Genomic DNA, 115,343 nt, shown 5'->3' on the forward strand with positions numbered 1-115,343 from the left:
TACTAGGTGTTTTATGTATTAATTAAACAAAACAGTTAAGAAAATATGAGCCAAAAAAAGCTCTTAGATACATAGAGTATCTAAGAGCTTAAAAATAGTACAGCTACCTTACTATCTAAGTATAGCTCCTAGTTCTTTTTCAAAACGCTGTTGCAATTTATTCATCGTTTTGTCTATCTGCTTATCTGTAAGTGTCTTGTTTTCGTCTTGAAGTAAGAAGCTTACTGCATAACTTTTCTTGCCTTCAGGAAGGTTTTTACCCTCGTAAACGTCAAAAAGATTTACATCTTTAAGTAATTGTTTTTCGGTTTGCTTTGCAATTGTTGCTATATCTTCAAACTGAACATTAGCATCTAGTAAAAGTGCAAAGTCACGACGTACAGAAGGATATTTTGGAATGTCCTTAAACTTAACATTATTACGAGCAGCAATCTCTAAAATAGCATTCCAGTTAAAATCTGCATAATATACATCTTGTGATAAGTCAAATTTCTTGAGGATACTTTTCTTAACAATACCGTAGCTTACTACTTGTTGTTTCCCTAGTGAAAGTCCTACGGCTTCAGAAAAAACATCATTCTTCACTGCAGAAGACCGTACTCTAGTAATCCCTAATTTTTCTAGTACAGCGCTTACCACACCTTTGAGGTAATAGAAGTTAGTTGGAGTGGTAGGGTTGGTCCATGATTCTTCGGTGCGACTTCCAGTGACAAAAAGGGCAAGGTGCTTATCTTCTCTGCGCTCCTCTGTGTAGTTATGGTAGGTTTTACCAAACTCAAAGAGTTTGATGTTTCCTCTACGACGGTTTACGTTGTATGAGATAGCTTCTAGTCCAGAAAATAACATAGACTGTCGCATCACGCTTAACTCCTTCCCTAACGGATTAAGCATCTCAACTTGGTGCTCTTCCTTAAGATTTTCAGAAAGTGCTGTGTATGCTGGCGTAGTAAGGCTATTTGCCATCATCTCATAAAAACCTTGAGCGGCAAGTTGGTTTCCTATCACGTCGCTTACTTTGTGATCGTCAAATTTTGAACTTGAAGACACCGTAGCATTAAGCTTTTTACCAAAGTTGATATTGTTGTAACCGTACACTCGTAGAATTTCTTCTATAACATCTGCCTCGCGAGTTACATCGTTTCTAAAAGCAGGAATAGTCATTCCAATACCACTTTCTGTAACATTGTTAATTTTGATATCTAGTGACATCAAAATTCCTTTAATAACTTCCTTAGGAAGCTCTTCTCCTATAAGCTTAGTAGTGTTATCAAAGTTTAAGAATACCTGCTGGTCTTCTATCTTTTTTGGGTAGATGTCTACAATCTCGCTGGTAATTTCTCCACCCGCAATTTCCATAATAAGAAGTGCAGCTCTAGTAAGAGCATACTCTGCAATATTAGGATCGATACCTCTCTCAAAACGGAAAGATGCATCTGTGTTTAAACCATGGCGTTTAGCCGTCTTACGTACAGCAACAGGGTTAAAATAGGCGCTTTCTAAAAATATAGCAGAGGTGTTTTCTGTAACTCCGCTGTGGGCTCCACCAAAAACTCCTGCAATACACATAGGCTTCTCTGCGTCACAAATCATTAAGTCATCTTCATGTAACTCACGCTCTACACCGTCTAGTGTAGTAAACTTGGTGCCTGCTTCTACAGTGCGCACTTCAATCTTATCTCCTGCAATCTTGTTTAAATCAAAAGCGTGTAGTGGTTGTCCTAGATCATGTAATACATAATTAGTCGCATCTACAATGTTGTTAATAGGAGAGAGGCCTATGGCTTTAAGTCTGTGCTTTAACCACTCTGGAGATTCGCTCACTTTTAAGTCGCTGATCACAACTCCTGCATAACGAGGTGCTTTTTCTGCATCTAGTACTTGAACATCAATTTTGTGCAGGCGCTTCTCAATTTTAAAAGAAGATGTAGATGGAGTAATAAGACCTTTATTAACCTCATGTTGTAATAAACCTGCTTTAAGATCACGGGCAACACCCCAGTGGCTCATAGCATCTGCACGGTTAGGTGTGAGTCCTATTTCAAAAACTTGATCATTTTCTATTTCAAAAACCTCTGCGGCTGGTGTTCCAGGGATAAGATCCTCATTAAGAATCATAATTCCATCGTGGCTCTTACCTAATCCTAGCTCGTCTTCTGCACAGATCATTCCGTGAGATTCTTCACCACGTATTTTACCTTTCTTTATTTTCCAGGCTTCACCTTCTTCTGTGTAAAGTGTAGTTCCTATAGTCGCTACGGGTACTTTCTGCCCTGCTGCTACATTGGGAGCTCCACATACTATTTGTACAGGTTTATCTGCACCTATATCTACGGTGGTTACTTTAAGTTTGTCTGCATTTTCATGCTGCACACAAGTCAGTACGTGACCTATTACAATTCCTTCTAGTCCACCTTTTACACTTTGGTAGGTGTCTATTCCTTCAATTTCTAGACCTAGGTCTGTAAGGAGGTTTCCGGTTTTTTCGGCACTCCAATCTATATCGATAAACTGCTTAAGCCAGTTGTAAGAAATCTTCATAAAACGTTGCGATTTTAAGACGTCAAAGATAGAATAACCTAGCTAGTGAGCAAAGCAGATGAGCGAGTATCTCAGTAGTTTTTTTACGCTTCCCGAGGTGAGTTCGGTACTAGTTTCGTAAAAGTGTGTTTTAGCAACATGTCATCTTGATAATTGGTGACTATAAACGCTGTTTTTGTAGGTGTTTGGTAATTTCTAATTACTAGGCGGTGAGACTTTATGCGTTTGTACTATTTAAAAACTTCTGTAAGGCACTTTAAAAGAATGAGACTGTGTTGGTATATCTTTGATTTATGAAACAGATACTTATTCTCATCTCATTTATTAGCATTATTTCTTGTAAGCAGGACAAAGGAGTAATCACTCCTCAAACGTTGAATTCAGGATTTTGGAGGGCAACGTTAGCCGTTCAGGATCAAGAAGAACTTCCTTTTATATTTGAGGCAAATGAAGATGGAACGATTACCATTTATAATGCAGAAGAACGTATTGAGGTAGACGAGATTGTGATTAATGGCGATAGTATACGTATTCAAACTCCTGTTTTTGAAGGGTATTTTTCAGGACGCTTTCGCGAAAGCGGTAATCAAATAACGGGCTCCTTTATAAAACCTAGTCTTGATCGTGTGGTACCGTTTTTAATGAATTACGGTGTAAAAGAACGTTTTATTTCTGCTAGCGAAGAGACGAAGGAGCATAAAGTACAAGCCAATGTAGATGGTAGTTGGGAGACTGTTTTTAGTCCAGATAATGCTGACGAACGATACATTGCCAAGGGTACTTTTAAGTCAGATGGTGATATTGTTACGGGTACTTTTAGAACTACAACTGGTGATTATAGATATCTAGAAGGGAGAATAAACGGAGATGAACTAAGGCTTTCTACTTTTGACGGGGCTCATGCTTTTCTTTTTGCAGCAACTGTAACAGATACTACAATGCAGGGGCATTTTTATAGTGGTGATCACTGGAAAGAGCCGTTTGTAGCAACTAAGAATGACAACTACGAACTTCCAGATGCAAACACATTGACTTATTTAAAAGAGGGGTATGATAGACTTGCATTTTCTTTCCCGGATAGCAGTGGGGATTTGGTGTCACTAGAAGACAAGCGATTTAAAAATAAGGTAGTACTCGTTAAGCTTATGGGTACGTGGTGTCCTAATTGCTTGGAAGAATCAAAATTTATAAAACAATATTTGAAAGAATTTCCATCAGATGATCTTGAGGTAGTTTCTTTGGCATTTGAATATGCGCCCACTAAGGAAAAGGCGTTTGCGAGCATTAAGCGTATGCAAGAACGATTAGACATTCCGTATCCGATACTTCTAGCGCAATGGGGAGATTCTGATAAGAAAAAGGCAGCCGAAAAACTACCTATGCTTAATCATGTGCTTTCATATCCTACACTCATTTTTGTAGATAAGAAAGGAAGTGTGAGACGCATCCACACAGGATATAATGGAACGGCGACAGGGGAGAAGCACCTTGAGTTTAAAAAGGAGTTTGAGGAATTTGTAGCGCAGTTGCTTGCTGAGTAATTACGATATATAACTCCAGATATTCTTAAACTTCATCATCTGAGCATACATGAAGCGTATAATTTGATTTTCTTCTTTTTTAAAGGTGGGATCGTCCTTAACTACAGCCCACGCGTAGCTTCGGGCTACTTTAAGAATATCATTATCTCTTATAATATCGGCTATTTTGAGGTTTAAGGCGCCACTTTGTTGAGTTCCTGTAATATCTCCTGGACCACGTAGCTTGAGGTCAACCTCGGCAATTTCAAAACCATCATTAGTGCGTGTCATCGTTTCTAAGCGCACTTTACTGTCGCTTGATAACTTATGACTCGTCATCAAAATACAGTAACTCTGCTCTGCACCACGACCTACACGACCACGTAATTGGTGTAGCTGACTTAACCCAAAACGCTCTGCGCTTTCTATAATCATCACAGATGCGTTGGGTACATTAACGCCAACTTCAATAACAGTAGTGGCGACCATGATTTGTGTTTCGCCTTTGATAAAACGATTCATTTCAATCTCTTTATCGGCTGGTTTCATCTGTCCGTGGACGATGGAAATTTGATATTTTGGCATGGGAAATTCTCGCGAAATACTCTCATATCCATCCATCAAATCTTTGTAATCCATAGCCTCAGATTCTTGGATTAATGGGTAGACAATATAGACCTGTCTTCCTAGTGCAATTTCGTCTCTAATAAACTTGAAAACTTTCAGTCTATTTGCATCATATCTATGCACTGTTTTTATGGACTTTCTACCTGGTGGAAGTTCGTCTATAACACTCACATCTAGATCTCCATAAACGGTCATAGCAAGTGTACGTGGAATAGGGGTGGCGGTCATCACAAGTACGTGTGGAGGGTACTCATTTTTGTGCCATAATTTACTACGTTGTTTTACGCCAAAACGGTGTTGCTCATCGATTACTGCAAGTCCAAGATTCTTAAATTTCACCTTGTCTTCTAGTAGTGCATGAGTGCCAATTAAGATGTCTAATTCGCCATTTTCAAGCTGTTCATGAATAATTTTACGTTCTGAAGTTTTAGTTGAACCTTGTAGTAGTGAAATACTGGTGTTTAAGTCTTTACATAATTCTTTTAAACCATGATAATGCTGTACTGCCAGGATGGCAGTAGGTGCCATCAGGCAAGCTTGAAAACCGTTGTCAAGTGCCATGAGCATTGACATGAGCGCCACTATGGTCTTCCCAGAACCTACATCTCCTTGCAAAAGACGATTCATCTGGGCATTTGTGCCTAGGTCATGACGTATTTCTTTGAGCACTCTTTTTTGTGCACCCGTAAGTTCAAAGGGTAAATGGTCGTTATAAAAGTTGGTAAAATTAGGTCCAATTTTTTCAAATGGATACCCTTTTATTTTAGTTTTATGGTTTACATTTTTGAATGCTAATTGCAGCTGAATGTAAAAAAATTCTTCAAATTTTAATCGGTATTGTGCCCTTGCTAAATGCTCTTGAGATTGCGGGAAATGAACGTTCAAAAGTGCCTCTCTTTTTGGCATCAATTTGAGCTCTGTAATTATAGGTTTTGAGAGGCTTTCAAACAGGTGACTTTTACACTCTAAAAAGAGGGTTTGCATGACACCATTTACTACCTTATTTGTGACTCCTCGATTGCTCAATTTTTCGGTAGATGGATAGACCGGTTGCATGGCAGATTTGATACTTTTTTCATGATCTGCGAGTAGCTCCATTTCTGGATGAGGCATGGAAAAATTGCCATTGTAATAATTACATTTTCCAAAAATCACATAAGGAGTATTGAGTTTTATACTTTCCCTAATCCATTTGTGACCCCTAAACCATACGAGCTCCATTTGCCCACTTTCATCCTTAAATGTAGCCACGAGTCGTCGCCCTTTTCCCTCTATCATTTTAACCCCCGTAAACTTCCCGATAATTTGCACATCGGCATTATTACGTTCTAGTTCGCCTATTTTGTAATACTGCGTCTTATCGATATATCGATTAGGAAACAGGTGCATTAAGTCTTGAAAAGTATGAATACCCAGCTCAGAACGGAGCAAGTCTGCTCTATTGGGACCAACGCCTTTGAGGTAATCTATGGGAGTTTGTAAAAAAGTGGGATTCATTAAAGTAAAAATAAGGTCTTTAATTCAGATTTTCGAATTGATATTTAAAAGATAGTGGCTTAAAAGTTGTTATTTTTAAAATATGAAATACCTATTCCTATTTGTAATCACTTGTTGCGCTTTCGCGAAAGCGTATGCTCAAGATATATCTCCACAAACCGCTACTGTTGATTTTAAGACTATCGACGCGTCCTTGTCCTTAGATTTTGACAGTAAATCCGTTTTGGGATCCATTGAAACCACCTTTACGATATTACAAAATGTAGATCAAGTAGTCATGGATGGCGTCGCAATGAAAGTCGTAGATAAAACACCGTCAATCACTGTAACCGCTACAGATACTACCATTGTTCTCAAAGGGAAATTTAAGGCGGGAACGACATACAAAGCCCAATTCGATTATCAAGTAAAACCATCACAGGCTGCTTATTTTGTGAATAATAATGGAAAAGAAGAATTCTGGACGCAAGGACAAGGTAAGTACACATCACACTGGTTGCCAAGTATAGATGATATGAATGACAAAATCGTTTTTGACTTAAAAGTAGCTGGACATAATAGCAAGACGATTATTGCAAATGGAAAAGGCAATAGAGTTTTTAAGGATTATGGTGCTCTATTTTCTTCTTTTGATATGCAACAGCCTATTTCTAGCTATCTCGTTGCCCTCGTAGCAGGAGATTACGCTATGAAGAGCGAGACTGCTAGTTCTGGAGTTACATTGGAATATTATTACCGTCCTGAAGATTCGCTCAAAGTCGAGACTACTTATAAACACTCTAAAGAGATTTTTGACTTCTTAAAAACCACGATTGGAGTGCCGTTTCCTTTTCAAGATTATAAGCAAGTTCCCGTAAAGGATTTTCTTTATGCAGGGATGGAAAATGCAAGCCTCACTGTGTTTTCAGATAGTTTTATGGTGGATGAGATAGGCTTTACAGATCGAAATTATGTCAATGTAAACGCACATGAGCTGGCGCATCAATGGTTTGGAGATTTAGTGACAGAAACAAAAAGTGAGCATCACTGGCTCCATGAAGGTTTTGCTACGTACTACGCACTGCTAGCAGAGCGTGAGATTTTTGGAGATGATTATTTTTACTTTAAGCTCTTTGAAACCGCAGAGCAACTGCGTGAGCTTAGCGATATGGGAGAAGGGCAGAGGCTCGTCGCCGCTGGAGGTAGTAGCCTCACGTATTATCAGAAAGGTGCATGGGCAGTGCACATACTAAGAGAACAAGTAGGTGCTGGAGCTTTTGATACTGCAGTAAGAAACTACCTGACTAAGTACGCTTATAAAAACGTCACTACAGACCTATTTATGGCAGAAGTGGCCGCAGTAACAAGCGTGGATCTCACTGCATTTAAGAAAAACTGGTTGTACCAAACAGCTTTTCAAGCTGAGGAAGCGCTTGCTTCCCTCAAGGAAAACACATTCATGCAGCAGTATTTCCAATTGCAGTCGGGTAGAGCAGTGGCGCTCTCTTCTAAGTTTACAGCGCTTATGAATGCCATAGCTACAAATAACGATTATCTAGGGGCAGAGGCAATCTACCAACTCTCACAAGAATCCATAAATGCTACGCTTCCGGCATACAAACGCGCCATGGAAACAGAGAATGTGTTTATAAGACAAGCTATTGCTAGTTCGCTAGAGACCGTTCCAGAAGCGCTGGTACTTGAATTTTATGAGTTGCTTAGTGACAGAAGTTATGTCACTCGAGAGCAGGCTATGATTAAGCTGTGGGTATATCACCAGCAACGCAATGATCCTACATCGCAACGCAAGGTTCTTAATCTTATGGATAATCAGATGGGGTTTGCAGATGGCAATATAAGAACGCTGTGGCTTGCGTTATCACTAGCTACACCACAATATAAACCCGAAGCGTCATTAGCCCGTTATAAAGAGCTTATAAGTTATACGGCGCCATCTCAACCATATCAGCTTCGGGAGAATGCTTTTAACTATATAAGACAGCTAGGCTCTTATGAGGAAGAAAGCTTACATAATCTTATAGAAGCTAGTGTTCATCACGTTTGGCGTTTTCGCGAAAGCGCAAGGAAGCTACTTGACAATGAGCTCAAAAATCCAAAAATAGCCGCTATGCTTATAAATATAAAAAGCGACCTCTCAGAACAAGAAATCGCTTATTTAAAACGTATAAAGGCGTTATAGCTAGATAATCTCGCTCACCTCCTGCTTTATAAATTGTAAAGCTGTGTCGCTAGGAGCCGCTCTATCCATGAGATCACGCAAGATCGTCTCACGCAGTTTATCACTCGTATCCACTTTATCACTCATATTAGTCTTACGTATGAGGGCCGCAGTTGCACTCTTTGCAGTGCGCACCACGTTCCAGCACTCCTGAGTAATATAGATTTGCTGTGATAAGTTATGTTCAAACTCCTCTGTAATGGTGCGCAATAAAAGCGCTTCATATTCATTAGCATCGTCACTGTAAGGCTTTACACGCGATACTAGATTGCCTGGTGAGATACGCTCAAGAAAGAGTGTAATGCGCTCATAAGCTTGTAATTTTTGCGGCAATGCATTTGCCTGATTGGCTTTATGAAGTTGGAATCTGCGTTGTCCATCTTGCTCCTTTACGTATTGGCTAAAAAAGTAATATGCCAGCAACGCGACGATCACTGCGGGTAGAAGATTAAAGGCTAGATTAGTAAGGTCTTGTGTCATATAAGTAGGTTCTTGTTGCTATGTTCTGGATGAATAACAAACTTACTTGCTTTTTAGTATGCAACCAAATGGGATGTGATTATTCGCTTTCGCGAAAATTTGAGTTTCATTAACCCATGCCATTAGATTTGACATGAGAACTCAGTAATAAGTTGGCTCATAATTACCCGTTCTCTTTTTCGACATTAGGTAGGCGGTAGCTTTTTATGGCACCCCAAAAGCCTAAAATAGATAGTACTACAATGACAACCTCTACAGATATCAAGGATAGCACAGCACTCAATCCTCCTGTAAAAAGTAAAATAATTCCTATGATCGTGTTACTTACAGAAACATAATTTGTTCTTTCATTTCCCTTTGCCATATCTAAAACATACGTTTTTCTACCTTGACGTACGCCGCTGTGTGCAATACCAAGGATAAAAAACGCCACAGGATATAGCCATAGTTGCGTTTTAAGAGCTGCTGTAAAGCTTACTAGAATGACTAGAATAATACCACAGAGCGAGGCTATCGTAACTGCATATGCCATCGTATTTTTACTAGACTTATCTGCCAGCTTTCCCCAGGATGGGGCACTTACAATAGAGGCAAGTCCATTTGAGACAATTAATAAACCTAAGAGATAGCTTGTACCTTCAACATTATTTTGTGCAAGAGTCACGTAAAACGGCGCAGATAGGGCAGAGCAGAGTAATAACGATCTTGCGATCACGAAGTTTCTTAAATTACTATCGTCTTTTAACAATTTAATGTTATCTCTAATACTATTTTGATCGCCCTCATCTTTGGTGATGTCTGTTGGAAATTCTTTGATAAACGCATAAATTATCGCAGCAATGATCCACATGGAAGCTGCAAAAAATATGAGAGTTGTGTAAAACTGTATATCCTCATCAGTTTTAGACTTGTAAGTAATATATAAACCTGCGATAAGGACTAAAATCCCTGCAAATGAGGAGGTATAACCTCCTAGTTTTCCTCTTCTTGTTTTTGGGATAGTCTTTCCTTTTACATCTTTAGAACTCACAGAAGCCAGAGCACGCGCAAGGCTAAAAATGATTAAACATATAATAATTAACCATCCTGCATTTTGTTTTTCAAATTGTAATGCCACAATCCCTATTGCAGCAATAGCAAGACCTTGAACAATAGACCCCACAATCCAAATATATTTGCGTATAGGTTTTCTTTTTACATAATTTGAGATAGCAACTTGCGGGATAAGCGCACCAGACTCGCGTATAGGCACAATGAGACTTATGAGAAAAACAGGAGCTCCCACATAGTTCATGAGCCAGGTGAGCACGGTTTTAGGGTTGCTAAGTGTATCACCCAGTTTTGTAAAGGTGTGTGTAAAAAGTATGCTAAAGTAATTAGTAGCAACATGCTTACAAGCCTCATCCGTAATGCCTTTGCAAACACGCTCATCTCTTTCATTATTTAAATACTTGTAGAGTTTATTAAGGGAAGAAGATGGCATAAGACGCACTAAGATAATTAGATGATATCAAACGTTAAATATACGTTTATTATGCCTTCCAATCTTTATAGACAGTAGTTGTGGGGTTATTACGCTTTCGCGAAAGCGTACAACTATTGAGAATCCTGTACTTAAAAGAAATGTAGTCTTGTAAGTTGGTATGAATGAATATCCCAAATATGCCATTGTAATCAATGCTATGAGAGCGTCTTACCTAAGATTATGCGGTCGCCTCTGTCTTTAGTTGTAATCTGGTCAACATATTCCATATCAAGCTTCTCTAATACTCTTCTAGATGCTAAGTTGTGCGGACTTACAGTGGCAATGATCTGGCTTAGTTTTAGGGTGTCTGTTACGTATGAAATCCAGTGATGACCTATCTCCGTTGCAAAACCTTGTCCCCACTGACTATCGTTTAATATAAAGCCAAATTCGCAATACTCGTTATCTTGGTATTTGATTTTATGAATACCAGAAACTCCTATAAAACGATTGCTCTCTTTTAATATGACGCACCAGAAGCCAAATACAGGCTCTTGCTCGTTTATAAAATCTGTATAAAGTAAGGAATCAAATTCGCTTCTAGTAAAAACGCTGCCTTTTAGTGTAGATGCCATAACCCGATTATTAGTGCAAAACATATCTGCAGCATCTTCTAGATGTTGTGGAGATATTGGCTCAAACCTTAGTCTGGTAGTTTCTAGCATAAATAATAATCAAAGTGTGGGGAGTGATACTTGTCTTTAATTTTAGCTTAGAAAAAGTAAATAACAGTTTATCACACATTAAATATACAAGAATTTATGGTGAAGCATACGCTTTCGCGAAAGCGTAACAGCCATTGAAATATCTATAAAAAAAACAAGCTTTTAATACAATCACGGGCTATAAAACTATAGCGAGAGCCAAAGGTTTACATTGGCATAGATTGAATTAAAAGCTTGTAGTAAGTGACTAGAACGCTAACTGCTTAGTGCAGCTTTTTTATTCTAATGTCTTATTCCTCATCTTCATCCTCTTGGAACTTGAATTGGTGCGCTTGCTCTAATTTGGCTAGCTGCGTTAACTCATTCAAGTAGTTTTGTTCTTGAATAGAAAAGGTAGTCATCATTTTTGAGGAACCTCCTGATATGATGAATGTAATTATTTCATCAATAAGATTAACGATTTTGTCAAACCATTTAGGCAGTTTGATACCAATTAAATCTATAATCGCGTAGATTACTTTTTTGATCTCCTTTATGATTCTATCAAGGCCAAGTTTTCCAACTAGAGATCCTATGTTAGGGAACATCCCTTTTGCATTTTTGGCAAGTGATACTCCTGAGCTTATTTTCAAAACTTCTAGTACATCGCGTTCTTGTTGTTTTGATGATTTTTTTGCACTCTCTCTAATGAATTGATTGAGTTCAAAAATTTGATTATTAAGTGATGGAGCAAATGATTGTATCACCGCTTTTTCATCTTCGTCCTCTGCATTTTTTAATGCGTGCTCGGTGATTCCGGATACTAAGGTTTCAAATTCGCTCAAAAATTGTTCAAGAGCGTTGTCTGATTTTTTTGTTTCTGTAGGCATGTCAAAAGTTTTATGATTTATATTGACACAAAACTATCTTTAGAGCAATGATATGCAGTTAGTTAATTGCTCAACTTCATTGAGCGTAATCTTCCTTTATACAACGTGAAACAACTATTGGTTTAATAGGTTGATTGATTAGATGGTGGTTTTGAGGTATGGCAAAGTGTTAGATTTTTCAATCAATAGCTTTTTAAACATCTGTAAGCTCTGAGTTCCATTTTAAAATTTCAAACACTCCCAAGATCAAAATCGTCATAATAATACCTTGTAGGAATATTATTCCAATACTAGATGCAATGACCTTTATAATTTGATTGTTTTGATCTTCAGGCATATAATTACTGTGAAATGTAGTTGTAATGATTACAAATCGCTCAAAGTACATGCCGCTTTTCATCGCAAAAGCGACCAATAGCACATACCAAAACTTTGATGCTAATTTCTGAACGAGTAGGGTAAGGGGTAAAATTAAGGCAGATAGAAACATTAACCAATAAGCCCATGCATAAGGGCCAGTTGCTCTGTTGATAAACGCATATTCTTCAGGGTTATTAGTAGTTGCCATCCCAATTAGATAAAAAGTCCATGTGATTACTGTATAGATGATAATTATCCAACGTATTACATTCAATGTTCTTTTAACTTCAAATCTCTGTTTGAATATGAGTTTGATAAAAAGCAAAGTCAGAATCATTGGAATCAAACAGTTGATCACATTTGCGTCAACTATTTCAATAAGTCGTTTATATAATTCCATATGTACTATTTGAGGTGGCTAGTGATCTCTCTCAATATTTTAGATTTTAAATAATTTTATGTTGATTATCGCATCCAGCCTTCAATGATATAATTTTTTTGAGCGATTTTCTTCTCTTCATTTGTATCATCAGGAATAAACCAAAGCTCAAACCTTGCTCCATATGGTTGACCCCAGTCTCCTTCGTAAATGGTGAAATCATCTTTAGAACTATACTTTTTAATCTTTCCTTGTGTGTTTTCTATTCTTATACTTGACTCATTCATAACACTCGAAGATGAAAGCAACATTTCCTGAGTAATTTTATAAACCTTTAAAAAGACAGTTCCGCTTTGATCTGATTGTATCCATAGGTCATACTCATATAGCCCTGGTTGATATGAATTATAGAGTTGGAAATTGATATTGCTAGATAAAATTTCTCCACTATTCTCATGTTTTATTAGTACTGGAGGAGTATCGACTCTTTCATTAAGTGGTTTTTCAAGTAGTACATTATCTGGTAACTCAAGGTTGTCTGCAAATGAGTCTGTAGGTCCATATAGTGAGTTAAAAGAAAATACTAATATGGCTATAAAACTTAGGATAAGTACAGATAAGCAAACATTCAAAAAGCCAACAAGCCTTCTATTATTGAATATTTGAATAACACCTCCTAGAAATAGTACTACAACTCCAAAAATCAAGAAGAGCTTAGGAGGAAATACGTCAATCCCAATGGTAGCAAAGAATATAATTACCGATGCTATAAAAATTAATAGAGGCACCCACCATTTTTCGATAGTGTATTTCTTTATGAAGGTATTCATTGGTGGTATTACTCTAACATGTTATAATAAAATCTTTATGGATTTATTTTGACGGCATTTGAATTAGAAAACTCAATATTTTTCATGAATTATTTTTTGTTTGCTTAATTCAACGTATCCAGTTCAGACCGTAAATTACTTATTGCCTGCCTTTCATATTTATCTCTAAAGAAACTAGTTTTAAATATGGAATCTAATTCAAGGATATGACTAAGCACTTTTTTCCGTCCTTTTTTGTACATAAAATCAGGATAGATTTTATACTCTTTCCTAATATCTTGGGAATATTTAGTGTATTCATTTGCACTCTTACCTAAAATAGATAGATCTAAATCTAAGAGAATATTTATGTCATTATCAGAAGACAGTTGGTGCTCTTTTGTAGCTTCAATCTGCTCTACGCATTCCTTTATCGGTTTAAAAGAGGTTGCAGAAATTCTCTTTTTAAAAACCAGCGCGCTTTGATGTTCATTATCACTTTGAGTTGCTTTGTAAACGATGTCGTGGTAATAAATGGAAAATAGTAAAGCGTCTATGTTGTTAACTTGAGATTCAACATGATCCAAATCAGAAATCATGTTTTCTAAATGTGAAAGATTATGATAGTGACGAGATTTAGATGAATAGCTTTTTTCTATCTCGGTCCAACATTCTAAGTTGTAATTGTTGTCATTAGAATACTTTTCTATAAGATGTAGAAATTTTTCTTTTAGCATCTTCTTATTCTATTTATTTCAAAACACTCCAAAAATAGCAAACTGTGTTTTGTCGATACTTATTATTATCAATATGTTGCTTTAATATACAAGTAATTATAGTGAATCATACGCTTTCGCGAAAGCGTAATAATTACACAGGAATCGTTTTTTCAACTTCAACTTCAATTTCTACTTCAATTTCAACAAACCCTACCCACCAATCAATTCATAAATATTATCGTCATTGATCGCCGAAATAGGCAATAGCTTCTTATCTAAAGTCGTTGTTTTCTTCTTACCGATGGTCGACACTCTTTTACCTTCTATAAAGTTGGAGCTTATGTTACCAGCACCATCTTTTGCAGCGTTGCCGTAGTTGTTATATTCGGAGCCAATGAGCATATAGTCGTTGTATGTTTTATCATATTTGATTTTCAACTCATAATCATGTCTCATCGATTCGTGCTTCACACTGATTACATTTGCTCTGGCAACTTTTATTCTTCGGTTAGGGTTTACATGTAAAAAGGCTGAAGTTAGATTACCGGTTTGGCTTTTGAGTATAAAGGAACCATCACTTTGTCCTTCAAAAATCGCCAGTCGTACATCTTTACTGTTAGCGTAATCTCTGTCGTTTTTTCCGCTGGCTAGTAATACCGCATAATCAGAAATACCGTCTTTATTAAAATCTGACATGACCTTGTTGAGCTCGTTTCTAGAAATCACAAGTTCGTAATCACTTGGGATAAAGTCATTAAAACGCTTGATGTTACTTTTAACTTCCTCTATGGATTTTATGGTGGGTTGTACAACTTCCTTTTTTTCTGGAAGCTGCTCTTTCTTTTCGGTGTTGTTACATGAAATTAATACGATTGAAAGGAGTAGTAGTGTTAGTCTGTTCATTGGTTTGGTAATCTAAGGTTGTAAATGCTGTTACTGGGTTATTTTAATACTAGGCGTTGCTGCTAGATTTGCTACTTTGAAATTGCTTTTTGCACTTCAAGAGGTCTATCGGTTGCAAAAACATCAATACCAAGCTTCACCCATTCTTTATAGAGTACATCGCCTCTTGCTTTGGATTTTTTATCGAGGTTACCTAGAGTTCCTAGCATACACATCACTCCTTTTTCATGCAACTTGGCATATAATGATGGATCTGATGCTATAGTTCCCGTAAAAGCGACCATATTTTTCCATGGAATGCCAGAGCTAGCAGCCGTATCAAACTCTTCCATATTTCTAATGGTAACAGAAAGTACAACCTCAGGGTTTAACTTGTAAAGTTGCTGTGCCGTTTCCATGGAGTAAGTAATAATCACCGATTGCGCTAAGGCATCGTTGTCCTCTATAAAACGAAGTACAAGTTCTGGATCAACGCTGCGCTTAATGTCAACCGTGAGGATGGCGTTTTCCTTTTTTGCCCAGTCTAACACATCCTTAAATAATGGGATTTTATAATTAGTAATGGTGTCAAAATCATCTTTCAGGTGGAGTTGTGAGAGTGTTGCCCAATCTTTTTGATCTACTCTTCCAGAGCCTGTTGTTGTTCTTTCCAGCGAACTGTCATGCATAAGAAATAAAACATCGTCTTCACTACTTGCCACGTCAATTTCAAACAACGCGTTTGGAATAGACTCTTTGATGTATTTCATGGTTTCTAAGCAGTTCTCAGGGTAGCCTGCATAACTCTTACCACCGCGATGCGCACTGATTAAGGTCTCGCCATTCTCAGTATAACTGAAGAACTCTTGTAGCGTATTTGTCTTCTCTGTAGCCGGATTGCATCCTGCAATAAGAATTCCAACTAGGAGTAGGGGAAGTAGTAGTTTTTTCATTGGTGTGTTTCCTTTAAGATTTCTCAATAATCCTGGATAAGTACGTCGGTTGGGATGTGTAATGTAGTGTTTAGGTTTCTTATCATTTCCAAAGTGAGCTTGCGCTTTTTATTCATTATTTCACTCACTCGACTTTTGAAACCAATCATTTCTACTAAATCCTTTTGTTTCAATCCCATCTGTTCCATTCTAAAATTAATGGCTGAAATTGGGTCAGGCATTCCAATCGGAAAATTCTCTTTTTCGTAGTTGTCAATGACAATGGCAAGAATCTCTAGTTCGTCGCCTTCTTCAGTTCCCATTGTTGCATCAAAGAGGATTTCTAAACGTTCAAGAGCCTTTTTGTAATCTGCCTCGTTTCTAATAGGTTTTATATTCATCTTAAATTTCGTTTGCGTTAATTTTGTCATATTCAGCGTGCGTTCCTATAAAACGAACCCATGCAAGTTGGTATTCAAAATTAAATTTTACAAGGATTAATTTTTGATTGTGATGAATGGTTTGTTAGTTGCTTGGTAATAGTAAAGTCTCGTATAAGCCTTAGCGAGCGTAAATTATAAAATTACTTTTTAAATAAAACTATGGCTACTCCAAAAGCTTATTAATCTCTTTTTCAATCGTATTTGAGCCGTCAGTAAAGCCTATGAATGATCTTACGATAATACCTTCTTGATTAATTAAAAAGCTATTAGGAATAGCGGTAACGGCATATTTTGAAACATTATCACCTTTCATTCCTTGTAAATCGGAAATATTAAGCCAATTGATATTATCCTTTTCGCTTGATTGTTTCCAGCTCTTTTTATCAGTGTCAAGGGAATAACTTATGAGAACAAAATCGTCTTTGCTATATTTTTTAATTAACTCAGGAAACTCCTTTTTGTTTTGTAAACGGCAGGGACGACAACCAGCTGCCCAGAAATCTAATAAAATTACTTTTCCAGCATAGTCAGAGAGTTTGTGTTGTTTGCCTTCTAGATCTGTCCCTTTGATGTCTCTAAAGCTATCTCCAGCTTTGATATCAATCGCTTTTGTGTAGGTCAGTAACTCCTGACCCTTTATTGAGTTTGTATTGATTGTATCTAATTTCTCATAAAAGAGTAACAAGCTATCTTTTGAGATTTGTTTTTTCTTGTATAGTAGTTCCGTCAAGGCCATTTGGTTATTGGCATTAGCGTAGAGGAAGTCTACTTCTTTTTGAAACCTATTAGATGTATCGCTGTCTTGAGATAGAGCGTTATATACGGTATATAGATCTGTTTGCTCAGAGCCTGTTACTTTTGCATTAAGGAAGTCTGAGTACTCTCCTATAACAGACATATTGGTATTTTCTAAAAAGAAGTACTTGTATGGTTCTAGTGGCTTACCGTTTTTATCATAAAAGTTCAAATAAGAAAGCGATGGTAGCGCTACTGTTCCAGAAAAGTCAAAGCGTTCATTAACCGCAAAACCTGAGTCTATATCCTTATCAATATCTCTATTGTAAAGAACAACTTTAGTGCTGTCAGGAAAATTTTTGGCTTGTACTGATAGGTTAAAACTATCAACTTTTGTTGCAGTCTTGTCATTCTTACAAGAAACAGACAACAAGAACACCGATACAATAACAAAGAAGATTCTCAAGAGGATGGTTTTAAATTTGGTTGCAACTGGCTTTTCTTTCCGCAAACTTGCTAGCGTTGGCGTGAAAGCTCTTTTAAATTTGTGAGGCACGAGCAAACTTTAAATGTGCTTGAACAAGCGTTGGCTTTTCCATTACATTAAACCCACCTTCTTCTTAGGCTTTGATTTGGCAGACTTACCTCTATTTATTCTTCGGTCAGACATTTTTTTCCAAATGTTCCTAAATTCTATCGTTTCTTCTAATGAGAAACCATAATGGTCAATTAGAACTGCCTTATCTACAATGTCTAACACTTCTTCAATTCTATCCTCACGAATTAACTCATCAATAAAGTTTACATCAATTCCGTGTTCTTCAACAACAGGAATGAGCAATTCTTCAATTTCAGAGGGTTCAAAAGTCATAACACCACCACCATAACTTCTTCCAGTGACTTCAGAAAAAGCAAATGTTAGTGAGTTTAAAAAACAAACAACTATGCTTTCAGGACTAAATTCGTCTGATAAGAACCTTACTCGATGTATTGTATCCGTTGAAGAAGCTTCAACATGATTAAGCACCAATTTCGGGTATCTGTTTACTTGTCTCAAGGCAAAACCTTGAGGAATCCATAAAGAAGGAGTGATATACCACTTCTTTCTAATTCTACATTTATAGCCAGTATGAAACTCTTTTTCTTCACCGTATTTAATATACCTTTTACTATTCTTATCTAAGTTTTTGAACTCAGTGTTCTCTGGTAAAAAGAGTTTATTAGGTAAATCTTTTTTAGCATTTTCATCAAAGTCTGAATCGTTGAAAATGATACCTGATAATTGATTTGACTTGCTGACTACTTTTGTTGTAACATCTTGTAGCTTCCATTCAGCAACTTGAGATTTCTTTAGCATAAAGAACTCATTACGACCAGTAACTATTCCGACATCAGCATCTAATATATCATTAGCCAAAGGAATACGGTTACTGTCTTTTATTTCTCTTAGCAAATCTATCTCCCTTGGATTTAAAAAGTATTTAGTCCATTTTTCAGTATCGTGTTGGATTTCTACAACTTCTGTTTCTGCTACCGCATCAAAATCAATATCATTAAGCTCTTCTAAATCGTTTAATTGTAAGACTCTAATTCCCTGAGCATTTGGAACTGACTTTTCACATAACAATAAAACTACTTCTTGCTGTATTCCGTCAAAGACTAATTTCTTAAATGTTACAATGGTAATTCGTTCGAAGAAATTTGAAAGAAATACTCTTGTTTGTTCAGCATACTTAACTTGAAATAATTCCGCAGGAATAACCATTCCTAACCTACCATTTTCATTAAGTAAAGAAGAGCAAATCACTAAGAATGGCACCCAAATATTTGTAAGTTTATTAGGTTTTAAGCCAATATCTTCCATCATTTTAATAGCAATATCTCTGTGTTCAGCTGGAAAATTCTGATACCGTATAAATGGCGGATTACCAATTATTGAATTATATGTAGCATTCTCTTGGTTTGAAATAAAACTAAAGAAATCATCATTTACTATTGTGTCATTGTTTAAACCAAAATTAGCTGCACGATTAGCAGCTTTTATTGCTTCCTCTGGTATAAGCTCAACACCTCTTAGTCTACCATATAGTTCATTACCGTTTACACCCAATTCACCGAATCTCTCAATAGCTGCTTGTATAAAATTTCCGTCCCCACAACTTGGCTCTAATACTAAATCGTCCTCATTTTGGATTGCCCAAGAACAAATGAACTCAGCAATTGGAGAAGGTGTATAATAGCCGCCTCTTAGCTTATCAAAATCAATATGTTGTTCTTTCTCTGCCATTTAAAATTCTATTGGTGCAACAAATAAGTTGTCGCCTGTTATGCAATCTATATCATCTTGAGTGAAGCCATATAAGACATCTATCTGATTGAATAGCTTGTTGTATAATCTGTTTGTTTTTCTTTGAAATATTCTCTTTTTTGCGTATCCACTTTCCGCTTTTAAACTCTGCTTGGTTTTTATAATAGACTTTACGTTTCTTACTATTGCATTATGTGCTTTTTTCTGGTCTTTATCAGCAAAGTCAATTTCTCTTATTGGTAGATTCTCAATAAACTGCTTGCCGTGAGAATAGTAATCTCCTCTAAATTCGCTTGCTCTGGATTTAACCATAGCTTCTAAAACTGGGTGAGAGAGTAAACCAGCTATGTAATAAATTGAATAGTTAGATTCTGAAGTGATTGAATAATATGGGCCATTACCACCACCTGTAAATTGAAAATTTGTTTCATCAATAATATAGCTTGGTTCTTGACTAAGAACAGGAAATACTATTTTATCTGTGTTGTGGAATTTAGTTAGACTTTGGCTTCTGCCGTATTGATACCATACTGGGTTTTTTCCGTTTATACTTCTTTTCTCTAATTTTTCCTTAAATAGTTTCAAGTACGCCCAACAATCTGGATAATCATTTTTAAAATCAGCTTCTTTAATTACTGTTGCTGTATCTCCTGCAATAGTGTAAGGAAAAATCATTTGACCATTTGCCGAAACAGTGTCAAAACTATTGAAACTAACATCATATAATGAGGGTTTGCATATTCCTTTTTCAACTTTATATTCTGTATCGCCTTTCGAAAAATAAAAGTGAGTAGCATCTTCTTTAGTTGGCGTGAAAATATAAATTGGGTCAGCACTGGTTTGTAACCCAACTGGAATTTCAGCAACAGACTTTAACGGCAGTGTTCCTTTTGAAATAATTCTTTGGAATAGCTTATCTGCATTTTCAGATACAAACACCCAAGGTGCAGCATTAAAATTAGTATTGGAATAATTGATAATTGGTGTAGTTTGAAATATATCAGTAGGAGCTAAATTATCTATTCTACTAAAGTCAAGATTTTCTTTTTCGTCTTTCACCAAAACAACAATAGCGGTATATGTGCTTCTGTTTGGGAAAAGCTGTGTAACTCCAAAATGAATAATTCTATCCAAGGACATACTGCTCGTAATATAAGCTCTTAGCTTCTTACCGCCTTTTACAATAAAGAATTTGTGAGGTACTATGTAACCAACACGTCCACCATCACAAAGTAGATTTATAGCCCTTTCAATAAATAGGTAGTATTTGTCAAACAAATCTTTTTTAGTATATGTATATGGGGAAAGTTTACTTCTGTAATATTGAATTTCTTCGGGTGAATACTTCACAAAGTTTTGAATCCTAACATACGGTGGGTTTCCTACTATTGCATTAAATCCATTAGTATCTTCTAAAAAAGGAAATTCATCTCTCCAATTGAATGGGTTTATTTTGAAAAGCAAATCATCATTATCCTCTGCATCTTCATCAAACTCAAAATAGGTGTCATCAAGAAGCGAGTTTCCACACTTGATATTTTCGTCAAGGTTAGGCAATACTTTCTCACCTGTATTATCTAAAAAGCTTTGAATAGAAACAGCATTTTCGTTTTCAATCAAACGAAGAAGCAAGCTAAAATGAGCTACTTCAACTGCATAAGGGTTAATATCAACACCAAAAATATTATCTGTAAGTATGGTATGTTTCTCAGATAGAGATAAACTGAATTGACCTTCCGATAATTCTGTTAAACAATCATCTTTTAATTCTTCTTGGTCTAAGTAATATGCTTCACGGTAATGCAGAATGTAATCAAATACAGACAGTAAAAATGTACCTGAGCCACAGCAAATATCAGCTATTCGAAAATCTAAAGAATCTTCAAAGTCAGCACCTAAATAGAGATTATCTAATGTTTCGCTTACTATTTGCTTTACAATCCTTTTAGGTGTAGGTACTACACCATTGGAGGCAACTACTTCAGGTTCTTGAACTATTGAAACTGAATAATCATCTGCTAACTCAATTTTATTTCCTAAATACTGCTCATATATTTGACTTAAAATATCGGAATCTATAACTGAGAAATCATAAGGACTTACAGGGTAGTAAAGTTCGGAGAAAATATCAATTAGTATTTGGTCGTCAATCGTTATTTGTTGTGCCAAATCATCTTCAATGAAAGAAAATAAACCAGAGTTATACTTGTTGTCTGAAGCAATGAAAAGTTCCTTTAGTTCATCATAAGTGGTAATGCTTTTTAATGTCTCATACTTCTCAATTTCTCTATCCTCACAGATTCTCAAGAATATGATTTTATTTATCATTCTTTGGATAAGGAAATTAATATCATCTTGAGATAAGGCCGCATTGTTCCCTACCAAGTTTTCTGCGAGAATTTGACGCCAGTTTTCTATTTGATTTAAGAAATGGTTATCGAAGGATTCTTCACCTTTAAGTTCACCAGTATCTATACTGCTTAAGCTACCTGATTTGATAGCTTCAAATGATAGTAGGGAATATATTTCTTCTAAGTTATCAAGGAAGTCAGTGTAGCAAAAGGACTTATATCTATTGTGAGAAGCAAGGTCTTCTAATTCTGGCTTAACAGTACAATCATAAAAAACTAAGTATTCAAAATTGGTAAGCACTGAAAAAGGCAAATTAGCACTCCAACCATATCTTCTTGTTTGAAATGCAGGTGCTTTTTCAGCTGTAACATTAATAGAAACTTTTTTAGCTTCCACGAATAAAGAACGTTGTCCAAACTGTTTTAAAGTATAGTCAGGGTTCTTTTTGGTTATTTTATCTTCTTCCTCAACATCAATAGATTCCTCTTGAATAACTTCTCTATAAAGTTGCGTTTTACGTGTTTCATTATCAACATCCCAACCAAGACATTTAAGCAGGGGATTTAAGAAATCAATTCTCACTTGAGCTTCACTATACGCACCTTTCCTGTAGTCTGCATACCCATTACCAAAAGCATCAACTAAAACTATTAGTTGTTCTCTACACTCATCAATATTTTGGCAAATCTTATACGCCATTATTTAGTTCCTTTTTTTTGGTATTTAACTTCTTTTTCAGCTACAATTAATGCCTTTAGTGCTTCATCTTCATTCTCCACTACAGCATATACCTGGTCTGCCAACCAAAGAGCTGTTGTGTCTGCTTCGTTAAGATTAAAGATTTTAATGAGCTGGTGTAAGTGTTCACGTTTAGCCGTTCGTTCCCCTCTTTCTATTTTACTCATTTGAGCGGTGTCTATATCTAGTTCTGCTGAAAGGTGTCGCAATAGCATATCCTGCTTTTCTCTTTTCGTTCTGATAAGGTTTCCAAACTTATTCATTGTTCTTTTCTTAACTTGACAAATAATGACAAATATAATAAAAGCAAGAGGTATTTTGTCTATTTTAGATTGTTGTTTTTAGCGTAGGAAAAGAAGCAATGTGTGCGATAGCACTCTTTGCCTTGTGGGCTGGTTTTTCAGATAGTGTACATCTTAAATATATAAGCAATCTACCAAAACCCCAACTACAAACCAATGAATATCAGTTCATAAAAGAGCTTTAATAGATTACCCTTTACTGCTGTAAATAATCAATACCTACAAGCAAACCACTAATCTACCACCTCAAATCCAAACTTCCATACGGTAATCCTCATTTGGAGTCAAATAATTGAAAATAAGTAGTTTTTTTATAAATAGAGTAGGAGTGTACTGTGATATCTAGCGCTTGCGGGGATCACTTTCTAAGATGGCATATTCATAATTATCTGCCCAGCCAGTGCTTAGTGGGAGGATCTGTCTGCATCTGCCTTCTCTAGTCATGCCTACTTTTTCTAGTACTTTATAAGAGCCTATATTCTGTACTGCGCAGCCAGCTGTTACACGGTGTAGGTGTAGGGTGTCAAATGAAAAATCAAGGATAGCTAGCGTTGCTTCGGTAGCATAACCGTTGTTCCAGTAGTCGCGGTGTATTTTATACCAGATTTCGGCTCTTTGGTATTTTGGGCTGTCTATTTTCAGTCCGTAGAGTCCTATAAACTTTTGATCTTCGCTACGCACCATGGCAAGGGTGTGATTTGTGATGTTTTCTTGATTGTTATCTGCTATCCAGGGAGTGATAATCGCCTTGGTTGCTGTGATACTTTCTGGTATGCCAAGTGCATTATATGCATCTGTTTCTGGTAGCGAGTGCAAGTTGTGTATCACATCAAGATCTGCAATCGTGATAGGGCGTAGGGTTATCCGTTGGGTGGTTAGTGGGAAGTGATTCATGGGTATTAAAGATACTATTTCGGCAGCAGTCACACTGTAAAAAACCACCCACTAAACACATTACTCATAAAAGCATATGGATATAACGCGAGACATTTTCGCGAAAGCGTTCTACACCCACAATGCTATAAACGCCTACTGGCTGTAAGGTTACAGAGCAGCTGCCGACAGATGTGTAACAATTAAATCCTACACGCGCTATGTCAAAAATCTGGTTTCTTGAAGATGTAAATGTTTTTAGCGTGTTGTGTCCCCATAAAACAAAGCAGTATAGAAAGCGGCATAACTTCTCACAATACGGGAAGCAGGACTTTATTTACTTTGAGGAGGATGCGGCAAATAAGGTGTATTTGATAGAGAAGGGTAAGGTAAAGCTGGGCTACTATGCAGAGGATGGTAAGGAGGTGGTGCGGGCGATACTTACTAAGGGCGAACTCTTTGGCGAGAAGGCAATACTAGGGGAGGAGTCGCGCAGTGAGTTTGCACAGTCTATAGATGCAAAAACCTCGGTATGCCCCGTGCCGGTGTGCCAGATGCAGGAGTTAATGCGCAATAACCACAGCTTTAGTCTTAAGGTGTATAAATTTCTCGGGATCAGGTTTAAAAAGTTAGAACGCCGTCTGGACTTGCTACTCTTTAAAGATGCAACCACACGTGTAAAGGAATTTATGACAGAACTAGCCGAAGATTATGGCTACTGCTGCCCAAATACGGGTGATACCGTAATTAAACATCCCTACACGCAAAAAGATATTGCGAGTCTCATAGGCACCTCACGACCTACGCTTAATGCGATTATGAACGAGCTTAAGGCGACGCAGTTTTTAGAATTTTCTCGTAATGAAATTCGCATAAAAGTGGCATAAAATCACCAAATGTAAGCTAGCTTACATTTAAGCAATCTTGATGGTTTTAGATTTACCATATAAATCAAAAAAAACTATCAATAATGAAAAAGCAACTATTAATGGGATGCTTCGCTCTAGGAGCTATCCTTGTATCGTGTGACTCTGACGACGATACGACCACAAACGCAATCACACCAGAAGCTGGGACGCTAGCAGGAGGTCCTTTTACCTTCTTTGTAGATGGAGCACCAGATATGGTAACGGGCGTGACACTCACTGGCGAACTAGTAGGAGATGTGACTACTTTTGTAGTAACAGATGACTCTAAAAACATCTTAGGAATCCCACCTACGCTGGAGGCGCTGGAGGGTGTAAACTTTGACGATGCTGGTGTGGGTGCCTGTTACATCTATCACCTTGCATATCAAGATGGCTTGAGCGGACTAGCAACGGGTGAAAATCTTGACGACTTTGCAGGAGATTTTGAGCTCTCTAACTTTCTTGTCGTAAACCGTAACGCGGGACCACTTGCTGCCGAAATCGTAGGAGGACCTTTTGAGTTTTGTGTAGATGGTACGCCAGATATGGTGAGCGGTTTATCACTCATGGGTGATTCTGTAGGATCTGAGAATAGTTGGGTGATTACCACAGACACTGGCGAAATTTTAGGATTACCACCTACGCTTGATGCAGTGCAGGGTGTAAACTTTGACGATGCAGGAGCAGGAATCTGCCTTATCTGGTACCTACGCTATGAGCCAGGACTAGAAGGGCTGGAAGTGGGAGCAAATGCAAATGACCTTACGGGAGTTTTTGATCTTTCTGAACCTGTAGAAGTAGTACGTAACGAGGCCATCGCTGCCGAAATTACTGGAGGTCCTTTTACCTTTACCGTAGACGGCACACCAGATATGGTAAGCGGGCTAGGTCTTACGGGAGAGAGCGTAGGCGCTTTAAATAGCTGGGTGATCACTACAGATACTGGAGAGATTCTGGGATTACCACCTACACTGGCTGCGGTAGAGGGTGTAAACTTTGACGATGCTGGGACGGGCGTTTGCCTTATCTGGTACCTGCGTTATGAGGAAGGACTTACCGGCCTTATGGTGGGTGCAAATGCAAATGACCTAAGCGGTTGTTTTGACTTATCAGAACCTGTGACGGTTACTCGTAATTAAGTATAAAAAAACGTAAGTTTAATGCGTGTGTACGACTCATCGTGCACACGCATTTTTTTATTCCCTATGGCTCAGAAAAAAAGATTTAGTTGGCAAAATATAGTGTTCATCATTGTGATTCTCCTGCTTATTATTCCGCAGACGAGGACTCCTATTCAAGTGGCAATAAATAAGGTGAAGGTGGCGATTTTTTCTCCGTCCGCTTTCGCGAAAAAGGACCAAACTCAACTCCAGTCTTTTGATTATAAAGTAAGCTCGCTTGAAGGAATCCCAGTCGAAGTAGGCGTAGGGAAGGGCAAAGTCACTTTTATAAGTTACTGGGCAACCTGGTGCCCTCCGTGTATTGCCGAACTACCATCTATAGCCGAACTGCATGCAGATTATGGAGATAAAATGACGTTCTTGCTCATCACAAACGAAGATCCTGAAGTAGTCAAAAAGTTTATGATCAAAAGAGAGCTAGACCTCCCAGCAGTACTACCTGCGATGGAAACACCGGAGCTACTTTTTGAACGCTCGATACCTACGAGTTACATCATAGATCAAGAAGGAAATATTGTGGTGAAAGAAACAGGCGCCTCAAACTGGAATAGCGACAGCATAAGAACCATTATAGACAACCTACTCGCCAAAGATTAATCTTCTACCCGCCAGAATATAAACGGAATTTCCATTTCCTCTGAAGAAATGGTTGCCGTAAGCACATCATCAAAGTAAGAATAGGTAATCACCTTAGGAAACTCATTCTCAGGATTTACAGCTGTAAATGACTTACCGTCATTCTCGGTGATCTTAAAAATCGTAGGCGTTTCATTAGGTCCGCTTATCTGTAGTTGCCACTCGTTTTTCTTTTGTACAAGACGTATGCGCTCGTTAAAAACGGTATCCTCGTCTTCGTTCCAAGCACAAGAGGCGTTATTACAAAGTAAGCAAGAATATCATTTTACATATTATCGATTGTTTTAGTCACTCAAACTGATATCTATTCTATTCCATCTTTTAAAGTATACACTAACTATTTCGAAATCTGTACCATCAAAATGCAAACTCCATTTGTTAGATTTCTCTGTTGGATACGTAACTTGACTCGGAATTATTTTTAATTCCAAATTAGGGTTCTCATGATATTCTTCAAATTGTTTTCGTACTTCGGATTTAATTTCTTGCGTAATAATTTTTGGAATTTCGAGGTCACTATCAGTCTTTAATTTTTCCAAAAATGCTAGTTGAAAATTGGTTAATTTCTGTGGTACTTCAAAATCAATGAACCCCGTTAATTTATTTTCTATATTTTCTCTGAGCGTTGTATCCTTTTCTATCTCTAAGCTTCTGCGAATAAGATTCTCCTTAAAATCAATTAGTAATTTGGCATATTTGCTTTTATCTTCAAGTTGCTGTAATTCTTGAGATATTTTAAATGCTTGATCAGCGTAGTATTTCCCAGGTGAATTAGCATTGTTATTTTCTTGTGATGATTTATTATAGTACTCAATTGCAAGCTTTATTTCACCTAATTCATGATATGAATCACCTAAATCTTTATAAATTTTTGTAATGGGATCGGATTCATTGGGTTGATGTTTTTTTAGATACTTAACTATTCCTAAAAATATTTGAATTGCTATTCCATGCTCTTCGACTTGATCTTGCAAACATATTTGTGACCATTTATAAGGAACTTCATTATTCAATTGTCCGTAATAGAAATATGCTTTAAATGCTTTTTTCCATTCTTTTGAATTATTTAGAGTTGTTGTAAATGATAAGTAGTTCCTTAAAGTGATTTCCTCTCCTAATTGGATGTCATCCCACCAAACGGGTTGTTCAATATCGAGATTAAAGTCATTTAATTTATATGTTATGATCATATTTTAATTTAAATATTAAGTCAAATAACTATAATTCGTTTATTCACTTTAGAATAATCGATAGCTGGCGTAGTATCATGACCACGTAGCTCTGTCGCCGTAACTGTTTTCCAGTGTTCAAAGGTCTCACTGCCGCCTTTGCTATTAGTGCGCTCCCAGTCTCCTAGTAGATAATCAAAAGGTGTGGTAACTTTTTGTACGGGTGCTTTCTCCTTACAAGCGATATAGCTCATTACTAGACAAGAAATGATAAGAATACGTATGCGCATATAAGCTTATGTTTAGGTGAGAAAACTAGTGGAAATATTATCCGTGTATGGTTTCTGTAACACTTAGATCCTTCATCACTTGCTTTTCAAAATCTAAAAGTTCTTGCCACTTCGCATCTACTTTTGCTCTGTCTCCGTACTGGCGGGCAAAGTTTAAGAACATCGTATAGTGTCCAGCCTCGCTTATCATGAGTTTTCGGTAAAACTTCGCAAGCTTTTTATCTTCAAGCTCCTCAGACAGTAAGCGGAAACGCTCACAGCTTCTACCTTCAATCAGTGCCGCAACCAATAATCTATTTACTAAACTCTCTACTCTTGATCCTCCTTTTGGGAAAAAGAAGCGTAGCTTGTGCACATAAGCATCTTTGCGCTCACGACCTAGGTGTAATCCTCTTTCTACCATGATGTCATGCACCATTTTAAAGTGGCTCATTTCTTCCATAGCAAGATCACTCATTGCACTCACAAGCTCTGTGTATTCTGGAAAACCTATGATAAACGAAATCGCACTTGAAGCAGCTTTCTGCTCGCAGTAGGCGTGGTCCGTAAGTATTTCTTCTATGTTTTTTTCTACAATATTTACCCAGCGAGGATCTGTAGGTAATTTAAGGTGGAGCATCTGGATAGCTTCTTTATTTTCCATAGCGTGTTTTTTTTATAGGTCGAGATCAAATGTTTTCCTGAGAATATCTAGCGCAGGATTATGTTCTCGTAGTTTATCATATCGTTCTTGAGCAGTATACGCATATTTGCGCTGTACTTCTTCATTTACTGTAATTCCTAAAGTAATATCATAATTGTTAAGACTACGTTTTAAAAATTCAAGTAGTGGCCCTTGAGCGCGTTCTACCTCAATTTTCATCGTCTCGTTAGGATATTCTAGTTCAATAGTAGTCCCATTTAAAGTCGGCTGATCTGCTTCTAGGTTAGAGGCAATAATACGTTCTCCTTTTGCAAGGAGACGCTTTACATACTCTGCCCAGGCAGCTTGCATCGCAACTTCTGTAAAAGGTTCTGTAGGTAGATTTTCAATATCTACTTTCTTGTTTGCTTTTTTGAGTTCGAGCTCCTTTTTCTTCTGTAAGCCTTTAAGCGATAACCCAGACACACGATCCTTGCGCAAAGATAATTCTGGTACGCTAGGAGTGGTAGGTGATGCTTGTGGTGTTACGGGAGCAGCTTGCTGTGTAGCTGCAGTGTTTTGTGTAGGAGCTGTGTTTTGCGTTGGTGCTTGTGATGGTTGCGTAGCACTTGAAGCTTGTGCAGCTATATTTTCTTGTACAGGAACACTTTGCTGTGCAGTAGGCGGTGGAGTAGGAGTGCTCGGTGCTTGCGTAGCAGCCGCTGCTACTGGTGCAGCACTTGTAGCACTTGGTGCTTGTGTAGCTGCAGTATTAGTTGGAGCAACTGCCGTTTGCGTTTGTGGTGCAGCGCCAGTCTGTGTATGATCTACTTTATAATAAGAAGGTGGTACTAAGAACGGACCGTCATTTTTTTTTTCTCCATCAAAAGTGATAGAGGCAAGTTGCATGAGGCAAAGTTCTACAAGAAGTCGCTGGTTGCGGCTGGTTCTAAATTTGAGATCACAATCATTTGCGATATTGATAGCTTCCATTAAGAAAGCCATATCAGTTTTTTGTGATTGCTCGTAGTACTTTTTCTTAGTAGTATCGCCTACTTCCAATAAATGAATCGTCGGCGGATTTTTACAAACCATCAAATCTCTAAAGTGAGAAGCAAGACCAGCTATGTAGTGATGTCCATCAAAACCACGAGACAAGATATCGTTATACTGTACCAGTACTTGTGGGATATCATTTGTAAGTAGATAATCTGTGGTGGTAAAATAGGTATCGTAGTCTAGAACGTTTAAGTTCTCTGTAACTGCCTTTCGCGTAAGCGTTTTACCACTAAAGCTCACTACGCGGTCAAAAATGGATAATGCATCACGCATCGCACCATCTGCCTTTTGAGCAATGATGTGTAAAGCTTCTTCATCTGCTTCAATACCTTCTTCTTGCGCAATCTGTACAAGGTGCTTACGAGCATCTGTCACTGTAATTCGCTTAAAGTCAAAAATCTGACAACGAGAAAGTATCGTAGGGATGATTTTATGTTTTTCTGTAGTCGCTAGTATAAAGATAGCGTGCTTGGGAGGTTCTTCTAGTGTTTTAAGAAACGCATTAAAAGCTGCTGCAGAGAGCATGTGCACCTCATCAATAATATAGACTTTATACTTTCCTACTTGTGGTGGGATGCGTACTTGATCTATAAGACTACGTATATCATCTACAGAGTTGTTTGACGCTGCATCAAGCTCAAATACGTTGAAAGCGAAGTCCTCATCTGGGCTTGTATTTTCGTCGGTATTAATTTGCTTTGCAAGAATACGTGCACAACTCGTCTTACCTACACCACGAGGACCACAAAAGAGTAGCGCCTGAGCGAGGTGGTTGTTGCGTATTGCGTTTTCTAAAGTGTTAGTAATAGCCTGTTGTCCTACAACATCTTTAAAGGTGGTGGGACGGTATTTTCGGGCAGATACTATAAAAGGTTCCATACTCACAAATATAATGGGGTACGTATAATTATGCTAGTGAGTATGGACTCTTTATTGCTTATTTATTAACAGTAAGTGCAGAGAGCTTCTGGTCAATCACATGCACCATAATCTGGTAGCTGTGACTAGCCATTTCATCTTTAGTGCTCCATTTTTTTGCGTTGCATATAGCTTTCCTGCGATATGCCATTAATCGCCTCAGTTTTGGCGATGAGTTGAATAGGGATTTCATACTTCGAGTGTTTTTGTTTGCAGTTGTAAAATATAATTTTTTTTACAATTAGTTAGCAATATGATAACAATTTGCGCAAAAAATTATGAATGCTGTGATATTTGCTTCTCAATCTCTGCAGCTTCTGCATATAGACTATCACTTGCACTTCTATCACTCTTAGATAGTTGGTACGCCTTTTCTAAAATTTTTTTGTGTTTTTCCTGAAGTTTCTCTACTTCGCTTTTCTTTTTAAATAATCCGAACATAGCTTCTTTTTTTACATAAAGATACGGTTAATAAGAAAGGATGTCAACGAGTTTAGGAGAGTTTTACAATTCAGTAATGAATTTCTACACTTCGGTAAGTACTAGTTTTAAAAAAGAGGGTTTGATATGATATTTACATCATCAAACAAAAAATAAACGTCATGAACACATCAAATCAAAAAACCAAGTACGACAGAGCACAAGCAAAAGTAAGTGAGCTTAAAGAATTTTATAACCACCTAGGGACCTACCTCATCTTTGTATGTTTCTTCTTAATATTAAACTTTTATACCACAGGTTTTTTCTGGGCTATATTTCCTATCGCAGGTTGGGGGATCGGGATACTAAGTCATGCTGCAAAGACCTTTGGCTGGAATCCTTTCTTTTCAAAAGATTGGGAAAAACGTAAGATAGATGAGTACATTCGTAACGAGGACTTTAAATAAAATAACATGGAAACACAGAAAGAAAAGTATCAAAGAGCTACAGAACATGTGCAAAATGTTAAGAAATTTTATGGCAAGATTATCAATGCTATTATCGTTTCGGCTATTGTTGCAGCTATAAATTACTATGTTAATGAGTTTCGCAATCCGTGGGTATTGTGGGTAATTGGCTTCTCTTTACTAGGTATCGTTATTGAAGCTATCAAGCTATATGGTATCAACTTTTTTTTAGGCAAGGGATGGGAGCAACGTAAAATACAAGAGCATTTAAAAAAGGAAGAAAACGAATCGCAGTCTAATACACTATTTAAGAAATAATGGAATCAAATACAAGTAAATACGAACGCGCAAAAAAACGTGTAGAAGAAGAGAAAGGGTTTTACAGGCATCTCACGGTTTATCTTGTGATAAACATCCTGCTGCAATTATTCTACTCGGGGATGTTCTTTAACTTCGATGTGCTGGGTAATGCTCCTTGGTGGGTACGTTATACAACACCATTTTTCTGGGGATTATCGCTGCTAGTACATTGGATTTATGTTTTTAAAGGATTCCGCTTCTTTAAAGGATTAAAGAAATGGGAAGATCGCAAGATTCAAGAGTTTATGGATCAAGAGGAAGAAGAGTTTTCAAACCGCTTTCGCGAAAACAGGAACTCATGATACGTACGCTGTTTATCTTACTATTGCTGGGCTTCTACACAGTGAGCGCGCAACAAAGCTTTGTAGTAGAACATGTAACCTTATTTAACGGCACCGAAATCTTAGCAAATCAATTTGTAAAAGTAGAAAAAGGAACCATCAGCGAGGTGTCTTCAAATGCACTTACTGCGCAGACTACCATAGACGGCACTGGGAAGTTTTTAATGCCAGCATTAATAAATGCTCATGTTCACACGTGGGCAGCACCGCAACTACAAGAAGCAGCCCAAGCAGGTGTTCTCAATCTGCTAGACATGCACGGCATGGAACCTATGCAAGAGGCAATGATTAATCTGCGAGATACACAGGGCAATGCTAGATTGTATCGCGCAGGATATGCAGCTACCACAGAAGGTGGTCACGGTACGCAATACGGTTTTCCTATTCCTACACTTTCTAAGCCAGAAGATGCTGCACAATGGGTTGCAGATCGTGTAGCAGCGGGAGTCGACTACATAAAAATTATTGTCGAACCTTGGAAAGCTACACTTGATAGAGAAACGGTAGCGGCTATTATTAAAGAAGCACATAAGGCAGATAAAATAGCGGTAGTTCACGTTTCACGAGCACAAGATGCTTTTGATGCTCTCTCTAGTGGTGCAGATGGTCTCGTGCATATTTATAATGATGCGCCTCTCACAGCAGCACAGCTCGCCATACTTAAGGAAGATGCAAACTTCTTTGTGATACCTACCATACTCACCACAGTATTGATTCAGCCTTTGTACTACAATAAAACAGCGGAAGAAACTGCCGAAATAGAAACGCGTCTCATCAAGGAAGTTAAGCGCTTATACGATGCAGGAATTCCGATACTAGCAGGTACGGATCCGCCAAATGCCAATATTAATATAGGCAGCGATTTGTATAAAGAATTGGCTTTTTTCGCGAAAGCGGGATTACCCATAGAAGCAGTGCTCGCGAGTGCCACCTCATTACCAGCAGATAAGTTTTCTCTAGAGAACGTAGGTTATATAAAAGAAGGCTTTAAAGCAGATATGTTATTGCTTGATAAATCTCCTGTTGAAGATGTATTAAACATGAACTCGATAGCCAAAATCTGGAAAGAGGGCGTGCTTATCACACAAGAATAAGGAATTAGTATTTTTACCTACATCAACAAAACCATCAAATAACCAATCCATGAACGTACTCATTATAGAAGACGAAAAACCATCTGCAAGACGCCTCAATAGAATGCTTGCCGAAGTAGGAGTTACTGTAAATGAAATGCTGCATTCTGTAGAGGAAGCTGTGGCTTGGTTTAAAACGAATACGCACCCAGATTTGATTTTTCTAGACATCCAACTTTCAGATGGATTGTCTTTTGAGATTTTTGATCAAGTAGAGGTGAAGAGTGCTATTATTTTTACGACAGCTTTTGATGAATACGCGCTACAGGCTTTTAAACTTAATAGCGTAGATTATCTATTAAAACCTATAGACGACGAAGACCTTGAAAAAGCAGTAAACAAGTACAAGGAGCGCATGCCTAAGGCGCAAGATGTGTCACTCAACTTTGAAGACATCCGCAAGCTACTTGGCGCAACAGCAGTAGAACGTGAGTATAAAAAGCGATTTACAACTAAGATAGGGCAGCACATAAAAATGATTCCTATAGATGAGATTGAGTGTTTTTATAGTGAAAACAAAGGGACGTATGCCGGTACTATAGATGGACGTAATTATTTGCTGGATACCACACTCGAGTTACTAGAGAATGATCTAGAGCCTGAAACCTTCTTCCGCGTAAGCAGGAAGTTTTATGTAAATATTAATGCGATAGCAGATATCATAGCATACACAAACTCAAGATTAAAAATAAAGTTGAACACTTGGAGCGAGCAAGAAATTATTGTGAGCAGGGAGCGTGTAAAAGACTTTAAAACGTGGATTGCTTAATCCTCAAGGTTTTCATTAAAAGCACTAGGTAGCATTGTTGGGATTAATCGCACGAGAATAGGAAGCAATAATCCGCCTCCTGGAAGTAAGAATACTGCCAGTGATGGTATGCTCTTGCAAATGTCAAGTAGCTGTTTTTTTACCACTTTGCGCTCTTCTTTAGATAAATCTCGCGTAGTAGACTGACCTAGTAAAATCACTAAGTCACGACTCTCTCTTATTTCTCTCACAAGGCGATTGCTATTGCGTGAGATAAGATTGCCGACAGAAGAAGTCGTCTGACTATAAAAGTGCTTTATAGGATTACTGTATTTGAGATACGAAATCTCTGTGCCGTGCTCCGTCAAGAATGTTTTTACGGCAAGTACAGCATCTAGGTAACCTTTTTCATCAAGCCCCATAATCGTACAGAACTGCATGATAAATTCGCGCTCGTGCTTATCGATTTTCTCGTCATCCCATAGCGATAGACTACATAAATCTAGAAGGTATTGTTGCTCTAGAGGTTCGGTAATAATCTTGAGGTTAATCTCAGAAACCTCGGTATGTGTGTGCTTTATGAGTTCGTTATAGCGTACAGAGCTTTCAAATAATTTTATAAGAAGCTTGTTATATTCATCCTTACTCTCCTTTTGTTGCAATGCCAGCCATATAGATTCTGTAAGAACAGCCTCTAGGTTTTTTGCATACTCATAAGGATCACCTTGAGTAATGAGATAGTGATCAAAACTTAGGATATCTATAAAAACTAAGGCATTGGTAATCAGATGGCTAAAACTCTTCTGCAAGGCAGACTCATTAGTCTGCACCCGCTGGTGGATAATTTTCTCAACCTTAGAGGAAGCAGATTCATTACCCAAAGGGATTTTAATAAAGTACTGTTCCTTTTTATCTAACTGTCTATAAAATGAAACGATGGCTTCTAGGCAGTCTTCTTGTCTTGCATTTGCAATCGTATCGTAATACGTAAAAGCAAGAGCGTCAAAAAGGTTAATCTTTGTTTTCTCTTGTACCGTCCACTTAAGTTGTGACGATTCACTATCCAGCAAGGTATCTAGAGAGTGTCCATAGATAAAACCCTTGGCTCTTAGCGAGTCATAAAATGCACGCTCATCCATTGGGTTCTTAACCAGATAGTCAAGAAGCTTTGGGAAATGTTTATTTATCCAGCCAGTGGCAGAAGGATTCATAAGTGAGCTTATTTATAAAACGATAGTTATTCGAAATTTGCTAATTGTGAGCGTTGTATTAAGCGTTCTTTTGTGCTGTGATTTCTGTAATTCGCACAATGACCTCAACGGCTTTCATCATACTTTCTACAGGTACATATTCATATCGCCCATGGAAGTTATGGCCACCTGCAAAAATATTAGGGCAAGGTAATCCCATAAACGAGAGTTGTGATCCATCTGTACCTCCACGTATAGGTTTAATAAGTGGTTCTATGTCAAGAGACTTCATAGCTTCTTCTGCAATATCTACAATGTGCATTACAGGTTCTACTTTCTCGCGCATATTGAAGTACTGATCTTTAATCTCTACAGTCACCACTTCTTTTTCTAGCTGTGCATTAAGCTCATCTGCTAGTTGGATCATCATTTCCTTACGTGCTTCAAAATGTCCTTTGTCGTGATCTCTTATGATATATTCTAGCGTAGTATTATCTACACTTCCAGTAATGTCATGTAAGTGAAAGAATCCTTCACGGTCAGAAGTGTGTTCTGGAGTTTCTAGTCTAGGTAAGCTGTTGATGTAGTCTGTAGCGATGTACATACTATTTACCATTTTACCTTTTGCATAGCCTGGGTGTACTATTTTACCTTCTATGGTAACCACTGCTCCAGCAGCATTAAAGTTTTCATATTCTAGTTCGCCTATCTGGCTACCATCCATCGTATAGGCCCATTCCGCACCAAATTTTTCTACATCAAATTTATGTGCACCACGACCTATTTCCTCATCTGGCGTAAAGCCTACGCGTATTTTTCCGTGTTTTACTTGAGGATTTGCAAGCAGGTATTTCATTGCTTCCATAATCTCAGTAATACCCGCTTTATCATCTGCACCTAGTAGCGTCGTACCGTCTGTTGTGATAATGGTTTGCCCTTTATATTGCTTTAAGTCGTCAAAGTATTCTGGCGATAACACGATATTCTGTTCCTTATTAAGAACAAGATCTCCACCGTCATAATTTTTCCAAATCTGCGGTTTCACGTCTTTTCCTGTAAAATCTGGAGTCGTATCAAAGTGTGATATAAATCCTATAACCGGTACATCATGAGCTACATTGCTAGGTAGTGTCGCCATCACATATGCATGTTCATCTATCGTCACCTCACTCATTCCCATTGCCTCGAGTTCATCTTTGAGCTGTCTCGCAAGATCCCACTGGCACTCCGTACTTGGAGTGGTGTCACTGTTTGGGTCACTTTCGGTATAGGTAGTTACGTAGCTTATAAATCTTTTAAGAAGTGCGTCTTTATCAATCATAATGGGTGGTTGTGAGTACGCTTTCGCGAAAGCGTAAAAATCATCATTCAGTTCTGCTTCAAAAATACCTCTTTTTGGACTATTTTTGCACCACAGAAACGACCGAAATGTACAAACTCCTCATACGCCCAATTCTCTTTTCCTTTGACCCAGAAAAAGTGCATTATTTTACCTTTAGATGGATAAAGCGATTGCACAAATTAGGACTCTCAGGACTTCTTAATCGTATGGGAAAGGTGGAAGACAAGCGACTAGAGCGCAAAGTGCTGGGACTTACTTTTAAAAACCCAGTAGGACTAGCAGCAGGTTTTGATAAGGATGCAAAGCTTTTTAATGAACTAGGAGACTTAGGATTTGGTTTTATTGAGATAGGTACGGTTACTCCAAAGGCACAAGAAGGAAACCCAAAGCAGCGTCTGTTTCGATTAAAAGAAGATCAGGGGCTCATAAACAGAATGGGTTTCAATAATGGAGGAGTAGCAGAAGCGGTAACTCGATTAAAGTCTCGCAAGAATCATAACATTATCATAGGTGGAAACATCGGTAAAAACACCGATACCAAGCCAGAAGATTATACAGCCGACTATCTTACTTGTTTCCACGAGCTACATCCGGTAGTAGATTATTTTGTGCTCAATGTAAGCTGCCCGAATGTGTCTAGTCACGCAAAACTAAATGACAAAGATTATCTAGAGGAACTTATAGGGGCAGTGCAGCAAGCAAATAAGAAGTATGCAGTACAGCGACCAATTGTACTTAAAATAGCCCCAGATCTTAATGATCAGCAATTAGATGAAATCGTAGCGCTTGTAAAAGAAACAGGTCTAGATGGTGTGATTGCAAGTAATACCTCTGTAAATAGAGAGGGATTAATAACCACAAATGCCCGTCTAGCAGAAATAGGCAACGGCGGACTAAGCGGTAAGCCAGTAACTGATCGTTCTACACGTGTGATTAAATACTTATCAGACAAGAGTAATAACTCATTCCCAATAATAGGTGTAGGAGGGATTCACTCTGCACAAGACGCTCTTGATAAACTTGAGGCAGGAGCATCACTCGTACAACTATATACAGGCTTTGTATATGAAGGTCCAGGGTTAATTAAAGAGATAAATAACGCCATCTTAGCGAAAGGATAGTACGTCACTGCCGTCTAGTAACTACACGCTAATCAATTCATACCATGAGGAATTCTCATAAACTTATTTTTGCTTCCATTGCCGTCATGCTTTTTGCCATGAAACCTGATATCGCAACCTTTATCCCGCAATGGGCAAAGCTCGCTGCAGCAGGTCTTTTATTATTGCTAGGCTTTTACTCGATGTGGAAGGAACGACAGTGGTAGTGTTGTAGGCATCATGTTTTTTCTTATTTTGCGAGGACTAACTAACTAGTATTCCTTTGATAGAATCCATCATTGCTTTTCTAGCAGCAACTGCTTTACTTGCGTTTTCGCCAGGGCCAGATAACATCTATGTACTCACGCAAAGTGTTGCAAATGGTAGTAAATCTGGACTAGCAACCACCGCAGGATTGATTTCTGGATGTATTGTGCATACTACACTTGTTGCTTTTGGGCTCTCGGCAGTGATTGCTGCTTCGCCTTTTCTGTTTTTTGCAATTAAAACGGTAGGAGCAATGTACTTGCTTTATCTAGCCTTTAAAGTATACCGCAGCGATGCGTCTATTAATCTCGCAGATGGTGCTCCAAAAAAATCGTACACAGCCCTTTTTAAACAAGGTGTGATTATGAATATTCTTAACCCTAAGGTGACCATATTCTTCTTAGCATTTTTCCCAGGATTCCTCTGGGATCCGGAAGGCAATACCGTATATCAATTTTATGTATTAGGATTGCTATTTATGCTAGAATCCTTTGTCATCTTTGGAAGCATTGCACTCGTCGCAGGAAAAATCTCTCATGTACTACGCACTAATAAGAACGCGGGTATTGTTTTAAAGTGGCTCCAGATTATCGTTTTTATAGGGATTGCTGTTTACATTTTTATAGACGGTTAGTTTTCTAAACGATATACAATAGCTTGCCATGGGCGTAGTGTGAATTCCTTAAAGGTTCTATCATCTATAATTTTATCATTTGAAATTACTTTGATCTTTCTGTTATAGCTTACAGAAAGTGGTAGCGAGAAATGCGCTGTATCTTCAGAGAAGTTTAAAAGCACTAAGAAACGCTCACTCTCTAGCGTGCGCGTGTAGCAATATATTTGCTCATCTTCAGCCTTGATGCACTTATAAGCTCCATAAACAAGCGCTGGGTACTTCTTACGTAAGGCAGTCATCTGTTTGAAGTAGGAGAGTGTAGAGTCTTTTTTATTGAGTTGGTCTTTTACACTCACACCTGTCTTGTAATCACTATTTACATTTATCCACGGAGTGCCGCTTGTAAATCCAGCGTTTTCTGTATTGTCCCACTGCATGGGAGTGCGTGCATTTTCCCTAGCGGCATGTTGCTCGCTGTCCATAAAAGCCTCAAGATCTCCGCCTCTTTTCTTAACAGTCTCATATCTGTTAATCGTATTAATGTCCCGATAATCTTCTATGTCTGTAAAACGTACGTTAGTCATCCCAATCTCATCACCTTGATAAAAGTATGGAGTACCGCGCATGGTCAATAAAAATGTTTGAAGTAGTGTAGCGCTATTTCTCCAGTGTTCTGGAGTGTCATTACCCCAGCGGCTTACCGTTCTAGGGAAATCATGATTTGCTAGAAATAATGATCCCCAGCCGGCTTTTGCAAATGCCGCATCCCAGTCAGTAAATACTTTTTTAAATTCAGGTAAGGAATAGCCGCCATCACGCATTTTAAATACTTCGCCAGGTGCACGATCTAAGCTCATAAGGTCAAAGTGGAAGAACATATCGATCTCCTTGCGGTCTTCATGAACAAAATCCAGTGCATCATCAATGCTTATCCCTGGGCCTTCACCTACCGTAAATGCGTCGTATTTTGAGACTACTTCATTATTGAGTTCGTTGAGGTATTCATGCACTTTTGGGCCATTTGCATAATATGCAATGTATTCATGTGGTTCCTTTGCGTCAATTTCTGGGTAGGTGATGTCTTTGCTTATAAAGGGAATTACATCCATACGGAAACCATCTACTCCTTTTTGAAACCAGAAGTGCATCATGTCATATACCTCTTGACGAACTTTTGGATTTTCCCATTTGAGGTCGGGCTGTTTTACGGCAAAGTAGTGTAAGTAATAAGCATCCGTTTGTTTATCGTATTGCCATGCATTTTCTTCTAAGTCAAAGTAGCTCCATCTTTTTGGAGGAGTACCTTTTTCGGCTGGCCACCAGTGGAAGTAATCTCGATAAGGATTATCACGAGAAGCCCTACTTTCTTTAAACCATTCATGCTCATCACTACAGTGATTTACCACAAGATCCATCACTAGTCGTAATCCTCTAGCTTTCATGCCAGAAAGCAACTCGTCAAAATCATCCATAGTTCCAAACTCGGCCATAATCTTTCGGTAATCACGTATGTCATAACCATTATCATCATTAGGAGAATCATAAATAGGGTTGAGCCAGATAATATCTACCCCTAGACTAGCGATGTAATCTAACTTTTCTATGATTCCACGCAAGTCACCTATACCATTACCTGTGGTATCTCGATAGGATCTAGGGTAAATCTGGTATACAATTCCTTCTTTCCACCATGTTTGAGTTTGCATCATTTTTTGAAAGTTGAGATTATAACGAAGTTAGTAATAGATACGCTTTCGCGAAAGCGTAACAAACATTACCATCAATCCACAGAATTATGTAACTTTGACCCCCGAACAGATTTCGGAAAATTCTATGAGCCAAAAAGTACTTCTTACTGCGACAGAGATTAACATCATTCTCAATCGTCTGGCTTGTCAACTCATTGAAAATCATACTGATTTTAAAAATACCGTTCTCATTGGGATACAGCCTCGCGGCGTTTATCTAGCAGAACGTATTAAAAAGTTGCTCACTACAGACTATGGCATTGAGGCTATTAAACTTGGTTATCTAGACATTACATTTTATCGTGATGATTTTCGCCGTAGCGAGAAAACACTAGAAGCAAATAAAACCAAAATAGACTTTGTAGTAGAGGATAAGAAGGTGGTCTTTATAGACGATGTCTTGTATACTGGGCGTAGCATAAACGCTGCTCTCACTGCTGTGCAGAGTTTTGGGAGACCAGAAGAAGTAGAGTTATTATGTCTTATAGATAGACGTTTTTCTCGCCATTTACCTATACAGCCAGACTATAAAGGCCGTCAGGTAGATGCAATAAATGATGAACAAGTGAAGGTGTGCTGGGAAGAAAATGATGGAGAAGACACCGTATATCTAGTAAAAAGCTAACTATTATGAGCGAGTTGAGTGTCAATCATCTGTTAGGTATCAAGTACATAAACGAGGCAGATATTGATCTTATTTTTAAAACGGCAGATCACTTTAAGGAAGTGATTAATCGCCCTATTAAAAAGGTGCCATCACTGCGTGATATTACTATTGCAAATCTCTTTTTTGAAAATAGTACACGTACAAAATTGTCTTTTGAGCTTGCAGAAAAACGTTTAAGTGCAGATGTAATTAACTTTTCGGCAGCAGCATCATCTGTAAAGAAAGGAGAAACGCTCATTGATACTGTAAATAATATTCTATCGATGAAGGTAGATATGGTTGTCATGCGACACCCTAATCCTGGAGCTGGCGTATTTTTATCTAAGCATATCAAGGCAAGTATTGTAAATGCTGGAGATGGAGCACATGAACATCCTACACAAGCATTACTAGATAGTTATTCTATAAGAGAGCGTCTAGGTGAAGTTGCCGGTAAAAATGTGGTGATTGTAGGCGATATTTTACACAGTCGTGTTGCACTTTCAAATATATATGCACTAAAATTACAAGGTGCAAACGTAAAAGTATGTGGTCCAAGAACATTACTGCCTAAGTACATAGAATCACTAGGAGTAGAAGTAGAGCTAGACTTGCGTAAAGCACTTGAGTGGTGCGATGTGGCAAATATGCTCCGTGTGCAAAATGAGCGAATGGATATTAGTTATTTCCCTAGCACAAGAGAATACACACAGCAATACGGAGTAAATAAAAAGTTACTAGATTCTCTAGATAAGCAAATTGTAATTATGCACCCAGGACCTATAAACCGTGGTGTGGAGATTACCAGTGATGTAGCAGACTCAGAACATGCAATCATCTTAGATCAAGTGCAAAACGGAGTAGCAGTGAGAATGGCAGTAATGTATCTACTTGCATCAAAAATCAAACAATAATGACGGTTACAGAAAAGCCTACCTATACCATACTTACAGATGACCGCACAGACGTGCGTGATTTTGCATTATACCTAGAAAATATAGTACCAGAACACTATGATCAAAAGAATCTAGTCATAGATCTTCTTAAGTATGATAAACTCACACTTGAAGATCTTGTACAATTCTTAAAACTCTCAAACTACCAGCGTGCAGATAAGAAATCATTTGTATTTGTAAATACAGGGATAAATTATGATGCTGTACCAGATGAGATGATTGTGGTTCCTACGATTGAGGAAGCTGGAGACGTTATTGAAATGGAAGAAATAGAGCGCGATCTCGGATTTTAATATTTTATATGTCTAGCAATCTACATCTTACAATTTTAGGTTGTTATGCGGCAGCTCCCAGCTCTTTTAAAAATCCTACCTCACAGGTTTTAGATATACGCAATCATTTATTTCTCATAGACTGTGGAGAAGGTACACAAGTGGCACTACGCCGTAATAAGATTAAATTTTCTCGTATAAAGCATATATTTATATCGCATTTGCACGGAGATCATTTTTTTGGAGTCATGGGAGTCATTACTACCTTTAGTCTTCTTAAGAGAACCGCACCACTTACCATTTATGGACCTAAAGGCCTCAAAGAAATTATACTTTTACAACTCAAAATCACGCAAGGATTTACTAGTTATCCGCTACGCTTTGTAGAGATTACTAGCAAAGAACCTACGGTTATTTATGAGGATGATGAGGTGACGGTAACTACAATACCACTTAAACATCGCATTTACACTAATGGTTTCTATTTTCAAGAAAAGCTTGGTGAACGTAAGCTTGATATAAACGCGTGCCTCAATCTTGAAATTGATAAAGCTTATTATTCAAAAATTAAGCAAGGAGGCGATATTACCTTAGACGATGGAACGCTTATCCCTAATGATAAGCTTACCTTTGACCCAGCTAAGCCTAAGAGTTATGCATATTGTAGTGATACTGCTTACAAAGAGGCAATAGCCACACAGATTAAAGGAGCTACCGTGTTATATCATGAAGCAACTTTTTTAGAAAGTCACGCACATCTGTGCAAGCCTACGGGGCATAGTACTGCGGCACAAGCAGCACAGATAGCCGCAAAGGCTGAGGTGGAAAGCTTAGTATTAGGTCATTATTCCATAAGATATGGAGATTTGAATCTATTTGCAGAAGAAGCTAGGCCTCATTTTGAGAATGTCTTATTAGGAGACGATGGTAAAGAATTTACATTTTAAAGCGTTATGATGGAAGAAGAAATTAAGAAAATAGCAAAACCAGTGCTGGCTAAGTTGCAAGAGCATTTTGATATTTTGATACCGCGTAACCTATTTCTAGTAAGCCCAGATACGCAGCTTAAGAAGATTAATACCATTTATGGATCTACTTCTGTAAAAGGAAATATCAGTATTACTTTTAAGTTGTTTATGCTGGAAGATCAATATATCTGTGAGTACTTTTTACAAGCAGATGGATTTACAGAGCATCGTCGTTATAATATTTACACAGATCGTGTGGAGATGCTAGAAAACTTTGAAGGTCAGTTTGCCGCATCAGGAGTAGATGATGAGGATATGGATTATGAAGAGTTTACACGTATTAGAAAGCATAATGATAAGGTGAGGAAGCTTTTGATTAAAAAAAGATTCATGAGGAAGTAGAAGTACGCTTTCGCGAAAGCGTGCACCTCAAAATCTTTATCTTTTAAAGAGTATATTTTAGTTCATTTTTACGAATTCTGGACTAATTCTGACTTTTATCTTCACCACGGTCTTCGTACATTTACTGCAATGAACAGAGACTTACACGACTACAGAAAATCATACGAGAAAGGCGAGTTGCTATTAGAAAACTCGGCTTTAGACCCTATGGACCAATTTAAAACTTGGTTTAAGGAAGTTGAAGACGCCGGAGGCGTTGCCGAACCGAATGCGATGACTGTCGCTACGCTAGGAACAGACGGTTTTCCAAAATCAAGAATCGTTCTTCTCAAAGAGCTAGATACAGATGGGTTTGTTTTTTATACAAACTATACAAGCGAGAAAGGAGAGAGTATAGCTCACCACGATAAGGTGGGAATTTCTTTTTTCTGGCCTAATCTAGAACGTCAAGTGATTATCAAAGGTGATATAGAAAAAGTAAGTACAGAGCGCTCTGATACTTATTTTAATGCTAGACCAAAAGATAGTCAGCTAGGTGCTTGGGTGTCTGACCAAAGTAGCGTGATTGCAGGAAGAGAAGTGCTAGAAGATAAGATGAAGGAGCTCAAAGACACTTATGAAGGAAAAGATATACCACGTCCAGCACACTGGGGTGGTTATATTGTAAAGCCAGTATCTATAGAATTCTGGCAAGGAAGACCGAGCCGTTTACATGATAGAATACGCTACAGACTAGAAAACGACCAGTGGATCAAAGAAAGACTAGCTTCATAATATGAAAACACTCTACCTCGTAAGACACGCAAAATCAAGTTGGAAATTTGATGTTATAGATCACGAGCGACCGCTCAATGAAAGAGGTCTAGAAGATGCACCTGCTATGGCTGCCCATATTTCTGCAACAATGCCTAAGCCAGATCTTATGATGAGTAGTGATGCATTAAGAGCAAAAACTACTGCAGTATTTTTTGCCCAAGCATATGGAATTGATGATAGAGAAATACAATTAGACTATAAAATGTATGACTTTGCAGGTACAGATCTCGTTGAGGTGATACGTGCAGTAAATGATGAGGTTAATTGTTTAATGGTTTTTGGGCATAATAATGCAATGACTAATGTGGTTAATACGTATGGAAATGAAACCATAGATAATGTCTCTACAGCTGCATTTACAGCAATAACTTTTGATATTGATAGCTGGCAAGATCTCAATAAAGGAAAGACGATTTATTACAAAGCTCCTAAAGAATTATAGTAATGACACAAACAGGCGAAAATAGATATATAAACCGAGAGTTAAGTTGGCTGCAATTTAACGCTAGGGTATTACAAGAAGCTGCAGATGAAAATGTACCACTTATTGAGCGTTTTCGTTTTTTAGGTATTTTTTCAAATAACCTAGACGAGTTCTTTAGAGTGCGATATGCTACAGTGCGTAGAATTGTAGATGCTGGTAAAACAGGAAGAAAGGCCTTAGGAGTTTATTCTGCCGAAGAATTACTTGAAAAAATCACTGAGATTGTAATAGAACAGCAAACAGAAAGCCTCAAGATTCTTGAGGATATTTATAAAAAGCTAGAAAAAGAAAACATTTACATGCTCACCGAAGATGAGATTACACTTCCGGAGCATAAAACATTTATTAAAGACTTCTTTACAGATCAAGTATCTCTCGCTGTAGAAACCATTATCCTACGTGAAGATGTAGAGCTGCCACGTATACAAGATCTTGACGCCTATTTAATGGTAAAGATGGTGCTTTCAGATACAAAGAAGCCGTTATATGCACTTTTAGAGATACCAAGTACGATAGATCGTTTTGTCGTGTTGCCGCAAGTAGATGGTAAGGATTATATCATGATGCTTGATGATTTGATTAGGTATAATCTTGATACCATTTTTAGCATTTTTGATTATGACAGTATTACTGCTCATATGATTAAAATAACACGTGACGCAGAGCTAGATATTGAGTCTGATTTAGGTAAGAGCTTTTTAGAAAAACTCACTCGAAGCGTTAAAGGGAGAGAAGATGGGGAACCTGTGCGCTTTGTTTTTGATAAAACAATAGAGCAAGAAACGCTACAGTTTCTACTTAGTAAATTAGGTATAGAGCGCATAGATAGTATCATTCCTGGTGGTAGATATCACAACAGGAAAGATTATATGAACTTCCCGACCTTTGGTAGGAAAGAGCTCTACTACCCAAGTGTCAAGCCATTACCTATTGCTGGAATAAGCTTAGAAGATAACCTACTAGCTAAGGTTGCAAAGAAAGACTTCTTGCAATACACACCTTACCAGAGCTTCTCTTATACTATTAAATTTTTAAGAGAAGCAGCACTAGATCCTAAAGTGAGATCTATAAAAATCACTATTTATAGACTTGCAAAATTATCAAGTATCGCAAGCGCACTTATTAACGCCGCCCAAAATGGAAAAGAAGTAACGGTACAAATAGAGCTGCGGGCACGTTTTGACGAAGAGTCGAACATGCGCTATGCAAAGAAAATGCAAAATGAAGGTGTACGTCTCATCTTTGGTGTGCCTGGTTTAAAAGTGCACAGTAAAGTCTGCGTGATCGATAGAGAGGAAGAAGGGAAGATCGTGAGATATGGTTTTATAAGTACAGGAAACTTTAACCACGCTACGGCCCGTATTTATACAGATTACACACTCTTTACATCAAACAAGGAAATATTAAAGGATTTAAATAAGCTCTTCAATTTCTTTGACACCAATTATATAGTAAATAAATACAAGCATCTCGTTGTAGCGCCACACTACTCAAGAAATAAGATGTACAGGCTTATTCAAGAACAAATAGAGGTTGTAAAAAATGGTGGGAACGGTTTAATACGATTAAAGCTCAATAGTATCTCAAATTATGAAATCATTGATAAGCTTTATGAGGCGAGTAACGCTGGCGTAAAGATAGAGATGATTGTACGTGGTGTATGTTGTTTGATTCCTGGGGTACCTGGAATGAGTGAGAACATTAAAATAATTAGTGTTATAGATAAATTCTTAGAGCATACAAGAGTATATATTTTTGGAGAGCCAGGATGGGAGAAAGTTTTTATCTCTTCGTCGGACTGGATGAGCCGTAATCTTGATAATAGGGTAGAGGTAACTGTGCCTATTTACGATGAGGATGTCAAGAAAGAAATAATAGAGACACATGAGATTGCGTGGAGTGATAACGTAAAAGCACGTGTACTAAATAAGGAGATGGATAACAGATACAAAATAGACGATATGCCAGCGATAAGATCACAATTTGCTACGTATGACTATTATGTAAATAAACTCTCTCAATTATAGTGCTTACCATAAAAAAATATGCCGCAATAGATATAGGTTCTAATGCAGTACGTCTGCTCATAGCAAACATCATTGAGCAGGAAGATGGACCTACGCTATTTAGAAAAAACGCGTTAGTCCGTGTGCCTATTAGGCTTGGAGAAGACGTTTTTATTAACGGGGAGATTTCTACAAAAAATCAAGAGCGCATGGAGGATGCCATGAAAGCTTTTAGGTTACTTATGAATGCTCATCAAGTGCTAGAATATAGAGCTTGTGCTACAAGTGCGATGAGAGATGCTCGCAATGGTTTTGCTTTCGCGAAAGCGTTAAAGAAAAAAACGAATATTACAATAGATATCATAGACGGTGAGGAAGAGGCAAAAATTATAGCCGCTACAGATCTTAATAGCTTTATTAAAGAAGACCGAACCTATATTTATGTAGATGTAGGAGGAGGAAGTACAGAGATAACCATCTATCATATGGGTAGCATGATTGCATCTAGATCGTTTAAAATAGGAACCGTACGCTTGTTAAATGATCTCGTATCTCAAGAAGATTGGGAAATTATGCAGAAATGGATTGCTTTAAAATGTGAAAACTATGATCATATTGACCTAATAGGATCTGGAGGAAATATAAATAAGGTGTTTAAGTTAAGTGCAAAAAAGCCAGGAAAAACCTTATCATACCTCTTCCTAACGCAATTATATAAAGAGCTCAAAACTTTAAGCTATGAAGAGCGAATTGTGAAGCTGTCTCTCAACCCAGACCGTGCAGATGTAATAATTCCAGCATTGCATATTTATTTACAAGCAATGAAATCATCAAAAGCAAAACAGATAATTGTTCCAAAAATTGGACTTGCCGATGGTATTATCAAAAGTTTATATCATGCTAATAATTCATGATGAGGATTTTAAATTTAATGTATATTTGCTTGTAAAACGTAGAACTACAAAACTTTAGCTTATGAAAAAGTCATTATTTTTTATTACGGGATTGTTTCTTTTATCTTTTTCTTGCATCAACGCCCAAGTTACGTCTGGATTCAAAGCAGGGGTAAATATTGCAGATGTAAATGGATTGTCTTTTGACAATGATGGCAGCGCTTCTGCAGATAGAATTGAAAACCAACTTGACGGTAAGCGCACAAGTTATTTTGTAGGTTTTTTAGTAGATATTCCTATCTCAGAGAAGTTAAGTTTTATGCCAGAATTTATCTTTTCACAACAGGGGAAGAATTTGGAGAGCTTCCGTTTAGATTACTTAAACCTTCCTTTAGGATTAAAGCTTAATTTAAGTAATCTTTATATCAATGCAGGACCACAAGTAGGAGTAAAAGTATGGGACCCTAATAAGTCTGGAATATTTTCAAACTTTGAAGCTTCTGCATTTGGAGGTCTAGGATACATCTTTGATTCTAATATTTTTATTGAGGCAAGATATACTTATGGCCTCACAGATATCTTTCAAGACAACAACAATTTTACTTTTGATAACGCTGGCGAGACTCGATTTTCAGATTTAGAAGGTAAAAATGCTGTGATTCAATTGGGAATAGGCTATAGACTTTAGATCAAATCGTGTTCGTTATCGGGTGTAATTTGTTTTTTATAGTTTATTTACTTGGTTTTGTTATTTTACTATAGAAAACTGATTTATACAATTTATCTTTATACCCTGAGGTTCCCGACGTTATCTCTATTTACTAATGACGAATATCTTTTAATTATGAAAAAAATAGTACTATCTATCATCTTTTTTGCATTTTTATGTAGCACACAGCTTTTTGCACAAGGCGTACGTTTTGGCTTTAAAGCAGGATTGAGTGTGAGTGAAATAAGCAATCTAGAGTACACTATCGTAAATACAGGTTTAGATGGCGATCCGGCTATTGCGCCTTTTAATTCAATAGATGAAGGCCGCTACGGATTTGCAGTTGCATTTCTTGCAGAAATTCCAGTAACTAACAAATTAAGCTTTCAGCCAGAATTTGCTTTTGCATCACAAGGAAACAAGTATGAAGGTGTTCGTTATGATTTTTTACAAATCCCTTTAGGATTACGTCTTAATCTTAACAGACTTTTTCTAATTGCAGGACCACAAGCAGGACTTAAGATTTCATTTTATGAGCAATCAGAAAATTACAAATCATTTGACTTTTCTGCATTTGGTGGTGTAGGATATCACTTTAACGAGAGCATCTTTGTAGAAGCTCGCTTTACAAAAGGATTCTTAGAGGTTTTTGAAGACGATGCAGCGGTACGTTTACCATATACTCCTGGAGAAGGAGATCCACAAGCAGATAATAATAGTCTTGTAAATGGTGATAACTTCCTTGTAAATGGATCAGGAACTAATCAATACATAACATTAAGTATAGGGTACCGTTTATAAGTTACCTTTTATGAAATATGAAAGCCCAGCTATATCTAATAGTTGGGCTTTTTTGATTTGTAAAAACAAGTGCTACTTTTCTTTTGTAACAATCATTCTAGTTACTATGAGCATAGGGATCATAATAGAATACGCTATAAAAAAAGGAATGATATAATCTGCAAGCCCAACTACAAGAAACAACGCAATTAATAATAATTGAAAGCCTAGACCAAAAGTAGAAACTATTGTCATTAACCAGTTAGGTGTGATAGATCCTTTCTCTGCCTTAGGGTCAAGTTTATAAATGATGGCATCAAATGCGCCATACAACACTCTGTAGGTTTTATATAAAAAGGTAACCGTACTTTGCTGCTCTCCTGGTAATGCGGTAGGAATTCCTATTTCTATAACACGACTTGTGGTGTCGCCATCAAGCTTGCTGCGCAATATCACATAATAGTAATTATATAATGTTCCTTGCAGCTGAATACATAAGAAGGCAAGTACTGTCCAGTATAAACTAGTGTCAGTTATAAACCCAATAGTATAGAGAATTGCAGCGTTTAGAAGAATATCAGATATAGAATCTAGGTATCTTCCTGTATATGAAGGAGTATTTTTAATTCTTGCGAGTTCGCCATCTGCGGCGTCAAGAATTGATTTTAAAATTAAGAAGAATGCAGCCCAAAAGTAAAATCCTTTTACAATACAAATAATAGCAATAAAACCACTTATTACAAAAGAGTAGGTTACTTGTACAGGGGTAGCAGAAGTGTTTTTTAGAGAAAGAGCGATACGGCGAGCTATGGTCCGGCCATAATCAGAAAGGTCAACAAATTTGTGGGCTTTGGGTAATTTTGACATAAACTTCTAGGTAGTAGCATTTTTAAAAACCTAGAAGGTGCATTTAAAACAGCAATTTATTTTGGGTACAAAGATACGGGTTAAGTATGTTTATTTTGCTTTCGCGAAAGCGTAAATCATCCATTAATTTCTCGTTTTACAAACGGATATATAGATAGCATTAAAAAGAAAATGATGCTCACTACAACAATTATAGATATAAAACCGAATACTACATTTAACCCGAAGAGAAGTGTAATGGTAGGTTGTATTACCCCAAACATAACGAGCAATACAATTAGTATAAATGCAACCGTTATGACTTTGGGAACCTTTCGTACAGACTGCGATGTAAGACTTAGTAATTGAGGTAGTACTTCTTCAGATAGGTGCATTCCAAGTTTTGAAATAAGCTCTTCGCTGAATCCCATACCTCTGTATCTTATAGGATCTAACTGTGTTGCATACTTTAAGATCCTCTCTTGATGGCGTTCATACACGCGATGTATATCTAGTTCTTCTTTAAACTGGTTATATTTAAACCCAAAGTAATGGTTCCAGCCCATTCCTACCTTATGCTCTGTCCATTTTTTGAGCATGCGTACATCATATTCTTTAGGATTCATGTAACCTTTTACACTGCTCTTACTAGGGTCGTTGAGAAGTAATGCTTTGGTTTCTAGGTAAAGTATTTCTGTTTCTCCGTAGCGATCTTTTTCTTCAATATATTCTAATGCTAGTTTAGACCTTCCTTTGTAGAACTCTTTGACTAAAAAGTAGTTGAGACTTGAGAATTCCTCATCAATATATTCTTTAAGACCCGGTGCCCACACTGATGATCTTAAAAGAATATCTGCAATATCTCTAAAGTAGTGAACTTGCTGTGTCAATTTTTGTATCTCTTGAGATAATGAATCTCCAGAAAACTTAAGACGGGCGGTTTTTGAGAGAATAAAACCTAGAAGAACGACAACAAGAATAGAACTCAAAAATAATAGTAAAAGAAGTATGTTTTTAAGCTCAGGTAGGTGGTCATTTGTAAAAAATAACTCTAAGCTTATCATCATAGTAATGCCTCCGCAAACGCTCATAAGCGCCGGGATAAAGGGTACAACCGTCTTGACAAAATTACGCAATTTTATCTAATCTTTTGATTAATAATAGGTTGGGCCTTTATCTCTTGTGGAGACGCAGGAAGCAAATAAACCATTAATATTTGAATTTACAAAATCTGGTTTTAGTTCTAGTGTTTTGAGTACAAATGCAAGTGATTACTCATTTACAAAAGCGACGCTGTGACAAGCAACTACAGCTGCTGTCTCTGTGCGTAAACGACTATTACCAAGAGACACAGGAGTTATACCTTGCTTGAGAGCAAGTTCAATTTCGGCTGTAGAAAAATCTCCTTCTGGACCTATGAGTATAGTGTATGATTTGTTTGGCTTGAGATAATCTTTAAGGGACTCTTTTTTAAGATCTTCACAGTGGGCAATGAAGGTATTTTCTATACTACAATGCTCCACAAACTCAGAAAATGACGTGAGCGGATGTAAGACAGGAAGATGATAATGCAGTGATTGCTTCATTGCGCTTTGGATAATCTTCATGAAGCGCTCTTCTTTTATAACCTTGCGTTCACTATGGTCACAAAGTAGTGGTGTAATTTCTGTGATACCTATTTCTGTAGCTTTCTCTAATAACCACTCAAAGCGGTCATTAAGTTTTGTGGGTGCAACAGCTAGATGAAGTTTATAATCTCTAGGCTCTTGATAACGGTAGCTTTCTATTTGTAATCTACACTTGTTAGGATTTTCTTCTGCCACGATTGCATTAAAAAGATATCCCTGTCCATTAGTGAGGTGAATTGCATCACCAGTTTTTTTACGTAACACACGTATTACATGCTTACTTTCATCTTTAGGTAGAGTATAAGTATCGCTATCTATTGTTAATGTCTCACTATAAAATAACTGCATTCTTATATTTTTAATCGTGATTGAGCACTAACACCAAGGTCTTGATACACGTTTTTCTCAGATAGCTCATTATATTTTAAATAACCCACAATTCCTATCATTGCTGCGTTATCTGTGGTGTATTGAAATTTAGGTAAATAGGTAGTCCATCCATATTTTGACTCAGATGCTTTTAATGCACTGCGTATTCCACTATTTGCTGAGACACCTCCTCCTATGGCAATTTGTGTAATACCAGTTTCTTTTACCGCTTTTTTAATTTTGTCCATTAAAATATTGACAATAGTATATTGGATGGAAGCACAAACATCATCACGACGATTATCTATAAAGCTTGGATCTGCTAGCTGTTGCTTCTGTACAAAATACATGATTTGCGTTTTAAGACCACTAAAACTGAAGTCTAGTCCGCCTACTTTAGGTTTTGTAAAAGGAAAGGCCTTTGGGTCCCCTAGTTGTGCATATGTGTCAATTAATGGTCCTCCAGGATATGGTAGGCCTAAGATTTTTGCGCTTTTATCAAAAGCTTCGCCTACGGCGTCGTCTATAGTTTGCCCTATTACTTCCATAGTGAAGTAATCATCTACACGTACAATCTGTGTGTGACCTCCAGAGATAGTAACTCCTAGAAAGGGAAATGTAGGTTTACTATAGCCTTCTTCATCAATAAAATGAGCTAGAATGTGTGCTTGCATATGGTTTACATCAATAAGCGGTATATCTAGACCCATAGCAAATGACTTAGCAAAAGAGGTACCTACAAGTAAAGATCCTAATAAGCCCGGACCACTTGTAAAAGCTATAGCGCTTAGCTGATTTTTATCGATATTTGCCTTGCGTAAAGCAGCCGTTACAACGGGAACAATATTTTGTTGATGTGCACGTGAAGCAAGCTCTGGAACTACCCCTCCATATTCTTGATGAATGTCTTGGTTTGCAACAACATTTGAGAGTACCTTGTCGTTGTGTAAAACAGCAGCAGCGGTGTCATCACAAGATGATTCTATAGCAAGAATATAAGTAGAAGTAATCGTATTATTCATAAGGCACGTATGTTGCAGTAAGTGTACAAAGTTAAAACAATAAGCCCTATCAAGAAATTTAAAAAAATAGCACTTCGCACACTTCTAGTGTTATTCTTGCTTTTTGGGCTCATTCTATTGTTGTTTTCTCTTCCCAGCGTTCAAACTCGAATTGCCAAGAGCGTTACAGAGCGCATTAATAACACCTATGGTACCAGTATACAAGTAGAACGTGTAGGTCTCAAATGGAATGGAGATGTCCTTGTAAAAGGAACATTAATTAAAGATCACAAGCAGGATACCATGATCTACGTGAGAGAGCTTGCTACAAGTCTCTACAGCGTGCAGAAGGTGCTAGACAATAATATGGAGCTGGGCGATATTTCACTTGAAGGTGTAAACTTTTATCTCACAAAGTATAAAGGCGAAGCTTCAGATAACTTAACGCTATTCTCACGCCAGTTTGCGACAAATACTCCTAAATCTGGAAAGGCTTTTATTATGTCTTCAGATAATGTGGCAATTTCTGAAGGTCGATTTATGTATGTAAATGGAGATTTAGAAAACTCGTTAGTGCTCGATTATCAAGACCTTTCAACTAACTGGGAAGATTTTTATCTCAATAGCAGTTCTGTAGATGCTCATATTGAATCACTATCATTTGATGCTATAAGAGGCTACCAGATAAGATCGCTAGATGGAACTTTTCACTATGATCCAGATTTAATAACGCTCAAAGATTTTTCACTTACAACAGATTTTTCTGCTATAGAGGGTGATATCAAGTTAGATACCTCAGATGGAGCGCTAGATGATTTTAATACGCTAGTGGAGGTGGATGCCGCTTTCGCGAAAGCTAAAATATCTACTAATGATATACGCCCATTTTATAGAGAGATTGCGCCAGACATTGATTTAGATATATCTGGGAATGTAAATGGACACCTTAATGACTTTAGAGTGCCAAATCTTAAAGTAACAGGATTAGGGAATTCTGTGATAGAAGGTGATGTTTATTTTGACGGAGTAGTGAGCGGTGATGATTTTAGAATATCTGGAAATTATAATAAGCTTGAAACCAATTATTTTGATTTAAAAAGATTGTTGCCAGACGTACTCTCTTCCTTGCCAGCAGAAATGTCAAAATTAGGTCAAGTATCTTTCCGAGGTGCTAACGCGGTTACGCTTTCTACAGTTGTATCCGAAGGTGATATTACCACAAACTTAGGTGATATCTCACTGAATCTTTTATTGAAAGGATTGAGAGATGCAGATAATGCAGGCTATGAGGGGAATGTAAAGTTCGATAACTTTAACTTAGGTAAACTGCTAGATGATAAGCGACTGGGGAAGACCACCTTTGACATGGATGTTGAGGGAAAAGGATTTATACAAGAAACCATAAACACAAAGCTCTCTGGAAGCATAAGAAGTATAGAATATAATAACTATGTCTATAAACATATTACGGTCTTTGGAAATCTTAAAGCGCCAGTTTTTGATGGAGAGTTATTGCTTGATGATCCTAATGCAAAAGCAAAACTTAACGGATTAATAGATATCTCAAAAGAGTTTAATAGCTACGATCTAGAAGCTCAAATTGACTATGCAGATCTTAAAATGCTCAATTTTATTAATGATAGCATTTCTATCCTTAGGGGTAATGTAGTCATTGATATGAAAGGTACAAATGTAGAGGACGTCTATGGTAGAATTTCCTTTGCAGATGCTAGTTATCAAAATAAGAATAATACCTACAGCTTTAAAGATTTTGAAATCACCTCAAAGTTTGACGCAAAGAAAGTGCGTACCATTGATATCAACTCCACAGAGATTATAAGTGGAGAGGTTCGAGGTGTTTTTAAATTTAATGAAGTAGTACCATTATTTAAAAATGCTATTGGGAGCTTATATACAAACTATCAGCCAGAAATTCTTACACAAGATCAGTTTATGGATTTTGAGTTTACCATCTTTAATAAGATAGTAGCCATATTTGTTCCCGAGTTAGATTTTGAGCCAGAAACAATCATACGAGGTAGTGTGGTGGCAAATGATTCTGAATTTAAACTTACGTTCAAGTCGCCTAAGATTGATGCTTTTGGCTATATGGCAAAAGATATTGAAATACGTGTAGATAATAAGAACCCTTTATTTAATACTTACGTAGCTGCAGATAGTATAAATGCAGGTTTCTATGCAGTATCAGATTTTAATCTTATTAATGTTACTCTAAAGGATACATTATTCATGAGGTCAGAATTTAAAGGTGGTAAGCGCAACGATGATTCCTTTGATCTCTCTTTATATCACACCATTAACGCAGAAGGAAACTCTGTGTTAGGATTTAAGAAATCAAAAATTATCTTTAAAGAGAAACCTTGGTTTATCAATGAGGAAAATGATAGAAAAAACAGCGTAGTCTTTGATAATAATTTTAAGGACATCGATATTAATACACTCGTATTAAGTCATCAAGATGAGCGTATTGATCTTAAGGGACAGCTCAGGGATAGCACCTACAAGGATATCAAAGCCAATTTTAAAAATGTTGACCTTGCCAAGGTAACACCAGATCTTGACAGTCTTGATTTAGGAGGACGTATCAATGGTAAACTCGATATCTTACAAAAGAACGGTGCTTATTTGCCAAATACGTCTCTTGCCATTAAAGACTTTTCGGTAAACGGGACTAATCTTGGTCAGCTGGACTTAAATGTTACTGGTAATGCAACACTTTCAAAATATAGTATAAAATCTAAGTTAGAGCGCGATGGTCTCCGTTCTTTAACAGCAGATGGAAGTATAGATGCTTCGGGAAAAGTGCCTTATATTGATATGGATGTAGGACTCAGTGATTTAGATTTAAGCCCCTTTAACCCGATGGGTAAAGGAGTTATAGATCAAATAAGAGGACTAGCAAGCGGAGAGGCAAAAGTAGTAGGTGATTACAGAAATCCTGACATTAATGGGAATCTCACGCTAGAGAATGCGGGAATTGCCATTCCTTATTTAAATGTAAACTACGATTTCAAAGGCACTTCAAATGTTACATTAAATAAACAACAGTTCATTTTTGATGCAATACAGTTGGAGGATGTTAAGTATAAAACGCTAGGTGCACTTAACGGTTCTATAAGTCATAAGTCTTTTAGTGATTGGAAACTTGATCTTGGCATTTCGTCTACGAGAATTGCAGTGCTGGATACCGAAGAAAATCTAGAATCACTGTATTATGGTACCGCTTTTTTAGAAGGTGAAGCGTTTATCAAAGGGCCTACAGATAACTTGGTTATTGATGTTTTTGGAGAAACTGCGAGAGGAACTACTTTTAAGATCCCGATAGATGACTCTGAGGCACTAGGTGACAACTCTTATATTAAATTCTTAAGTCCAGAAGAAAAAGAAGCGCGCATTAATGGTGTACAAGTAATTACAGAGGCTGTAAAAGGACTTTCTGTAAACTTTGATCTAGATATTGATCCAGATGCAGAAGTAGAGGTTGTGGTTGATAAAGCAAACGGAAGTACGCTAAGAGGTAGAGGAGTGGGAACACTATTGATACAGCTAGATACTAACGGCAAGTTTATAATGAACGGAGATTTTATTGCTACCGAAGGAGTCTTTAACTTTAGATATGGTGGCTTTATTACAAAGGATTTTATATTACAACAAGATGCAAACATACGTTGGGATGGCGATCCTGCAAAAGCACTTCTAGATGTAAGCGCAATTTATAGAACGCAAGCCAATCCTGGGACGTTACTGCAAACTTCTACAGTAAATAGAAAGATTCCAGTAAATGTAGTTATCAATTTAGATGGTGAGCTACTTAAGCCAGATATTACCTTTGATATAGAATTTCCAGGAGCAGGAAGTACGGTGGTTTCAGAATTAGAATTTTTATTACAAGATAGAAATGCCAAGGAGCTTAACGCTATATCACTAGTATCTCAGGGAGCCTTTTTAAGTACGGCAGATATTAATACGGCTTCGGCTGCGGTAAATAACCTACTTGAGACTACGTCGTCTATTCTATCTGGAATTCTCTTTAATGATGACGACAGTATTTTTGACGTAGGTATAGATCTTGTACAAGCAGATCGTGACCCTACACTCGATGTACAGTCTGCCGGTAGAGTGGGAGTCACGCTCTCTACACAAATTACAAACCGTGTACTTATTAATGGTAAGGTAGGAGTGCCTACGGGTGGAGTGAGTGAGAGCGTGATTGTAGGAGATGTAGAAATAGATTTTCTCTTGAACGAAGATGGGACACTGCGCGCCAAAGTTTTCAACCGCCAGACAGATATTCAATTTATAGGCGAGACAGAAGGATATACGCAAGGAGTGGGATTATCGTATGCGGTAGATTTCAATACCTTCAAAGAATTACTTCGTAAAATCTTTAAGGGTAAAATAAAAGAAGCTGTTGAGCAAGCCATAGGTGAAAAGGACGTGCCTAAAAAAATAGCTCCAGATGGAGTTCAGTTTAATCGCTAATTAGACTTTTTTACGCTTTCGCGAAAGCGTATTTCCAATATTTCTCTTCTATTTTCTTCATTTTTTCTCCCAAATTCTCAGAATCTGAAAAAACTTTTCAAACGAAAACGTTTGAAATTGACAATCCCGCAAAATACCCTCTAATTCCTTGATATTTCTAGGGTAAGTTTCCTAAATTTAATTTTTATTGGCTCTTATATGACAAAAAAAATAAACAAAATCGCAGTGATGACCTCTGGAGGAGATGCTCCAGGGATGAATGCTGCTGTGCGTTCTGTAGTACGTACTTGTGCCTACCATAATATAGATTGTGTGGGTATCTACAGAGGTTATGATGGAATGATTGAAGGTGACTTTATTCCTCTCGATGCAAGAAGCGTACGAGGAATCATTAATAAAGGAGGAACCTTTTTAAAGTCTGCAAGATGTCAACGCTTCAGAACAGAAGATGGAAGGCAGATTGCACACAACGAGATGGTAAAAGCCGGTATAGATGCACTTGTTGTTATAGGCGGTGATGGAACGTTTACAGGAGCACTTCACTTTAGTGAAGAGTTTGATTTTCCAGTAATAGGAATCCCAGGGACTATAGATAATGATATATCTGGTACAGATCGTACTCTTGGCTATGATACGGCACTTAATACAGCAGTAGAGGCGATTGATAAAATACGTGATACTGCACACTCACACGACAGACTTTTCTTTGTAGAAGTAATGGGACGTGATGTAGGCCATATTGCTCTTAACGCTGGTGTAGGAGCAGGAGCAGAAGAAATTTTAATCCCAGAAGAAAATATGGGGATTGAAAGACTGGTAGAATCTTTACAGCGTTCTAAAATATCAGGAAAATCTTCAAGTATCGTAGTAGTTGCCGAAGGCGATAAAATAGGGAAGTCTGTTTTTGAGCTTAAAGACTATGTAGACGAGAATATGGAAGGATATGATGTAAGAGTATCTGTGCTAGGACATATGCAGCGTGGAGGCTCTCCTACGTGTTATGATCGTGTTCTTGCAAGTAGAATGGGAGTAAAAGCAGTAGAGTCGCTTCTAGAAGGTAAAAGTAACTTTATGGTGGGTACTATCCATGATATGATGGAGCTTACGCCACTTGATGAAGCAATAAAAGGAAAAAGTAAAATAAATAAAGAATTAATCCGTGTGTCAGAAATAATGACCACATAATTATAAATAGAGATAAGATGGCAAACTTGAAATTAGGAATAAACGGTTTTGGACGTATAGGACGTATTGTTTTTAGAGCAACTGTAAAGCGTGATAATGTAGATGTAGTCGCAATAAACGATCTTCTAGATGTAGAACACCTTGCATATCTTTTAAAGTATGATTCTGTACACGGTCGTTTTGATGGAACCATTGAAGTAAAAGATGGTCACCTAGTAGTAAACGGTAAAACGATACGTATTACTGCAGAGCGTGATCCTAAAAATCTTAAATGGGATGAAGTAGATACAGATGTTGTAGCAGAGTGTACAGGTATTTTTACAACACTTGATACTGCAGATTATCATATCCAAGCTGGAGCAAAAAAAGTAGTAATCTCTGCACCTTCTAAAGATGCACCTATGTTTGTAATGGGTGTAAACGATGAGAAATTAACAGCAGATCACAAGATAGTATCTAATGCTTCTTGTACAACTAACTGTCTTGCACCACTTGCAAAAATAGTAGAAGATAACTGGGGTCTTGAAGAAGGTCTTATGACTACAATCCACGCAACTACAGCAACACAACTTACAGTAGATGGTCCTTCTAAAAAGGATTACCGTGGAGGTCGTAGTGCACTTGTAAATATTGTGCCAGCTTCTACAGGAGCAGCAAAAGCAGTAGGGAAAGTATTTCCTGCGGTAGACGGTAAACTTACGGGTATGGCGTTTAGAGTTCCTACAGCAGATGTATCTGTGGTAGATCTTACAGTACGTACTAAAAAGGAAACTAGTTTAGAAGAAATCAAAGCAGCTTTCAAAAAAGCATCTGAAGGTTCTATGAAAGGGATCTTAGGATATACAGAAGAAGGAGTTGTATCTCAAGATTTTGTAAGCGATGATCGCACAAGTATTTTTGATGCAGATGCTTCTATTGAGCTTAACTCAAAGTTCTTTAAGCTAGTATCATGGTATGATAATGAGTTTGGTTACTCAAACAAACTAGTAGACCTAGCAGAAAAAATTAACGGACTATAATACCGTTATTGATAATCTAGTAGCTATTGATGTGCAATGCATCAATAGCTATTAGAATTATTTATCATACAACTATATATGCGCTCTCGTAGCGCATTATTTTCTCTTTATACACAATCTTACACACTTCTATATGATCTTAGTAGTAGATAGCGGATCCACAAAAACAGATTGGATCGCACTTTCTGATGATGGTAAACACCTCTTCCAGACTCAAACATTGGGCTTAAATCCGCAGGTATTATCACAAGAAATTTTACGTGAACGCATCGTAAATAACTTTGAACTATATAAGGATCGAAAAAAAGTAAAAGGACTTTACTTTTATGGAGCAGGTTGTGGAACTACAAAACCTCGCGAACTTATAAGAGAGGTATTTGATGAGATATTTAAGGAAGCAGATGAGATTGTAATTAAGGAAGATACATATGCTGCACTATATGCAACTGCTACAGAAGGTGAGAAGAGTGTCGTTTGTATACTAGGTACTGGTTCTAACTGTAGTTACTTTGATGGTAATGATATCATTCAAAAAGTAGTGTCACTGGGTTATGTATTAATGGATGACGCTAGTGGTAATTACTATGGAGCAGAACTCATAAGAGACTATAAGTTTGGAAAAATGCCTAAATATTTATCAGAGAAGTTTGAGACAGAATATGACCTTACCTCAGAAAATATTAAGAATCATTTATATAAAAACCCTAACCCTAATACGTATCTAGCAACTTTTGCTCGTTTTCTTATTGAAAATAAGGACGAGGATTATTGCCAAGGTGTAATAAAGAGAGGACTCTCTCTCTTTATAGAACATCAAGTAGTGCTTCAATTTCCAAATGCAAAGGATATACCAATTCACTTTGTAGGCTCTATAGGTTTCTATTTACAAGCAGAATTAAAAGAAGTGCTTAAAGGTTTTGGATTAACACCTGGTAAAATTTTAAAAAGACCTATTGATGGTTTAGTCGCTCACCACAAGCAGCACATTTTAGAAGCTTAACCGTTTGTAGCAATGTCTTTAGATTATTAAGTTAGATAGTACTGAAATAGGCTTAGCAACAGGATCAAAACCCAAAGTATTACTCGTATCCAATTATGATGTACAAGCTTTTGTAGGTCCTTATCGCTGTGTTCACTTTTTCCAATACGATTGTGAATAGGTACAAACAAGACTGCCGTAGATATCCACGTAGCAGTGACTAGTAATAAATATATACTCCCAAATAAAAATTCTTGATGTGCTATTAATACGTAGATAGCCATTCCAAGTTGCGCAAGCATTAATGGACCTACAATAACCGCTATGGCACCTGTATACTTCTGATGCCAGCGCACTAAATCTTCAGTCTTGTAATACAGAAAACTGGGGTAAATGGTGAGTTGTACCATAAGGATCAACACTACGAGCCCAAAATCAATAAGAAGTTGAAAAAGGCTTAAAGCATCTATCATGATAGTTGGTTTTTGCTTTTAAAATTTTTTAGCGTAGCTGCTAGAAGTCTTTTCTATAAGTTCTTCTACGTTTATGGAGAATATGTTCGTAGTTTTTCCACAGCTGCTGTATTGCTTTGTTTTCCTCTAGCTCAGGATTTGTCTCTACTTGAGTAATCCCTCGCTTATTGAAAAGCTCTTGCATTTTTTGGAAGATTACCGCAGTAACTCCTTTGTTTTGATATTCTGGATCAATACCTATGAGATAGAACGCAGCAGTGTCATTTCGTTTTTTCGCTTTAAGCAAGTGATAAAAACCAAAAGGAAATAAACTTCCATTAGCCTTCTTAAGTGCTTCATTAAAAGAGGGCATAGTGATCGCAAATGCAACTAGTTTTCCATCTTTATCTTGCACACACTTAATAAAATCAGGATGTATGTACTTGATGTACTTTTCCTTATAATGATCAATCTGGTACTGCTGTATGGGAACAAACGTACTTAGCTTGTCATAAGTTTTGTTAAGCAAGCCAAACATCTCATTTACATAAGGCTTTACATCTGCAGAGGTTTTAAACTCTAACGGACTAAGCTCATATCTCTTTGCAATGATATCTGCAAACTTCTTAACCTTTGGATTTTGTGCTTCTGGCGGATCAATTTGTATTTTAAACTCTACCCATTCGGCAGCTTTTTCAAAGCCTAGTTGTTCAAAGTGATCTTTGTAGTATGGGAAGTTATACCAAGTAATCATGGTATTCATATACTCATAACCTTCTACAAGTAATCCTGCTTTTTCCATATTAGAAAATCCTACCGGACCTTCTATAAACTCGAGATTATTCTCTTTTCCTATTTCGGTAACCTTAGCAAGCAGTGCCTTGGTTACTTCGATATCATCAATAGCGTCAAACCATCCAAAACGCATTTTCGGTTTCCCTTGCTCTTTAATTTCAATGGCATTAATGATTGCACATATTCTTCCCACTACCTCTTCTTTTCCATTTTCCGCTTTCGCGAAAGCAAGAAAGTAACGAGCTGTGGCATTTTTGAAAACTGGATTTTTTGCTGGATCCATACTATCTAGCTCATCTGCCACGATAGGAGGTACCCATTTAGGTTCATTTTTATATAGGGAAAATGGGAACTTTACAAATTGTTTAAGTTCTCTAGGGGTTGACATTTCCTTAAGAGTAATCATCGATTGCATTTAGGGGAGTTAGTTTGTATCGTTGCTTTGACCATCTGGATCTACAGCATCCTTACGTTTCTTTTTATTTATGCGCTTTGCTTGTCTTTTAGATGAACTGTTCTTATCATCAGCCGCATTTTTATCTTCTATAATTTCGTCTTTCTCGTGTAGGTCTAATCGGTATGATACTCCTGCCGAAACGTTCCATCGAGTTGGTGTGTCCTTAAAATTTACAAGACCGCCTAAGTCAACTTGTAAATCCTTTGTAATTAAATATGCAGCTCCAGCTCTCACAATATAATCGGCATATAAATCGCCACTTATAAGTTGGTACTCTGCAAAACCAGCAAACTTCTCATTGAAGGAGTGTGTAAGCGTAGTAATCCATGAGTTTGTAGGAAATTCAGTGCCTACTCTGTCTAAAATGATATTATTTACCCATACCCAACGACCCCAGTTGTGCTGTAATAGTAAAGCGATATTAGGACTAATTCCGTCCTCTCTTACTGTATTGAACTGGCTATTTGTAAAGTCAAAAACACCGGCTGCATAAACACTTACTGCTGGAATTAATGTTTTCCACTTAAAGCGGTTATTTGCATGGTAACTGTATAGATTTACCTCGTCTTGAGCGTATTTATAAGGATCATAGACTAAATATTTTGCTCCTATTTGTACCGTTTCTAATCCAGAAATAGGGTCTAATGGAGCAGATCCAGAAGTAAAGGAAACCTCGTTACGTTGATAACGCATAAGCCCGTTTAATTCCAGATTTTCAAAAAACAAACCATATCTCAAATTAAGATTATAGCCTATTATGTCTGTGTCTGTTTGTAATAAAGAGTGAGTGTCGTTACCTATATCAAAACCTGTCTCTACTTGTAAAACTCGAGTGCCTACGCTAAAAGCGCCTTGCGATTCTCCAGGCCTATTTGAATTAATAGTCTCAGTATATTGAGCTGTAGCCGAGGCAACGACTGCAAAGTATATGAAGATTGAGGTTAAAAAACGCAACGTATGCATAGGTTTGTAGGTTAGTAAATCAAATATAGGAGAATTTATCTTTTTTTTAAGCTTATACGGGCTATTGTTGCGATTCATAATTACTAATTTTGTTTAAAAGCTACTTTTATGCTCTTAGTTGCAGAAATTCCTAGTTTCCTAAAAACCTTAGCCATTATATTGATGGTGTATTTTGGGTTGCGCTTCTTAGGTAAATTACTTTGGCCTTATCTCGTAAAATATATTACAAAAAAAGCGGGGCAGAAGATGGAAAACGCCTTTAAAGGTTTCCAGCAGCAAGCACAACAAACACAACGACCTACAGCTCAAACTAAAGATGTGCCTAAAAAGGCTTCAAAAGTGGTAGGTGAGTATGTAGACTATGAAGAAATAGACTAATCTTCTTTTTGTCTACGATTCCAAAAAATTACATTTCAATTTTTAAATTCTAGTTCGGTTTCAAGGTGGTAAGGACTTATCTTCGCGCTATGTCTACACTTGTTCAAATAAACGTACTCCCACACCAAGCAGAAGATGATGATTACATCGCAGAAGTTGCCTTTAAAAAAGCGCGACTCAGAGCAGATGATGTAAGAGAATGGGATATACGTAAGCGTTCTATAGATGCTCGCAAATCTCCAGTGAAAGTCTCCCTACAAATAGAATTCTGGAAAAATGGTGAGGAGCGACCACAAATTCCTCCTTTTGTACCTCAAGACGTTTCAAATGCAAAGGAAATCGCAATTATAGGTGCTGGTCCCGCAGGATTATATGCTGCGCTACGTGCCGTAGAAGGTGGATTAAAACCTATCGTATTTGAGCGAGGAAAAGATGTACGTGCAAGAAGACGCGATCTAGCAGCTATCAATAAGGAACATATTGTAAATCCAGATTCCAACTATTGTTTTGGAGAAGGAGGAGCAGGAACATATTCTGATGGAAAATTATATACACGTTCAAAAAAACGGGGTAACGTACTAAAAGCACTTGAGTGGTTTGTACATTTTGGTGCAGTGGAAGATATCTTAGTAGACGCGCATCCACATATAGGGACTAATAAATTACCTAAAATCATTACTGCGATGCGTGAAGCCATCATCCAGTATGGTGGAGAGGTGAGATTTGATACTAAACTTACAGATCTCAAAATTGAAGATAGTGCCATTACAGCAATACAAGTTAATGATACCGATTGGCTCAATTTTGATAATGTAATTCTTGCGACCGGTCATTCTGCACGAGATATATTTTACTTACTTCATAAACGTAACATTAAAATAGAGGCAAAGCCGTTTGCTATAGGTGTTCGCATTGAGCACCAGCAGGAGCTTATAGATGATATACAGTATCACTCAGATGGAGATAACCCATATTTACCACCAGCTTCTTATAGCCTAGTACAGCAGGTTGATGGACTAGGAGTGTACTCTTTCTGTATGTGTCCTGGCGGAATTATAGCACCTTGTGCTACAGATCAAGAAGAGATTGTAACTAATGGATGGAGCCCGTCAAAACGTGATAATCCATATGCAAACTCAGGAATTGTGGTAAGTGTAACTCCAGAAGATTTACCTAATTATATAGAAGGAAATCCTTTTGTGTGTTTAGATTTTCAAAAGTCGGTAGAGCGTGCATGTTGGGAGGCGGCAGGAAAAACACAAGCTGCTCCTGCACAACGTATGCGTGATTTTATAGATGGTCGTGTGTCAAAAGACTTTCCTAAAACCTCCTACCAACCAGGAATTGTAGCGGTAGATCTCAATAAGGTCTTACCAGATTTAATTGCAAAACGATTAAAGAAAGCGTTCTTAGGTTTTGGACGCAAGATGCAAGGCTACCTCACTAATGATGCAGTCATACACGCTCCTGAGAGTCGTACATCATCTCCAGTTTCTATTCCTCGAGATTGGGAAACACTTGAGCATATAGAGATTAAAGGATTATATCCATGTGGTGAAGGTGCTGGATATGCTGGAGGGATTATATCTGCTGCGATAGACGGCATAAACTGTGTAGATAAAATTGTTGCAAAACAAGAAGCGCAGTAGTAGATGTCGTTGAATCTTGTTGACAAGTAAATTATAAAATCATCACTTAATTGTCGCTTCTAGTTGTGATACAACAATTGAAACTGCTATTTTTACTTAGTGAATGAGAATGTAAAAATTATTGAGTGTCCTCGTGACGCGATGCAAGGTATAAAAGACTGGATTCCTACGGAGTCTAAGGTTCAATATATTCAATCATTATTACGCTGTGGTTTTGACACCATAGACGTAGGTAGTTTTGTGTCGCCTAAGGCGATACCTCAAATGCAGGACTCTGCAGAGGTATTACACAGTCTTGACCTATCAAAAACAGATAGTAAGTTACTTTCTATTGTAGCAAACTTGCGTGGTGCGCAAGATGCGGTACAGCATGAAATGGTAGATTATCTAGGTTATCCATTTTCTATCTCAGAGAACTTCCAGATGCGTAACACGCATAAAACAATCGCACAATCTGTAGATTTATTGAAAGATATTATAGAGCTCGCTTCTTCTAAGAATAAAGAGCTCGTTGTCTATATTTCTATGGGATTTGGTAATCCTTATGGAGATCCATGGAATGTGGATATCGTAGGGGAGTGGGCAGAGAAGCTCAGCAGTATGGGAGTAAAAATACTTTCACTATCAGATACTGTTGGTACCTCAGATGCAGAGACGATTGATTATCTTTTTTCTAATCTCATTAAGCGTTATCCAGAAGTAGAATTTGGCGCTCATCTTCATACAACGCCAACAACTTGGCATGAGAAAGTTGATGCCGCTTATAAAGCTGGTTGTCGCAGATTTGATGGTGCAATTCAAGGTTTTGGAGGTTGCCCTATGGCAGCAGATGATCTTACGGGTAACATGCCTACAGAGAAACTCGTTTCATATTTTGCCTCTGTAAAGGCAAATGATAACGTGAATGCAATGAGTTTTGAAAGTAGCTACAACGAAGCTTTAAAAATCTTTCAGAAGTACCACTAATATTTCTTTTACGCTTTCGCGAAAGCGTACCTCAACAACCTATAATCTTATATGACGAGGAGTCCTGCTTCTCGCAGACTTAGCATAGCCTTCGAATACCAGAATAACTCAAAATTTTCTTGCGTTTCCTCATATGAAGTCTTGAGTGCTGCGTAAGTCGGTAACTTATCTTGATTTGGGCTCGCGATTTCTAGCATATCAATTAGCCAAAGTGCATCCTGAGTATCTACCGTAATTTGTGTAGTTCCTGTTTGATCGTGAAATGTAAGTTCTGTGAGTTCGCGTTTTTTCTTCTTAAATGTTCTCTGCGTGGGAGCAAAACCAAGCCAGAGAATTCTAGAGGTAGATTTTGTGCTTAACTGCAATTCGTCTTGAAGGCTATCTTCTATCACATGCGGGTGTATGATTGTGCGAGGAACCTCAAAGTCAAACCATTCTTGCAAGCCTTCATCAAATCCAATACCGTGCATGTAATTGAATAGTGATTTCTTAAGTCCGTAACTGAATTTGCTATGGTCTATTCCTGTGCTATCACTAAAGTCCACATCATTATTTGCAAAGGTAATCTCATTGTAATGTGGAGTTACTCCGTAGCTCTCCGGGTCTTTGCCTACAGGGCTGTGTGTGGTAAGTGCAAATTGGTGCCAGAATCCTGATTGTATAATGCCTAACTCAAAAAGCTGGCGCACCATCTCAAGACTATCTATCGTTTCTTGCTCGGTTTGAGTAGGATACCCATACATCAAGTAGGAGTGCACCATAATATCTGCCTCTGTAAAGTTGAGTGTGACTTGAGCAACTTGTGCAACAGTTACTCCTTTATCGATAAGTTTTAATAGTCTATCTGAAGCGACTTCCAGTCCGCCAGAAACGGCAATACAACCAGAGGCTTTAAGGAGTCTACATAAGTCTTTAGTGAAGTTTTTTTCAAACCTGATGTTTGTCCACCAGGTGACCACCAGTTCACGTTTGATTATTTCTAGCGCAAGGGCTTTCATTAATGCTGGTGGTGCGGCTTCATCCACAAAGTGGAAACCAGTTTCTCCTGTTTGTGCTACAAGCGCTTCCATACGATCTACGAGAATACTCGCAGCGATGGGCTCGTAAATTTTTATATAATCTAACGAAATATCACAAAAGGTACATTTACCCCAATAGCAACCATGCGCCATGGTTAGTTTGTTCCAGCGTCCATCACTCCACAAACTGTGCATAGGATTTGCAATCTCAATCACAGAGACATACTGATCAAGCAATAAATCTGAATAGTCGGGAGTGCCGAGATATGCTTGTTTATAATCTTGACGGAGCGTGTTATTCTTGTAAACAACTTCACCATTTTCTAGAATGAATGTGCGCTTATAGGTAGGGTTTTCAACGTTTTGAACAACATCTTCTACAAGAAGTTCTACTGGAAGTTCGCCATCATCTAAGGTGATGTAATCTATAAATTCAAAGACTCTTGTGTCTTTTAATTCTCGTAATTCTGTATTAGGGAAACCACCTCCCATAGCCACTTTGACTGATGGATAGTGTTCTTTAATCCACTGCCCACATCTAAAAGCGCTGTATAGATTTCCTGGAAATGGAACCGACAGTAATATTAGTTTTGGTACGCTTTCGCGAAAGCGTGCTTCTAAAATCTCTATAGTAATCTCATCTACAATAGTGAGGTCATCTTGTAGCGAGGTATATAATTCATCAAAAGAGTTTGCACTCTGACCCAAACGCTCTGCATAGCGACTAAACCCAAAATTAGGATCAATACACTCCACAATAAAATCTGAGAGATCTTCTAGAAAAAGTGTGGCAAGGTGTTTTGCTTTGTCTTGCATTCCCATCTCACCAAAAGCCCACTCCATATCATCTAGCTGATCAAATCGAGAAGCACGTGGTAAGAAGTTGCCCGTGCATATTTGCCTAGCGATGGTTTGATTATGTCCTTGTAAAAAGGAAACAACCTCATCAAGTAGCTTTATATATGTATCTCGCATAGCGTAGATACGCTTGCAATTATCTGAAACAATCGTGTCATGCTCGTGAGCAATCTCAAACAGCCTTGTAAATTCCTTTGCCGAAAATAGTTGCAAAATCACCTCTATACCAAGATCCATCTGGAATGATGAGATATCCTTAGTGTTTAAAAACCCTTTAATATATGCCGTAGCAGGATAAGGGGTGTTGAGTTGCGTAAATGGCGGAGTGATGAGTAAAATATCTTTCAAAAAGAATGCTTTTTCTAACGGGGCATAAAGATACTTGAATTACCCCACACTATTGATATGGGTAACGTGACACTTTAAAAGTAAGCCGACTTATTGCGGATTTATCTCCATGTATTTTTTGAGCATCTCATTCGTCTTTTTTTGAATCGAGTTACGCATAAATCCTGACCATCCTAACAAGAAACCTGGTGCGCCTAGTGCTTGTTTAGTCCAGCTATACATATCAAAAGTATCGTGATGTTCTATGATTTTACCATCCTTAAATGTAAAATTTGCAGTCACATGATTTACAACGGGACGTTTTTTTGGTCCGTATGGATAACGGGCTGTCCACTGCGCACTTCCAGTGGTGGCTGTGGTTTTAATGTTACTATAGCTCACTTTATTGGCTCCTTTTCCACGCTCGATAAGCATGTGCCACATGGCTTTTGCTTTTTTTCCATGTAAGGTTCCAAACGCAGGATCAGAAAAAATAATGTCATCATGATAGCATTCGGTCATTCCTGCAGCATCTCCATTAGTAAACGCTTTGTAAAATGTTTCAATAAGAGTGTTGTGGTTCACGAGCTACAATTTTTTGGTTTCAAGTAGATGCTATGGCAATCATTCCAGTAATAGCATGTTTGTATATAAAAGATGGGTACACTTTCGCGAAAGCGTACCCATTATTTTAATTAATCCATTCCTCCTTTACGAGTAGGGGATTTAGTAGTAGGCCATTCACCAGGCTCTCCAGAACGACGATCTATAGGTAATACTGCTCGCTCACGAGATGTAAACTCTGGATCTTCACTAGCCATATACGTTAATATTGCTGTAAGAATTACGTTGTTTTGTATATCGTCAAAAACAATTTTATCATAGGTGTCACGGTTGGTGTGCCATGTGTAGTTCCAGTAAGACCAGTTAAGGCTGCTTAGGCTAAATCCTGGTGCACCAGCTGCTTGAAAGGATGCATAATCAGATCCTCCACGTGCAGGAGCTCCTGGAAATGTCGTCTCAATCTCATCTGTAATTTCGTTTGGCACTGCATTAAGCCATCTATTCAAATAGTCGTAGCTTCTTAAAAATCCGCCACCATTAAGGCGTACTACACGTCCAGTACCGTTATCCTGATTAAAAGATGCTTGGACCTTAGCAACAATCTCTGGATGATCTTCTACAAAAGCTCTTGATCCATTAAGACCTTGCTCTTCACTTCCCCAGTGACCTACTAGGATGGTACGTTTTGGGTTAGGGTAGATTTTCTTTAGAATACGCATAGCCTCCATCATTACTAGCGTTCCTGTACCGTTGTCTGTCGCTCCAGTACCACCATCCCAAGAATCAAAATGCGCCGAAAGTATTACATATTCCTCTGGTTTTTCGGTTCCTTTTATTTCTGCAATGGTATTGAAAGCAGGTACAGCCCCAAGTTCTTTTGAAATGGCTGTGATATTAATTTTTGGTGTATGTCCAGACTCAGCAAGTCGGTATAGCATTCCATAATCCTCTAGTTCTAAATCTACGGTTGGGATTTTCTTCGTACGTGCACTAAAGATTTTATTCACACCAAAACCTCTTGACCAGTTTGAAGTTACAATACCCACAGCTCCAGCATTTTCTAGTGCTTCTGGCAATCCTCTGTTAGTAAATCCTGTACGTTGTATGTTATCATTCCATAGGTTAGAAAGCGAGTCGCGTTGTCTTTTCATTTTGGCAAAAGACTTTTCGGTTGCAAACTCTTCCCAGTTGTAATCTGGTCGTCCTGTGATTTGTGGCATAGAAAGGAGTACAATTTTTCCTTTTACATTTTTAAGCCATTTTTCAAAATCTTTAGCATCTTTTACAGTAGGTAAGGTGATTACCTCTGCAGTAACTCCTTCTTTTGAGGTACTAGGATTCCATGCGAGTTGTGTACCGCGCAAACTTTGTACACGTGGTTCTAGCATATCTATGTGTGAGATACCACGTTCCCAGCCGCGCCATTCTCCATACTGCTCATTTCTTGCTTCAATTCCCCAAGATTTATATTGTGCCACTGCCCAGTCATTGGCAGCTTGCATTTGCGGGGTTCCTACGAGTCTAGGTCCTAATACATCTGTAATTTCATGTGCTAGTGTTTCTAGCTGCGAGTTGGTGGTGGCTTCTTTAATAAGCGCCTGTACTGTTGGATTGTCCTTTTGGGCAAATAGCGAAGTGCTTAATACAAGTCCTAGCGCTAGCGTGCTGTATTTTAATTTCATTTGGATTGGTTTTTAAGATGGTAAAAAATACGAATGAATATTAGATTGAGAGCAAGATGACTCACAATAAAGTGATTTCTCAGTCATAGTGCATCAATAACCACATGATTATCTATAGATAATAGAAATCGTCAAATACTTGACATCCTAAACATACCTCTAAATTTCCCTTCAAAGGGAGACTATTAATTTGGTAACCTACAAAAGGAACGATGGATAACGAATTAAGAAAATTCTTATCAAAACTAGTCGAATCTTATCTTATGCTATAGTAGCAGACTAACTTGTATAAAATTAATCAGTTAGCTTAATCTCTACCTCGTTACAAGTTCATTATCATCTTTTTTACACCATTAGAAACATGAGTAATTGTAAATGAGTGATCTGTGAGATTTGCTTGTAGTGTGGCGGTTTCTGTATCGCTTTTCCAGCTAATTTCTAATTTTCCATTATCATGACTAGCTATCGCCATATCGCCAGAAAATGCAGTAGATGTATTACGCAAGCGCAGCATGTCTAATTGTAATAATACGACTTGTTTTTCTAGTCCGCGCTCAATGTCTTCTTGTGTTAATGTTGTTCTATTAATTTCTTTATGACCTCCAGTACCAGCAGCGTCTGCCGCCTCATAATCATTCTTTCCTGCAAAAAGGTCTAGATACCAAACCTGCGGGATTCCAGGCATAAATATTTGTAAAGCACGAGCAAGTAGAAGCTTGCGGTCATCTTCGCCTAAGGCGCTGTAAAACGTAGCGTTTACTTGATAGTAGGAGATTTTATTCCCTTCGGGATCATAGATATTCTTTACACGTCCGCCACGATCTAATATCGTTTCAATAATGTGTTCAATTTCGGCGTCTTTGAGCAGTCCTGGATGGTTGTTTCCTTGAGCATCTGTAATTCCTTTAAGGTCGAGTACGGGAATCCCGTCATGGCAACCTAGCATATTTACGGTTTTATAACCTTTTGCAATAACTTCTTGTGCCCATTTTATAAAAGCTGCAGTGTCTCCAGTTTCAATGGTGTGAATAACAAGCCCAGGGAAAAAGAAGTCATAGATTTGGTATCCTTCAGAAGCTACTTCGTCGTGTAGGCCTAATCCATATTCTGAGTGAATTTCTGGCAATAAAGTAAGATCATATTTTTGAGCAATCTGGTTGATACGCTCTAGATATGTCCACGTACCTGGTTTGTTGAAAAAGTTAGTTTCGCCCACTTCTTTATGCAAATAAGCAAAGGCATCAAGACGCAAGATTTTACAACCAAAATCGGCTACTTTTTTTAGTGTTTCATCATAAAAATCCCACACCATTTCCGAGTTTCCATTCACATCCATTTGCCCTAGGTAAGAACGTTGTTGCTCTATCATCTGTAAAAGCTTAGGTAGGTGAGGTGTTACGCTTTCGCGAAAGCGCACTTCAGAAATATCAAATCCACCAGCAATCGCATTATTTACGAGCGCTACGGTATCCTTTTTATCTTCTTCTGACAGTTCGTTTAAAGTTTCTAAGTCTTCAACTGTTATCGCGTGATACGTAATTTGCTGATAGAAAGTATTCCAGTATGGACGTTCTGTACCATCGGGAAATAACACTTTAAGCACAGGCAGACCTGGCTTGCGCATAAATAATTTATTGAGATGTTCCTTTTTGGGAACTGCTACGCCGTTGTTGTAAGAAGCTGTGTTGCCCTCCCAGAAGGCATTCCAATCAATAAAAAAGTCTTTGTATGGTGATGCATCACCCTTTTCTAGAATATCCTTAAACTGTGGTGAGCCTACAGATAGGTGATTAAGTACAATGTCAAACTTAAGCATGACATCTAGTTTTTTAAGCGCATCGAGATCCTCTTGCGAGACAAGCTCTGTATTGATGTTGTAATCAACAATCGAAAATCCGCGATCTAGGTCGCTATTAAAAAATGTAGGTAAGACGTAAAATAGGGAGAATACATCCTGTAATTCTGGGCGTTGCAGTAAAGCTACGGTATCGCTTAATTTTTTTCCTATACTATCTGGGTATGCATTAAGCATTACACCGTTTGGGATTGTTGACTTCATAGTGGATAATAGATTATGAAATCTAAAAATAACAAAATAGACAGAAGAAAACGCGGCTATGAACTTCTTATATGAAAATTACTGCGCTCTGCGTTGTGCAGCGATAATTTCGCCAACGGCTTGTTTATATTTTACAGGATTTCCAGCCTTTTTAATGGCTTTGTACACCTTTTGCGGATTGTGAGTAGACTGAGAGAAAAACTCCCAGAAACCTAGCATTTTCATCTTGATAGGTGTAGGACCAGAAAGGGCAGCATCATATTGCTCGTAAATGGTATCGTGAAAAGCTCTAAAAGTTTCCCATCGCTTTGCAGGATACTCCGTCGTATCTGCTTTAATCATGCTTGGCAAAAACGGATCTGCAATGAGACCTCTACCTATCATAAAATGCTCGATAGAAGGAAATAGTTCGCGCATTTTTCTAAACTGCTCGACGCTTGTAATATCACCATTGTAGTATAGGGTGTGTTTTGCAACGTCTATACATTTCTGGAAACTTTCAAGATCAACGCCACCTTTATACAGCTGTTTACCAAGTCGCGCATGAATAGCCACATTTTTAAGCGGATATTTATCTAGCACTTTAAAAGATTCTAAAATCTCATTTGGGCTCTCATAACCTAGGCGCATTTTCATAGAGATGGTCACATTAGACTCGCTATGTGCACGATCAAGAATGTGATCAATTTTTTCTGTGTTACAGATAAGCCCAGAACCCATTCCGCTTTTTGTAACCATCGGGTAGGGGCAACCTAAGTTCCAGTTGAGCTCCGTGTAGCCCAGTGATTCTATATATTTAATCACAAACATAAACTCATCTGCACTTGCCGTCATCACCTGTGGGATTACCTCAAGTGTAGTATTTGCCGCAGGATCAAGATCACGTTGATAAGAACCCTTTATCGCCATCTTCCCGTTGAGACGTATGTATGGCGCGTAGTAGGTGTCTATACCACCAAAAAATTGCTGTTGCGCATTACGGAATCTAAAGTCTGTAAAGCCTTGTAGTGGTGAGGAAAGAAGGGTATAAGGCATTGTTTGTATTTGGCTGCAAAGATAAATTTAAAAAGGATGGTATGAGATACGTTTTTTACGCTTTCGCGAAATGAATTCGGGACAAGTTGCGCGAAATGAAATCGGGACGAGTTGACCGAAAGCTTATTTTTTTAAAGACTAGGCTTTATCATTACGAAGCGAAAATCGATAAAACAATACAGAAGCCCCCAAGCCAACTGCCGAAAACGCAGCGAGTAGCCAGAACACAGCCTCATGACCCGCACGACCAGGCATCCCATCTAAAAAGTAGCCAATCATAGGTCCTGCAAAAATATCTGGGGTGTAGCCTATAAACGAAATAACGCCTACGGCAGTTCCCGTGAGATATAAGGGGATATTTCCTTCCTTCATGACTGCAAAATACAGCACACGCGCAGCATACACACCTACGGCTGTGATAATGATAGAGAGAAAGAATAGTAGCGTAGTTCCTTCTTGAAGCACTCCCGAAGCAAATAATATGGCACCCAAAACTGACAATATAAAACCTATCATCAAGTATACAGAAGCTCTAGATCTATCTGCTAGAAAGCCAATTACCACGCCTACTACAGGACGAATAAAAAGTAAGAACGTTCCCGTTTTGGCAGCGTCCACTTCATTGTATCCCATGACTACATTTGCGTAAAGAGAAAAGATATCGGTGATTTTGTAGCCCACATAAGCACATAAAATAATAATCATTAATAAGGGCACAGAGGGAAGTTTGAGTACCGTTTTTATGGTATTCAAAGTGATTTTTTCCTTATTTATTTCTTGAGCTTCTACATCACTTTTAAGAAAGAAGAACACAAGAATCCCAATAATTGCTACAATAGCAGAGGAGTAATAGATTACAGAAGTGAATGCCTCCGCTTGCTGTTCTGGTGATAGTTCGCTTCCATTTTCTGGAGCAAATAATGAAAAGATAAATACTCCTAACGCTCCAAAAAGCGCACCTACGAGGCCGCGACCACCATCTAGAAAGCCGAAGGCTTTCCCTTGACTTTTCTCACCACCCCAAACACGCGTTGCTTTAATCATCGCTGCCCAGAACAAGAAAATGGTCGTAAACCCCCAAAATCCATACAGTACTTGCAAAGTAACTAGTGACGGATTATTTGCATATAGCAGTCCGCCGCAGGCGGTGAGCACCAGCGCCACACCCATTAACTTACGAGGAGGAAACTTATCTGCCAGCGGACCACCAAAAAGATACGACACCAGTGCCACCAGACCATAAATTGAAAAGCAAAAACCGAGTTCTGTGTTGTTTATCTCAAATACATCAAGTACCGTCGCCCTAAATACCCTAGCCAGCACAAACGGCAATATAAAAACCGCCTCACCCGCTAGTATAAGTAATACGATATAAGTGACGGAATATTTTTGCGGTTTGGCGTCCATAGGTTGAGTGCTGGTGGTGTGTTACTCAAAGATATGGTTTTGGTGGGGATGGGGTTGGTCACTGTAAATATCTCAAATACGTTTACGCGAAATGTAGATAGATATTCTACACAATTAATTTGGCTGACTCGTTCCAAATATATTTTGGTAAAGGCTCTTCTAATTCCCAATTTATATTCATAGGTTTTGAGCCTGAGTAGTCTTTTAGTTTGCCACGTCCTATAAATACATATCCAATTGTATTCTCATATTCATCTTTGGCTTGTTCTCTTAGAAATAGAAGAATAATCTTTTCATTTTTTTGATGTTGTATATAAGATAATCCTTTACCAATATCTGGTCGGGCAGAATTTTGTGTTTGCCAGTGAAATAGTGACTCTGTTACTGCATAATCATCATACATCGTTGTTGGCGAAAAATTCTCTTCTGATTTGATAAGATTTATAAATAGAATCTCAGTGTTTAATTTTTTATTTTCAGCAGTTCCTTCTCTGTTTGAAGATTTTTTCTCAAATGTACTACTACCAAATCCTGCTAAAATTTGGTCTCTAGTGTATCGAGCATGAACTTTCAATGGTTGAACATATGGAAGAGAAATATCATATTCTTTAAAGTCTATTTTATCAATAAGAATCTCTAGAACTTCTTTCAATTCTTTAACTAATATTTTATTAGCTCCTATTTCTCTAACGCTCTCCTCTAGGTTTTTAAATCCTGCTTCTTTTTGCCAAAAATCATAATGTAGCATTAACAACATTTTCTGTTCACTCTCAGAATATTCTTCAAGTTTTATGTCAAAATTTTTCTTAGTTAAAGACAATAGAAAATTGAAATAGCTTGATGATTTGCATGACAGCCATTTTTTACCAATTGTAGAAATTATTTCTTTCTCATTAGTTTGAGGGAAATTCGGGATTTTTCCAGCAATTTGACATAGCCTTGACCAACAGCCTTTTTTATAAATGGTTTGAAGAGGAATATTTGTAAAGTCAATGAAATTGGCAAGTGTTAACTTAAGGTCAGTTTTATTATTGAAAGTTTTTATTTTTTCTATAAGTTGATTGCGGTTGAATCGTGTCGCATTTCGGATATTATTTAATATTGTTTTTTTTGCTATTTTTTCAAGAATTATAGAACAACCTAGTGGCAAGTGAGGAAACTCATCTTCTATTTCTTTGATGACAGAACTATTGGTTTTCCCAATCAAGGCTCTAAATTTATTTTCAAAATTATATTCAGGTTTTGCATTACCAACAAAGTCTAAAACAGTTAGACAATCTTTATCTTCTGAAAGCCTCAATCCCCTGCCTAGTTGTTGTAGAAAAACTGTTAAACTTTCAGTAGGTCTTAAAAATAATACCGTATCAATCTCAGGTATATCGACGCCTTCGTTAAAAATGTCAACTACGAAGAGATAATTAATAGTTTTCATTTCTAAGTCTCTACGTATTCGGATTCTCTCTATTTTGTCAGTATTTCCAGTTATAAAATTAGCACTTAAACCTGCTAGTGTAAACTTCTCCGCCATATATTGAGCGTGTTTAATTCCTGCACAAAAACATAGCGCACGCACTTCATTTATATCATTGGTATATTTTTCTAGACCACTTATTATTTCTCCTACTCGAATATCATTTTTTGTATAAATCTTTGTTAGCTCAGATGCCTTATATTTTCCTTTTTCCCAAGTAACTCCAGATAAATCTATACTATCAGAAATTCCAAAGTAGTGAAATGGACAAAGAAGTTTGTTATTGAGTGCTTCGGGTAATCTTATTTCTGCAGCTATTCTATTCCCAAAGTCTTCCTTAATATCTTCGCCGCTCATTCGTTCCGGTGTGGCGGTCAAACCTAAAAGAATTTTAGGTTTAAAATACTCAAGAATTGTTCTGTAACTAGAAGCTGTAGAATGATGACATTCGTCAATAATTATGTAATCGTAGTAATCTGGAGATAGGTCTAAAGAACTTAATTGGTTTTTTACAGTTTGTACTGAAGCGAAAACATTATTGTAGGAAGCAGGTACTTTTCCATCACCCCAAAATTCACCAAAATTTTGATCTTTTAGGACAGCTTGAAATGTTTGTAGAGACTTATGAAGAATTTCTTTTCTATGAGCTATAAATAGAAGCTTACTTGATGAATGAGTAATTTTAAATCTTTTGTAGTCAAAGGCAGCAATCATTGTTTTTCCTGTGCCAGTGGCTGCGACAACAAGGTTTTTATGCTCTTTGTGTACAGTTCGCTCAACTTCTAATTTTTCTAAAATTTCTTCCTGAAAAGGATAAGGCTTTAGATCAAAATAGGTCATCAAACTATTTGAAATATTTGGAACTCCTCCTTCTTTAAGAGCGCCGATTAATTTTTCCTGTTGCTTTTTGTCATCATAAATTTCAAAGTCTCTATTTTCCCAATAGCTATCAAAAATCTTTTCAAATTTTTCTATAATATGAGGTACTTCTTTAGTAGTTATTTTAATATTCCATTCTAAGCCATTTGTTAGTGCAGAACGAGAAAAATTTGAAGAACCTATATAAGCAGTATGAAAACCAGTGTTTCTTTTAAATAAGTATGCTTTCGCATGTAGTCGTTCATTTCCTGTATTATAAGATATTTTGATTGTAGTGTTAGGTAAATTTGACAATAATTTGATTGCTTTATAATCTGAAGCCCCCATATAGGTTGTTGTAATGATGCGCAACTGACCTCCATTAGAAACAAATCTTTTCAATGCCGGCTCCAGGATTCGTATTCCTGAAAATTTGATAAAAGACACAATTAAATCAATTTTATCTGAAGAAAGAATTTCTTTACGAATTTCACTTTCGAGTGAAATTCCCTTATTCGACCCAGTAAATAATTCACTATGAGTCAATCTCGTATATGGAGTTATTTCCGAAAGCTTCAAGTCCATGTCAGAATAATAATTATCTGCTTTGGTAAATACACCTTTTAGTATACTGCCTTCGTTCTCAATTATATCATCTTCAAAGTTTACATTTTCTAATTCATCACGAAGTAGTCTAATTATTTTATTGGCTATACTAATTTTCCTGTTAGTTTTATCTGAGTTCTTAATTAGATTAAGCGCCTGTTTAATAGAATAAAAAAGATGTCTTGAAAGTATCAGTGAAGCTTCATCTCTATCAACGGGTACTTCTTTAATATAAAAGACATCCGCATTTATTGTTTCTATTTTTGTTCTTACCAATTTAGTGATGATCTGTTCATATATACCTTCCTCCATAACTGTACGAAATAATTTGACAAAGTTTTAAAGGCTGAAATTAATGAAAATGTTTATCACAATTATGTGGTTACCCACAAATAGAGAAAATAATTTGATTTATATTAACCCACAAAAAAACCACCCAATTCCTCGGGTGGTTTTTAGTTTGTTACACTTTCGCGAAAGCGTACTTAAAAGAAATCAATAGCGCAGCGTACTATTCAATGGTAAGAACGAGGTCATTTTGTGAGACCATATTGCCGTCGCTTACGGTAATGGATGCTACGCGGCCGTTTGTTGAGGCGACTACGGTGGTTTCCATTTTCATGGCTTCTATGATAAAGAGTGGGTCGTTCTCCTTTACCTCTTGACCTTTTTTGACAAGTACCTTGTAGAGGGATCCTTGTAGGGGAGCGCCTATCTGGTTGCTGTCTTCTGGGTCTACTTTAAGATTTTCTACTTTCTTAATGTTGAGTGAGGTGTCGTGTACTTCGACAAAGCGGTTCTCACCATTTACTTTAAAAAACACGGTACGCATTCCTTCATCACTAGGTATCCCAATAGAAAGTAACTTGATGATGACTGTTTTACCAGGTTCTAGCTCAATGAGAATCTCTTCTCCTAACGCCATACCGTAAAAGAAATTCTTAGTAGGTACGAGGGCTAGGTTGCCATACTTCTTATAATTCTCATGCGCTTGCTCAAACACCTTAGGGTAGAGCATATATGATAAGAAGTCTTCCATCTCTAGAGGACGTGTAAATCCTTTTTGAAACTTGGTTGTAAACGCTGTGTATTCTTCATCAAAATCTACTGGAGCAAGATGCGCATTAGGACGGTCTGTATACGCTTCTTTATTCTTTAAGATGATAGCTTGTAACTTTTTAGGGAAACCACCTACTGGCTGACCTAAATCGCCTTTAAAGAAATTAATCACAGATTCTGGGAAGGAAATCGTGTCGCCACGTTCCATCACATCTTCTGGCGTAAGGTTATTAGTCACCATAAATATTGCCATATCACCCACTACTTTTGAGCTAGGTGTTACTTTAACTAGGTTTCCAAACATACTATTTACAGCAGCATACATCTTTTTTACTTCGGCAAAGCGATCACCAAGACCTAAAGCAGTTGCTTGTGGTCTCAGGTTAGAATATTGCCCTCCAGGAATCTCATGCTGGAAAACCTCTGCCGTTCCTGCCTTGAGTCCAGACTCAAAAGGGTAGTAGAGCTCGCGGGTGTCTTCCCAGAAATTTGAAAACTGATTGAGTTTGTCCATCTCAAAAGGATGCTCACGCTCTTGATATTTCATCATCTCTACCACCGCATTAAAGTTAGGTTGAGAGGTGAGTCCTGATAGTCCGCCCAGGGCTACATCTACTACGTCTACATTTGCCTCAATGGCCTTGAGATAGGTAGCCGTCTGTAGTGATGACGTATCATGCGTATGTAAATGTATCGGTAAGTTTACGGTGTCTTTAAGCGCTGTTACCAGTTCTGTAGCGGCATATGGTTTCAAGAGTCCTGCCATATCTTTTATGGCAATCATATGTGCTCCTGCGTTTTCAAGATCTTTTGCTAGTTGGGTATAATACTTAAGATCATACTTAGTTTGCTTTACATCAAGAATATCTCCAGTGTAGCTTATCGCACCTTCGGCAATTCCTCCTGTGAGGTTACGCACGTACTGGATGCTAGGTTCCATGGCTTTTACCCAGTTAAGCGAATCAAAAATTCTAAAAATATCTACACCATTCTCCCAAGATTTTTCGACAAATTTCTCTATCAAGTTATCTGGATACGCCTTGTATCCTACACCGTTTGATCCTCTCAAGAGCATCTGGAAAAGAATATTAGGCACCGCTTTACGCAGTTCGCGCAGTCTTGTCCATGGGCTTTCGTGTAAGAAACGCAAGCAAACATCAAAGGTTGCACCTCCCCAAACTTCCATACTAAAGGTGTTAGGGTGATTTTTTGCAAAACTAGATGCTACTTTGAGCATATCATACGAGCGCATGCGTGTAGCCAGTAGGGACTGGTGTGCATCACGCATGGTTGTATCTGTAAAATGTATCTTTTTTTCTGCCATGAGCCATTTACAGAATTCCTCTGGACCTAACTCTGTGAGTAAGTCTTTGGTCCCTTTCGGGAAAGGGTCTGAGAGGCTGTATAATGGGGTTTCTGGTGTTCTAAATATCTTAGAGTCATCCTTTTTCTTTACGTCAGAATTTCCATTGACACTTACCTCTGCAAGAAACTGAACTACTTTTGAAGTTCTGTCTTGTGATAGCTTGATGTCAAATAGGGAAGGAGTGTTCTGTATAAAGTTTACGGTAGTTTTTCCATTCTTAAAAGTATCTGTCTGGATGACATTTTGCAGAAAGTGAATGTTCGTTTCTACACCACGTATTCTAAACTCTTTTAAGGCTCTGACCATCTTACGAATAGAGCCATCAAGCGTTCTACCATGTGCAGAAACTTTGACAAGCATAGAGTCAAAAAATGGACTTACTTTATACCCTTGATAAATACTTCCTGCATCAAGACGGATTCCCATTCCAGATGCACTGCGGTAGGTGGTAATCTTACCATAATCTGGCGTAAAGTTATTTACAGGATCTTCAGTTGTAAGTCGGCATTGTATCGCAAAACCATAAGTTCCAATAGATTCCTGACCGTAAATTTTAATCTGCTTATCTGAAAGATTATAACCTCCAGCGACAAAAATCTGTGTTTTTACAAGATCAATACCCGTTACCATCTCAGTAACCGTATGCTCCACTTGAATACGCGGATTTACCTCAATGAAGTAAATATTATCATCTGCATCCACAAGAAACTCAACAGTACCAATATTGTTATAGTTTACTTCGGTAGCGATGGCAACGGCATATTTATATAGATTATCACGTAGTGTTTGTGATAACCCAAAAGAAGGAGCCATCTCTACCACTTTCTGGTGTCTACGCTGTACAGAGCAATCACGCTCATACAAGTGCCTGATGTTACCGTGAGAATCTGCTACAATCTGTACTTCTATATGCTTAGGATCTTCTACATATTTCTCTAGAAACATGGTATCATCCCCAAATGAGTTTAGCGCCTCATTACGAGCCGAGTCAAAGCTAAGCTGTAAATCTTCTATCTTACGAATGATACGCATCCCTCGACCACCACCACCTGAGGCAGCTTTAAGCATCACAGGATAGCCTATTTTTGTAGCTTCACTAAGAGCGATGTCAAGCGTGTAAAGTGCAATTTTATTACTTTCTATAATAGGAACACCACACTTTTGAGCAACTTTTTTTGCAGTGATTTTATCACCTAAGGCATCCATCACTTCAGGTTCGGGACCTATAAAGATGATACCGTTTTCGGCACATTTTCTTGCAAAGGTGGAGTTTTCAGATAAGAAACCGTATCCGGGGTGAATGGCATCTACATGTTTAGATTTGGCTAGGTCAATAATCTGATCCATATCAAGGTAGGGCTTGAGTGGCTCATTATTCTTGCCTATTTGGTAAGACTCATCTGCTTTATTGCGATGTTGTGAGTATCTGTCTTCGTAGGTGTATATCGCAACCGTAGCGATGTTAAGTTCTGTACAGGCACGTAGTACTCTAATAGCAATTTCCCCGCGATTGGCGACAAGGACTTTTTTAATTTTCATTATATAAGATAGGGTGTTGTGTTACGAAATCGTTGTAGTAGTAGGGTACAAAAAAAGCCACTCCGATTGTAGAAGTGGCTTTGATAACATTAAATTTTCGCGCAAGCGAACATAAACACTTTTAAGTCATTTTCAATACGTAATCTATTACACATGTTTAAGTGACTTATTAAGGTTTATTGTGCGTCAAAGCGATATTTTCCAGCTTGCTCAACATCTGCAGCAATCTGGTTGCGTAAGCCTATTACATTAGGCTGGTTTGTATACTTTGTAAAACGCTTAAGACCCATAAGCATCATGCGTTGCTCATCACCTTCGGCAAAAGAGATAATCGCTTCTTTAGCCTTCGTCTGGATAATATCTACTGCGTTAAATAAGTATAGTTGAGTCATTGCAAGTTGTGTTGCTTGGCTCTCAAGACCAGAACGCTTGATATTCTTCTCAGTACGTAAGATTGCACTCTCAGACATATAGATTTCAATCAAGATATCTGCAGCAGCCATTAGTAATTGCTGGTGTTGCTCAAGTTCTGTACCGTACTTCTTTGCAGCAGATCCTGCTACCATTAAGAATACTTTCTTAAGACGCTTAAGAAGATCTTTCTCTTCAGATAACGTTTCAGAAAAGTCTGGTGTATCAAAAGAAGGAATACCCATAAGCTCTTCACCTACAGCAGTAGCAGGCCCCATAAAGTCTACATGACCTTTCATTGCCTTCTTTACCATCATTCCTACCGCTAGCATACGGTTAATCTCGTTTGTACCTTCATAGATACGAGCGATACGAGCATCTCTCCAAGCAGATTCCATAGGAGCATCTGCACTAAAGCCCATTCCTCCAAAAACTTGGATACCTTCATCTGTTGTATTCTGTACATCTTCAGATACGGCAACCTTAAGGATAGAACACTCAATAGCATACTCCTCAACACCTTTAAGCTCTGCTTCTTGGTGTGTATTTCCTTCTGCATGACGCATAGCGATACGATCCTCTATGTTCTTTGCAGCTCTGTATGATGCAGACTCATCTACATATACATTGGTAGCCATTATAGCAAGTTTTTGCTTGATTGCTCCAAAGTTTACAATAGGAGTTTTAAACTGTACACGCTCCTTAGCATACGTTACTGCTTCATTTACTACACGACGTTGTGCATCAAGACAAGCAGCTGCAAGTTTAATACGTCCTACGTTAAGTGCGTTCATCGCAATTTTAAATCCATTACCTCGCTCAGAAAGCATATTATCTGCAGATACTACTGTATCGTTAAAGAATACCTGACGTGTAGAAGAAGAGTGGATACCTAATTTTTTCTCTTCGTCACCTAGTGTGATTCCGTTAGAAGGATCATTTTCTACAATAAATCCTGTAATGTTCTTATCGTCTTCTATTCTTGCGAATACAATAAAAAGGTTACAGAATCCTGCGTTTGAAATCCACATTTTCTGTCCAGAAATCTTGTAAGATTTTCCATCTTCAGAAAGAACTGCTTTTGTTTTACCTGAGTTTGCATCAGATCCAGCACCTGGTTCTGTAAGACAGTAAGCACCAAACCACTCACCAGTAGCAAGTTTAGGTACGTATTTTTGTTTTTGCGCTTCGTTACCGTATAAAGTAATTGGCATGGTACCAATTCCTGTATGTGCTCCAAAGGCTGTACTAAAAGATCCAGTTGCACCAGAGATGTAATCACAAACAAGCATTGTAGATACAAAGCCCATTCCTAATCCACCATACTCTTCTGGTACTGCAACACCTAGTAAACCAAGTTCACCAGCGGTACGCATTGTCTCCTCTGTGTATGCATAATCTTTCTTTTCAAAACGCTCCCAGTGTGCCCATAGATCACGATCTACAAACTCCTTAGTACTGTCACGCATCATTTTCTGCTCCTCGTCAAGGTCTTCCATTGTGAAGACATCTTCACAAGCTGTTTCTTTTACGATAAATTGTCCACCGCGTAGGATATCTTTTTTTGTTTCTTCTGTTGCCATAATTTGATATTAGATTCGAGATTTTAGACGTTAGATAGGGGGTAATCATCCTTCTAAAATCTGATCTCTATGTTTAAATTGTGTTATTCTTTTTTAATTTTTCTTTTCCCGCTTTCGCGAAAGCGAACTTTAGATAGATGAGATGATCCTTTTAATAGAAGATCTCATCCATCATATTATTTAAGGAATTCGTAAATCCCTGCTGCTCCTTGTCCAGTACCTACACACATAGTTACCATCCCGTATTTACCTGACATATCACGCTTGCGCATCTCGTCAAATAACTGTACCGAAAGTTTACCTCCTGTACATCCTAGTGGGTGACCTAAAGCGATTGCTCCACCATTTACGTTAATAATATCTGGATCAAGACCTAGCTCACGAATTACTGCAAGTGATTGTGATGCAAATGCCTCGTTAAGTTCGATAAGCTCAATATCATTTTGCTTAAGACCTGCTTGTTTTAATGCCTTAGGAATCGCAGCTACAGGACCTATTCCCATAATACGTGGTGGTACACCAGCCGCAGCATAGTTTACCATACGTGCGATAGGTTCGATATTTAATTCTTTTACCATCTCCTCACTCATCACCATCACAAAAGCAGCACCATCACTCATTTGTGAAGAGTTACCAGCAGTAACGCTTCCGCCAGCAGCAAATACTGCTCTTAGCTTTGCAAGCGCTTCTTTACTAGTCCCAGCACGTGGTCCTTCGTCTTTATTTACAGTGTAAGATCTAGTTGCTTTCTTACCATTTGCATCGATATACGTTTGCTCCACATCAATAGGAACAATCTGATCTTGGAAACGGTCTTCTGCAAGCGCACGTAATGCCTTCATGTGTGAGTTGTATGCAAACTCATCTTGATCTTCACGAGATACCTTGAATTCATTTGCTACAGCCTCTGCGGTGTTACCCATTCCCCAGTAGTAATCTTCGTGTCCAGTTTTTACAATGGCATCGTAGTTCAATTCTGGTTTAAATCCGGTCATAGGTACAGAAGACATAGACTCCGCACCACCAGCGATAATACAATCGCCCATTCCTGCTTGAATCTTTGCAACTGCCATCCCGATAGTTTCTATTCCAGAAGAACAAAAACGGTTTACGGTTACACCAGGTACATCAATTACGTCAAGTCCCATTAATGAGATAAGACGCGCCATGTTAAGACCTTGTGATCCTTCTGGCATTGCATTTCCTACGATTACGTCATCTATGCGTTTTTTATCAAACTCAGGCAGCTCCTTCATCATATACTGGATGGTTTCTGCAGCAAGCTCATCTGCTCGCTTGAATCTGAAGACACCTTTAGGTGCTTTTCCTACTGCGGTACGGTAGGCTTTTACTATATATGCTGTTTTCATAATAACAGTGTTTCTTTATTAGGTTATAATCCCCCTCTTTGAAGAGGGGCTAGGGGAGATGCTATTGTAGTTAGAAAGTTATATGCTGATAACATCTAAATTTAAACATCCCCACCAACCTCCCCTTCAAAGGGGAGGCTAAGGGCATTTATATATTAGTTACGTAAAGGCTTCCCTTTCTGTAGCATATGCTGGATACGCTCTAGTGATTTTCTCTCAGTAGCTAGTGATAAGAACGCTTCGCGTTCAAGATCTAATAAGTACTGCTCAGAAACTCTTGTAGGCTCAGAAAGATCTCCACCTGCCATAACGTAAGCAAGTTTATTTGCAATCTTTTTATCGTGCTCAGAGATGTAGTGAGAAGCTTCCATAGAATCTGTTCCTACTAAGAACATTCCTAATGCCTGCTTACCTAATACAAGTACATCATTACGTTTTACCGGTTGTGTATATCCTTGATCTGCCATCTGGCGTGCTACAGCCTTAGCCGTTGCAATCTGACGATCACGGTTTACCACAACGATATCTTTACCGTGCTTTAGGATATTAAGGTCATAGGCTTCATGAGCAGATGTAGAGACTTTTGCCATACCAATGGTAAGGAAGTGCTCTTGAAGTACATTTAACTGTACATCACCTTTATCAAACTTATCTGATGCTCTTAAAGCCATTTCCTTAGATCCACCACCACCAGGGATTACACCTACACCAAACTCAACGAGTCCAATATAAGATTCGGCAGCAGCTACTACGCGGTCTGCGTGCAGTGTCATCTCACATCCACCACCTAAAGTCATACCGTGAGGTGCAACAACTGTAGGGATAGCAGAGTAACGAAGACGCATACACGTATCTTGGAAATATTTTATAGCAGCGTTAAGCTCATCATATTCTTGCTCTACGGCATACATGAAAATCATTCCAATATTTGCTCCTACAGAGAAGTTAGTACCTTGATTTCCTACTACTAGTCCGTCGTAATCCTTTTCGGCCATATCAATAGCCTTATTTAATCCTGCAAGAACATCACCTCCTATAGAGTTCATCTTAGAGCGGAATTCTACATTTAAGATTCCGTCTCCTAGATCTTGTACAGATACTCCAGAGTTTGAGAATACTTCAGTTTGTTTTCTAATGTTGTCAAGAATGATAAATGAATCTTGACCAGGTTTTTTTACATGCGCTTTCGCGGAAGCGGAATATACATGCGTAGCTCCATCTTTTACTGAATAGAATGTATCGATTCCAGCAGCAGTCATATCTGTTACCCAAGTGGCAACCTCAAGACCTTCTGCTTTCATTAGTTCGATACCTTTTTCTACACCAACGGCATCCCAAATCTGGAATGGTCCGTGCTCCCAGCCAAAACCAGCTTTCATAGCATCATCTATCTTGTAAAGCTCATCTGTGATTTCTGGAATACGATTTTGTACGTATGCGAAAAGGTGTGCAAAAGACTTGCGGTAAAATTCACCAGCCTTGTCCTTACCACCTACAAGCACTTTAAAACGATCGTATACATTATCGATAGTTTTAGTAAGCTCTAAGGTTGCAAATTTTGCTCTTTTTGCAGAGCGGTAATCCATAGTATCTAGGTCTAGCGTAAGGATTTCTTTCTGTCCTGTCGCATCAACATTCTTTTTATAGAATCCTTGACCAGTTTTTGAACCTAACCATTTATTTTCCATCATGGTACTGATGAAACCTGGTAAGGCAAATAATTCTTTTCTTTCGTCCTTAGGACAGTTTTCTGAGATACCGTTTGCAACATGTACAAGGGTATCAAGACCAACAACATCTACAGTACGGAACGTAGCCGACTTAGGACGACCTATTACTGGTCCCGTGAGTTTATCTACTTCTTCAACCGTCATTCCCATCTCCTTAACCGTGTGGAATAATGACATGATAGAGAAGATACCGATACGGTTACCTATAAACGCTGGAGTATCTTTTGCTACTACAGATGTTTTTCCTAAAAATTGCTCACCGTAGTTATTTAAGAAATCAAGTACGCTCTGGTCTGTTTTTGGTCCAGGGATGATTTCAAATAATTTCAGGTAACGCGCAGGGTTAAAGAAGTGTGTCCCACAGAAATGCTTCTGGAAATCTTCACTACGACCCTCAGACATAAACTGGATAGGAATACCAGAAGTGTTTGAAGTAATAAGTGTGCCAGGAGTTCTGTGTTTTTCTAAGTTTTCAAAAACTTGCTTTTTGATATCAAGTCTTTCTACAACTACTTCTATAATCCAGTCTACGTCTTTCACTTTTGCAATATCATCCTCAAGGTTTCCTGTGGTGATTCTACTTGCAAAAGATTGGTTGTAAATAGGAGAAGGCTTACTTTTTAAAGCAGTAGTAAGTGCATCGTTTACCATACGGTTACGAACTACTTTATCTTCAAGTGTAAGACCTTTTGCTTGTTCTTTAGCATTTAGTTCTCTAGGTACGATGTCTAGTAAGAGTACATCTACACCGATATTTGCAAAATGACAAGCGATACCGCTTCCCATAATTCCGCTACCGATGACGGCTACTTTCTTTATTCTACGTTTTGCCATTATTTTACTAAGGTTTCTTTTTGGTTAAAAACTTTTCTATTTTGAATCAAATCATTGATGGTATCAATAACTTCATAAAAGTTGTTGATTTTTTCTTCACTTATAGTTTCTCTCACAGCACCATTAAAGGTTTTTACTTTTGTTTTTGAGAAATCTCTTTTTTCTTTTCCAAATGGAGTAAGATGTATAAGAACACCGCGTCCGTCTGCTGGATTAGGTTTGCGTTCTATCAAGCCTTTTTCTTCCATAGTCTTAAGTGTACGAGATAGGGAAGTAGCTTCCATACCCATACGTGGACCTAATGCTGTAGAAGGTGTGCCTTGGTCTGGATCTATACTTAACAGGGCAAAACCAACGGCCATCGTTACATCAAACTCTGCTGCTTGTTCATTATACATTTTCATAACTGCTTGCCAAGTGGCTCTCAAACAGTAGTCTATTGTTTTGTCATTCATAAGGTTTCATTCCGAAATCGTTGTAAATATACAATAATTTACTATGCACGCACAGTAGTTTTTGCGAATTTTATTGATTTCTAGTCATTATTTTATTTGAGTAGTTGCTAATACATTGACTGTAATATACCTCAAGTTCGCAAAAAATTTGTAAATTCTATGTTATTATATCGTCTCAACTCATTCAATACAGTCAAAATGATATCGTATAAACGCTATAACGTTAAAAGTAAGCCGTTATCTTTGCCTCTTGAGCCGAACTGTTCAACACCCTAAAACGGCTCTTAAATGTATCGCCAGTATGATAGCACCAGCAACACCCGTAAATGAGTTTAAGCGCATGAAAGCTCTGCATGGTCTAGAACTTCTAGATACAGCTCAAGAACCAGACTTTGATTATATTACTAAACTTGCTGCTTACATATGTAATACGCCTGTAGCTCTCGTGACACTTGTAGACGAAGACAGACAGTGGTTTAAGTCTAAAGTAGGTTTTGCACCTTGCGAAACCTCACGAGATAGTTCCTTCTGCGCGCATGCGATTTTAACACCCAATGAGATTTTTGAAATCCCAGATGCTACTAAAGATTTGAGGTTTGTAAACAATCCTCTTACTAAAGGTGATTCACCAGTTATATTTTACGCGGGAATACCATTACGCACTAAAAACAGAATGGCAGTTGGATCACTATGTGTGATTGATCACAAACCTAATAAGCTAAATCAAGAACAACGAGAGGCTCTCATTACTCTAGGTAAACAAGTAGAACGCCTTTTTGAATTACGATCTGTAAATGCCAAGTTAAGAGCTGCCAAGGAAAATCTTACTAAGCATAATTCTTTACTACAAGATTTTGCAGGGACTGTGTCTCACGATCTTAAAATGCCGCTTGCAAATCTCATATTAACATCAGATATTTTAAAGAAAAAATATAATGATGAGATAGATGAAAAAGGTAAAAACTACTTGAGCTACCTCAAAAAATCATCGATGTCTATGAGTAAGTATATCACTAATATACTCACGCATTATGAGAGTACTGCTTATGATAAGGATGATGTGCATGAGTTCATGCTCAACGATATGCTTGAGGATCTTGTAGATCTTCTTAACATCAACTATGAGTGCGAAGTTCATTTTCCAGATAATAACATAGAGCTGCATTGTAATAGATCTGCACTAGATCAGATTTTCTTAAACCTTATAGGTAACAGTCTTAAGTATAACGATAAGAAGCATACAGTAATAGATATTAAAGCCACACAAACGTCTAAGCATTTTGAGTTTTCGGTAAGAGATAATGGTCGCGGTATAGAGGAAGATAAGGTAGAGAGTATTTTTACGCTTTTTAGTACTGTAGGACACCTAGATAAAAATGGAGAGCGCGGTCATGGAATCGGACTTTCTACTGTACAAAAACTTGTAAATAATCTTGGCGGTACCATAAGAGTTGAGTCAGAGCTGGGGAAATTTACAGAGTTTATTTTCACGATTGCAAGGTAGGTTAATACGCTTTCGCGAAAGCGTAACGCTTCATATCAGTATTATTTCAAGCCTATAAATGCTATCATAATTATATTATTTACTAATGAGTGTTCTCTAGACTGTAATCGTTATTATTAAGTTAATTATCACTTAGATTTACGTTAATCTCTAGTCAATCAAATTTGGACTAACCTATATTAGTCCGAACAATCAAATCAAACAACACTACATGTTGAAAATTACCCAGTTATTGCTTACAAGTTTTACTATCTGTATAGCAAGTACAGTGTATGCGCAGGACCTTCCTGTGGCATCTATAAAAAAGAGTATTGAAACATTTAAAGAAAATGCTCGCGGTCCTTACAAAAAGATAGAATGGTTTTGTAAAGATGGTACACAGCGTGAAGCCCGTGACCCTTGTCCAGACGATATAGGTGGTGGTGTACAGCACGCTAGTTATAGCGATGATCTTATTGCTCTTGGTAAAAAGCATCATTTATATGTAGCAGATATACTTGCAAATACAGACAAAGAACTTTTTTGGGATGTGGCAAATGACCATAGCCGCATTAAACAATATCAACTCGCTCGCTACTTAGGCAGTGTAGATGATGGATGGGTGCAGCGCAAATCTCAATTTTATAGAGGCGCAGTACAGTCTGAAGATGAAGAGGCATGGGGTATCGACTTTTATGAGTGGTTACTGCGCAGCGATACGAGACTAAGACAGAATTACTACCTATTACGTCAGACATTGCGAGATATACCACACGATGGAGATAGTAATATTGCACAACGGATGCGTAGCGAGTCAAAAATCCTTGCCGAAGATTATCCTAAGTTTATGGATGCTCGTATTAAAATACATGGTAAGCCTAGCGTGAGCGATATCCAGATGGTTCAAGAGTTTAGGGCAAAGCATAAAGGCAATCTCTCTGATAAATTAAAATCTCAGTTTGATACTCTAGAAAAAACTATGGCTGCTTATTATGCACCTATTAACTTTAAGGAATTGCAAGCACAAGTAAATCGTGTATCTGTAAAAAATGATCTTACAGAACGTATTGAAAGTTTTCTTTCAAACAGTGAGCGTGACGCCTCTCCTGAAATTTTAGTCCCAGAAATTGCAGATATTTTATGCTTAATCCGTCAGGAGATAGAAACTTTAGATAGAGGAAGTGATAAGCTTACCATGCTTGATCTTTCTAACGAACTTGAAGATATACTTCTTATAAAAACACAAGAGTGGAAACCAGAGACGCTTAAGAGTTTGCTATATAAGATTCAGACGTTGGGTTATGCCGCAACGGGAACAGGACTTATAGAAATGAATGAGTGGGCGGCTGTGGAGCCTTATTTAATAGCAGATAGTTATCATAATGATAGAAGCGTAGCACAACTTAATGATTTTCTTGCTACATCAAGAGGACTTGTAGAGTGGAGTGCTTCTCAGGTAAAAGCAAACTATCAGGAGATTGTAGATATCTATGCGCAATTTGAACCTAAGGCATATGGTTTTATAGATGATCGTGTACGTTCATCTGTAGCGCTAGACCTAGGAGAGAGTGTAAGCACCTTAGGAGCTTTTATCGCAAAGCATTCAGGTCTTGAGAATAAAGTAATGGATATAGATGGACAGTCTTCTGTAAGAGGATTAAACCCTGGGTATGCTTATGGTGAACTTGTGGTTATAGAAGGATCTCCAGAAGGAGTGGAGGTAGATACGGAAAAGATTTACGTTTTTGAAAAACCACCATCAGATCTTAAACCCGTTGCGGGAATTATGACCGTATCAGAAGGTAACCTTGTTTCTCACGTGCAATTACTAGCTAGAAACTTAGGTATTCCTAATGCGGCATTATCACAAGAAAACCTTCAGGATTTGAATAAGTATAGCGGTAAGAACGTGTTTTATGCAGTTTCAAATAAAGGAAGCGTTATCATAAAAGGCGAAGACGATATTACAGATGAGGAACGTGAGTTATTTACAAAGAAACAACGTTCTACGAGCCAAGTAACGGTACCTGTAGAGAAGATTCAGCTTGATAAAAAGAATATTATAAACATGCGAGATCTTGATGCAAGCGCATCTGGAAAACTTGTAGGTCCTAAAGCGGCAAATCTTGGTCAGCTTAAAAAGATGTTTCCAGAACAGGTGGTAGAAGGTCTTGTGATTCCTTTTGGAATATTTAAAGATCACATGGACCAAAAAATGGCCGATTATGACGGTTCTTACTGGGAGTTTTTAAATAACGCTTTCGCGAAAGCGGAAGACATGAAAGCCTCTGGTGCATCATCAAAAGAAATAGAGACCTTCCAACTAGAAGAGTTGAAGAGGTTACGTGATGCGATTAATGTAATGACACTGAAACCGTCATTTGTGAATAGCTTGAGAGCAGATTTCCAGAAAGTATTTAAATCACCTATTGGTAAAACACCAGTGTTCTTACGAAGTGACACTAATATGGAAGACCTTGAAGAGTTTACAGGCGCAGGATTGAACCTGACACTCTTTAATATCTTAGATGAGGATAAAATCTTAAAAGGGATTAAGGATGTCTGGGCTTCTCCATACACGGAGCGTAGCTTTAAGTGGCGTCAGCAATATTTAAGTAACCCAGAGAATGTATTTCCATCCATTTTAATTATACCATCTGTAGATGTTGCTTATAGTGGAGTAATGATTACTAAAGGGATTAATCAAGGAACGGATGAGGATCTTACAATTGCCTTTAGCCGTGGAGCAGGAGGTGCTGTAGATGGCCAAGCTGCCGAAACTAGACTTGTGACAGCAACGGGAAGCAGATTACTTTCTCCTGCACGTCAAGCAGATTATATACGCTTACCAGCAACAGGAGGAGTAGAGAAGAATATAGCAACCTTTGATAAGCAAATTTTAAACGAGAAAAACATAAATGATATACGTGCAATAGCTCAGTCTATAAGAACACGCCTTCCAGAAATGACAGGATCTACTTATGATGGAGCTTATGATGTTGAGCTAGGATTTGAGAATGATAAACTGTGGTTGTTCCAGATTAGACCTTTCGTAGAAAATAAAACGGCCAAGACTTCTGAATATTTAGAATCTATATCGCCTGTAATTAATGAAGACTTTTTAATAACCTTAGACGCACCAATAAACTAATGAAGACATTTATCACATTTACATTTATTGCATTATCCACACTTGTTGCCACGATGATCTATCCTATTGATGGTTATGATAGCACTGGAATCAAAAGATTGTATCGTCTTCAAAAGATGGAGAAAGATAGCATCACTAATAAACGTATTCCTAACGGAGCTTACTTGAAACTAAATGATATTAAGTTGAATTTGCTTTCGCGAAAGCAGGATTCTCTTGGTGCACTTCTCGTAGAAGATCCAGAGTTTGCACGTGCCATTGCAAGAATCACTCCCGGCGGAAACTACTCCCTTGCAGTTCTTGATATGAGCGATCCAGAAAACTTGAAATATGCAGCCCACAGAGAGAATGCTGGTTACCAGCCAGGAAGTGTAGGTAAAATTGCTGTACTCAACGGATTTTTTAATGAGCTTGCAGAAACTTATCCAGATGATTTTGCACTGCGCACAGGACTTATGTGTAATAAGCGAGTGAAAGCACGTTATTGGGGTACAGGTGATCATCATACGATTCCTATTTATGATATCGATAAAGACAAGCTTACAAAGCGTCAAGTAGTGGCAAGTGATGAATTCTCATTATACGAGTGGGCAGATCATATGGTGTCTGTGAGTAACAATGGAGCTGCGAGTGTATTATACAGAGAAACGATGTTGCTAGACGCCTTTGGAAGAGATTATGCCGACTTAACAGAAGAGGAGTCTGAAAATTACTTTGTAGAGACAGACAGAGACTCTCTTACAAGCCAAGCAAACCGAGTTGTGAATCAGCCACTAAGAGAGCTAGGAATAACAGAAGACGACTGGAGACTAGGAGGTATGTTTACAAGACCTGCTGGGAAGTATGTAGGTCGTGAAGGTGGAAGTATAGGTACTCCTAAAGGGCTCATGAAATTTCTAGTAGCCTTAGAGCAAGGAAACGTAATAGATGAAGAAAGCTCACTTGAGATGAAGCGTTTATTATACATGACAGATAGAAGAATACGTTATGCACAATCTAATAGACTTGATGATGCTGCTGTATTTTTTAAATCTGGATCTTTTTATAAATGTGATCGCAGTAAAGACCCAGGATGTGAAGATTATGCAGGTAATGTATATAACTACATGAACTCCGTAATCATTGTAGAACAACCTAATGGAAAGAAATACATCGTTTGCTTAATGACTAATGTTCTTAATAAAAACTCTGCTGGAGCTCATATGTATCTTGCAAGTAGTATTGATGAGGTGGTAAATCCATCTTAGTCATCACCATTAATACATTTAAAAATGCCCATTAGAACTCATCTAATGGGCATTTTTTATATTATTTCTTTGCTTTTTGAGAACTTTTAAGACCTTGTAATACTCTCGTAGCTAGCTTGCTTATGCCTTTATTTCTATGTTTAGTAAAGGATTGTGTGATGGGAATATATCTCGTGTCCTCTAAGATTTCTATAAGATGAAGCATGGCGATATTCATCTGCCTGCTTCGGTTTCTTATTAAGTTACGAATAGTTTGAAATTCTGACTGATCTTCTATTTCAAAGTGTGCTGTATCTGCTTCTTCTGTTTCAATAATGTTGTATTCTAACAGCGGTAGAATTTTATTCTTAAGCTTGATATGAAGTAGATTGTCTAGAAATTCGATAGCGTTCACTTTTGCAATATCATCATCGCTTTTTAATCCTAAAAAAGCGGCTGTAATGTCATCTTGGTTATAGCGTATGCTCAGTAATGTAAAAATACTATTCAAACTTAAATCTACCTGCTCTCTTAAAATGATAACAATCGCCTCACGAGCAAGTAAAATTTCTGTTTCTTTATCTGTGGAGCTTTCCAGCATACTTGTATTATTTACAAGCTTTAAAAAAGTTGATAGGGCATTTATAGTACTTTGATAATAGTTGCTTTCCGTTAGAATATACCTCGTTATACGTCGCTTATCAATTACTAGAGAAGGATTTTGTGTACTCAGCTTTAGCAGTGATTTTGAAGCATTTTTACGTACGATAAGATTATTACTAGCTAGGAATTTATATAAAATGCGCACGGCATTTTGCGAATTAAAAGTTGCGATAACTTTAGGTAAATTTCTTTTGATGTCAAGGCTAAAGGCATCCTCACTTTCTAATTGAAGCAGGGTCTTAGTAATCTCTGGCCCATACTGAGTTAAACTTTTAATAGCGCTTTTTCGTAAGTCTTTGTCCTCAAGATTCTGAAGTAGATGACCTACAAAAAGTGGGTCTGTTGTTATTCCTGCAGCCTGAATAGCCTTTCTAGCAACAGAACGTTGCTTATTGCTAAAATGAATAGAAATGAAGTAATAAAATTCTTTCATTCCAGAATATGCAATCGTTAGCAGTAATTCTGATGTTTCTTTTTGATTTTCTAATCCTTCAGGAGTTCCTAATCTCTCGATTTCTTTGGCAATACGATTTCTTAAATCAAATCGTGTTGCAAGGCGGTTATTAGTGCGCGCATCTTGTGCAAGGCAAAGTAATGCTGCTTTTGATATTCTTTGATTAGCGTGGTTGAGGTATTCGTTAAAGACGCTGTCATCTTCCAATTGGGTATGATGAAGTAGATATTGTAGTACCGCAAGGATGAGTGCATCATCTTCACTAGATAAAAGTGTTTTCACCTTTGCCAGCGCTGTGCCTTCTTTATAATAATATAATTCTTCTAAGGCTGCTTTTTTTACAGCGTTAGAAGGGTGATCGAGAAGTTTTACAATATGTGACTTAAGGGGATTGAGTTTTGTAGTAGATAACCTCGTAAGGAGCGTTAGTATTTCTTGCTCTTCACCGGTTTGTAAAATACGTTTCGCGGTAGAGATTGTTCTATCTTCTTGGAATGTCTTTTTAGAACTCTCCTTGTTGAGAAGTAAACTTTTTAAGTTACTACGGAAAGAGTCAAAATAAGCATCTCTTAATTTGTAAATTAAAATGAGCCAAACAAATAGAAAAAAGAGCGTGAGTACTGTCACAAACTTTGTGTCTAGCTCCATACCTTTTATTACGAAAATGAGCAAAAACCCAGCGAGACCTGTAGCAACACTGTCTACCACAATATCTATAAATGATTTAGCTTGATTTTTTATTGCGTAGGGTATGGGTAAAATAGAAAGCTCGGCAGCAGCTTTGTTTATTGATTGTTTGAAGCTACCATCTAATCCTTTGATAATGATAAGTACCCAAAGCTCAGGTACTGTGAGAAATAGAAGGGATCCTAAAGCAATCCCTAGTGGAAGGATGAGCATGGTTGAGGTTACCCCTAGATAACTGAGCACTCTATTTGTAATAAACAGCTGTATTAATAGTGCAACCACATTAAAAGAAGAGAACCAAAAACCTAAAAACGAAGCTAACTCATCTGAATCTGGCAATGCTCTATGCGCAAAATCACTAAATTGAAAGTCGACTAACTTTGCCACAACTACACTTACACCAATTATCGATGCGAGGTATAGTAAATGCTTTGATTTTGATATGAGTTGGTATGCATTTCTGTCTGGAGTTGTAGCTTGGTGAACCTCCTTTTTTCTAGTATATACAGTAAGGGTACGAAGCCTCAAATTCCAAATATGGTGTAAAATGGGAACACATGAGAGAATAAGAATACCTGCTATAAAAATAGAAACCTTATTCCCGAACATGGCAGAAATAAGCGTTGTCAAGTATCCTCCAAAGATACCTCCTGCAATAGCACCAGCACCTATAAAACCAAATAAGCGCTTTGCTTCTCTTGCATTGTACACCATGTTTGCCAGTATCCAGAACTGTGAGGTTACCACTACTGCAAAAAGCGATATAAGAACATAATAGAGATAAAGTACCCAGACTTCAAGAAACTTGAAGTGTAGCGCTACAGAAAGAATAATGAAAAATAGACAAAAAGCAGAGAGTGTGATGGTCGCAACTCTCTTAAAGGAATACTGTTTGAGCGCTTTGTTATAAAAAAACGAACTAATGATGGCTACCACGGCAACCATGAGATACCCATAGGGTAATTTTTCTGCACCTAGTGCAGAGAGGAAAAGCGCATTTACTGTAGGCTTAACAATGAGCAATACTGTGATCACCAAAAAGATGTACAGTTGCATAAAAAAAGAGATGGTGATTTCACCATCTCTTATATCAAAGGCTTTTTTATAAAGTCTTTTTATCATTAATTATGTTTGGATTGCGAGATGCTCTAGTTGAATGCTAAAGCTCGTGATTTTTTCATTGCTTTTTCTAAAGGAATTACTAAATCTCTAACAATCTGCTCTCCTTGAGAATCATCTATCAAAGCTACCAAAATATACTTACGATCTGGTCCCCAAACAAGCACAGAATCTGAGTGCCAGTTTTTCCATGATCCTGACTTTCTATAGATATCAGCTTTTGGAGCAATTTTATCAAGGGTATTTACAAATTTGTGGTGTAATGCAGGATCTTTCATGATTTTAAGCATTTCTAAAGATCGTGCTGGGTTAATAAGATTTCCCATTGCAAGTTGGTAATAAAAACTACATACCTGTCTTGCAGTAGCAGCATGACTAAGACCTTTCATAGGTTCTGGGTGGCGTCTTCCGCCAGCAGCATATCTTTTGCCTACCCATAAACCACCACCTACTTCTTCATCATAAAGTTTAAGCTGATCGCTACGTAAAACTTGTTCTATTTTTTCATAACCTACACGGTCAATCATACGTGTAGATGCAGCATTATTTGATTTACTAATCATGAGGTGCATATCCTTGCGTACTTCCTTAGAATCTTTGAGTTCGCCATTTTCTATAGCGTCCATAGCTGCAAGTAAAATTGCAATTTTGGGTAGACTCGCTGCATACATCATAAACTCATCGTTTAATCCTGCATATTCTATTCTATCTACATTACTCATATCTACAATACCTATAGACATTTTATTTGCTTTGACCATGCTCTTCCATTTAGGATTCTTTGCTATTTCTTGAGAAAGTAGCTCTTGAAGAATAGGACTAGAGTGTGTCTCTAATGGAGCGACATCATTAACCGCTAGTGGAAGATTTTGTGCCGTCATCATTGAGGCAAGGAAGGAGCACATAAAAAGCGCAATGTATTTCATAAATATATGTTTTTTTAAAGGTTTCTTATAGTATACAAAAAGGCTGCCAAAGATAGTAACCTTTACTGTTAAAACGATAAAAACGTTTTATAATCAACTATAGTATTTACTGTATTCTTAAAGTTATTATAAAATTAAGTGTTGTGCTCGTGAAGCTTTTTAAAACCCTACCGCAGTATCATCTCCACGTCTATCTGCTCCACCTTCTAAGGTGCCGTCAGGAAGCACTAAAATACCGTCCACTTTTCCAATAACTGGAGATTGCTCTTCATTAGTATTATATCCTTTTTCTTGTAATCCTTTTATAGTTTCAGCATCAAAACTATTTGGTTCAAACAATACAACATCTGGTAGCCACTGGTGGTGGAAGCGTGGAGCATTAACCGCTTCTTGCATAGTCATGCCGTATTCATGGACGTTAAGTATCGTTTGCAGTACAGATGTGATAATCGTAGAACCTCCAGGAGTTCCTACGGTCATCCAGAACTCCCCATCCTTTTCTACTAGGGTAGGAGTCATACTTGATAGCATACGCTTACCTGGTGCAATCTTATTAGCTTCGGCACCTATGAGGCCAAACATGTTAGGTACTCCAGGTTTGCTAGAAAAATCGTCCATTTCATTATTTAAAAAGAAACCTATCTCGTCTACATATAATTTTGATCCGTAAGCACCGTTAAGCGTTGTTGTCACAGCGATTGCATTACCGTACTGATCTATCGCACTGTAGTGTGTAGTTTCCATACTTTCATAGCCTGGTAACTTCCCGTGGCTCATATCGCTTGACTTTGTGGCGGTATCCCAAGAAAAAGTATCCATTCTGTTTTTTGCATACTCGTCAGAGAGTAATGTTTTTAGCGGAATTTCTACAAAGTCGGGATCACCTAGATAAAAGCTACGATCTGCATAGGCACGTCGCTCAGCTTCGGTAAGTAGCTGGATGCTTTCTACTGTATTATGTCCATATTGTGAGATATCATAAGGTTCAATCATCTGCATGATTTCAGATAAGCAAACACCACCAGAACTAGGAGGGCTCATGGAAATAATCTTTAGGTTATCATATTCAAAAGTTACTGGAGTGCGCCATTTTGCTTCGTAAGCAGCAAGATCTTCCATTGTTATAATTCCGCCTTTTGATTGTAGGTAGTTCACTAACTTCTGTCCAGTCTCTCCTTTGTAAAATTCATCTTTACCATTTTCGACAATACGCTCTAGTGTTTTTGCTAGCGATTCATTTTTGAGGGTAGACATTTTCGCGAAAGCATTTGCATATAAAATACTATCTCCATTGAGCTCAATAAATTTCTCGCGCAACGCGTCAAATCGTTTTGCTTGATTTTCTGTAACCACATAACCATTGCGGGCAAGATCTATTACCGGTTGTAAAATCTGGGACATAGGTAAAGAGCCAAATTTCTCATGTACGGCAAACATTCCAGCAAGACCTCCAGGAACGCCTACAGCAAGACTTCCTTCTGTGCTTAAGTTAGGGATTACATTACCATCTTCATCAAGGTACATATCGTGCGTGGCGGCTGCGGGAGCCATCTCTCTATAATCAAGGGCGCCTATCTCTCCATCCTTAGTGCGATATACTAGAAAACCACCACCACCCAGACTTCCTGCAAAAGGATAAGCCACGTTAAGCGCCATATCTGTTGCAATCATTGCGTCAAAAACATTACCGCCTTGCTCCATAATTTCTGATCCTATGCGTGAGGCTTCTTCACGAGCAGAAACTACCATAGCTTTTTGTGTAATTAATCCATACACGGGCTCAGGAGCAGGTGTTTCTGTCTTGCACGTTATAAATAAGATAGGAGAGAGGAGTAATAGTAGTTTTTTCATGTAGTTGAATTTTCTAACGTAAATATATTAAACTTAAAGTTCTTCTAGTTTTAATGCAACAAAGGCTTGTAATTCTTTAAAGAAGCGTGTGAACTCATCTTCAAAGGCTTCATAATGTTCGGCTAGGTCTTCTATGGCTCTATCCATCGCCACGCGACGTTTTGTGCGTATATTCATATTATAGAGTACTGTGCCTATACCTTCCATAGTAGCATAGCTAAGTAGCCAGTTTTGCTCTATCATAGGGATCATCATTTTCTGAATACGGCTCGTAAGCAGGTGGTGATGGTCTTGTAATAGTTTGTAAAAGTCACCTACATAGATATCAAGTGGTGCGCTGTGGTATTGTTGCCAGTTTTTGGCAAGAAAGTGATCATAAATAATATCTACTATCACACCAGAGTAGTGACCATACTTTGCGTGCAGGCGTTTTGTACTCTGCTTTACAATAGGGTGACTATCTGTGTAGCTATCTATCCAGCGATGCACGAGTATACCTCGCTGTATATCATCACTATACTTGAGGTACTTTTTACCTTTTATACCATCTGCCATAAAGTTGCCTATAGTTTCCATAGGTAAGCCGTCAGTAAGGTAAATGTGTGCGAGAAAATTCATAGTGGTGAAGTTAATAGGAAAAATTCACCTGTTCAAAGAATTTATCAGGCATTGTGAAGCAATGTATTCTTGTTAGGCTAGTACGTATGTGTTTTAGTACTTTTGTTTAACAATCAAAAAACAAAGATTAATTACGCTTTCGCGAAAGCGTACTCAAAATTTACATATGACACTAATAAAATCCATTTCAGGAATACGCGGAACCATAGGAGGACGCACAGGAGATAACTTAACACCAGTAGATGCTGTAAAATTTGCTGCAGCATACGGTGCGTGGCTTAAAAATGACCGTAACAAAGAAACCTACAGAGTAGTAGTAGGGCGTGATGCTCGTATCTCTGGATCTATGATACAGGAACTCGTGATGAATACCTTAATAGGAATGGGGATTCACATTATAGATTTAGGACTCTCTACCACACCTACGGTAGAAATTGCAGTACCAATGGAACATGCAGACGGCGGAATCATACTCACAGCTTCTCACAACCCAAAACAATGGAATGCGCTAAAGTTATTAAATAGCAAAGGAGAATTCTTAAACGGAATAGAAGGAGAGAAGATCCTTAAGTATGCAGAAAATGAAGACTTTTCTTTTGCCGAAGTAGATGATCTAGGTGCTATCACAAAGAACGATGCTTACATTGATTTACATATTGAAGAAGTAAAGGCGCTTGAACTTGTAGATGTTGACGCTATTAAAGCCGCAAAATTTAAAGTGGTGGTAGATGGTGTAAACTCTACGGGAGGTATCGCAATACCAAGACTTCTAGAAGAACTAGGAGTGGAGGCAGTAAAATTATATTGTACGCCTAATGGTGAATTCCCACACAATCCTGAGCCACTAAAAGAACACCTAGGTGATATCTGTAATATGGTAGTAGATGAGCGTGCAGATTTTGGTGTTGTAGTAGATCCAGATGTAGATCGTCTTGCTTTTATAGATGAGAAGGGTGAAATGTTTGGAGAAGAGTACACGCTAGTTGCTTGTGCAGATTACGTTCTAGGAGAGACTAAAGGAAATACGGTTTCAAACTTATCATCATCACGTGCATTACGTGATATTACAAGAAAACATGGCGGAGAATATTTTGCAAGCGCTGTAGGAGAGGTAAACGTAGTGCAAACTATGAAAGACCAACATGCTGTAATAGGCGGAGAAGGAAATGGTGGAATCATCTATCCAGCTTCGCATTATGGTCGTGATAGCCTGGTGGGAACTGCATTATTTTTAACGCACCTTGCAAAGCTTAAAATTACCGTGAGCGAACTAAAAGCTAGTTATCCTCCATATTTTATGAGTAAGCAAAAGATTCAACTCACGCCAGAACTTGATGTAGATGTATTATTAGAAAAGATGGCTGCCAAATATGCTAATGAAGATGTATCAACGGTAGACGGTGTAAAAGTAGATTTTGAAAACCACTGGGTACACCTACGTAAATCAAATACTGAGCCTATTATCCGTATTTATACAGAAGCAAGCACACAAGAAAACGCAGATCAAATCGCAAATGATATGATTGCTACGATTAAGGAGGTAGCTGGCATATAATCATTGACGGTAGTAAAATCATAAAATCAATTTTGTTTTTTTAAATCCACATTATAATGATTAATTATCGCATAATATTTTCTCTTGTTTTTTTACTCGGTTCTATCAATGTCTTTTCACAAAACAACCTTTCTAATGAAAAAGGAGGTAGACAAGCCATTAAGCTTATGAGTAAGGAGGACTTGTCAAAATTTAGAATAGATACTGAGGAATCTGAAAACGAAGTACTAGATTTTAAACTACGAGTAGATAAGCTTCCATCAATTCTTGTAAAAGGTAATAAAATTGATGGAAGAGGTTCGTCTCTTATTCAAAAAACATCTCGTGGATCAAAGATCATCGTATATGATATAAGACGAAAAATTGTCGACTCATTAAAAGTTGGAACTTATGAATTTGTTGTAAGAGATTAAAATTTATGTTTATACAATTTTAAAAAGGAGCGCCACGGCGCTCCTTTTTTGTAGACTTTTTTAATAAATTTACATCCTAAAGTTTTGATTATGAAAACATTAAATCCTATTAAGTCTAGCGGTAAACTAGAGAATTACTTTACACGCTTTCGCGAAAACATTGTAGGTGTTGATCAATACTTTAACTCACCTTACGGCACCCAGCGATTACTATATACAGATTGGACAGCTTCTGGGAGACTGTATGGTCCTATAGAAAATAAAATGACACGTGATTTTGGTCCCTATGTGGCAAATACACATACCGAGACTACTGTCTCAGGTACTGCAATGACCATGAGTTATCATAAAGCCAAGCACATCATAAAAGAGCACGTAAATGCAGATGAGAATGATGTACTCATTGTAGGTGGTAATGGTATGACGGGAATGATCAATAAATTCCAACGCATACTTGGGTTAAAAGTTCCTGAGAATATAAAAAAGTTTGTAACCGTACCAGAGGAGATAAAACCTATTGTTTTTATCTCTCATATGGAGCATCATAGTAATCAAACAACTTGGCTAGAAACTACAGCAAAGGTTGTAGTAGTTCCTGCTAAGGAGGATGGGCTTTTCTGTATAGAGATGTTTGAAAACGAACTTCTTAAATATGAGAATCATCCGTTTAAAATTGCTTCTATAACAGCGTGTAGCAATGTAACAGGTATCCAAACTCCGTATCATGATGTAGCAAGATTAATGCACGCACACGGCGGATTGTGTTTTGTAGATTTTGCTTGCAGTGCTCCTTATGTGAATATAGATATGCATCCAGCAAATCCCGAAGAACGCCTAGATGCGATTTTCTTTTCTCCACACAAGTTTTTAGGAGGTCCAGGATCTTCAGGTGTATTGATTTTTAATAAAGGATTATATAAAAATGTGGTGCCAGATAATCCAGGCGGAGGTACCGTTTCTTGGACAAATCCTTGGGGAGAGCACAAGTATATAGATAATATAGAAGAGCGTGAAGATGGCGGTACACCAGGGTTTTTACAAACCATACGTACAGCTCTGTCTATAAAACTTAAAGAAGAAATGGGCGTTAGTAATATTGTGAGCCGTGAGCACGAGCTCATAGATATTATCTGGAAAGAATTAAATGAAGTGCCAGATATTAATATTCTTGCTAGCAATCATAAAGATAGGCTAGGGGTGATTTCATTTTACATAAATGATTTACACTTTAACCTTGCGGTAAAAATGCTTAATGATCGTTTTGGAGTGCAAACTCGAGGTGGATGCAGTTGTGCAGGTACTTACGGTCATTATTTACTCGACGTAGATCAAAAAACATCTAATTCACTTACCTGCGAGATCGACGCTGGTAATTTAATTCACAAACCAGGCTGGATTAGAATGTCTATACATCCTACACTTACTAACGAGGAGGTTTTATATGCTTGCAATGCTATTAAAGAACTTGCATTAAACCACAGAGAATGGTCTCAAGATTATCATTACCAACCATACTCAAACGAGTACTTACATAAAGACGATAAGGCTACCTCTTTGAGTCGTAGTACTGCTATAGACTCTTGGTTTGAATTTTAATGCTATTTCTTAGACTTATTTATTTCAGAAAGGACTTCTTCCTTTTTGCCTAAGAGCTTAAAACGTTTATGAGTCCAGAGGTAATACTCTGGATTTTTACGTATTTGAGCTTCAAGAGCGGCGGCATAATTTGTCATAATCTCGCCATCTTCTGTTTGAGAACCATCTGGTGTAATGAGTTGGAAAGATCCTTTGTAGTAGCCACGTTTTATCTTTTCTGTACCGTAGTAAAATACGGGTAGTTTAAACTCTTTTGCAATACGTTCTACCCCTGTAAAGAAAGGCAACTCGTGACCTAAAAATTGTGTCCAGTAGCGGGCGCGGTGAAATCTAGGCGATTGATCTGCCACAAAGCCATAACAGCCTGTTTTATTCTCACTCTCATTTCTTCTTATAAAGCGCATTGTATCCTTAGAGTCTATAAGATAGGTGTTCCATCTACTACGTATCTTGCGTATGAGGTTATCAAACTGTTTGTGTTTTATCTTTTTATATACTCCATAACCCGGATTTTCCATAGATAGTTGTAGTGCAAATATCCACTCATAACTTGCGTAGTGTCCCATCATAAGGAGTGAGCTTTGTCCTTCCTTATCATATTTTGTGATGAGTTCCTTGTTAGAAAATTGGTAACGTTCAAGAAGGTCCTCCTTTTTTATATTCATAGATTTTATCATCTCTAGAAACATATCACATAGATGACTATAAAATTTACGTTCTATAATATGGAGTTCTTCTTTAGATTTTTCTGGGAAGGTAGTCTTTAGGTTATATCTCACTACTTTTTTACGATAGCCTATAACTTTATAAATAATGAAATAACAGAAATCTGAGAGCAGGTAAAGCCCTTTAAAAGGGAGTATGGAGATGAGCCATAATAGCGGATAAAACAACCAGAAAACAATAGCTTTCATTCAGATTTTGTTAAGAAATTGATAGCACAAATATAACTATCTTTACAAGTAAAACTTAGTATTTATGGCGGATTTACATCCAGTTACAATTGCAATTATCTTAGCAAATGTTTTATTCTCTATGAGTGGTTTTAACAACTACTCGATGTTTGAAAAATATAAATTTAATATAGGCGCTATACGTAGAGGGGAGCAAGTACGTATGGTATCTTCTGCCTTTTTACATGCAAACACGCAGCACTTATTATTTAATATGCTCACGTTATATTTCTTTGCAAATGCTGTAATCTATACCATAGGTGTACCTAAGTTTTTACTCGTGTATCTATCTAGTTTGCTCTTAGGAAATATTCTTTCATATTTTTTACACAAAGATGAGTATCATTACTCTGCAGTAGGTGCTAGTGGAGCAGTAATGGGTGTAGTGTATGCTGGTATTCTTCTCAACCCAGGATTAGAAATTTACTTTTTGCCAGGTTGGGTGTTCGGAGTAGGGTATATGATTTATTCCATTTATGGTATGGTAAAGCGTAACGATAATATAGGGCATGATGCCCATTTTGGTGGAGCTATTGCGGGTTATGCAATTGCTCTTATTTCGGTTCCAGAACTCCTAGAAGTTCGATTACCTATTGTGCTAGCACTTGCAGCACCTATACTTGTTTTCTTTGTCTTGTTTAAAATGGGAAAGATTTAAGAAACTATGGTATCAACTTTGTTATCTTAATGGTCTAAAACATACAAATATGAAATATCTAACAGCAATATTATTATTTACGGTAATGAGTCTAACTGCACAAACTAATACTATGGAGCCACTTGTAAATGTCACAGGAGAAGGAATTGTAAAAGTAATTCCAGATGGCGTATCTATAAAAGTTCGTGTAGAAACTCAAGGCAAGGAAGCGCAACAAGTAAAGGCAGAAAACGATCAGTCTATAGACAAGGTGATTAAGTTTTTACGTTCTCAAGGAATAGACAGTAAGTATGTGCAAACCGAATATATTAATCTTAATAAAAATTATGATTACAACAGTAAGACGTATAATTATAATGCAAACCAAACGCTCACAATACAGCTCAAGGATATAAAAATGTATGAGGGTGTAATGACTGGACTTCTTAATTCTGGTATTAACCGTATAGATAATGTGCAATTTACTTCGTCTAAGATGGATGCTTTAAAGGCAGACGCTCGCATAGAAGCAATAAAGGATGCAAAAGATAAAGCAACAGCATATGCAGAAGCGCTTGGGCAGACTATAGGTAAGGCAGTACAAATAAGTGAGCAAGGTACTTCTTCACCACAGCCACCTATGTATAAAGCAAGAATGATGTCTATGGAAATGGATAATGCAGGAGGAGAAACTATTGCACCTGGTGAGCTTATGATCATAACTAAAATAGCGGTGAGCTTTAAATTAAACTAAGCTTAACTATTCTTAACGACGTGTTAACCATATCATCTAGGGTAGCTCAGTATCTTTAGGATATGAAAAAGTTAGAAGAAAACAAAGTCAAGTCAGAGCGAGAAAAAGAAATAGAAGCACGCATCGTTAGAGATAATCCTAACCCTATATCCATAGGAAATGGAGTGCATCGGGAGGAATCAGATTTAGCTAAGAAAGAGGCTAATGATGAGGCGATATTACGAGCTAAGAAAGAACAATAGTAAAAGACTTTTATAGAAAAAGGCAAAGAATTTTAATTCTTTGCCTTTTTTATTTGCGTGGTCTTAAGATAACGCTTTCGCGAAAGCGTAACTAAAATATTATCTATTTCTAGAGCTTCTTAAATCTTTAAATTTTGGTTCGGCATCTTTTTCTGCTTGTGTTTTTTCGGAGTCTGCTACAAGTACATAGATTTCTTTCATTTCATCTTCTGTAATATAGCGCCATTTTCCTTCCTCCACGTCTAGTGAGACATTCATAATCCTGTTACGCTTTAAACGTGTAACCTCATAGTCAAGTGCTTCACACATACGACGTATCTGTCTGTTGAGTCCTTGTGTAAGAATGATTTTAAAAGAAAATCTACTTAACTGTTCTACGTGACAAGTGCGTGTTACGGTATCAAGTATGGGCACGCCATTCCCCATTTGTTGAATAAAAGAAGGTGTGATAGGCCTATCTACCCATACTTCGTATTCTTTCTCGTGATTGTTACGAGCGCGCAAAATTTTATTTACAATATCCCCATCGTTGGTTAAAAATATCAAACCTTCAGAAGGTTTATCTAGTCTTCCTATTGGAAATATACGACTAGGGTAGTTTATGAAATCAATGATATTATCCTTTTCTACACGTGTATCTGTTGTGCAAACGATGCCTACAGGCTTGTTAAAGGCGATATAAACAGGCTTTTCTGTAGGAGTAGAGATGAGTTCGCCATTTACATGAACCTCGTCTCCTTGCGAGATCTTTGTTCCCATCTCTGGAATTCTACCATTTATGGTTACTCTTCCTTGCTCAATCAATTTATCGGCAGCACGGCGGGAGCAGTAGCCTACTTCACTTAGATATTTATTTATGCGGGTTTGTTTTCTTTCTTCCATAGAGCTACAAAAATACTATATAATTGGACAAAAAAAATGCCAGTCGTAAGACTGGCATTGCAAGTTCATAAAAGTGAACTAAAAAGTTATATGTGCTTAGTCAATTACTCTGACGTTTACTGCATTTAATCCTTTTTTACCTTCTTTTAATTCAAACTCAACAGCGTCACCTTCTCTTACCTCGTCGATAAGTCCTGTTACGTGTACGAAGTGCTCTTGGTTTGCTTCTTCTTCATTGATAAATCCAAAACCTTTAGTGTCGTTGAAGAATTTTACTGTTCCTTTGTGCATTGTAATAATTTAAATATGTTAAGTTGCAAATTTACAGTTATTTAATACAGAAACAATTAATTGCAGTTAATAGTTTTAAAATAGTTTTTTATACGCTTTCGCGAAAGCTAAAACCCTTGTAATCCCCATTATATAGGCATTTGATCAGTAAAAAATTGGGTGCTATAAATTGCTATTTAACTAATTTAGTTCTCTTATATCATAAAGATTGTCTGTCTAATCTCGTAACTTGCGCTTAAAACAGACAAGTATGGCTCTTACAAACAACGATATCTTTAAAAAATTACGAGTAGCACTTCAATTGCGCGATGATGAAATCATTGAAATCTGTAAGCTTGTAGAATTTCAAGTATCTAAGAGCGAACTAGGAGCTATCTTTAGAAAACCGGACCATCCAAAGTATATGGAATGTGGAGATCAGTTTTTACGAAATTTCTTAAATGGTCTTGTGATACACAAACGTGGACCAATGCCTCCTAAGAAGTAGGTAATACTACAAGTTGACTTTGTTACATTTTATGACCACAAGTGTTCCATCCTGAAGCGTTGTAAAAAATAAGTAAACGTCGCCTCCATCCTTAATTTTAAGTTTTTTACGTATATCCTCTACTTTCATAGGGAAATTACGGGTGGTGATATTTGCCTTATTGATTTGCAACTCTTTTGCTACTTTCTTTGAGTAGGGTAGTACCTCAAGTATTTCAAAGCGTCTTCCAGCAAATTCTTTTAGCTCTGCTGATGTGTAGAGATGTGAGTGCTCATGTAGTTTATCTACTTGAAAATGATCACAAACCCAATGAAAAGCTCCGCTTTTCATAAGTGCGGCATTGGGCTCATATAAATATTCTTGAGGCGCTGCATACGTGGGTGTAAATTCAAAAATAGCAGTATAATCAAATGTAAGTATAGGATCTTCAGTACCTAAGTTAACAACGGTAACTTTAGGAATACTCATTTTCTTAGATGAGAGTTTCCATAGTAATTCTTTAACCTCATTTTTAAGTGAAACGATATGTATTTCGGCAACATGCTGTAGTTCTTCTAGTCCTGCAGATATATCTAATAATGGCGCCGTTTTAATCCACAAGCTATCACACTTAGAAAGCAATAGATTTTTATATAGAGGAACATTAGGTAAGCAATCTTTGAGCATAAATACTTTCCCTTTGGCGTCTGTTCGTCTTCCTGGGTCTAAGAAGATGGTATCGAACTTCTGCTCAGTATTAGAAAAGAAATCTATGGAGTCACCTATTATAAAATCAATATTAGATTGCTGTAGTGTTTGCGCATTATTTTTCGCGAAAGCGGAAAGTTCGCTATTCATCTCAATGTGTGTAACATGCTTTGCTATTTGCGCAAAGTAAAAAGCATCGATACCAAAACCTCCAGTTCCATCCACAATATGGTTACCTTCCATAAGGCTCGCTTTATAGCGAGCTGTAGCTTGTGAAGAGGTTTGCTCTAGATTGAGTTTAGGTGGAAATAAAATCCCACCTGTTTCATACCACAAGGGTAATTTACCCTTTGCTTTGCGTTTGCCTTCTAGCTGTTGCGCCAATTCTTGAACGCTTATTTCCTTAAACGGGCTTCCTTTAAGAATAAAAGAATGTAGCGGAGTGTGCTCATGAAGCTTCAAATAATCAAGCACTTCAGGCTCTAAAAGCATGGTGTTCATTACAGATCTTGTGTAAGTTTTTGAACAATTTTATACTCACTTAAAAATTCCTTAGAAATCACTTTAAGTGCAGTATATACAGGTACGGCAAGAATCATCCCGAAAACTCCAAATAGTAATCCTGCAATAATAATAGCAAGAAATATCTCTAGGGGATGTGATTTTACACTATTTCCAAAAACAAATGGCTGGATGATAAAATTATCAACCATTTGTGCAGCTCCATAGCATATAAAAATCCAAAACAGCTTAGGTAATATCACCGTTCTAAAATCCATGTTGATATTACTAGAGGTCACAAGTAATAGCATGACACCTCCACCCACAAGCGGACCGATATAAGGAACTAGGTTTAATACCGCACAAAATAATGCAATCGCAAGTGCATTATCTACTCCAAAGGAAAGTAAGATAATCGCATAAAGTACAAACATGGTAAACACCTGAATGATGAGACCAATGAAATATCGAGATAGCAAGTATTTAATTTTTTCAAAAACACGAAGAAATTTACCTTCATTACCTCTTCTAGCAAATACTAACAAGCTGTTTACTAAAAGTCTATTGTCTTTTAAGAAGAAAAAAGTGATGAAAATAATGGCGAAAATTCCTATGCCTGCAGCTCCTAGATTTCCTATAATACTATTTAAAAATGTTGGAATAATCCCAAAATCAAAATTCTTTACAAAGTCGGCTTGTTGTACACCTTGTATGATAGTCATTTTATTGATGCCAAAATAGGCAGCAATCTCTCCGTATAGCCTGTTGATATTCACCTTGACATCATCAAAATTAATCTGACTAAGATGCTGACTCTGATCAATCACCACTGGTATAAACAAGGCAAGCACTCCCATAATAATCATGATGAGTAGGAGAATGGTTACTACAGATGCCCAAGTAGGGCTAAATTTAAGCGAGTAGCGTAAAAATTTCACAATAGGTCTTCCTACTAGTGACAACACCGCAGCTACGGCAAGATAAACGATAACACTTTGAATGGTATAAAGCAGCCATAAAATCATGAGAACGCCTACCACGACGCCTATTGCTCGTAGTATACCTATGCTTATTATTTTTGCTTTGAGTGGTTTCATTAAGGGTGCAAGATACTATAATTATGATCTTGTAAGTTCATAAAGCGCAATACCCGTAGCTTGCGCTACATTCATACTACTATTAATACCATACATCGCAATATGCGCTACATTATTGCATTGCTCCAGTGTTTCGTCCGTAATGCCGATGCTTTCTGCGCCTATTATAAGAGCAACTTTATCTAGTCTAGAAAAATCTATCGTGCTTATCGGTTTACTATTTGATGTGATCTCTAAGGCAACACTAGTATAGGAAAGGTCGTGTAGTTCTTGTAATGTATTTTTTATAGTATCGCTTGCGCGAAAAGGTATTGTTTTTTCTGTGTTTCTAGCTGTTTTACGTAAACGGCTACTTCCTGTATCCGGTTGATTTCCGCAGAAAATAATTTCTTTAACACCAAAGGCATCTGCTAGCCTAAAAATACTTCCAGCATTTGCAGGGCTTGTCATATGCTCACAGACGAGAATAATTTCTTTATTGTGAATAGATGGTTTATGATGATTATGGGCGAGTTGCACAGTATAGGGAATTAGAGTTTGTAGCCGAACTATTTGTCGTCCACCATTACTTTATTAAAATTACTCGCTTGTTGATTAGCATATGAAAATGCAAGAATAGGAATACTAAATGTTAGGGTTGCTATCCAGCCAAGATTCCATAAGAATATAGTCGATATAATACCTAACAATAAACCTACTGAAATTATTTTTATATCGGGTTTTGCGTGAACTCGATTAACTCTTCTTTTAACTTGGGTTCCACAATGATTACATCTGTCATTTATATGATTGCCGCGTTCTTCTTGTAATTCAAAACGATTGCTAGCTTTAGTATTAAAGCTATTTTCTTTTTTACATGAACTACAGTAATAGTATAATTTCAAAGGTCTAAATTTTTTAAAAGGAATATAATCTAATTCTCAAAAGCATATTTCACAATATTAGCACCCATTTGTAGTGCTTTCTCGCGTACGCTTTCTGGGTCTCCGTGTACTTCTGGATCTTCCCAGCCGTCACCTAAGTCTGATTCTGTAGTGAAAAGCACTACAAGTCTATCTTCATAAAAAAGCCCTAGCGCTTGTGGTCGTTTGCCATCATGCTCATGGATTTTAGGTAATCCCTTAGGAAATCTATATGCACTGGAAAAAATAGGATGAGTAGCGGCAAGTTCTGTAAGTTCTTGCTCTGGGAATATTTTTTTAAGTTCCTTAGGTAAGTACTCTGCCATTCCATAGTTGTCATCAATGTGTAAGAAACCACCACTTATAAGGTAATTGCGCATGTTTTCTACATCATTATCTGTAAATAGAACGTTGCCATGTCCGGTCATATGCAATAGCGGATATTGAAAAATGTCTGTGCTACCAGCATCTACAGAAACTGGTGTAGTGTTCATCTTAGTATTGATGTTTTTATTACAAAAAGTAATGAGATTAGGTAAGGCTGTTGGGTTACTATACCAGTCTCCACCGCCTTTATATTTGAGTACCGCTAGATCTTGCGCTTTCGCGAAAGCGAACATAAATAACATGATAACCAGTGCGAGATTACTACGCTTCATAGTGTTTTTTATAAAAAATAAAAATAGTGAATACCAAAATGATGGAAGTCCTAATTAACAAGAAAGTTACGTGAGAATACTAAAGTGCTGCAAATTAGTTGTTCTCATTCTAAATTGTAGGAATATATGTACAAGTGACTTGTGTTTTATTAAACGAGTATATAAATTTACTCATGTAAAGTTGTAACAATTTCATCTTGCTGCGACTTACATACTAACAATAACTTTAAAATCTAATATGAAAAAGAAAATGTATGCTTTAGCAGCTCTTTTGTTAAGTGGCGTTGCCCTTAATGCTCAAGAGGTTAGCTTTGAAGAGTATGATCTTGACAATGGAATGCACGTTATTCTTCACCAGGATAATGGCGCTCCAGTAGTAACAACATCTGTAATGTATCACGTAGGTGCAAAAGATGAAGATCCAAGTAAAACTGGTTTTGCTCACTTTTTTGAACACTTACTTTTTGAGGGTACAGAAAATATTGAGCGTGGTGAATGGTTTAAAGTAGTTTCTTCAAATGGAGGACAAAACAACGCAAACACGACACAAGACAGAACGTATTATTACGAAGTATTTCCTTCTAACAACCTAGAACTAGGTTTATGGATGGAATCTGAGCGTTTATTACACCCAATCATCAATCAAATAGGCGTAGATACTCAGAAAGAAGTAGTGCAAGAAGAAAAACGTTTACGAGTGGACAATCAGCCATATGGACGTTTTCAAGAAGTAATAGGTAAAATGCTTTTTAAGAAGCACCCATACCGCTGGACAACCATAGGATCTCTTGATCACCTTGCTAGTGCAACACTTGAAGATTTTCAAAAATTTAGCGATACTTATTATGTACCAAATAATGCGGTACTCGTAGTAGCGGGTGATATTGATCTTGCAGAGACTAAGGAGATGATTAATACATACTTTGCTCCTATCCCAAGAGGTAAGGACATTGCACGTAGCACATTTAAGGAAGATCCTGTGGTACCTGTAAGAGAGAAGTTTTATGATCCTAATATCCAGATTCCTGCGATATTCTTAGCTTACAGAACTCCTGCTCAAACAGAAAAAGATGCTTATGTGTTAGACATGGTGTCATCTGTATTAAGTGACGGTAAAAGCTCTAGACTTTATAAAAAACTTGTAGATGATCAAAAGAAAGCATTACAAGTATTTGCTTTTAGTGGTGCACAAGAAGATTACGGTTCTTACTTAATTGGTGCATTACCACTAGGTGACAACTCATTAGACGATTTAATAACAGAAATGGATGAGGAAATTGTAAAACTTCAAACAACATTAATATCTGAAAGAGATTATCAAAAACTTCAAAATAAATTTGAAAACCGTTTTGTAAACTCTAACAGTAGTGTAGAAGGTATTGCAAACTCACTTGCTCGTAACTACATGTTATATGATGATACTAATCTTATTAATACAGAGATTGATATTTACAGATCAATAACAAGAGAGGACATTAAAGCAGCTGCTATAAAGTACCTCAAAGAAAATGAGCGTGTAATATTAGAGTACTTACCAGAATCTCAAAAAGAAAATTAATGAAAAAGCATATTATATTAGGTGCACTATTAATGCTAGCAACTGCTGGTTATGCACAAGTAGACAGAAGCATACAACCTAAGCCAGGTCCGGCTCCTGAGATTAATCTAAAAGATCCAACATCTTTTGAGCTCAAGAATGGACTTAAAGTAATGGTTGTTGAGAATAAAAAATTACCTAGAGTATCTATTCAACTTACGATGGATAATCCTCTTATTGTAGAAGGAGATAAGGCAGGTGTTGCTTCCCTTACTTCGTCAATGCTAGGTAAAGGTTCTAAAAACATTGAAAAAGATGTTTATGAGGAAGAAGTAGATTACTTAGGAGCAAACATAGGTTTTGGTTCTCAAAGTGCTTTTGCTAGCGGACTATCAAAATATTTTGAGCGTCTTATAGAACTTACAGCAGATGCTGGTATCAATCCAAACTTTACACAAGTAGAATTTGACAAGGAAAAGGAACGTCTCATAGAAGGTTTAAAATCTAATGAGAAGAGTGTAAGTGCAATTGCAGGTCGTGTACAAAGCGTTCTTGCTTATGGTGCAGATCATCCTTACGGGGAATTTACTACGGAAGAAACGGTAAACAATGTAACTCTTGCAGATGTAAATAAGTTTCACTCAGATTACTTCAGACCTAATAATGGATATTTAATCATAATAGGTGATGTAGATTTTGATAATGTAAAGAAGATTGTAACGAAGAACTTCAAGAGCTGGAAAAAAGGAAACATTCCTGAAACGCCATTCTCAGAGCAAGGAAATGCATCTACTACAGAAATTAACTTCATAAACATGGATAACGCTGTACAGTCAGAAATTGCTGTTCAGAACACTGTAGAATTAAAAATGACTGATGCAGATTATTTTCCTGCATTGATTGCAAACAACATCTTAGGTGGTGGTGGAGAAGCTCGTCTTTTTAACAACTTACGTGAAGATAAAGGATATACTTACGGTTCTTATTCTAGAATAGGATCTAACGAGAAAACGGTAACACGTTTTAGCGCTACAGCAAGTGTACGTAACGTTGTGACAGATAGCTCTGTCGTTGAGATTGTAAAAGAAATCAACCGCATGGGATCTGAGCCAGTATCTGCCGAAGAGCTTGCAAATGCAAAAGCAAAGTATACTGGTAATTTTGTACTAGCGCTAGAGCGTCCACAAACTATCGCAAACTATGCTTACAATATTGAGAGCAAAGGACTTCCTAAGGATTTCTACAAAAATTACCTTTCTAATATTGATAAAGTATCTCAACAAGACGTGAAGAATGCTGCAAGTAAATTGTTTAAAGGAGATAATGCTAGA

100 protein-coding genes and 1 pseudogene (1 of these 101 running past the window's edge) are annotated in these 115,343 nt (G+C 37.6%); 43 read left to right on the top strand and 58 right to left on the bottom strand.

Annotation, left to right across the window (positions count from 1 at the left end; translation table 11 throughout):
- Positions 1-111: 111 nt before the first annotated feature.
- Entirely contained in the window at positions 112-2,538 is a 2,427-nt protein-coding gene (gene pheT, locus DCS32_RS12850; RefSeq protein WP_108878640.1) for a phenylalanine--tRNA ligase subunit beta, read from the bottom strand.
- A 293-nt stretch (positions 2,539-2,831) separates the two neighbouring features.
- On the opposite strand from pheT, the gene DCS32_RS12855 reads away from it, so the two are divergent.
- A complete protein-coding gene (locus tag DCS32_RS12855) occupies positions 2,832-4,079 on the top strand; it encodes a TlpA family protein disulfide reductase (protein WP_108878641.1) in 1,248 nt (415 codons plus the stop codon).
- On the opposite strand, the gene recG is transcribed toward DCS32_RS12855, so the two are convergent.
- Positions 4,080-6,182, bottom strand: a complete 2,103-nt coding sequence (gene recG, locus DCS32_RS12860; RefSeq protein WP_108878642.1) for an ATP-dependent DNA helicase RecG — start codon at positions 6,180-6,182, stop codon at positions 4,080-4,082.
- An 82-nt stretch (positions 6,183-6,264) separates the two neighbouring features.
- On the opposite strand from recG, the gene DCS32_RS12865 reads away from it, so the two are divergent.
- Positions 6,265-8,361 carry a M1 family metallopeptidase gene (locus DCS32_RS12865; RefSeq protein ID WP_108878643.1) on the top strand — a complete coding sequence of 699 codons (2,097 nt, stop codon included), beginning with the start codon at positions 6,265-6,267 and terminating at the stop codon, positions 8,359-8,361.
- Here DCS32_RS12865 and DCS32_RS12870 read toward each other — a convergent pair whose 3' ends face one another.
- The 16 genes and pseudogenes from DCS32_RS12870 to DCS32_RS12945 form a co-directional block, all read right to left on the bottom strand.
- Positions 8,362-8,880 (bottom strand): hypothetical protein, encoded by a 519-nt coding sequence (locus tag DCS32_RS12870; RefSeq protein ID WP_108878644.1) that lies wholly within the window; start codon positions 8,878-8,880, stop codon positions 8,362-8,364.
- Between the two features lie 163 nt (positions 8,881-9,043).
- Complete coding sequence (locus DCS32_RS12875; RefSeq protein ID WP_108878645.1) at positions 9,044-10,363, bottom strand: MFS transporter; 1,320 nt, start codon at positions 10,361-10,363, stop codon at positions 9,044-9,046.
- Positions 10,364-10,560: 197 nt separating this feature from the next.
- Positions 10,561-11,070 carry a GNAT family N-acetyltransferase gene (locus tag DCS32_RS12880; protein ID WP_108878646.1) on the bottom strand — a complete coding sequence of 170 codons (510 nt, stop codon included), beginning with the start codon at positions 11,068-11,070 and terminating at the stop codon, positions 10,561-10,563.
- Between the two features lie 290 nt (positions 11,071-11,360).
- Positions 11,361-11,939 carry a hypothetical protein gene (locus DCS32_RS12885; RefSeq protein ID WP_108878647.1) on the bottom strand — a complete coding sequence of 193 codons (579 nt, stop codon included), beginning with the start codon at positions 11,937-11,939 and terminating at the stop codon, positions 11,361-11,363.
- Positions 11,940-12,132: 193 nt separating this feature from the next.
- The gene (locus DCS32_RS12890) at positions 12,133-12,699 is read right to left on the bottom strand and encodes a hypothetical protein (protein ID WP_108878648.1); all 567 of its coding nucleotides are present in this window, start codon (positions 12,697-12,699) and stop codon (positions 12,133-12,135) included.
- Positions 12,700-12,764: 65 nt separating this feature from the next.
- Positions 12,765-13,508 carry a hypothetical protein gene (locus tag DCS32_RS12895; protein WP_108878649.1) on the bottom strand — a complete coding sequence of 248 codons (744 nt, stop codon included), beginning with the start codon at positions 13,506-13,508 and terminating at the stop codon, positions 12,765-12,767.
- A gap of 104 nt (positions 13,509-13,612) precedes the next feature.
- Complete coding sequence (locus DCS32_RS12900; protein ID WP_108878650.1) at positions 13,613-14,224, bottom strand: hypothetical protein; 612 nt, start codon at positions 14,222-14,224, stop codon at positions 13,613-13,615.
- Between the two features lie 192 nt (positions 14,225-14,416).
- A complete protein-coding gene (locus DCS32_RS12905; RefSeq protein WP_108878651.1) occupies positions 14,417-15,109 on the bottom strand; it encodes a hypothetical protein in 693 nt (230 codons plus the stop codon).
- A gap of 71 nt (positions 15,110-15,180) precedes the next feature.
- Complete coding sequence (locus DCS32_RS12910) at positions 15,181-16,041, bottom strand: glycerophosphodiester phosphodiesterase family protein (RefSeq protein WP_108878652.1); 861 nt, start codon at positions 16,039-16,041, stop codon at positions 15,181-15,183.
- Positions 16,042-16,064: 23 nt separating this feature from the next.
- On the bottom strand, positions 16,065-16,421 hold the full coding sequence (locus DCS32_RS12915; protein WP_108879295.1) for a type II toxin-antitoxin system HigA family antitoxin: 357 nt from the start codon (positions 16,419-16,421) through the stop codon (positions 16,065-16,067).
- Between the two features lies 1 nt (position 16,422).
- Positions 16,423-16,515 (bottom strand): annotated as a pseudogene (locus DCS32_RS12920) (type II toxin-antitoxin system HigB family toxin); the annotation flags it as partial.
- Between the two features lie 111 nt (positions 16,516-16,626).
- Positions 16,627-17,709 carry a TlpA disulfide reductase family protein gene (locus DCS32_RS12925; RefSeq protein WP_162533655.1) on the bottom strand — a complete coding sequence of 361 codons (1,083 nt, stop codon included), beginning with the start codon at positions 17,707-17,709 and terminating at the stop codon, positions 16,627-16,629.
- An 87-nt stretch (positions 17,710-17,796) separates the two neighbouring features.
- Positions 17,797-19,485, bottom strand: coding sequence for a class I SAM-dependent methyltransferase (locus DCS32_RS12930; protein ID WP_108878654.1), 1,689 nt, complete (start codon positions 19,483-19,485; stop codon positions 17,797-17,799).
- Entirely contained in the window at positions 19,486-22,557 is a 3,072-nt protein-coding gene (locus DCS32_RS12935; protein WP_108878655.1) for an Eco57I restriction-modification methylase domain-containing protein, read from the bottom strand.
- Complete coding sequence (locus DCS32_RS12940) at positions 22,557-22,859, bottom strand: helix-turn-helix domain-containing protein (RefSeq protein WP_108878656.1); 303 nt, start codon at positions 22,857-22,859, stop codon at positions 22,557-22,559. Before DCS32_RS12940 ends, DCS32_RS12935 begins: the two co-directional genes overlap by 1 nt.
- A gap of 381 nt (positions 22,860-23,240) precedes the next feature.
- Complete coding sequence (locus DCS32_RS12945) at positions 23,241-23,792, bottom strand: GNAT family N-acetyltransferase (protein ID WP_108878657.1); 552 nt, start codon at positions 23,790-23,792, stop codon at positions 23,241-23,243.
- Positions 23,793-23,992: 200 nt separating this feature from the next.
- Between DCS32_RS12945 and DCS32_RS12950 the strand changes: the two genes are divergently transcribed.
- From DCS32_RS12950 to DCS32_RS12960, 3 genes are all read left to right on the top strand, one after another.
- On the top strand, positions 23,993-24,658 hold the full coding sequence (locus DCS32_RS12950; RefSeq protein ID WP_108878658.1) for a Crp/Fnr family transcriptional regulator: 666 nt from the start codon (positions 23,993-23,995) through the stop codon (positions 24,656-24,658).
- Positions 24,659-24,741: 83 nt separating this feature from the next.
- Positions 24,742-25,818, top strand: a complete 1,077-nt coding sequence (locus DCS32_RS12955) for a hypothetical protein (RefSeq protein ID WP_108878659.1) — start codon at positions 24,742-24,744, stop codon at positions 25,816-25,818.
- 114 nt (positions 25,819-25,932) lie between these two features.
- Positions 25,933-26,457: a TlpA family protein disulfide reductase gene (locus tag DCS32_RS12960; protein WP_162533656.1), complete on the top strand. Its 525-nt coding sequence runs from the start codon at positions 25,933-25,935 to the stop codon at positions 26,455-26,457.
- A gap of 323 nt (positions 26,458-26,780) precedes the next feature.
- Here DCS32_RS12960 and DCS32_RS12965 read toward each other — a convergent pair whose 3' ends face one another.
- The 6 genes from DCS32_RS12965 to DCS32_RS12985 all read right to left on the bottom strand — a co-directional run bounded on the left by DCS32_RS12965 (position 26,781) and on the right by DCS32_RS12985 (position 30,995).
- Positions 26,781-27,686 (bottom strand): hypothetical protein, encoded by a 906-nt coding sequence (locus DCS32_RS12965; protein ID WP_108878661.1) that lies wholly within the window; start codon positions 27,684-27,686, stop codon positions 26,781-26,783.
- Positions 27,687-27,706: 20 nt separating this feature from the next.
- Positions 27,707-27,955, bottom strand: coding sequence for a hypothetical protein (locus tag DCS32_RS12970; RefSeq protein ID WP_108878662.1), 249 nt, complete (start codon positions 27,953-27,955; stop codon positions 27,707-27,709).
- Positions 27,956-27,992: 37 nt separating this feature from the next.
- Complete coding sequence (locus tag DCS32_RS12975; RefSeq protein WP_108879296.1) at positions 27,993-28,574, bottom strand: tRNA-(ms[2]io[6]A)-hydroxylase; 582 nt, start codon at positions 28,572-28,574, stop codon at positions 27,993-27,995.
- A gap of 36 nt (positions 28,575-28,610) precedes the next feature.
- Positions 28,611-30,515, bottom strand: coding sequence for a DNA polymerase III subunit gamma/tau (locus tag DCS32_RS12980; protein WP_108878663.1), 1,905 nt, complete (start codon positions 30,513-30,515; stop codon positions 28,611-28,613).
- Between the two features lie 58 nt (positions 30,516-30,573).
- A complete protein-coding gene (locus DCS32_RS16085) occupies positions 30,574-30,747 on the bottom strand; it encodes a hypothetical protein (protein ID WP_162533657.1) in 174 nt (57 codons plus the stop codon).
- Between the two features lie 83 nt (positions 30,748-30,830).
- Complete coding sequence (locus tag DCS32_RS12985) at positions 30,831-30,995, bottom strand: Lacal_2735 family protein (RefSeq protein ID WP_013752357.1); 165 nt, start codon at positions 30,993-30,995, stop codon at positions 30,831-30,833.
- 161 nt (positions 30,996-31,156) lie between these two features.
- On the opposite strand from DCS32_RS12985, the gene DCS32_RS12990 reads away from it, so the two are divergent.
- From DCS32_RS12990 to DCS32_RS13010, 5 genes are read left to right on the top strand one after another with little or no spacing between them, the layout of a single operon-like run.
- Complete coding sequence (locus DCS32_RS12990; RefSeq protein ID WP_108878664.1) at positions 31,157-31,441, top strand: 2TM domain-containing protein; 285 nt, start codon at positions 31,157-31,159, stop codon at positions 31,439-31,441.
- A gap of 6 nt (positions 31,442-31,447) precedes the next feature.
- Entirely contained in the window at positions 31,448-31,759 is a 312-nt protein-coding gene (locus tag DCS32_RS12995) for a 2TM domain-containing protein (RefSeq protein WP_108878665.1), read from the top strand.
- On the top strand, positions 31,759-32,103 hold the full coding sequence (locus DCS32_RS13000; protein ID WP_108878666.1) for a 2TM domain-containing protein: 345 nt from the start codon (positions 31,759-31,761) through the stop codon (positions 32,101-32,103). The genes DCS32_RS12995 and DCS32_RS13000 overlap by 1 nt, the downstream gene beginning before the upstream one ends.
- Complete coding sequence (locus tag DCS32_RS13005; protein ID WP_108878667.1) at positions 32,100-33,236, top strand: amidohydrolase family protein; 1,137 nt, start codon at positions 32,100-32,102, stop codon at positions 33,234-33,236. Before DCS32_RS13000 ends, DCS32_RS13005 begins: the two co-directional genes overlap by 4 nt.
- 49 nt (positions 33,237-33,285) lie before the next feature.
- Positions 33,286-34,044: a LytR/AlgR family response regulator transcription factor gene (locus DCS32_RS13010; RefSeq protein WP_013752352.1), complete on the top strand. Its 759-nt coding sequence runs from the start codon at positions 33,286-33,288 to the stop codon at positions 34,042-34,044.
- On the opposite strand, the gene DCS32_RS13015 is transcribed toward DCS32_RS13010, so the two are convergent.
- On the bottom strand, positions 34,041-35,234 hold the full coding sequence (locus tag DCS32_RS13015; RefSeq protein ID WP_108878668.1) for an LETM1-related biofilm-associated protein: 1,194 nt from the start codon (positions 35,232-35,234) through the stop codon (positions 34,041-34,043). The two genes, DCS32_RS13010 and DCS32_RS13015, sit on opposite strands and share 4 nt — an antisense overlap.
- 58 nt (positions 35,235-35,292) lie before the next feature.
- Positions 35,293-36,534 carry a peptidase T gene (gene pepT / locus DCS32_RS13020; protein WP_108878669.1) on the bottom strand — a complete coding sequence of 414 codons (1,242 nt, stop codon included), beginning with the start codon at positions 36,532-36,534 and terminating at the stop codon, positions 35,293-35,295.
- 107 nt (positions 36,535-36,641) lie between these two features.
- Between pepT and DCS32_RS13025 the strand changes: the two genes are divergently transcribed.
- From DCS32_RS13025 to DCS32_RS13030, 3 genes are read left to right on the top strand one after another with little or no spacing between them, the layout of a single operon-like run.
- Complete coding sequence (locus DCS32_RS13025; protein WP_108878670.1) at positions 36,642-37,676, top strand: quinone-dependent dihydroorotate dehydrogenase; 1,035 nt, start codon at positions 36,642-36,644, stop codon at positions 37,674-37,676.
- 44 nt (positions 37,677-37,720) lie between these two features.
- Complete coding sequence (locus tag DCS32_RS16090) at positions 37,721-37,882, top strand: hypothetical protein (protein WP_013752348.1); 162 nt, start codon at positions 37,721-37,723, stop codon at positions 37,880-37,882.
- 56 nt (positions 37,883-37,938) lie between these two features.
- Positions 37,939-38,556, top strand: a complete 618-nt coding sequence (locus tag DCS32_RS13030) for a LysE family translocator (RefSeq protein ID WP_108878671.1) — start codon at positions 37,939-37,941, stop codon at positions 38,554-38,556.
- Here DCS32_RS13030 and DCS32_RS13035 read toward each other — a convergent pair.
- The gene (locus DCS32_RS13035) at positions 38,553-40,247 is read right to left on the bottom strand and encodes a glycoside hydrolase family 13 protein (protein WP_108878672.1); all 1,695 of its coding nucleotides are present in this window, start codon (positions 40,245-40,247) and stop codon (positions 38,553-38,555) included. The genes DCS32_RS13030 and DCS32_RS13035 overlap by 4 nt on opposite strands.
- 124 nt (positions 40,248-40,371) lie before the next feature.
- On the opposite strand from DCS32_RS13035, the gene pyrR reads away from it, so the two are divergent.
- From pyrR to DCS32_RS13090, 11 genes are all read left to right on the top strand, one after another.
- Entirely contained in the window at positions 40,372-40,911 is a 540-nt protein-coding gene (gene pyrR / locus DCS32_RS13040; protein ID WP_013752345.1) for a bifunctional pyr operon transcriptional regulator/uracil phosphoribosyltransferase PyrR, read from the top strand.
- 5 nt (positions 40,912-40,916) lie between these two features.
- Positions 40,917-41,846 (top strand): aspartate carbamoyltransferase catalytic subunit, encoded by a 930-nt coding sequence (locus DCS32_RS13045; protein WP_108878673.1) that lies wholly within the window; start codon positions 40,917-40,919, stop codon positions 41,844-41,846.
- Positions 41,846-42,181 (top strand): ribonuclease Z, encoded by a 336-nt coding sequence (locus tag DCS32_RS13050; protein WP_108878674.1) that lies wholly within the window; start codon positions 41,846-41,848, stop codon positions 42,179-42,181. Before DCS32_RS13045 ends, DCS32_RS13050 begins: the two co-directional genes overlap by 1 nt.
- A gap of 8 nt (positions 42,182-42,189) precedes the next feature.
- The gene (locus DCS32_RS13055; RefSeq protein ID WP_108878675.1) at positions 42,190-43,107 is read left to right on the top strand and encodes a ribonuclease Z; all 918 of its coding nucleotides are present in this window, start codon (positions 42,190-42,192) and stop codon (positions 43,105-43,107) included.
- A gap of 6 nt (positions 43,108-43,113) precedes the next feature.
- The gene (locus DCS32_RS13060) at positions 43,114-43,530 is read left to right on the top strand and encodes a hypothetical protein (RefSeq protein WP_013752341.1); all 417 of its coding nucleotides are present in this window, start codon (positions 43,114-43,116) and stop codon (positions 43,528-43,530) included.
- 129 nt (positions 43,531-43,659) lie between these two features.
- On the top strand, positions 43,660-44,304 hold the full coding sequence (gene pdxH / locus DCS32_RS13065; RefSeq protein ID WP_108878676.1) for a pyridoxamine 5'-phosphate oxidase: 645 nt from the start codon (positions 43,660-43,662) through the stop codon (positions 44,302-44,304).
- A 1-nt stretch (position 44,305) separates the two neighbouring features.
- Complete coding sequence (locus DCS32_RS13070) at positions 44,306-44,788, top strand: SixA phosphatase family protein (RefSeq protein WP_108878677.1); 483 nt, start codon at positions 44,306-44,308, stop codon at positions 44,786-44,788.
- A 2-nt stretch (positions 44,789-44,790) separates the two neighbouring features.
- Complete coding sequence (ppk1, locus tag DCS32_RS13075) at positions 44,791-46,857, top strand: polyphosphate kinase 1 (protein WP_108878678.1); 2,067 nt, start codon at positions 44,791-44,793, stop codon at positions 46,855-46,857.
- The gene (locus DCS32_RS13080) at positions 46,857-47,750 is read left to right on the top strand and encodes a Ppx/GppA phosphatase family protein (protein WP_108878679.1); all 894 of its coding nucleotides are present in this window, start codon (positions 46,857-46,859) and stop codon (positions 47,748-47,750) included. The genes ppk1 and DCS32_RS13080 overlap by 1 nt, the downstream gene beginning before the upstream one ends.
- Before the next feature lie 61 nt (positions 47,751-47,811).
- Positions 47,812-48,417, top strand: coding sequence for a porin family protein (locus DCS32_RS13085; RefSeq protein WP_108878680.1), 606 nt, complete (start codon positions 47,812-47,814; stop codon positions 48,415-48,417).
- Positions 48,418-48,573: 156 nt separating this feature from the next.
- The gene (locus DCS32_RS13090) at positions 48,574-49,239 is read left to right on the top strand and encodes an outer membrane beta-barrel protein (RefSeq protein WP_108878681.1); all 666 of its coding nucleotides are present in this window, start codon (positions 48,574-48,576) and stop codon (positions 49,237-49,239) included.
- 72 nt (positions 49,240-49,311) lie between these two features.
- On the opposite strand, the gene DCS32_RS13095 is transcribed toward DCS32_RS13090, so the two are convergent.
- The 4 genes from DCS32_RS13095 to tsaD all read right to left on the bottom strand — a co-directional run bounded on the left by DCS32_RS13095 (position 49,312) and on the right by tsaD (position 53,083).
- A complete protein-coding gene (locus DCS32_RS13095) occupies positions 49,312-50,085 on the bottom strand; it encodes a CDP-alcohol phosphatidyltransferase family protein (protein WP_108878682.1) in 774 nt (257 codons plus the stop codon).
- Between the two features lie 116 nt (positions 50,086-50,201).
- Positions 50,202-51,155 carry a hypothetical protein gene (locus tag DCS32_RS13100; protein ID WP_108878683.1) on the bottom strand — a complete coding sequence of 318 codons (954 nt, stop codon included), beginning with the start codon at positions 51,153-51,155 and terminating at the stop codon, positions 50,202-50,204.
- Positions 51,156-51,335: 180 nt separating this feature from the next.
- Positions 51,336-52,040, bottom strand: coding sequence for a 16S rRNA (uracil(1498)-N(3))-methyltransferase (locus DCS32_RS13105; RefSeq protein ID WP_108878684.1), 705 nt, complete (start codon positions 52,038-52,040; stop codon positions 51,336-51,338).
- Positions 52,041-52,042: 2 nt separating this feature from the next.
- On the bottom strand, positions 52,043-53,083 hold the full coding sequence (gene tsaD, locus DCS32_RS13110; RefSeq protein WP_108878685.1) for a tRNA (adenosine(37)-N6)-threonylcarbamoyltransferase complex transferase subunit TsaD: 1,041 nt from the start codon (positions 53,081-53,083) through the stop codon (positions 52,043-52,045).
- Between the two features lie 21 nt (positions 53,084-53,104).
- Between tsaD and DCS32_RS13115 the strand changes: the two genes are divergently transcribed.
- From DCS32_RS13115 to DCS32_RS13130, 4 genes are all read left to right on the top strand, one after another.
- A complete protein-coding gene (locus DCS32_RS13115; protein ID WP_108878686.1) occupies positions 53,105-57,565 on the top strand; it encodes a translocation/assembly module TamB in 4,461 nt (1,486 codons plus the stop codon).
- Positions 57,566-57,763: 198 nt separating this feature from the next.
- Positions 57,764-58,750 carry a 6-phosphofructokinase gene (gene pfkA, locus DCS32_RS13120; RefSeq protein WP_013752329.1) on the top strand — a complete coding sequence of 329 codons (987 nt, stop codon included), beginning with the start codon at positions 57,764-57,766 and terminating at the stop codon, positions 58,748-58,750.
- 17 nt (positions 58,751-58,767) lie between these two features.
- The gene (gene gap, locus DCS32_RS13125) at positions 58,768-59,769 is read left to right on the top strand and encodes a type I glyceraldehyde-3-phosphate dehydrogenase (protein WP_108878687.1); all 1,002 of its coding nucleotides are present in this window, start codon (positions 58,768-58,770) and stop codon (positions 59,767-59,769) included.
- A 133-nt stretch (positions 59,770-59,902) separates the two neighbouring features.
- On the top strand, positions 59,903-60,769 hold the full coding sequence (locus tag DCS32_RS13130) for an N-acetylglucosamine kinase (RefSeq protein ID WP_108878688.1): 867 nt from the start codon (positions 59,903-59,905) through the stop codon (positions 60,767-60,769).
- A gap of 26 nt (positions 60,770-60,795) precedes the next feature.
- On the opposite strand, the gene DCS32_RS13135 is transcribed toward DCS32_RS13130, so the two are convergent.
- Genes DCS32_RS13135 through DCS32_RS13145 form a run of 3 tightly spaced genes read right to left on the bottom strand, consistent with a single transcriptional unit; the run spans position 60,796 to position 63,493 of the window.
- Positions 60,796-61,221 (bottom strand): hypothetical protein, encoded by a 426-nt coding sequence (locus tag DCS32_RS13135; protein ID WP_108878689.1) that lies wholly within the window; start codon positions 61,219-61,221, stop codon positions 60,796-60,798.
- Positions 61,222-61,261: 40 nt separating this feature from the next.
- Positions 61,262-62,401, bottom strand: coding sequence for a GNAT family N-acetyltransferase (locus tag DCS32_RS13140; RefSeq protein WP_108878690.1), 1,140 nt, complete (start codon positions 62,399-62,401; stop codon positions 61,262-61,264).
- 18 nt (positions 62,402-62,419) lie between these two features.
- Positions 62,420-63,493: a transporter gene (locus DCS32_RS13145; RefSeq protein WP_108878691.1), complete on the bottom strand. Its 1,074-nt coding sequence runs from the start codon at positions 63,491-63,493 to the stop codon at positions 62,420-62,422.
- 30 nt (positions 63,494-63,523) lie between these two features.
- Between DCS32_RS13145 and DCS32_RS13150 the strand changes: the two genes are divergently transcribed.
- From DCS32_RS13150 to DCS32_RS13160, 3 genes are all read left to right on the top strand, one after another.
- Positions 63,524-63,793, top strand: coding sequence for a DUF4834 domain-containing protein (locus tag DCS32_RS13150; RefSeq protein ID WP_108878692.1), 270 nt, complete (start codon positions 63,524-63,526; stop codon positions 63,791-63,793).
- Between the two features lie 89 nt (positions 63,794-63,882).
- Entirely contained in the window at positions 63,883-65,442 is a 1,560-nt protein-coding gene (locus DCS32_RS13155) for an NAD(P)/FAD-dependent oxidoreductase (protein ID WP_108878693.1), read from the top strand.
- A 99-nt stretch (positions 65,443-65,541) separates the two neighbouring features.
- Entirely contained in the window at positions 65,542-66,408 is an 867-nt protein-coding gene (locus DCS32_RS13160; protein WP_108878694.1) for a hydroxymethylglutaryl-CoA lyase, read from the top strand.
- Positions 66,409-66,455: 47 nt separating this feature from the next.
- Here the strand turns inward: DCS32_RS13160 and DCS32_RS13165 are convergent, their stop codons facing one another.
- The 12 genes from DCS32_RS13165 to DCS32_RS13220 all read right to left on the bottom strand — a co-directional run bounded on the left by DCS32_RS13165 (position 66,456) and on the right by DCS32_RS13220 (position 88,641).
- Entirely contained in the window at positions 66,456-68,633 is a 2,178-nt protein-coding gene (locus DCS32_RS13165) for a B12-binding domain-containing radical SAM protein (RefSeq protein ID WP_108878695.1), read from the bottom strand.
- Positions 68,634-68,723: 90 nt separating this feature from the next.
- On the bottom strand, positions 68,724-69,197 hold the full coding sequence (locus DCS32_RS13170) for a nuclear transport factor 2 family protein (protein ID WP_108878696.1): 474 nt from the start codon (positions 69,195-69,197) through the stop codon (positions 68,724-68,726).
- A 110-nt stretch (positions 69,198-69,307) separates the two neighbouring features.
- Positions 69,308-70,858, bottom strand: coding sequence for a M20/M25/M40 family metallo-hydrolase (locus tag DCS32_RS13175; RefSeq protein WP_108878697.1), 1,551 nt, complete (start codon positions 70,856-70,858; stop codon positions 69,308-69,310).
- A 322-nt stretch (positions 70,859-71,180) separates the two neighbouring features.
- Positions 71,181-72,917 carry an alpha-amylase family glycosyl hydrolase gene (locus DCS32_RS13180; protein ID WP_108878698.1) on the bottom strand — a complete coding sequence of 579 codons (1,737 nt, stop codon included), beginning with the start codon at positions 72,915-72,917 and terminating at the stop codon, positions 71,181-71,183.
- A gap of 78 nt (positions 72,918-72,995) precedes the next feature.
- Positions 72,996-73,952: a tRNA dihydrouridine synthase gene (locus DCS32_RS13185; protein ID WP_108878699.1), complete on the bottom strand. Its 957-nt coding sequence runs from the start codon at positions 73,950-73,952 to the stop codon at positions 72,996-72,998.
- A 138-nt stretch (positions 73,953-74,090) separates the two neighbouring features.
- Complete coding sequence (locus DCS32_RS13190) at positions 74,091-75,359, bottom strand: MFS transporter (RefSeq protein WP_108878700.1); 1,269 nt, start codon at positions 75,357-75,359, stop codon at positions 74,091-74,093.
- A gap of 106 nt (positions 75,360-75,465) precedes the next feature.
- A complete protein-coding gene (locus DCS32_RS13195) occupies positions 75,466-78,606 on the bottom strand; it encodes a DEAD/DEAH box helicase (RefSeq protein WP_108878701.1) in 3,141 nt (1,046 codons plus the stop codon).
- 199 nt (positions 78,607-78,805) lie between these two features.
- Positions 78,806-82,258 (bottom strand): pyruvate carboxylase, encoded by a 3,453-nt coding sequence (locus tag DCS32_RS13200; protein WP_108878702.1) that lies wholly within the window; start codon positions 82,256-82,258, stop codon positions 78,806-78,808.
- Positions 82,259-82,434: 176 nt separating this feature from the next.
- Positions 82,435-84,252 (bottom strand): acyl-CoA dehydrogenase family protein, encoded by a 1,818-nt coding sequence (locus DCS32_RS13205; protein ID WP_108878703.1) that lies wholly within the window; start codon positions 84,250-84,252, stop codon positions 82,435-82,437.
- A gap of 176 nt (positions 84,253-84,428) precedes the next feature.
- Entirely contained in the window at positions 84,429-85,622 is a 1,194-nt protein-coding gene (locus tag DCS32_RS13210; RefSeq protein ID WP_108878704.1) for an acetyl-CoA C-acyltransferase, read from the bottom strand.
- A 155-nt stretch (positions 85,623-85,777) separates the two neighbouring features.
- Positions 85,778-88,186, bottom strand: a complete 2,409-nt coding sequence (locus DCS32_RS13215; RefSeq protein ID WP_108878705.1) for a 3-hydroxyacyl-CoA dehydrogenase/enoyl-CoA hydratase family protein — start codon at positions 88,184-88,186, stop codon at positions 85,778-85,780.
- A complete protein-coding gene (locus tag DCS32_RS13220) occupies positions 88,186-88,641 on the bottom strand; it encodes a MarR family winged helix-turn-helix transcriptional regulator (protein ID WP_108878706.1) in 456 nt (151 codons plus the stop codon). The genes DCS32_RS13215 and DCS32_RS13220 overlap by 1 nt, the downstream gene beginning before the upstream one ends.
- Before the next feature lie 301 nt (positions 88,642-88,942).
- Between DCS32_RS13220 and DCS32_RS13225 the strand changes: the two genes are divergently transcribed.
- The 3 genes from DCS32_RS13225 to DCS32_RS13235 all read left to right on the top strand — a co-directional run bounded on the left by DCS32_RS13225 (position 88,943) and on the right by DCS32_RS13235 (position 94,522).
- On the top strand, positions 88,943-90,145 hold the full coding sequence (locus tag DCS32_RS13225) for a GAF domain-containing sensor histidine kinase (protein ID WP_108878707.1): 1,203 nt from the start codon (positions 88,943-88,945) through the stop codon (positions 90,143-90,145).
- Between the two features lie 211 nt (positions 90,146-90,356).
- Complete coding sequence (locus tag DCS32_RS13230; RefSeq protein WP_108878708.1) at positions 90,357-93,275, top strand: PEP/pyruvate-binding domain-containing protein; 2,919 nt, start codon at positions 90,357-90,359, stop codon at positions 93,273-93,275.
- Positions 93,275-94,522 (top strand): serine hydrolase, encoded by a 1,248-nt coding sequence (locus DCS32_RS13235; protein WP_108878709.1) that lies wholly within the window; start codon positions 93,275-93,277, stop codon positions 94,520-94,522. Before DCS32_RS13230 ends, DCS32_RS13235 begins: the two co-directional genes overlap by 1 nt.
- Before the next feature lie 61 nt (positions 94,523-94,583).
- On the opposite strand, the gene DCS32_RS13240 is transcribed toward DCS32_RS13235, so the two are convergent.
- The 4 genes from DCS32_RS13240 to DCS32_RS13255 all read right to left on the bottom strand — a co-directional run bounded on the left by DCS32_RS13240 (position 94,584) and on the right by DCS32_RS13255 (position 100,819).
- The gene (locus DCS32_RS13240; RefSeq protein WP_108878710.1) at positions 94,584-97,427 is read right to left on the bottom strand and encodes an Npt1/Npt2 family nucleotide transporter; all 2,844 of its coding nucleotides are present in this window, start codon (positions 97,425-97,427) and stop codon (positions 94,584-94,586) included.
- A 26-nt stretch (positions 97,428-97,453) separates the two neighbouring features.
- Entirely contained in the window at positions 97,454-98,350 is an 897-nt protein-coding gene (locus DCS32_RS13245; protein WP_108878711.1) for a serine hydrolase, read from the bottom strand.
- Positions 98,351-98,509: 159 nt separating this feature from the next.
- A complete protein-coding gene (gene ggt / locus DCS32_RS13250) occupies positions 98,510-100,201 on the bottom strand; it encodes a gamma-glutamyltransferase (RefSeq protein WP_108878712.1) in 1,692 nt (563 codons plus the stop codon).
- A gap of 33 nt (positions 100,202-100,234) precedes the next feature.
- On the bottom strand, positions 100,235-100,819 hold the full coding sequence (locus tag DCS32_RS13255; protein WP_108878713.1) for an ACP phosphodiesterase: 585 nt from the start codon (positions 100,817-100,819) through the stop codon (positions 100,235-100,237).
- Positions 100,820-100,985: 166 nt separating this feature from the next.
- Between DCS32_RS13255 and glmM the strand changes: the two genes are divergently transcribed.
- The 3 genes from glmM (at position 100,986) to DCS32_RS13270 (ending at position 104,383) form a co-directional block, all read left to right on the top strand.
- On the top strand, positions 100,986-102,374 hold the full coding sequence (gene glmM, locus DCS32_RS13260; RefSeq protein WP_108878714.1) for a phosphoglucosamine mutase: 1,389 nt from the start codon (positions 100,986-100,988) through the stop codon (positions 102,372-102,374).
- A gap of 167 nt (positions 102,375-102,541) precedes the next feature.
- Positions 102,542-102,787, top strand: a complete 246-nt coding sequence (locus DCS32_RS13265) for a hypothetical protein (RefSeq protein WP_162533658.1) — start codon at positions 102,542-102,544, stop codon at positions 102,785-102,787.
- Positions 102,788-102,877: 90 nt separating this feature from the next.
- A complete protein-coding gene (locus tag DCS32_RS13270) occupies positions 102,878-104,383 on the top strand; it encodes an aminotransferase class V-fold PLP-dependent enzyme (protein ID WP_108878716.1) in 1,506 nt (501 codons plus the stop codon).
- Positions 104,384-104,385: 2 nt separating this feature from the next.
- Here DCS32_RS13270 and DCS32_RS13275 read toward each other — a convergent pair whose 3' ends face one another.
- Positions 104,386-105,297, bottom strand: a complete 912-nt coding sequence (locus tag DCS32_RS13275; RefSeq protein ID WP_108878717.1) for a lysophospholipid acyltransferase family protein — start codon at positions 105,295-105,297, stop codon at positions 104,386-104,388.
- A 64-nt stretch (positions 105,298-105,361) separates the two neighbouring features.
- Here DCS32_RS13275 and DCS32_RS13280 point away from each other — a divergent pair, with 64 nt between their 5' ends.
- The 3 genes from DCS32_RS13280 (at position 105,362) to DCS32_RS13290 (ending at position 106,969) form a co-directional block, all read left to right on the top strand.
- The gene (locus tag DCS32_RS13280; protein ID WP_013752295.1) at positions 105,362-105,994 is read left to right on the top strand and encodes a rhomboid family intramembrane serine protease; all 633 of its coding nucleotides are present in this window, start codon (positions 105,362-105,364) and stop codon (positions 105,992-105,994) included.
- A 49-nt stretch (positions 105,995-106,043) separates the two neighbouring features.
- Positions 106,044-106,727, top strand: a complete 684-nt coding sequence (locus DCS32_RS13285) for an SIMPL domain-containing protein (RefSeq protein WP_108878718.1) — start codon at positions 106,044-106,046, stop codon at positions 106,725-106,727.
- A gap of 62 nt (positions 106,728-106,789) precedes the next feature.
- Positions 106,790-106,969: a hypothetical protein gene (locus DCS32_RS13290; RefSeq protein WP_108878719.1), complete on the top strand. Its 180-nt coding sequence runs from the start codon at positions 106,790-106,792 to the stop codon at positions 106,967-106,969.
- Positions 106,970-107,068: 99 nt separating this feature from the next.
- On the opposite strand, the gene rluF is transcribed toward DCS32_RS13290, so the two are convergent.
- Positions 107,069-107,851, bottom strand: coding sequence for a 23S rRNA pseudouridine(2604) synthase RluF (gene rluF, locus DCS32_RS13295; RefSeq protein WP_108878720.1), 783 nt, complete (start codon positions 107,849-107,851; stop codon positions 107,069-107,071).
- Positions 107,852-107,947: 96 nt separating this feature from the next.
- Positions 107,948-108,142, bottom strand: coding sequence for a cold-shock protein (locus tag DCS32_RS13300; RefSeq protein ID WP_013752291.1), 195 nt, complete (start codon positions 108,140-108,142; stop codon positions 107,948-107,950).
- A gap of 250 nt (positions 108,143-108,392) precedes the next feature.
- Here DCS32_RS13300 and DCS32_RS13305 point away from each other — a divergent pair, with 250 nt between their 5' ends.
- A complete protein-coding gene (locus tag DCS32_RS13305; protein WP_108878721.1) occupies positions 108,393-108,629 on the top strand; it encodes a DUF1456 family protein in 237 nt (78 codons plus the stop codon).
- A 6-nt stretch (positions 108,630-108,635) separates the two neighbouring features.
- Here DCS32_RS13305 and DCS32_RS13310 read toward each other — a convergent pair whose 3' ends face one another.
- From DCS32_RS13310 to DCS32_RS13330, 5 genes are read right to left on the bottom strand one after another with little or no spacing between them, the layout of a single operon-like run.
- Positions 108,636-109,817 carry a class I SAM-dependent methyltransferase gene (locus DCS32_RS13310; protein ID WP_108878722.1) on the bottom strand — a complete coding sequence of 394 codons (1,182 nt, stop codon included), beginning with the start codon at positions 109,815-109,817 and terminating at the stop codon, positions 108,636-108,638.
- On the bottom strand, positions 109,817-110,914 hold the full coding sequence (locus DCS32_RS13315) for an AI-2E family transporter (protein ID WP_108878723.1): 1,098 nt from the start codon (positions 110,912-110,914) through the stop codon (positions 109,817-109,819). Before DCS32_RS13315 ends, DCS32_RS13310 begins: the two co-directional genes overlap by 1 nt.
- Before the next feature lie 21 nt (positions 110,915-110,935).
- Entirely contained in the window at positions 110,936-111,433 is a 498-nt protein-coding gene (locus DCS32_RS13320) for a TrmH family RNA methyltransferase (protein WP_239057526.1), read from the bottom strand.
- Positions 111,434-111,462: 29 nt separating this feature from the next.
- Positions 111,463-111,798 carry a hypothetical protein gene (locus tag DCS32_RS13325; protein WP_108878725.1) on the bottom strand — a complete coding sequence of 112 codons (336 nt, stop codon included), beginning with the start codon at positions 111,796-111,798 and terminating at the stop codon, positions 111,463-111,465.
- 29 nt (positions 111,799-111,827) lie between these two features.
- On the bottom strand, positions 111,828-112,475 hold the full coding sequence (locus tag DCS32_RS13330; protein WP_108878726.1) for a DUF4159 domain-containing protein: 648 nt from the start codon (positions 112,473-112,475) through the stop codon (positions 111,828-111,830).
- 238 nt (positions 112,476-112,713) lie between these two features.
- On the opposite strand from DCS32_RS13330, the gene DCS32_RS13335 reads away from it, so the two are divergent.
- Together DCS32_RS13335 and DCS32_RS13340 are read left to right on the top strand one after the other, a co-directional pair.
- The gene (locus tag DCS32_RS13335) at positions 112,714-114,033 is read left to right on the top strand and encodes a M16 family metallopeptidase (RefSeq protein WP_108878727.1); all 1,320 of its coding nucleotides are present in this window, start codon (positions 112,714-112,716) and stop codon (positions 114,031-114,033) included.
- On the top strand, positions 114,033-115,343 hold the 5' portion of the coding sequence (locus DCS32_RS13340) for a M16 family metallopeptidase (RefSeq protein WP_108878728.1). Its footprint extends 759 nt past the window's final position; the window shows 1,311 of its 2,070 coding nt (coding positions 1-1,311); the start codon lies at positions 114,033-114,035; its stop codon lies beyond the right edge, outside the window. The genes DCS32_RS13335 and DCS32_RS13340 overlap by 1 nt, the downstream gene beginning before the upstream one ends.

This window comes from Dokdonia sp. Dokd-P16 (genome assembly GCF_003095655.1).
In the GTDB taxonomy this organism is placed as follows: domain Bacteria; phylum Bacteroidota; class Bacteroidia; order Flavobacteriales; family Flavobacteriaceae; genus Dokdonia.

Bases quoted from the DNA above. Each gene is read 5' to 3' on its own strand.
- pheT (WP_108878640.1), bottom strand. From the start codon at position 2,538: ATGAAGATTTCTTACAACTGGCTTAAGCAGTTTATCGATATAGATTGG.
- DCS32_RS12855 (WP_108878641.1), top strand. From the start codon at position 2,832: ATGAAACAGATACTTATTCTCATCTCATTTATTAGCATTATTTCTTGT.
- recG (WP_108878642.1), bottom strand. From the start codon at position 6,182: ATGAATCCCACTTTTTTACAAACTCCCATAGATTACCTCAAAGGCGTT.
- DCS32_RS12865 (WP_108878643.1), top strand. From the start codon at position 6,265: ATGAAATACCTATTCCTATTTGTAATCACTTGTTGCGCTTTCGCGAAA.
- DCS32_RS12870 (WP_108878644.1), bottom strand. From the start codon at position 8,880: ATGACACAAGACCTTACTAATCTAGCCTTTAATCTTCTACCCGCAGTG.
- DCS32_RS12875 (WP_108878645.1), bottom strand. From the start codon at position 10,363: ATGCCATCTTCTTCCCTTAATAAACTCTACAAGTATTTAAATAATGAA.
- DCS32_RS12880 (WP_108878646.1), bottom strand. From the start codon at position 11,070: ATGCTAGAAACTACCAGACTAAGGTTTGAGCCAATATCTCCACAACAT.
- DCS32_RS12885 (WP_108878647.1), bottom strand. From the start codon at position 11,939: ATGCCTACAGAAACAAAAAAATCAGACAACGCTCTTGAACAATTTTTG.
- DCS32_RS12890 (WP_108878648.1), bottom strand. From the start codon at position 12,699: ATGGAATTATATAAACGACTTATTGAAATAGTTGACGCAAATGTGATC.
- DCS32_RS12895 (WP_108878649.1), bottom strand. From the start codon at position 13,508: ATGAATACCTTCATAAAGAAATACACTATCGAAAAATGGTGGGTGCCT.
- DCS32_RS12900 (WP_108878650.1), bottom strand. From the start codon at position 14,224: ATGCTAAAAGAAAAATTTCTACATCTTATAGAAAAGTATTCTAATGAC.
- DCS32_RS12905 (WP_108878651.1), bottom strand. From the start codon at position 15,109: ATGAACAGACTAACACTACTACTCCTTTCAATCGTATTAATTTCATGT.
- DCS32_RS12910 (WP_108878652.1), bottom strand. From the start codon at position 16,041: ATGAAAAAACTACTACTTCCCCTACTCCTAGTTGGAATTCTTATTGCA.
- DCS32_RS12915 (WP_108879295.1), bottom strand. From the start codon at position 16,421: ATGAATATAAAACCTATTAGAAACGAGGCAGATTACAAAAAGGCTCTT.
- DCS32_RS12930 (WP_108878654.1), bottom strand. From the start codon at position 19,485: ATGGCAGAGAAAGAACAACATATTGATTTTGATAAGCTAAGAGGCGGC.
- DCS32_RS12935 (WP_108878655.1), bottom strand. From the start codon at position 22,557: ATGGCGTATAAGATTTGCCAAAATATTGATGAGTGTAGAGAACAACTA.
- DCS32_RS12940 (WP_108878656.1), bottom strand. From the start codon at position 22,859: ATGAATAAGTTTGGAAACCTTATCAGAACGAAAAGAGAAAAGCAGGAT.
- DCS32_RS12945 (WP_108878657.1), bottom strand. From the start codon at position 23,792: ATGAATCACTTCCCACTAACCACCCAACGGATAACCCTACGCCCTATC.
- DCS32_RS12950 (WP_108878658.1), top strand. From the start codon at position 23,993: ATGTCAAAAATCTGGTTTCTTGAAGATGTAAATGTTTTTAGCGTGTTG.
- DCS32_RS12955 (WP_108878659.1), top strand. From the start codon at position 24,742: ATGAAAAAGCAACTATTAATGGGATGCTTCGCTCTAGGAGCTATCCTT.
- DCS32_RS12965 (WP_108878661.1), bottom strand. From the start codon at position 27,686: ATGATCATAACATATAAATTAAATGACTTTAATCTCGATATTGAACAA.
- DCS32_RS12970 (WP_108878662.1), bottom strand. From the start codon at position 27,955: ATGCGCATACGTATTCTTATCATTTCTTGTCTAGTAATGAGCTATATC.
- DCS32_RS12975 (WP_108879296.1), bottom strand. From the start codon at position 28,574: ATGCTCCACCTTAAATTACCTACAGATCCTCGCTGGGTAAATATTGTA.
- DCS32_RS12980 (WP_108878663.1), bottom strand. From the start codon at position 30,515: ATGGAACCTTTTATAGTATCTGCCCGAAAATACCGTCCCACCACCTTT.
- DCS32_RS16085 (WP_162533657.1), bottom strand. From the start codon at position 30,747: ATGAAATCCCTATTCAACTCATCGCCAAAACTGAGGCGATTAATGGCA.
- DCS32_RS12985 (WP_013752357.1), bottom strand. From the start codon at position 30,995: ATGTTCGGATTATTTAAAAAGAAAAGCGAAGTAGAGAAACTTCAGGAA.
- DCS32_RS12990 (WP_108878664.1), top strand. From the start codon at position 31,157: ATGAACACATCAAATCAAAAAACCAAGTACGACAGAGCACAAGCAAAA.
- DCS32_RS12995 (WP_108878665.1), top strand. From the start codon at position 31,448: ATGGAAACACAGAAAGAAAAGTATCAAAGAGCTACAGAACATGTGCAA.
- DCS32_RS13000 (WP_108878666.1), top strand. From the start codon at position 31,759: ATGGAATCAAATACAAGTAAATACGAACGCGCAAAAAAACGTGTAGAA.
- DCS32_RS13005 (WP_108878667.1), top strand. From the start codon at position 32,100: ATGATACGTACGCTGTTTATCTTACTATTGCTGGGCTTCTACACAGTG.
- DCS32_RS13010 (WP_013752352.1), top strand. From the start codon at position 33,286: ATGAACGTACTCATTATAGAAGACGAAAAACCATCTGCAAGACGCCTC.
- DCS32_RS13015 (WP_108878668.1), bottom strand. From the start codon at position 35,234: ATGAATCCTTCTGCCACTGGCTGGATAAATAAACATTTCCCAAAGCTT.
- pepT (WP_108878669.1), bottom strand. From the start codon at position 36,534: ATGATTGATAAAGACGCACTTCTTAAAAGATTTATAAGCTACGTAACT.
- DCS32_RS13025 (WP_108878670.1), top strand. From the start codon at position 36,642: ATGTACAAACTCCTCATACGCCCAATTCTCTTTTCCTTTGACCCAGAA.
- DCS32_RS16090 (WP_013752348.1), top strand. From the start codon at position 37,721: ATGAGGAATTCTCATAAACTTATTTTTGCTTCCATTGCCGTCATGCTT.
- DCS32_RS13035 (WP_108878672.1), bottom strand. From the start codon at position 40,247: ATGATGCAAACTCAAACATGGTGGAAAGAAGGAATTGTATACCAGATT.
- pyrR (WP_013752345.1), top strand. From the start codon at position 40,372: ATGAGCCAAAAAGTACTTCTTACTGCGACAGAGATTAACATCATTCTC.
- DCS32_RS13045 (WP_108878673.1), top strand. From the start codon at position 40,917: ATGAGCGAGTTGAGTGTCAATCATCTGTTAGGTATCAAGTACATAAAC.
- DCS32_RS13050 (WP_108878674.1), top strand. From the start codon at position 41,846: ATGACGGTTACAGAAAAGCCTACCTATACCATACTTACAGATGACCGC.
- DCS32_RS13055 (WP_108878675.1), top strand. From the start codon at position 42,190: ATGTCTAGCAATCTACATCTTACAATTTTAGGTTGTTATGCGGCAGCT.
- DCS32_RS13060 (WP_013752341.1), top strand. From the start codon at position 43,114: ATGATGGAAGAAGAAATTAAGAAAATAGCAAAACCAGTGCTGGCTAAG.
- pdxH (WP_108878676.1), top strand. From the start codon at position 43,660: ATGAACAGAGACTTACACGACTACAGAAAATCATACGAGAAAGGCGAG.
- DCS32_RS13070 (WP_108878677.1), top strand. From the start codon at position 44,306: ATGAAAACACTCTACCTCGTAAGACACGCAAAATCAAGTTGGAAATTT.
- ppk1 (WP_108878678.1), top strand. From the start codon at position 44,791: ATGACACAAACAGGCGAAAATAGATATATAAACCGAGAGTTAAGTTGG.
- DCS32_RS13085 (WP_108878680.1), top strand. From the start codon at position 47,812: ATGAAAAAGTCATTATTTTTTATTACGGGATTGTTTCTTTTATCTTTT.
- DCS32_RS13090 (WP_108878681.1), top strand. From the start codon at position 48,574: ATGAAAAAAATAGTACTATCTATCATCTTTTTTGCATTTTTATGTAGC.
- DCS32_RS13095 (WP_108878682.1), bottom strand. From the start codon at position 50,085: ATGTCAAAATTACCCAAAGCCCACAAATTTGTTGACCTTTCTGATTAT.
- DCS32_RS13100 (WP_108878683.1), bottom strand. From the start codon at position 51,155: ATGAGCGTTTGCGGAGGCATTACTATGATGATAAGCTTAGAGTTATTT.
- DCS32_RS13105 (WP_108878684.1), bottom strand. From the start codon at position 52,040: ATGCAGTTATTTTATAGTGAGACATTAACAATAGATAGCGATACTTAT.
- tsaD (WP_108878685.1), bottom strand. From the start codon at position 53,083: ATGAATAATACGATTACTTCTACTTATATTCTTGCTATAGAATCATCT.
- pfkA (WP_013752329.1), top strand. From the start codon at position 57,764: ATGACAAAAAAAATAAACAAAATCGCAGTGATGACCTCTGGAGGAGAT.
- gap (WP_108878687.1), top strand. From the start codon at position 58,768: ATGGCAAACTTGAAATTAGGAATAAACGGTTTTGGACGTATAGGACGT.
- DCS32_RS13130 (WP_108878688.1), top strand. From the start codon at position 59,903: ATGATCTTAGTAGTAGATAGCGGATCCACAAAAACAGATTGGATCGCA.
- DCS32_RS13135 (WP_108878689.1), bottom strand. From the start codon at position 61,221: ATGATAGATGCTTTAAGCCTTTTTCAACTTCTTATTGATTTTGGGCTC.
- DCS32_RS13140 (WP_108878690.1), bottom strand. From the start codon at position 62,401: ATGATTACTCTTAAGGAAATGTCAACCCCTAGAGAACTTAAACAATTT.
- DCS32_RS13145 (WP_108878691.1), bottom strand. From the start codon at position 63,493: ATGAATCGCAACAATAGCCCGTATAAGCTTAAAAAAAAGATAAATTCT.
- DCS32_RS13150 (WP_108878692.1), top strand. From the start codon at position 63,524: ATGCTCTTAGTTGCAGAAATTCCTAGTTTCCTAAAAACCTTAGCCATT.
- DCS32_RS13155 (WP_108878693.1), top strand. From the start codon at position 63,883: ATGTCTACACTTGTTCAAATAAACGTACTCCCACACCAAGCAGAAGAT.
- DCS32_RS13175 (WP_108878697.1), bottom strand. From the start codon at position 70,858: ATGAAATTAAAATACAGCACGCTAGCGCTAGGACTTGTATTAAGCACT.
- DCS32_RS13180 (WP_108878698.1), bottom strand. From the start codon at position 72,917: ATGAAGTCAACAATCCCAAACGGTGTAATGCTTAATGCATACCCAGAT.
- DCS32_RS13185 (WP_108878699.1), bottom strand. From the start codon at position 73,952: ATGCCTTATACCCTTCTTTCCTCACCACTACAAGGCTTTACAGACTTT.
- DCS32_RS13190 (WP_108878700.1), bottom strand. From the start codon at position 75,359: ATGGACGCCAAACCGCAAAAATATTCCGTCACTTATATCGTATTACTT.
- DCS32_RS13195 (WP_108878701.1), bottom strand. From the start codon at position 78,606: ATGGAGGAAGGTATATATGAACAGATCATCACTAAATTGGTAAGAACA.
- DCS32_RS13200 (WP_108878702.1), bottom strand. From the start codon at position 82,258: ATGAAAATTAAAAAAGTCCTTGTCGCCAATCGCGGGGAAATTGCTATT.
- DCS32_RS13205 (WP_108878703.1), bottom strand. From the start codon at position 84,252: ATGGCAACAGAAGAAACAAAAAAAGATATCCTACGCGGTGGACAATTT.
- DCS32_RS13210 (WP_108878704.1), bottom strand. From the start codon at position 85,622: ATGAAAACAGCATATATAGTAAAAGCCTACCGTACCGCAGTAGGAAAA.
- DCS32_RS13215 (WP_108878705.1), bottom strand. From the start codon at position 88,186: ATGGCAAAACGTAGAATAAAGAAAGTAGCCGTCATCGGTAGCGGAATT.
- DCS32_RS13220 (WP_108878706.1), bottom strand. From the start codon at position 88,641: ATGAATGACAAAACAATAGACTACTGTTTGAGAGCCACTTGGCAAGCA.
- DCS32_RS13225 (WP_108878707.1), top strand. From the start codon at position 88,943: ATGATAGCACCAGCAACACCCGTAAATGAGTTTAAGCGCATGAAAGCT.
- DCS32_RS13230 (WP_108878708.1), top strand. From the start codon at position 90,357: ATGTTGAAAATTACCCAGTTATTGCTTACAAGTTTTACTATCTGTATA.
- DCS32_RS13235 (WP_108878709.1), top strand. From the start codon at position 93,275: ATGAAGACATTTATCACATTTACATTTATTGCATTATCCACACTTGTT.
- DCS32_RS13240 (WP_108878710.1), bottom strand. From the start codon at position 97,427: ATGATAAAAAGACTTTATAAAAAAGCCTTTGATATAAGAGATGGTGAA.
- DCS32_RS13245 (WP_108878711.1), bottom strand. From the start codon at position 98,350: ATGAAATACATTGCGCTTTTTATGTGCTCCTTCCTTGCCTCAATGATG.
- ggt (WP_108878712.1), bottom strand. From the start codon at position 100,201: ATGAAAAAACTACTATTACTCCTCTCTCCTATCTTATTTATAACGTGC.
- DCS32_RS13255 (WP_108878713.1), bottom strand. From the start codon at position 100,819: ATGAATTTTCTCGCACACATTTACCTTACTGACGGCTTACCTATGGAA.
- glmM (WP_108878714.1), top strand. From the start codon at position 100,986: ATGACACTAATAAAATCCATTTCAGGAATACGCGGAACCATAGGAGGA.
- DCS32_RS13265 (WP_162533658.1), top strand. From the start codon at position 102,542: ATGAGTAAGGAGGACTTGTCAAAATTTAGAATAGATACTGAGGAATCT.
- DCS32_RS13270 (WP_108878716.1), top strand. From the start codon at position 102,878: ATGAAAACATTAAATCCTATTAAGTCTAGCGGTAAACTAGAGAATTAC.
- DCS32_RS13275 (WP_108878717.1), bottom strand. From the start codon at position 105,297: ATGAAAGCTATTGTTTTCTGGTTGTTTTATCCGCTATTATGGCTCATC.
- DCS32_RS13280 (WP_013752295.1), top strand. From the start codon at position 105,362: ATGGCGGATTTACATCCAGTTACAATTGCAATTATCTTAGCAAATGTT.
- DCS32_RS13285 (WP_108878718.1), top strand. From the start codon at position 106,044: ATGAAATATCTAACAGCAATATTATTATTTACGGTAATGAGTCTAACT.
- DCS32_RS13290 (WP_108878719.1), top strand. From the start codon at position 106,790: ATGAAAAAGTTAGAAGAAAACAAAGTCAAGTCAGAGCGAGAAAAAGAA.
- rluF (WP_108878720.1), bottom strand. From the start codon at position 107,851: ATGGAAGAAAGAAAACAAACCCGCATAAATAAATATCTAAGTGAAGTA.
- DCS32_RS13300 (WP_013752291.1), bottom strand. From the start codon at position 108,142: ATGCACAAAGGAACAGTAAAATTCTTCAACGACACTAAAGGTTTTGGA.
- DCS32_RS13305 (WP_108878721.1), top strand. From the start codon at position 108,393: ATGGCTCTTACAAACAACGATATCTTTAAAAAATTACGAGTAGCACTT.
- DCS32_RS13310 (WP_108878722.1), bottom strand. From the start codon at position 109,817: ATGAACACCATGCTTTTAGAGCCTGAAGTGCTTGATTATTTGAAGCTT.
- DCS32_RS13315 (WP_108878723.1), bottom strand. From the start codon at position 110,914: ATGAAACCACTCAAAGCAAAAATAATAAGCATAGGTATACTACGAGCA.
- DCS32_RS13330 (WP_108878726.1), bottom strand. From the start codon at position 112,475: ATGAAGCGTAGTAATCTCGCACTGGTTATCATGTTATTTATGTTCGCT.
- DCS32_RS13335 (WP_108878727.1), top strand. From the start codon at position 112,714: ATGAAAAAGAAAATGTATGCTTTAGCAGCTCTTTTGTTAAGTGGCGTT.